The following is a 115,343-nucleotide window of genomic DNA, read 5'->3' as shown; positions in this document are numbered from 1 at the left end:
CAAGCCGTTTTCCACCGCACCAACGATGAAGGCTTCGTGGTTGGCGTCGATCAACGATTGTTTCTTCTTGCTGATCGCCTTGATGCACGTGTATGCGTTGGCTAGCGGAATCTTGCCCAATCGGTTCAGGATCCGCATCACCTGTTCCTGGTACACCATGATCGAGTTAGTTTCCTCGAGCACTTCCTTCAACACCGGGTGTTTGTATTCAGGTTGCTGGCGACCGTGCTTGATGTTCACGTAGTCGTCGACCATCCCGCCTTCCAGTGGCCCCGGGCGATACAACGCTGCGGTCGCAATGATGTCGTTGAAACGGTCAGGCTTCATTCGTGTCAGCAAGTCGCGAATCCCACCGGATTCCAACTGAAACACGCCCTTCGTTTCGCCTCGTTGCAACAACGCGTAGGAGGCCTTGTCATCGAGTGGCAAACGCTGGATGTCCAAATCCTTGCCGGTCGTTTGCTTGATCAATTGGACCGTTCGCGAAAGCATCGTCAGGTTGCGCAAACCCAAGAAGTCCATCTTCAACAGACCCGACGCTTCCACATCGGCCATCGCCCACTGCGTGATGACTTCCTGCTTGCCCGGCACGCGAGTCAGCGGCACGTATTCATCGAGCGGTTTATCGGCGATCACGACCGCGGCGGCGTGCGTTCCAACGTTCCGCGCGAGACCTTCGATCTTCATCGCCAAGTCAAGCAACTCGCGAATTTCGGGATCGCCCTCGTAGCATTGCTTCAGGTCGGCGCTCTTCTCGATTGCACTCTTGATCGTGATCTTTAGCTCATCAGGCACCATCTCGGTGATCTGGTTGACTCGGCCCAGCGGCACACCGAGTGCACGGCCGACGTCCTTGATCGCAGCCCGAGCGGCCAACGTTCCAAAGGTTCCGATCTGGCAAACCATTTCGTTGCCATACTTGCGTTTGACATATTCGATAACCTCGACGCGACGCTCTTTTTCGAAGTCGATGTCGATATCAGGCGGCTCGGTACGTGATTCATCGAGAAATCGCTCAAACAGCAAGTCGTAACGCAGCGGACAAACGTGTGACATGTAAAGCGCGTAACACACGATCGCTCCCACACCACTTCCCCGAGCCGTCGCACTGATGCCGACACTGCGCGCGTATTCAACAAAGTCCCACACAATCAAGAAGTAAGTCGGATAGCCAAGTTTTTCGATCACATCGAGTTCACGATCCAAGCGGGCCATGACTTCTTCGCTCAGTTCGCCTTCAGCCGATATCCGTTCCTCGTCGCCCTGATAGCGTTCCTTCAGGCCTTTAACGCAGAGTTCACGCAGGTAATCCAGCGGCGTTTTTTGCTCGGGACATTCAAAACCGGGGAAGAAGTACTTGTTGAATTCGATGTCGATGTGAACCGAATCCGCGATCTCTTGACTGCGAGCGACCGCGTCCTCGAGCCCCGGGAATTTCTCGTACATCTGATCGGGACTGCGCAAGAAGAACTGGTCGTTCTCCATTTTCATCCGAGACTTATCCGTTCGAAATCGTCCCGTGTTGATGCACAACATGATGTCTTGTGCTTCGGCATCTTCTTGATTGACATAGTGGCAATCGCTTGTGGCAACCAACGGCAACCCCATTCGTTTTGCCATTTCAACGGCGGATTCCAATTGCATCCGTTGAATTTCGACATCGTTGTTCATGATCTCGATGAAGTAACGATCCTCGAAAACCTTATGAAACCAACCTGCAATGTCGCGAGCCTGCTTCTCGACTCCTTCGGTATCAAGTCCCTTCATCACACAGCGAGAGAATTCGCTGCTCACGCAGCCCGACAAACAAACAATGCCTTCGCTGTATTTTTCTAGGATCTCTTTATCGATTCGCGGCTTGAAGTAGAAACCTTCCAACGAAGCAGCCGAGGCCAACTTGATCAGGTTCTTGTAGCCGGTGTGATTCTGGGCGAGCAACGTGAGGTGATAGGATGCATCCTTGCTGGACGACGCACCGCCTTTATCAAATCGCGAACCCGGCGCGATGTAGGCTTCGTAACCGATGATCGGGTTGATGTCTTTTGCTTTGGCCTTGCGATAGAACTCGAGCGCGCCGTGCAGGTTCCCGTGATCGGTCAGCGCCAGCGCCGTCATGCCATGTTCGGAAGCTCGATTGACGAGCTTGCCAATATCACCAGCGCCATCGAGCAAAGAGTAATGGCTGTGACAATGCAGGTGCGCAAAAGGACGAACGGTCTTAGTTTGTCCGTCGTCAGAGGGGCTGTCGGTGATGATCGCGTTCATGATTCGGGCTCCGTGCGTGAGGCTTGTCCACTCGAAGGATAGCCTAACGGATTGCCAAACCAAGGTCAGCGAGGGGCGGAAAACGAGTCGTCCGGATTGACTTACCGATCGAGAACTGTCGCGGTTGCCGCGTCGCGTTTCAAACTCACCAAACGCGTCCCCCGAGCGGTTTGACGGGAACGCAAGCGCAAAGCAGGGGGTTGGTTGCTCTAGTCATCTGCCGCAGGATTCTCGGGCTTTTTAAGCCGCGTTCTGCGAACCCATTTCGGGTCGTGTTACCGCCATGGTCTTGGCAATCCAGCGAGCGGTCGCGTAGAGGCTAATCGCAGTCAGGATTCCCAACGTATCGGCACAGAAATCACGGAAATCGGGCACCCGACCGGGAACGAGCCCCTGGGTAATTTCGTCGATCGCGGCGTAACTCATGCAAACCACCGCAATAATGGAAAATCGTTTCCACAGCTTGGGGGACGTTGTGACATAGCAAAGCAGAGTCGCTAGGCCAAAGAATGCACTAAAGTGCTTGACCTTATCGTTGACGTCAGGCGAGAAGTCGGCGAACTTGGGAAGATGGGTGCCGGTGAAGATGCCAATCCAATACACCGCCAACACCAAGATCGCGAGCCGGATTCCCACTATGCTAATTTTTGTGACGGGTCGCATGGATCGACGCAGTGCTCACCAGATATGAGAATAAAAAGTCAGAAGCTTTGAACTCAGCCAACTCCGAGCTGAATAATTTGAATTATCGAAACACCTGGGCTCCCTCCATGAATCCTTCTCGACGCTTCGGCCTCCTTCGAATCACATTCTACCCGTTCATTGCCGTGATCCTGGCAACTTCGGTAAGTTTTGCTGATCCGCCAAACCAGGCAAGCTCTCCTGCCGCTACAGCCACGTTAGCGGAGGAGAATGCCGCCGAATCAAGCGTCCAACCCAAAGGCGGCAAGTGGACACCTTTGGTGAACCACTGGGAATCGATTCAGTTCGGCGGCGAGGGCTCGGTCGATATCACGAAGAACAATGACCAAGCATTGATCCGTTTGGAATTGGGAGACCCCATTACCGGAGTCCGCTTCAGTGGCGAAGTCCCCCAGAACAATTACGAACTCAAGTTTCAAGCTAAGCGAATTGAGGGCATCGACTTTTTCTGTGGCGTAACATTCCCGATCGACGAGTCGGCCCTGACGTTAGTTCTCGGGGGCTGGGGTGGTGGCATCACGGGGATCAGCAGCATCGATGGCCTTGATGCAAGTGAGAACTCGACCACACTGTTCCGGCACTACGAAAACGAAATTTGGTACGACGTACGAATCCGAGTGAGCGACTTTGGCGTCGAGGCGTGGATTGGCGAACCCGATCCCAAAAACCCAAAGCAACGCGAAGAATCCAACGTCGTCGAACTGATGCGTGAGGGACAGAAATTTGGGTTGCGTTTCGAAATGGACCTCTGCACGCCGCTTGGCTTGGCCAACTACCAATGCGTTTCGGAGTTTCGCAATCTCGGCTGGCGGAAACTTTCCCAATCAGAAATCGACGCTGCTAAAGCCAAGCATCAAGAATGGACAGAAGACCAATGAACTTGCGAGTATTTGACGACGGAAATCACGACGGCAACGATTTCGAAGACGATGGCGTGGAAGATGCGAACTTCGATGCCGGTGTTCTTGGTAATGGTGCCTTCGGTGATGGCGAATTTGGCAACGGTGATTTCGAAGACGATGGCGAAGGGCTGGTGCTCTACCCCGATGCCCATTGGATGACGCGTGCGTTGGAGCAAGCACTCGAAGCCGAGCGGGCTGAAGAAGTTCCCGTGGGTGCCATTATCGTGCGAGACAATCAAATCATCGCCGCAGCACGCAACGAACGCGAAAGTTTGAAGGATCCCACGGCGCATGCCGAGATGATCGCGATCACGCAAGCCGCCGCGGCAATGGAAGATTGGCGATTGGAAGAATGCACGATGTTCGTGACCCTAGAACCGTGCTTGATGTGCGCTGGCGCGATCCTTCAGTCGCGAATTCCGCGTGTCGTATTTGGTGCTCGCGACCCCAAAGGCGGAGCCGTCGAAAGCCTTTACACGGTGCTTCAAGATCCACGCTTGAATCACCGCTGCGAAGTCATATCAGGAATCATGGCGGAACCCTGCGGTCAAATCCTGACCGAGTTTTTCAGCAACCGCCGCGGCAAGAAATAGCAGGCCTGAAACGACAAGTCCATTCTTGGATCTACTCAAGTTGAGTGGGAACAATATTGAGTCTTAGTCCACGCCAGTCGTGCCACAGCCTATTCGCCCAAAACGACTAACTTGTCGCCAGCCGAACGCATGAGTTGGCTAGAATGTCTGGCGAGCAAACTACCCATCTCTGCGGGTAGAGGTGCCAGATTGGAAGTACTCGTTTGTTTTCGGCTTTGACTATGCGCATAAGTGCAATGGATACGATTCGATCAATTTCATCACGATCGCGTCTGAAACGTGCGGCCCATCCCGCTAAACGCCGACATCATTTGGCAAGCCGCGGAATGATACTGGAGCGACTCGAGGACCGTCGATTGCTCGCAGCAGGAAATGGCCTGCAAGCACAATACTTCAACAACGAGAACCTAAACGGCACCGCGTTTATTCGACTCGACCCAACCGTGGACTTCGATTGGGGGTCGGGTTCACCAGATTCCAGTATTGCTAGCGACACGTTTTCGGCTCGTTGGAGCGGTCAGGTCGAGGCCGAGTTCACGGAGAACTATGAGTTCTTTGCCAGCGCCGATGGTGGGGTTCGGCTTTGGGTCAACGGGCAACTCATGTTTGATTCTTTTGACGACAACGGATTCGTCGAAGCAGTGAACAACATCGACCTGATCGCGGGACGACGCTACGACGTTCAGCTTGAGTACCGAGAAGTTTCTGGAGTCGCGGCGGTTTCCTTGGAATGGAGTAGCTCAAGCCTTCCGCGTGAAGTCGTCCCGACGGGACAACTCTTTGCAAGCCAACGAGGATCGGTCACGACTGAAACTTGGAATGACGTGTCGGGATCGGACATTGTCAGCTTAACGTCTCTCCCGAATTTCCCGAGTTCGCCAACGACGGTTGAAAATTGGAACTCGATCGCCTCGGTCAACGACAACACTACCGACAACTACGGCCGGCGCATTCGGGGATACATTCACGCACCGCAATCCGGTAATTATCAGTTTTACGTTGCCGCCAACGAAACTTCGCAATTGTGGCTCAGTGCATCCGAATCGCCTGACCATTTAAGTCTGATCGCGTCCACCAATGTAGCGACAAGTCCACAAGATTGGACCGCTTCTGCCAGTCAGCAATCCGACACAATTGTGCTAGCTGCGGGTCAGAAGTACTACTTTGAATTACTGCACAAGGAAGGGGTTGGAGATGACCACTTGGCTGTTGGGTGGACCACGCCAACCAGCAGTACCGTTACCCTGATCGGTCGATCAGATCTATCACCCGTCGTCCCCGAAGTCCGCATTTATTCAGAGTCACCTTATGGAGCGGAACTCGCTGGCGTACCGGCAAAATTTACGATTGTGCGGGAATCCGGACCGACAAACTTACCTTTGGAAGTTTTTTACTCGACCAGCGGTACAGCCAACAATGGTGTGGATTACCAAAGTTTGTCAGGCTCAATCATTATCCCATCTGGCTCTTTATCAGTTGATTTGAATATCACCCCGCTAACTGATACTTTGGACGAAGGACCAGAGTCGGTTGTGATTGAACTTCAAAATGGACCAGGCTATGAGGTCGGCTTCACCAGCGAACGAACGGTCTATGGGACAATCTACGACGACGCTGCTGCACCCAGCGGTGGCACCTCGCTTTGGACCGGAACGCAGTTAGCAGACTTCACTCGTTTCGGTGGCACCTACACCACGGAATCAGACCCAACGTTCGGATCGGTGATTCAAGCCGCGATCTTGAGCCAGCCGGCAACTCAGTACAGTGCCCAAATACGTCAAGCCATTGATGCCCCGGTGACCCAAGGCGACATCTTGTTCGCTGAGTTCGCAGTCCGTTCGACAACGGGACCAGGGGAATTGACGGCAATCTTCGAATTGGGGGCCTCTCCCTACACAAAGTCTCTTTCTCAACAAATCCAAGTGGGATCAGATTGGACGAAAATCCAAATGCCTTTCATTGCTGCGGGATCTTACGCAGTTGGCCAAGCGACGTTTGGCTTTCATCTTGGTTTCCAAATTCAAACACTTCAGTTCACTGATTTCCAACTACTTAACTATGGTCCCCCGAAGTCATTGGCTTCTGAAACGGACTTTTTCTTAAGTGGCGCAGGCACTTGGGGAACGTCGCAACTTGTCCCCGTCGCGGGCGAGCCGTTTGGTTTTGCCTATGAAGTAACAACAAGTGCTGTTCCGCCAAACCCTTGGAACCTGCAAGCGCAAGAAAAAAACGACTACCCAGTACAGTCCGGAGACACGTTGCGGTTTGAGTTTTCTGTTCGAGCTACTAGTGGCAACAACCCAATCACTGGCTTTGTGCTGCAAACTACTGATACCTATGCCAATCTGGTTTCGCAAAGCATCAACCTGAGTTCAAACTGGCAACACTTTACTATCGACTATGAAGTCGGCGAAGACTTTGCGACCGAGAGTCTACAAGCGGTATTTAACATTGGACAGAAATTGCAGACCGTTGAAATTGGAGGATTCCATTGGACAAACCTAAGCAACTCGGTCAATTTCGAAGATCTTCCAGAGCAATTTCCTGCTTCATCCTACGAAGGTCGACTAGGAACTGACGCATGGCGTGAATCTGCCGACAGTCGAATTGAAACCGACCGGATGAGTTTGGCTACGGTCCAGGTTGTCGATGGATCCGGAAATCCGCTCGATGGAGCAGTCATTCACCTTCGCCAGAAAGAACACGAATTTCTGTTTGGATCCGCAATCAACGCGTTCAACGGCAAGCTTGATCCGAACGGCAATACTCAGGCGCTGAAGTACCAGAGTGAGATCAATCGCTTGTTCAACACGGTTGTGATGGAGAACTCTCTCAAGTGGCCTCAGTATCTCAATGATCCCCAACGCGCCATCGACGCCGTTAACTTTGCCAATTCCAACGACCTTTATGTACGTGGTCACAACATGATTTGGCCTAGTCGCGGGAACATGCCGAGTAGCATTTGGAATGAATACGACACTCGGGTCATTACCGATGGCTCAGTTTCAGCAGCCGCCTGGCTTGAGACCACGATAGAAAATCACCTCGCTGATCTGTTGACAACGTTCAATGGCCAAGTCCCCGAATGGGATGTCGTCAATGAACCGTACACCAACCATGACGTGATGGACATTCTCGGCGACTCCATCGTTGTCGATTGGTTCCAACAGGTTCGTGATTACGATCCGACAATTAAGCTTGTGCTTAACGACTACCACATCTTCACTAGCAACGGTTCCGACACGGCACACCGAGTTAACTTTGACAACTGGCTCACCACCCTTTCCAACGCCGGATTGCTGGATGTTATCGGAGTGCAAAATCATTACGGCGCGGGCAATTTGACCGACATCGTCGTCTTAGAACAATTGGTGAATTCGTACTATACGCAGTTCAACACGCCAATCGTGATTACTGAGTTCGACGTGAATACGGAAGACGAACAGTTGCAAGCAGACTATTTGCGTGATTACTTCACCATGGCCTTTAGCCAAAACGAAGTCAGCGAAATTCTGCAATGGGGTTTTTGGGAAGACTCCCACTGGCTGCCGAACTCAGCACTCTACCGATCCGATTTTAGCATCAAGCCAAATGGGCAAGCCTATGAAGACCTCGTGTTCGGTCGATGGTGGTCGGACGTACGCGGAACCTCAAGCAGTGGTGCCTTCAGCACGGACGTCTTCCGAGGCGACTACGAAGTCGTTGTGGAATACGGCGGCAACACGTTCACGACTTCGTTGGTCGTCGACTCAAGCGATACCGCATCCGCGACCGTTACCGTTCCCACACAATTGGTCGACGCGATTGACGATTCCGTGGTGACGAATCAGGACACCCCCGTCGACATCAGCGTCTTGCTGAATGACTTGCCAGCGGGCGAGACGAAAGTCGTGTCTGCGGTGGATGGAACCCATGGAACGACCTCGATCGGACCGGGCGGTGTGATCACGTACACTCCGAACGTAGGCTTTTCGGGTTCCGACAGTTTTCAATACACCATCGCGTTGCAAGATGTTGAGCTCGTCAATAGTGCAGTCAGTGGTGGTGACCGTTTTGGAAACTCCGTCGCTGTCTCGGGCGACTTTGCCGTGGTGGGATCCTTCCTTGATGATCCAGCAGGACTCAATAGCGCCGGATCAGCGTTTGTCTACCAACGCACCGGCAATACGAGTTGGACGCAAGTCGCTCAACTGACTGGTGACGGCGCGCCCAACGGTACTGACGGCCAGTTCGGTTACAGCGTCGCCATCGACGGTGACACAGTCGCCGTAAGCGCCCAGAAAGATCGTGAAAACGGATTCCAAGCCGGGGCGGTTTACATCTTTGATCGCAACGAAGGTGGCCCCGACAACTGGGGACGTGTGACCAAGCTGATCGGCAGTGACACCGTCAAACGTGATTTGTTCGGTCGTTCGGTGGACATTTCTGGCGACACGATCGTCGTGGGTGCCAGTGTTGCTGACCCCGTGGGTGTATCCTCGGGCGCGGCCTACGTTTTCGAGCGGGATCAGGGTGGCGTCGACACTTGGGGACAAGTCAAGAAGCTTACCGGCAGCACCCAGGGTGCGGGCGATCGTTTCGGCCAGTCGGTATCGATTGATGAAAACTATGTTGCGGTGGGTGCGTTCCGGTACGACGGCGTTGGCAACGATAGCGGTGCGGCCTACGTCTTCGCAAGGAACTCAGGCGGCGTCGACAACTGGGGTGAGGTGGCAGTTGTGGAAGCCTCGGATGGATCAGCGGCTGATCAATTCGGCTTTAGCGTCTCGATCGAAGGAAACAACTTGGCCGTCGCAGCGCCTTTGGATGACGAGGCGGGCATGAATCAGCTCGGTTCGGTCTATCTGTTCAATGCATCCGAGGGCGGCTCTGATAACTGGGGCCAAGTGACAAAGCTATTGGCAAATGACGGTGTCGCAGGTGACCGTCTGGGCCTTTCGGTCTCCATTGATGGCGATCGAATCATCGCCGGTTCACCGCTTGCCGATGGTGGCGGCAATGCGTCGGGCCGTGCTTACGTGTTCGAGAACGTTGCCGGTTCATGGTCTCAGTCCCGAGTCCTGATCAATGACAAAGTCACTACCGCCGACGAATACGGAATCGCGGTAGCGACGGACGGCGAAGTTGCGATCATTGGATCGTGGTTGGACAATCGCCCGAACAACAACACTGGCGGCGCCTACGCGTTTGACCTGCAAACGGATATTGCGACTGTGTCGGTCACGGTTGGCTCCGCGTCGCTGGAGTTATTACTGACTCAAAGCATAACGGAGCCAATGAGCATCTCATCTGAGTCGGCAGAGCCTGTGGTGCAACTAGATAGCCGTCGAGTGTTGGTCGAGCCACTATCCTCGCCAACGTTAACGCGTGATCACGTGCTTGCTGTCGGGTTTGCTGATCCAAGCGACGATGAACTCGAAGGTATCCTCAACAACATCGCCAACGATCGCTTGAGCCATCCACTCGCTGCGAGCTTTGATGGCATCGCTAATGGATGAACAGATTCGTAAGCCAGGAATTCACTTGGTGAATCGCCTGCAGAGGGATCAGTGGTAGTGCCCTAGACGAATGCGGTTATCTTCACTCGCCACCTTCAACATCGTATTACATTGTCATGTCGTCGCCGGTGGTTGATCAAAATACGATTTACTTGCATACCAAGAACGAGCGATTGACGGCGATTGACATTGCAACCGGCGAAATCCTTTGGACGGGGCAGCCGATGGGCAAGTATCAAAGTCTGGTGCGAAACGACGACGTCCTGCTTGTCTTGGACGCTGGCGGTGAATGATTGTCGGTCGGTCAGAAACGCGAGAGTCTGGAAATTCTCGAACGCCTGCAAGTCGCCGACGACGCATGGGCCTATTGGGGCGTATTCGACGGCGGCCTGATCGTCCGCGATTTGAAGGCGTTGAAGATCTATCGTTATTGATTCAAGTGAAGTACAGCCAACAAGGTACTCAAACAGATGATTCGTAATGGAGACCTTCGTGCTGCACTGTTGTGTCTCTGCTCGATTTCGTCGACAGTCAGCGGCCAAGAAATGATTGAGTGGTCGGGTCATGAATGGCGAATCAGTTCGAGTGGCGATCGCACTCGGGGGCCAGGGCCGAATATTTTTTCGACGATAAGGAAAACGTTTTCGTTGACGACGACGTCAACTTGCACTTGAAGATCACGCAGCGGGACGACGGACGATGGAGTGCCAGTGAAGTCTCGCTCACCCAGTCGCTTGGTTATGGCACGTACCAGTGGGAAGTCGCGTCGCGGTACGACGGTCTGCCATCCAACGTGGTTGTCGGGTTATTCACTTACATCTCGCCGCAAAGCGTCGCCGAGCAAGCCGAGCTCCAACAAGACCACGCATCGCTTCACGTGGTCGCACGATAAGATTGTCTGGGAGAGTTTCGACGGTTACCTATCCAACACGATCGTCAGGCCACTGACCGACAGCGGTCCTGGTCAGAGCAAACGCAAGAACATCCGCCACGTCTACTCCGGCCCCGTCATCCCGCAACCGTTAACTGAGCGTCCGATGATCAACTTTTGGTTGTTCGGAAACAAAGACGAACAACCTTCCCAAACCGGCCCCACCGACGGCAAGCCACAAGAGTTGGTCATCCACAGCTTCAAGCACTCGCCTCTGCCAGCGAAGTAGGGCACATCGGCTCCTTTAATCGTCGCCTTTCGCGGACCGAAAGGCGACGACCGATTCGGTTAGTCGACTAGCGAACGCCAATTTCGGGTCGCTGGCCAGCACCGCCGTTTGATTCGATTCGCTCACGTGCCGATCCAACAACTGGTCCAACCCGGCCGTGCAAGCCGTGCCGTCGACTGGCATTGGCGCGACCCATTTCTTTGCCGGAACCTTCATCAACGCGGCTGCCTTCTCGACCGATTCCCACGGTCGGTCGTTGGCCCAGCGTGTCGGCAAACAGATTTCGTTGACCATGTTCCGTTTCCATTGCTCCGTTTCCATTGCTCCGGCACCAGCGCGACCAAGGCCACCGGGTCGACGCCAATCGAAGCGGCTCCCATGCTAAAAGAATTGACCCATCACAGGCCAATTCCTTGACCAAGTCGGGTGTGGCATCTACAACTGGAGGGGTACCCCCCTTCTTGTGGACTTCCCGCCTCCTACGTTTTGCCATGTTTCGATTGACCCATCACGTAATTCTGGTCAGCTTTTGCACCCTGTTCAGTATCGGGGTCTCTGAAGCAGGAGACTTTTACGTTGACACGAGCGCGGAATCACTGCAACTGCGACGGCAAATTCGCGCGTCGCAGTTTTTGCACCACGCGACCTTTGGCCCAACGATTGACGAGATCGACGAGCTTGCCGACCAGATGGCGTCGGTTGGGGTCCGACAAGCGTGCAGTGATTGGATTGACGCACAATGGGCATTGCCCGCAACCGAGCAGGTTCCGTTGGTCGAGGCAATGCTGGCTGATGACGGGTACACGGGCGTCGAACGAACGGCGGCGCTGAACCGCTATCGCCACTACGCTTGGTGGCATTCGGCGGTCGCGGGCGAAGACCAACTTCGTCAACGAGTCGCCTGGGCGCTCATCCAAATCTTGACGACCAGCGAATACGGGTTTGGTAGCATCCGGCCCGGGAACATCAGCGGTCGACCAAGGTGGTTTTCGCCAGCGTCCTATTACGACGTTCTCATTCGGTTGGCCGACGGCAACTACCGCGATCTATTGCAAGAAGTCACCTATCACCCGGTGATGGGGGAATACCTGTCGTACCTGCGAAACAAGAAAACGAGCGCAACCAATTTCCCTGATGAAAACTATGCTCGCGAGTTGATGCAATTGTTCACGATAGGGCTGTATCAATTGCGACCCGATGGACGCCAAATAGTGGACGCAAACGGCAACGCGATTCCGACTTACGACAACCACACGATCAAAGAATTAGCGAAGGTCTTCACCGGCTTGACGTATCAGGCGCCCGAGGGTGGCAACGCGTGGTCGTCGGGAAACGATCCGAACGTTCCGATGGTGATGCACAACCCGCGTCACGAGTTTGGGCTGAAGCAACCCTTTGACGATCTTGCGATTGACGGTTCCGATGGCGACGCCGAGATCTCGGAGGTGCTTGATTATCTGTTCAACCACCCCAACGTCGGTCCGTTTATCTGCTACAAGTTGATTCAACGATTAACGCGCAGCAATCCTTCGCGAGCCTACTTGGTGCGAGTGGTGCGAAAGTTCAACGATAACGGGCAAGGCGTTCGCGGCGATATGAAAGCGGTTGTGAAGGCGATTTTGCTCGATGCGCAAGCCTTCCAAGGACTCTCACCCCGCCGTCGTACCAACCCTCTTCGCATTGCGGTTTTGCCGCGAGAAGTTGCCTACAGTCGGCTGCGTGAACCGGTAGTTCGTTACGCCGGTTTCTTACGTTCGATGCAGCCGACCAGTGACTACGCGACCGGGCGGATAATGATTCCATCGCAGGGTGCGAACCTGAATCAGACGGCGTATCAGATCCCCAGCGTGTTTGGTTTCTACGATCCCGATTTCCAGCCCGCCGGTGGTCCGTTGCTTAGCGATATTCGGGTGCGGATTGCGACTCCGTTCGTGGCGGCACCCGAGTTCAGCATCAACACTCACGATGCCTACGCGAGCTGGACCAACGTTATTCTGGAACAGGTCAAAGCGGGACAGGCATACTTTGAAGACTTGCCCACTATCATCACGTTTTCGTTCCAAATGCAATGCACGCTGGAGTTCGATTGGGATGACGAACGCTTGCTGGTTCAGGAAGAAAACGGTCTTGAAAAGTTGATTGACCAATTTGACTTGGTGTATTGCAGCGGCAGCACGCCGACGGCTGTGAAACGTCATTGGAAACAGACCATTGAATCTAACATTCCCAAGATCGATGCCAATGGCTTCCCCACCAACGAATGGCCAAAGAAGCGAGTGCAGGGTGCCCTGATTTGCGTCCTAACCAGCGTCGATGCCGCGGTCGAGTTCTAAGAAAGACTTACACCATGAATATCCCCAACACCAACTTTGAAAACCTACCCGGCGCTTCAAGACGACAATTTCTGAAGCGATTGGGTGGTTGCGGATTGATGACCAACGCGTCGCTGATGTCGACGATGCTTAGCCTCGGTGAGTGCGGCGTTGCGGCGGCGCAGCAGAATCCCAGCGATTACAAAGCACTAGTGTGTTTGTTTCTATACGGCGGAAACGATTCGTTCAACATGCTGACTCCGTTAACGCCCGGTGAGTACGAGAACTACGTCACCGTACGTGGCGGACTGTATGATTCACCCAGTCTCGGCGTGGCGTTGCCTGAGTCGTTGTTGCACCCGATTGTCGACGCGTCGAGCAGTCGCAGTTTCGGCGTGCATCCAGAAATGCCTGAGATTCAATCCATCTACAACGACGGCAACGCGGCTTTCATCAGCAACGTCGGTAGTCTCGTTCGACCGACCACGATCGCCGATTTTAATGCGGATGTAAGTCTTCCGCTTGGATTGTTCAGCCATTTGGACTTGCAGCGACATTGGATGTCCTCGATACCTCAATCGCGTTTGCAAGTGAGCGGTTGGATGGGTCGCATGGCGGATTGGACGTCGTCGATGGCCGCACCGTCAAACTTCTCGATGAACATTTCTCTCGATCGCACCAACCTGATGCAGACGGGTCGCGATCTTGTGCCGTACGTCATCAGCCCCGATGGATCGACCGAAGTGCTGGCGTACGGCGACTTGTCGGACCCACTGAACGCGATCATGACTGGGGCGACCGACGACATGCTCACGCGCAGCCACGCCAATCGGTTTAAGCAACTGTTCTCTAACAATGCAAGCGAAGCCCTGACGTTGGCAAGTCAGTTCAATTCGGCGATCGCCGCGACTCCAGATTTAGAAGCCTATTTTCCGACTGAGCGAGCGTCATCGTTGCAGCAGAAACTTAAGATCGTCGCCCGTACCATCGCCGCGCAGCAAACCCTGGGCCACGGTCGTCAAACGTTCTTCATTGGCGTCGGCGGCTTTGATAACCACCAAGAGTTGATTGCAGCACAGGGGCTGAACCTTGGCATGGTGTCGAAGGCCATTGCTGACTTCTTTGCCGCGGTCCAGTCGCTAGGAAAAGGCAGCGAGGTGGTGACATTCACGGCCAGCGATTTCGGACGCACACTTTCGAGCAACGGACGCGGCACCGATCACGGCTGGGGCGGCAACCAGCTTGTCGTTAGCGAAGCTGTCGTGGGCAATCGGATTCTGGGTGATTACCCCGTCAACTTGCTCAACAGTCCCGACCTGGATGTCGGACGCGGGCGGTTGTTACCAACGACGTCGGTCGACGAAATGGCGTCCGAGTTAGCGATGTGGTTCGGAGTGCCCAATGACTCGCAACTGGAATTGATCCTGCCCAACGCCCGTGAATTCGTGAGCACCGGAAACGATCGCCCGGTTGGTTTTTTGAGCTAACGCAGTGCAGATTGATTTCCCCAATCCACGCTTCGATTCAGCAGCGACAACTGTGGCAGATCTTACGTGATCGCTTATCGAAACTTTGATTGGATCGTGCGTTTCCTTCCCTTCGGATGCTGGACGGAAAAACTTTTTCCAATAGATTGCTTTCCCAGCTGTCGGCGATAGAGCGGATGATGTATTCAATCTCGATGCTGTAGCAGCTCGAAGGGAATACCTCCTGCCTTGAACATTACGCTTCGAAGTTGATGCCAGGCTACTGGCACGTAAGGTCAGTGTTAGGTTGCGTTTTTTGCGTTTCCTATCTCTGAAAGGCCTTTGACATGTAGATCGTTTCAACGCACGGTTACCGTTTCTGCAAACGCGGACTACACCGGAAGCTACGCCTTTCGCGTTCTGGAAATGTCGACTCTGGCAACACCCATTTCTCTGGATACGACCGTCAATGGAATCGTCAATCCTACGGACACAACGAACCTCTATCATTTCGCTGGCACGGCTGGAACGAGCGTCTACGTTGATTCCTTAAGCGACACGACCACCGAATCAAGTGGCTATACCGCGTCGTGGGCTGTCATTGATCAATACGGTGCGACACTCGCTTCGAATGCTTACATGGTCAACGACCTCGGTCGAATCGATTTGCCCCACACCGGCAACTACACGATTGTTGTCCAAGGCAACTTGGCTGCAGCGGATGGAATTGAGAACTATTCACTGAGGGTTCATTCCGTTGCCGATTCCACGACGCCACTGACCTTAAACACGGCGGTCAACACGAACACGACGATCCCTGGTCAAGCGAGGAACTACACGTTCACGTTGGGAGCACCGACCAGTTTGTATTTCGATAGCCGTACGAATGATGGCGGTGTGCAGTGGAAGCTCAAGGGGCCCCAGGGTAACGTGGTGGGCGAAACGTCTCTCTCGAGCGACGACAACGTGATTGGTTTAATGCCGGCAGGCAGCTACACATTAACCATCAATCGCAACGATGGTGGAATCGGAGGCTTTGGCTTCAATCTGTTGGACATGGCCAGTGCGACTGCGATCGACGCCGGTGATCCGACGATCGTGTTTGATCCGATGGAATTCGACCAACGTGGCGATACGTTTGCTCGTGTGCTGTATGGCCAAATCGACATCGGTGCCATCGAGGGCGCGCAAGGATCGCCGCTGCTTGCGATCAACGATAGTGCGACCACCAACGAAGATACGTCGGTGGTTGTTTCCGTGCTGACCAATGACACACCGACGGGTGAGGTGCAGATTCTGGGGGTTCAGGACGGTTCCGACGGTTCGGTCACCAACAATGGTGATGGCACAGTAACGTACACGCCTGACACAGGGTTCACCGGAACCGACTCATTTGATTACACGATCGCACTCAATGATGTCGAACTCGTCAGCAGCGCTGCGTCGGGTGGCGACCGGTTTGGCAATGCTGTTGCCATCGATGGTGACTTTGCTGTTGTCGGTTCGTACCTGGATGATCCGTCGAGCGTCACCAGCTCGGGTTCGGCTTTCGTGTACCGCCGAACCGGTGAGACGACTTGGACACAAGTTGCGCAACTGACCGGTGACCTCGATGCTAACGGTATTGGTGTACAATTCGGTTACTCGGTAGCGATTGACGGTGACACCGTCGCCGTCAGTGCGCAAAAAGACCGGCAAAACGGATTCCAGGCTGGGGCGATTTACGTCTTCGATCGCAACCAGGGCGGCGTCGACAACTGGGGATTGGTCAAGAAAATCATCGGTGGCGACACAACCACACGCGACCTGTTTGGACGCTCCATCGCTCTCTCAGGTAACACGATTGTCGTGGGTGCCAGTGTCGCCGATCCAGTCGGCCAATCGTCCGGTGCTGCTTATGTATTTGAGCGCAACCTTGGTGGCGCTGGCAACTGGGGCCAATCCATGAAACTGGTCGCCAGCAACGGAGCAGCTGAGGATCGGTTCGGTCAATCCGTTTCCATCGACGGCGACTTGATTGCCGTGGGAGCGTTCCGTCATGACGGTTTGTCCAACGACACGGGAGCAGTATACGTGTTCGGACGCGACACGGGTGGAGCTGGCAATTGGGGCGAAGACAAAGCCATCGAAGCGGGCGACGCAGTTCTGGCAGACCAGTTTGGCTACTCGGTATCGATCGACGGCGGATTCCTTGCCGTCGGTGCTCGCCAAGACGACGAAGGCGGACTGAACCAACGAGGTTCGGTATATCTATTTGGCCAGGACGAGGGCGGAGTCGGCAATTGGGGGCAAGTGACCAAAATACTGGCAAGCGATGCGTTAGCCGGTGATCGCTTGGGATGGTCGGTCGACCTATCCGGTGATCGCTTGGTAGACGGAGCGATTGGTTCGGACATTGGTGGTTCAACTTCAGGCAACGCCTACCTGTTTGAAAACATCGCAGGCGTCTGGACCCAAACACGATCGCTTAGCAACGACAAAGTCACAGCGGCCGATGAATACGGATTCGCGGTGGCCGTCGATGCGGACGTCGCGGTGGTGGGTTCGTGGCTAGACAATCGCCCGTCTAATAACAGTGGAGGCGCCTACGTGTTTGATCTGCACACGTCAACGGCGACCGTCAATGTCTCGGTAACGGAAGCTAATTCCGAAATGCCGCTCGTGAACAGGGCTCCCGCGAACAAACAAGGAGAGGCTCAAACATTGCGAGCATCGGATGTCGATGCCGTGCTAGAACTTGGGGAGTTTGACCTTGAAAGCCTGCCGAGTATGAAGCGAGGAGGGGTGAAAAAGCATATGGCTGCTGATGGGGTCTTTGTTGAGTCTGAGAACAAGACTGGCGAATTGGACAGTTTCGAGATGGGAGCGGGTCTACAGGAAGATGCCATGGCTGCAACATTGTCGTTACTAAGTCGCCAATCACATTTGCAGGACGCGTCGGTGGATGGCATTTAATCTGTTCGCGACAGAATACCGACTCGGTAAACGCAAGGTATTCCATTCCACTGTGTGCGTGAAACACCTCGCGTGCGAGTTTTCCGGTTGTGACGGTTCTTACTGTTTTGCAGTTTCTCTGACTTTTGCGGCTTCTCAGGACAAACAAACTAAGCCTTCTCGCTAATCCTGGCCGATACTACCGGCACAACCCGAACTCGGATCATGGAGTGCGCGAAAAAATGCACTTCGCAGATCAGTGTTTGGCGAGTATCGCGAACCTTGGGTTCGCGACAGGTTTTGGGCGTTGGTCGCCCGAAAAACGAAACAACTGCAAGACGGTGGAATCGCGATGTCGGTACGGAAGCTGACGGCAAGTCTGTTAACAGCCTTAGCCATGCTAGGCGGAATCGCTGGGGCGAACGCTCAAGAGCATTTCAATAATCTGCCTCCGGCAGATCCATTCGCGTTCGATCCCGACTTTCGTTGGTTCGAACCCGTGTATGACATGGATTTGATGGATATGAAACCCAAGCATCGCGCTGCGACGGGGTGGTTCGCCACTTACGACCGGCTCAACTTGTACGGTTCCAATCCTGAAACCAATGACCCTAACGGTCCCGAAACCAAACTCGACAGTGGCTGGGGCCATCGTTACGAGGTTGGTTACATGACCCCCGAGGACAACGGGTGGTACTTCAACTGGACCGAAAACAGTGTTGCCGAGGCGTTCTATGTTCGCCACGAAGCAGCCAACCGTTACAACGGCGACCAAGTGGTTGGCGGAAGTGGTGGCGGCGGTGCGGCTACCGATCCAAATTTCGGACGCATCACACCGCCCGGCGAAGAAAACAACTTTGGTTCGGACTATCGATTCTTTGATGTTGGCGATGACACCAACGTGTTCAGTTACAATAGCTTCGAATTGAACAAGACTTGGCGAATGGAACCGTACCATTACGGTGGCATCTTGGAGCCATTGGTTGGTCTGCGATGGATGAAGCTTGACGATACTGCAAAGTCGACTCGCCTGAGCACCTTCCCCGATATCACCGCGATCCCTGGGTTCATCAGTTCGTCACCTTTCCCAGCCGACCAACTGCTGACCGATCAGTCCATCACCGAGAACGATTTGCTCGGCGGCCAATTTGGATTCCGATACTTTAAGTTCCGCGATCGTTTCCAATACTCCGCTGACTTCAAAGTGTTCTTTGGTCAAAACTTCCAGTGTGCGAGGACCAACAACGAAGAACTGTGGGTACTCTACGGAGATCCAACCGACACAACGATCACAGTCGGCGATCAAATCCTGGACATTCAACGTGACGCAACGAGTCCCACCCGAACACGCAACGAAGAGTTCTTTGTCGGATTCGACCTGCGAGGGGAAATTGGTTATCAACTAACCAAGATGATCACAGTCCGAACGGGCTTCCAAATCATCGACATCGGCACCGGAGTGTGGCGAGGTGGTGAGGCGATCGGCAATGTTCCCGGTGGCGACCGCGACCAAGACTTGGTCATGGTTGGTGGAACCTTCGGTCTGACACTTAATCGTTAAAGTCCCTGACAAGGCGACCGTCACTCAATAAAAAAACGCATCTTGGCAAGCTCGCCAAGATGCGTTTTTTTTGTTTCGATGTCGCGATGAATTAGGCTTTTGCAGCCAGGGTTCGCAACTCGTCCAATTCCACGGACAATCGGTGACGCAGTGGGCTTTCTGGACGCAGTTCATCCTCAAGCAGGTCTTCTGCTTTGTCAAAGACCTCTTCGGTGCGCTCGGGGGTGTTCATCAATTCGCGGAACATTTTTTCGACGGTGGACTCGGTAAGCAAGATCATCTCCTTCATAGACACGGGCAGCATCGAAAGCGGTCCCGAGAGAATCACCCCAAGCCCATAAGGCATGGCTGCGTGAATTGTTCTGTTGGAGGGTTTGCAACCGGGCAACGCTCTATCGCCATCCGGGATCGCTTTCACTATGACTCATCTTAGAATAGCTGATCGCCGCCGCAAGTGCTAACGAAAGTTTTGCACCCCGCGTTTTGCCCTTAAGGTCAGCTACGCAATTCACAATCGCGTAGCCGTCTGCGTTGCCCAGCATTGCCCAGCATTGCCCAGCGTAGCTAAAGGATTCTCTTCGGTTGCCCCATGCATCTTGCGTCACAACTTGCGTCACAACTTGCATCCCAGGTGACCGAATGCGTTTTGTGATGCCATGGATGCTAAGACATTGCAGCCGGTTTGGAGTCGAAGCCGAGTTCGGCGATATGCGCTGCGGTACGGGCAACAGTAAAGCGAATCTGTTCTTCAGAGTGCTCACTGGTGATGAAGAACCGCAAGCGTGCGGCGCTTTCGTCCACCGCTGGGTAGAGAATCGGCTGAACGTTGATGCCGTCGCCTTTCAATCGGTTGGATAGGCGAAGTGCCACCATCGAATTGCCAGTAATGACGGGCACCACAGGCGTGCCCTCACTATCGCCGGTATCCAGCCCCGCTTCATGACATAGCGATAAGAATAGTTCACTGCGATCTCGCAAACGTTGAACTCGCTCGGGTTCCTTTTCGAGTGTTTCAATTGCGGCGAGAGCTGCGGCGACTTGCGCCGGAGGCATTCCCACACTGAACACAAAGCCAGGCGCGGTGTAACGAAGCAATTCGATCAGTGCATTGGACCCGGCAATGTAGCCGCCACAAGAAGCAGCCGACTTGCTAAGGGTGCCCATCCAAATATCAACATCACGAGCGTTGATATCGAAGTACTCAGCCATCCCGCGACCATGCTGCCCCATGGTTCCAAACGAGTGCGCTTCGTCGACCATTAGCATCGCACGGTGTTTCTTCTTGACCTCGATGAAACTTGGCACATCCGAAAAATCGCCGTCCATGCTGTACACGCCTTCGATCGCGATCAATACACGGCGATAGCGGGATCGGTTTTCGGTAAGCAATCGATCGAGCGCGGCAAAGTCGTTGTGAGGAAAAGGACGACGACGAGCACCAGAAAGCAGCGCGCCTTGCACGATTGAATTGTGAGCCAACGAATCGTGGACGATCAAATCCCCTTCACCGACAAGATGTCCGATCGTCGTTTCGTTGGTTGCGTGGCCACCAACCATTAGGATCGAATTATCGACGCCGATCCACTTTGCGATCTTTCGTTCCAATTGACCATGAATTGGTTTTTCGCCCGATACCAATCGACTCGCCGAGACGCTTGTCCCGTACTTGGCGACCGCATCGGCTGCGGCGGCGCTGACGGCGGGATGACCACTCAAACCAAGGTAGTTGTAACTGGCAAAGCTGATCAACGTTTGACCATCAACGATGGTGGTGTCCGAGACCACGGAATCATGAACGGTAAAATACGGGTTAGGGACCCCCGTCATCATCATTTGTTCCATCGTGTTCTTTAGTCGCCGATATTCGGCAAACTGTTCGACGCTGTCTTCCGGCTCAACTGTCTTCACCACTGTGCCGACGAAACCGTTTTCGCTTGCTGATTCGGTGAGTTCGTCGTTGTCGACATCGCCGGCCAAGAACGCATCAGCGCGAGCTTCGGCACCAGGCGTTAAGTAACGTTGAATGGCGAGTGCGGTTTGACCAATGGTTTCGATTTCGTCGAGCACTTGCTCTGGAAAGCGGCCCCCGAAACTACGCTCAAGCTTGCGAGCGATCTCAAGACGCTCAAGCGAATCCAGCCCAAGGTCAAGCACGATATTAGTATCAAGCGCAAGATGCCCGGCTCGTTCGCCCGCCACCTTACGAACGTGATTGATAATGACACCAGCCACCGACGGACTAACGTCGTCGTAATTGATGGCGGCGCCATTGCGAGCGGCTGCTTGCATCATCGGCGCCCCAACATCATCAAACGATGACGCACTACCGATCGAAGCAGATTGATTTTCTTCCCAGCGCACCCATTTAGCGACCAGTTTCAAATCTCCGTCGCGCACCGCGTGCAAACATGCGTGACGCTGAATTTTACCACTGCTCGTTTTCGGAATACTGCTGTTGCGAACCAAGTAGACGGCGTCCGGTGGCAGGTCGTGCTCAGCGGTCACCGCTCGGCGAATCGCTTGAATCTGGGAATCCCAATCGAGGTCGCGGATGCGGGCTGCTTCCGCGACGATCACGAGTTGCTCACGACCGTCGTGGTCCATCGCGACCGCTCCGACGCTACCCGCCTGCACGACTTCACTGGCCTGTTCGACGGTTTCTTCGATGTCCTGAGGGTATCGGTTGACGCCGCGAACAATGATCATGTCCTTCAAGCGACCGGACACGTAAAGTTGTCCTTCGTGCAGGAAGCCCAAGTCACCGGTGCGAAGAAATGGTCCTCGACCATCGGCAGTGGTCGCCTTGAACGTTCGTTCGGTTGCGTCCTTGCGTTGATAATAGCCCTGGCCCACGGATGGTGAGTCGACCCAAATTTCGCCGATGCAATCACCCGCCAATACTTCATTGGTATCAGGATCAACGATCAAAACGGTTTCACCGGGAAGAACCTCGCCACAGGCAACCAGCTTGCGAGCGTTCGACTCGTCTTCGCCAATCGGAACGACTTTCTTTTCGGCCAATTGGTCGGCGTCGAACGTCGACATGATCGGACGCGGGCTGACCGGTCCGCCAGTAACGATCAGCGTCGTTTCCGCCATGCCATAACAGGGCAACATCGCTTCCTTGCGGAACCCTTGCGAGGCAAATCGACGAGAGAACTTATCGAGAGTTGAGGCGCGAATCGGTTCCGCACCATTGAATGCGATCTCCCAAGTCGAAAGATCTAATTCAGCAGCTTCCGCTTCCGAAATTTTGTCGGCGCAAAGTTGATAGGCAAAGTTGGGACCACCACTGACCGTGACACCGTACTTCGAAATCCCTCGCAACCAACGCACCGGACGCTGCAAGAACGTCATCGGGCTCATCAGCACGCAAACCTTGCCCATGTACATCGGCATCAATACGCCGCCGACCAACCCCATGTCGTGATACGTCGGCAACCAACTCATGCCCACCGTTTCGGGCGAAGGATGGAAGCCATGCAGGATCAGTTCGCTATTGGCAATCAAGTTGCGATGATTCAGCATCACACCTTTGGGCGACCCGGTCGAACCGGACGTGTACTGAAGCACCGCCAATGATTCAGAAGATCGCTTCGGCGCACGGTAATGCTCCATCGCTTGGCATTCGGGGTCATCCGTTGCCACCAATTGCACACCGATCAAGTCATCGTGCTGGTGGCTGCCGGTGAGCTGTTCGACAATTCCGGTGGTCGACAACGCCCACGTGGCACTGGCGTCAACCACGATCGAACGGATTCGCGAAGCCTTGCGGTTTCGGCGTGGTGGATACGCTGGGACAGCAATCGCGCCTACCGCATGGCAGGCATAAAAGCCAACGACGAAATCCAAACATGGTGGATAGAGAAGCAGGACCCGATCATTGGCCCGGATGCGGCAGCGATGTTGAAGGTAACCAGCGAGCGCCTGAACCTTGTCCCACAATTGGGCATAGGTGAGGCTTACTTCGACGGATTCGGTATCGGTGAAGACGTACGCCGGCATGTCCCCCCGGTGCTCCGCCCAAAACTCCAATACAGACGTGAAGTGATCTCGGGGCGGAATTTTACTATTGAAGAAATGCTGCAGTTCCACGGAGGGGTTCACCACCTGGTTCGTGACAATCGTCTCGGATGGGCGTCGCTAAACGGACGTCCCGTTGATCGGTAACTGATCAGTAACAGATCGGCAATCTCGCGGTTCGGATGCTCACTGGAGTCTCTGCGGCGGCACGCGACGGAAATCAGCGGCACACAATTGTTCAAAAGAAGTCCGCCGCGGACGCTCAATCACCATGACATAGATTAACCGCCCCAGCGCCAATGTTCGACCCCGACGCAGCAAGATGGACCGTTTGAATCCCCAACCGACAACTGACATTCGGGATCAACCGTTCGTAGCGTTTGCGCAGGCTGTCAGATTTACCTGGGTCCAGCCCCGCTTCGCCCAAGACCAGCCACGTTTTGGCTCGGGCCAACCAAGCCGATCGTCGGTTGCGTCATGGCTGTCCGAGCCCTCACTGAGCCCCCACTAAGCCTCACCTAACATCGGATAACGGGATCTCGCTCGATGCAAGCCTCCTTCGCCCCCTCTGTGGTCCTGGTCAGTCGGCTTCCTGATTTTGACCGGACTACAGATCTGCATCGGACCTGGTCATGGCGATAGGGCCATGAAGGGTACGCAAACCATTGTCTTCAATCATCTTTGGCATTGAAGATGCATCGCCTGACCAGCCCACCGCAGCTATTCAGGACCCCACCGCAGCTATTTAGGACACCGTACAAACCGTTACGGTTTGCTTGGGTGAACACCAACCCCCTTGACGCGTCCTAACCATAATATTGATCCAGGACCACCAAGGACTTAACGAACCAGGACTCAATCGTGTTAGTTGCAATCGACGCCCTCATTCGAGTTCGCCCATAGAAGTCTGCACTCCAACCTCTGGCCTCTACCGTGTCTTTACACTCACCTTCTCGCCCGCTGCTGACGCTCTTTTTGATTGGTAGGTCGCTTGAGGACCAACAGGCCTACGCATCGCTTGCCGATCGAGCGGAAGCCAAGATGCGTTCGTTCGAATACCCCGAACAGTGGTTCGCTCAGGAAACAGTGCGGCGTCCATGCTGTGTCATCCTTAAGAATGATTTGTCGCCGAATGCCGTGAGAGAATTTTTGCGAACGACTCGAAAACGCAATCTCAACGCTCCCGTGATCTTGACCAGTTCGACATCCGAACCACAAACCGTCCTCGACCTGATTTCAACTGGGGCGTTCGCCGTCAGTGCTCCACTGAACTTAGACGATATGAACCTGAGCTCGGAATTCGTTGCCCTCTTAAAGTCAGCGTTCGCCTATGACCAATGTCAATTTGGGTTTGATCAACTTTTACAGTCGGTCAGCGAGGCGATGTCCAGTTTGACGCCACGCCAATGTGAAGTACTTCATCAAGTGACATCGGGAATGCAGACCAAGGACATAGCCGAACTTCACGGTGTGTCCAAACGTCTGATAGAGGCGGAACGTTCCGAATTGTTGAAGCGGTTCAGCGTGACCAGCACTCCTGAACTGACGCAATTGATGGGGCAATACCATGTGCTCAACCTGCAACGATTGCGAGCGCAATCACTCTACACGCCGTGTGATCGCGTGGCTCACCCAGCGATAGCGCAACGATCTTGCTTCTAAGATCGCTTCCTGGCAACTTGAACGTTCGATCTCACTTAATTGCGTTAAGCTTTTCCGACGACGAACGTTCGTGACAAGGATGCATACACGGCCAACCTTGGATTCTCGTGGGGAACTGAATGTTCGCGGGGATGCCGGGCCTTGGGCGGGGCGGCCGTAGTTTCAAAGTTTGCGAACAAAGTTCAGTTCGTTAGAACTTTCAGCTAACGGGCAGCAGAGAGAGTAGATTGTGGATTCTCGACATTGAATCCTTCAATCCACGAATCCTTCAATCCACGTTGCCTGATCTCGCTCATGACTGCTCATCCTCTTTGCGTTGAACTCTTTGAAAAGCTTTCCGACGCGGGTTCGCGTATTGTGTTCGCGGAAAGCTGCACCGGCGGTTTGGTTGCAGCGGAAATGGCCAAAATCGCTGGCGTTTCCGAGGTATTCTGTGGATCCGCAGTGACTTATCGCAACGACACTAAGGTCCGTTGGCTTGGTGTTGATGCCGAAACCATCGCAAATCTCTCAGCGGTTTCGCCGCCTGTGGCGCACCAGATGGCCAAAGGAGTCTTACAACAAACTCCTGAAGCCGACCTCGCCGTTGCAATCACGGGTCACCTCGGACCCGACGCGCCCGACGGATTGGACGGGCTAGTACTGATTGGATTGGCTCGCACCATTAAAGGCAAGGTGGTGGTCAAGGTGACCGAGCATCACCTGGAATCTTCATCGCGAACCGAACGTCAACTCGAAGCAATGTTGGTGGTAGTGCAGAGTGCCCTGGACGTACTGTGATAAGCTTGAAATACGCTTCATGTCCGCTGCATTGAAAACGACTGCGCATTCTAGGCCTACAAGACGCGTAAACTAACGATGCCGCGGACAAGGAAAGTTCGCTTCGCCCCCTCTTATCTAATGTATGTGATCCGCCATGACGATCCAGCGAATGCTTCTCACCGTCCTGACCCTCGCTATTTTGACGGCGGTAACGCCAAGAGTCGCATTCGCACAGCGTGGCACTTTGATCGAAGATTTGTTTCGCACCATTACCGAAGCGCAGCTGGAGCGTGAACGAATCAAGGCTGCTGAAACGGCGCGTCGACAACCGCCGCCTCAACGCAAACCGATGCCACCGACTCAAGGGCCAGCACCGATAGGATCCATCAATGTCGGTAGCCCAGAAATGGCTCGCTTTGCGAAATCGTTGTCGGGATTCACTCGCGAGCTCGGGTTCTTAGTAACGGACCTGCAAGGTCTCGGTCGCCAAAATGCGTCGGTCCGTCGAGTGCTGCCTGCGTCCTATCAAGTTGCCGCCAACGCTGATGCGTTGCTTCGCAGTTGTGACGGGCTAAGTGATTTCGGCCCGATCGCGAATCGCTATGCCTCGCTTGACGCAGATTGGCGACAACTATCGTTTGAACTGCGATCGCTATCGATCCTCACATCAGAAATGTCGACGCATGTGAGAGATTGCGATCGCTATCTCAGCACGATGAGTCGTCAGATGGGTGTCAGTCCGCAGCTAGATCGCCACGGCCTGCACGACAAGATGTTGGTGGCAGCAACTTACATGCAAGCGTTGCTGGATGATTTAAAGCTATGTGTTCTGTCGCACGACCAACTTCGACGATTCACTCACGACGGCCGTTTGCTACGTCAATCGTTGCTGGCGGAAGCGGACCGAGTTGACGATGTAACGTACGAAGAACTCAGTTCAAGCTTCACTGATTTTGTTGCTCGTTGGCGATCGTATAGCCAGGAGCTCTACGCGATCGGCAATCCACACATTTCTGCTCGGCTCGATCGAATTGGCCAATGCGGCGAAGAAACGTACGCGATGCTGTGGATGCGTCCGCCCGTCGATTCACGTGACTTGGTTGCGTCGTCAGCACGCTTGCGTAGTGCTTGCACGGACTTGATGGATCAATTGACACTCCGGGCGATTTCTAGCTTGAATCCTGATGCGAGAGCACGCGTCAGTGATGGCAGTCGCAGGATGGATCGACTGGTTCGCGAATTTGACGAGTCGATCCGACATGGGGCCATCCAGATCGACGCGAGCGGAAAGTTTCAAGAGATTGATTCGTTGTGGAATGGGCTCCGTAGCACGTACGTCACGCTGCGTCCGGTCAATCCCGCAACCATCGCAACGATAGACCGCGAGTGCGATAGTTTGCGTCGTGCGTTGCGAGTCACTCCGTCGGGTCCCAACACAGTGGTCTATGAAGAATTGATGGGCGTCGCCGCTTCGCTTGAAGGAACAGCAGAGTACTTCAAAGCGGACATTGCACGTTACGAGCGTTATTTTCAGCCTGCATCGTTTGGCCAGTCAATCAGCCATTCGGCGCACGACTTTTACGCTGCATCAAAACGCCTCCACGCTAGGTTGAGTGACCGCGAAGACATACGCGAGCTACAACGAGGCACCGAGCAATTGGTCGATGCTTGGCAACGGTTGTCCGGCGATGTTTCTCGGTTAAGACAAAATGGCGTTACGGGACGCCGCGCCGAAAACCTGGAAAGGGCAGCCAATGACCTGGCTCCTCTGGTCGCCACCATCGCAGCAGCACTGCTGAAGTAACAATGAAGCGCGGTAGAAGCCGCAGTCCCGTGTGCAGTGCAGTATGCAGTTCAGTATGCAGTTCAATACAGTGTGCAGTTCAGTATGCAGCGCAGTTCAGCGAAATGTGCGACGCAGTGAAGCCGAGCAAAGCATTATCAGGCCGCCACGAATCGAGGTGGCCTAGGTTCGGATGTGCCCATCCCCTTTGACGATGTACTTGTACGTCGTCAACTCACGCATGCCGCAAGGTCCACGTGCATGAAACTTATCCGTGGAAATTCCAATCTCGGCACCGAGCCCAAACACACCCCCATCATTGAATCGGGTTGAAGCGTTGACCATCACCGCACTGCTGTCGACCGCACTCGTGAAGATCTCCGCTGTGCGTATTTGATTGGTGACGATGGCATCGGTGTGATGCGAACCGTAACGATTGATGTGCTTTACCGCTTCCATCACATCGCTCACTATGGCAACGCTTATCTTTGGCCCTAGATACTCGGCTGACCAATCGTCTTCGGTAGCCAACGAGGCACCGGGAAGATGCGAAAGCGATTCAGCATCAGCGACGATTTCGATGCCATGTCGGGATAACGTTTCGGCGATCACGGGCAATGCTTTAGCGGCGATATCCCGGTGTACCAACAAAGACTCGCACGCGTTGCAAACGCCCATGCGTTGGCACTTGGCGTTCTCGATGATGGTGGCGGCCATCGAGATGTCGGCGTCTTTATCAACATAGACGTGGCAATTACCGTCGTAGTGCTTGATCACTGGCATCGTCGCTTCGGCGGCCACACGACGAATCAAGCCTTCGCCGCCTCGGGGAATGGTAACGTCGATCAGATTCGACATTCCAAGGAATTCACCAACGGCGGCACGATCGGTGGTTTGGACCAATTGAACTGCGGCAGCGGGAATACCAACTTGTTCGGCACAACGCGAAAGAACGTTTACGATGGCGCGACTGCTATGGATCGCTTCTTTGCCACCGCGAAGGATGACCGCATTGCCACTCTTGACGCAAATTGCGGCCGCATCAGCGGTCACGTTAGGACGACTTTCATAGATAAAGAACACAACTCCCAAAGGCACTCGCTTCTTAACGATCTGCAATCCGCCCGGACGAGTAAATCCGTCAAGGACTTCGCCTATTGGATCGGGTAACGCAGCGATCTCGAGCAGAGCACCAGCAATGGCATCGATTCGCGACGAATCCAATCTCAGTCGATCGATCGCTGCGTCAGTAAGGCCATAGCCAGGCGCCGCAGCAAGATCGAGCTGATTCGCTTCGACAATCTCGGCCGCCGCAGCCTTCAGCGCGATCGCCGATTCGCTGAGCCAACGGTTCTTGATCTCGGTGTCGATCGTCGCCAATTGATAAGACGCTTCGCGAGCCGCCTGGGCCGTGGCCAAGCAATAGGCGGGAAGATCGTTCATTTCCATAAGGTCGCTGTTTCGGGTTCAAAGTAAATGCGTTTGCCGTATCTTGGTTAGGTAAGCGGATGTCGTCAACGCGGAACGCGATTCCCCCAGGATTATCGGACCCTTTGGTGCCGAACTAATGGCTCTCATAACCAAGTGGCCCGCGTTAACCAGTTTCAAATCTGAACGATGGCAGACCTGGGAACTGGCACGCTTGAGTTCCCGGTATTCGAGAACTGGTGCACTCGAGAAATGTTGCACCCGAGAAATGATGCACCCGAGAACTGGTGTACCCGAGAACTGGTGTACCCGAGAACTGGCGAGCGCGACTGCTGGCGCAACAGACCGCCTGGGCTTGTGACGGCCGGCGGTTCTGAACTTCACACTGGGATCCTAGGCGGCCAAAGACGCGTGTCGTTGGATTGATACATAAATAAGCGACGCCGGCGTACTTTGGGTCCTGGTGAGTCGGGGGCCTCGAATTCGGGCATAGTGGCCTAGTTGACGATCGCTTTGAATGCGGCAAAACTATGCACAGCCAACTCAAAGCGTCGGACATCGCGGCCGTGGCGGAATTGGCAGACGCGCAAGACTAAGGATCTTGTGCCCGATTAAGGGCGTGGAGGTTCGATTCCTCTCGGCCGCATCCCGTGCGAAGGGCCTTTGCTGAACCATCAGCAAAGGCCCTTTTTTTGTTGCCTGCGATAGTTTGTAACGATTGGCGAAGATTGTCGCGTTGGGGGAAGTTCGCTCAATAATCGGTTTTTAGCCAGCCTCGAGAAGTACTTCGCATTCTCTGACTTGAATCCGATCCCGCATTCTTGGTTTGTGTGCCGATCCAAAGCGCTGGAGACGGAGTCTCTCATCATCGGGAACGGAGCCCGCCTTCCAGACTGCAAAGGATTCAAATCAAATGAACAAGAAGTTCCTTCGACGTGCCGCCTTAGCACTTAGCCTCAGCGCTGGTGCTTTCGGACTTAGCCAAACAGCCGAAGCTGGACAGCCTTACTCGTCACCTTCACAATGGAATAACTTTCGCCCGGCGCTCGATGAGGCGCTTGCGGCTGAAGACGCTGCTAGCACGACCGCGAAAGCCAAGTCGAGCATCGAAGAATTGCCGGCTCCCAAGCCCACACCGGCGCCGATGGCAGCTCCATCCAACAAAGCTCATCTGAATCAAGGCTACCCGACCGATGCCTATTCGGGTGCTCATGAGTCAACCGCCTACCCTTCGGCGACGCACTCCAGTGGCAACTACTCACCGGTGCCACACAACAGCTATGCGCCACAAGGCACCTACAGCACCATGCCATCGCCAAACGTCGGCAGCGGATGTGCGCCTTGCGAAAGCAGTATGTCGTCACCTAGCCCTTACGCTCACGCAATGTCTTCGTCTTGGGAAGGCAGCAGCTCTTGCGGAAGCGGCGATGTGGGCTCATGCGGCGTTGACACCAATGTTCGCAACGAACTGTTCCCGTACTTCGGCAGTGCCAACATTCTGTTCATGTCGCTTAGCGAAGGCCGTGGCCGCAACATCGCAACGGGACTGGGCAACGACTTCAACACTTCGATCGTGGATCCAGGATCCTCGGTTGGATTTGACGTCAGCGCCGGTCGATACCTTGGCAACGGTTGCTATGGCTTGGGCATCACGTACTTCAACTGGGATCCAGGTAGCGAATCGGTAACTCGATTAGGGACTCCGGGATCCATTCGAGCGACCATGCCTCAGTACCGTGATGCATCGATCGACGTGGGTGGTGCAGGCATTGACACGGTGTACAACTACATCGACGGCACGATTGGTGCGGGTGCAGGCGGAGTGCGGGCAACCCGTGACCTGAGCTTCCAAGGAATTGAAGCGAACCTGTTCAGCTTTGGTTTGATGGGTGCTCGCCGTGCTTCCTACGCTACACCTTGCGGTTCGAATGGATACGGCATGGGACGAGGCCTCGGCTGGGGTGCTGGTCACGGTTCGTGCGGTTACGGCGGAGCGGCTGGTCCATTGGTGCGTGCATCTTCGGGCCGAGTACGTGTGACAACAAGCCACGGTTTCCGTTGGTTCCAAATCAAAGACTCGTCCGAGCTTGCCTACAACATTGACGGCACAGCGGGTTATCAAGCGGAAGACATCTACGACAACGTTGATACCGAAAACAACCTGTTCGGTTATCAGTTTGGTGGACGCTTGACTTACTGCTTGGGCAACCGCTTGGACTTCAACATTGGCGGTAAGTTTGGTGTTTACGGAAACCGCGCTGAACTGCGTCACCGTCTCGGAACTCAAACCACGCTTGCTTACCCAACCGGTGCTGGCACCGACTTGGTCGACACGGTCGATACCGACACCGTGTTGTCGACGCTCGGCGAGCTTGATCTTGGACTGGGCTACCGTATCAGCAACGCCTGGACCGTCCGTGGCGGTTACCGCGTGATGGGAATCACCGGTGTTGCTAACGCGATGGATTCGTATTCGAACTACTACACGTCAGCCGCTGCAGCGGGAACCGTGTTCGCCGACGACAGCTACGTGTTGCACGGAGCCTACGTGGGTGCCGAGTTCAACTGGTAATCATTGACGAAAAAGATTTGCAGTCTTTCATCGGAAAACCTCGGCGAACTTGTTCGTCGAGGTTTTTTTATTGTCGGTCAGTTTGCCTTCTCGCGATCTTTGCGTTCGCGCTAAGAAAAACTTCGCTTTACAGTTTCTCTTCGGCCGCGCTCAATTTGACGTAGCGAGGTACCAACTCCATTGCCTCAACAAACAGTTCTTGGCTGGCTTTTTGATGAGCGATAATGCCCACTCCCACGGCATCGCATTCTCGAGGCAGGATTCGAGCAGCATCGACATCATCGAATAGTTTGGCGTCACCAGCGAAATGCCAACCCTGAGCTGATGCCACTCGCGAGGCCAATTCAGAATGAGAAAGCACCTCGATCCGTTCGGCCATTTCTGACGGTGTGGTCGAAAGAAGTTGTCGGCTGACTTCGGCGACGTACGCCTGTTCGCGATAAGCATCCAGAGCGACCAGAATGCGGTCTACGTTCGGGGTCATTCGAAATGCTTCAGCCGCGATCGCTGACAACGAATCCACCGAGACCAAAGGGATTTGCCACGCATAGCTAAGCGTTTTCGCAGTCGTCACGCCTATTCGCAGGCCGGTGAATGAACCTGGGCCATCGGCGACCGACAAAAGCCCAATCTTGATACCCGATTGGTTCGCCCAAGCGACCGTTCGCTCGAGTTCGCCGGTCAAGACTCGCGCGGTACGTTCTCGTTGGGGTAATACGACTTGGTGCACAACTCGGCCGGCAACTAAGATCGCGATACTGCCGCCTTTTCCCGTCGTCTCCATCGCCAATTGCCCAGCGGTTTCCGACGCGGTTTGCCCGTCCGCTTGGATCGTCGAGTTCCCGATTGTTTCAGTCATCCGCTTGTTTCAGTCTTCCGTCGAGTGCGTGGATTGTTCAAGTGCAAGGGTGTGGGTTAGGATAGAGGCTTCCGACGAGCTACTCAGTCATGGGATTGCTGCGAAATTTTAATTCCACTTACAATTGGAGGTCGTCGAATGACTCATGACGAGCCCCCATTGAGACGACCTACCGTCGACGCACCAGCAGGAATCCACCGGTGAAGCGAGCCTTGATCAGCGATATCCACGGCAATCTCGAAGCATTCGAGGCCGTGTTAGCGGATATCGATTCTAACGATGTAGCAGAGATCTACTGCCTGGGCGATATTATCGGCTATGGACCGAATCCCTGCGAGTGCCTTGATTTAGTCATGAAGCGTTGCCAGAAAACAATTCTGGGCAATCACGATCAAGCTGCTTTATTCGATCCTGATGGCTTCAATCAGATGGCGTTGCAGGCGATTTATTGGACTCGCGACCAACTCGACAATGGACCTGGAAGCAACGCTCAAGTCAATTCGCGTTGGGACTTCTTGGGTGAACTGCCGCGACAGGTCGAAGAATCCGAGTACCGTTTCGTGCATGGCTCCCCACGTGACCCCACGAACGAGTACGTGTTCCCCGAATACATCTTCGACACTCGCAAGATGGAAATTCTGTTCGGCAAAATCGAACACGTTTGCTTCATGGGACACACCCACCTGCCGGGAATCTTCACAACGGAATGCGAGTTTATTTCGCCAGACGAATGCGACCATTCCTACAAGATTGGCGGAGCAAAGCTGATGGTCAACGTTGGAAGCGTCGGCCAACCTCGCGATGACAATAACAAGTCGTGCTATGTGATTTTGGACACGGATGCGAAAACGATTACGTACCGCCGCGTTGACTATGATCGCAATAAGACGGCCGAAAAGATCTACAACGTGCCCGATCTTTCGGATGCTCTTGGCGATCGACTTAAACACGGGCGTTAGAAAGACGTTTGTCTAACTCAAGCACGACACGCTTTCTCGACTATGTCGAAACATTCGGCTTCATTCCCAAGTATTTGATCGAAGTGCGATGCCTGCAACGACCTTGATATTCCTTACCTTCTAGTTGATAAACCGACGTGACCCGCACCGCGATCCTGAGTGACATTCACGGTAATTTGTCCGCACTTGAAGCGGTGCTGGCCGACGTTGAATCGCAGAACGTCGATCGAATCGTCTGCCTAGGCGATGTCATTGGCTATGGGCCGCAGCCTTGCGAGTGCCTCGATCAAGTGATGAACTTTGAGTTCTGCATTCTTGGCAATCACGACAGCAGCGCGCTGTTCGATCCAGAAGGTTTCAACGTTGCTGCCGAACAGGCCATTTTCTGGACGCGAGCTCAGGTCGAGTGCGGCCCGGAAGGCCCCGAAGTTAGCCTGAAGCGTATGAATTACCTGTGCCGGATGCCACGGATCGTGGAAGAAGCAGTGCCGGGGTCCGGGGACGGTGAATTGCCAAGCCTAATGTTTGTTCACGGTTCGCCGCGCGGACCGACGAATGAATACGTTTTTCCCGAAGACACCCAGAACGTCAAGAAAATGGAAAAGCTATTCTCGCTATTCCGGCATCTGTGTTTTCAAGGCCACACCCACGTTCCTGGCGTTTTCACCAGTGACCTGCGCTTTGTACGCCCCACGGATACGGGCGCCGGCTATGACATCTCGGATCGCAATCAACGATTGATGATCAACGTCGGAAGCGTCGGTCAGCCTCGCGATGGTGACCCCCGAAGTTGCTATGTGATTCACGATCCCGAGAAAATCGTCTATCGCCGAGTGGAGTACGATATCGAGCAGACGGTCAAGCTGATCGAAGCGGAACCTGAACTCGACAACCTGCTCGGCTACCGATTACGCGAAGGTCGGTAAGGTGTGCGAAGGTTGGTAAGGTGTGTGCCGGGACGTGATGGCTATTGATCGTCCTCGACGTCAACGCCCAGAGCTTGCAACCGTTGGATTTGCTCATTCAGTGTCGCATCGTCGATCGGATTGCCGCTGATGTAGATGTCTAGATACGGCGCGAATTTGCGATCCCCGTTGAAGTCTGCTTCGCACATTTCAATTAATGGCGTTAGATCGCGAATCTTGTTTCGGCGAATCATCATCAGGTCCAGTTCGCCCAGCCCCTTTAACGGCGTGAGCGATTCGACTTGATTGCCGTCTGCGTTAAGGGTACTGAGCCACTTCAAATTCGCTATCGGCGCTAAGTCCGAAACTTGGTTGGTAGAAAAATCGACCGACCACAGCTTGGTCAATTTGGCCAGTGACGAAAGATCATCAATCTTGTTGCCGCTGACGTAAAGCGTTCTCAGGTTCGACATTCCTTCGATAGCGGAAAGGTCCGCAACTTGGTTCTCGGACAAGTCCAGCAACTGCATCGACTTCAGTCCTTTGATCGGCGACAAGTCCGAAATTTTGTTCTTCGAAATCGTAACAGACTGTAACAACTTCAGTTCGCTCAGCGGGTTGAGATCGGCGATCTCATTGCCAGCAAGATCCAAAAGCATGATTCGCTTGCAATGTTCCAAGCCCGCCAGACTCTTGATTCCTTTACGTTTCGCAACGACTCGAGAAATCGTGGCAACATCTTCCGCCAAAATGGGTTCACTGTTGTACCGTTTGGCATAAACTTCGGCCCGTACCGCTTCTTCGAGATTCTTATCCGCGAAGATCGACACCGTCTCGGCTGGCTTTGGCTCGACTTCTGACGCCGTAACTTCTGACGTCTCGGAAGGCTCGTCAGCATGCGATTGTGAGTTAGTGAGGCAAGTTGCTACCAGCAAACAAAACACGAACTGACGGAACATGTACTGACGGGGATTTAGAGGTGGAATCATTGGCCGTGTTTCCGAAGAGGGACTTGCTGACCTGGTTAACGAAGCCATGACAGGCGATGGGACGGACCTAGTTTATCTCAAGCAAACTACCGCCAAGTCGATGATCTTGCGACCCAGATAAGCGGTCGTTTGCCGGCTGCGTACCAGCACACCCGTTCACCTGCTGGTGACTACGGTTCAAACTTGGTGTTGGCCGCCGACCGCAAAAGGAAAGCCCTGGACGCCTTGCATTGCACTTATTCCCTATTGCATGACTCCATAGAATACTACCTGGACGTACACTCAGCGCTCGCTGTCTCTTCTCATCCTCTTCAATAACGTTATGCCAACAGTGCCCCGACTCAATGCGCCCTCAAGGCAGCGTCGTCGCAGTCCCAAGTTAAGTCGTCCTTTGAGGTTTGAATCGCTGGAAATACGTCGGCTAATGATCGCCGAAGCGGCCGCTTTCGAACTTAGCCAAAACCTCAGCACCGAGGGCCTGACTGGCAACATCTCCGGCGAAGTGTTTTGGGGAGACGGTCAAAAAACGAATGTGACCGGGCTAGGTACCAACGAAACTGGCAAGCTCAAAATCAAGTTCGACTACTCGCTCGATACACGCGGTTTCTTCAAACAAGCCGGATCGAAGGCGGCCTTAGAGTACGCCGCGAACTCCTTCGTTAGTTTGTTCGCCGACGAACTTGAAGCGACCGGAACCCATCCTGACGTGAACGTCACGCCGGTCATCGACCACCCAACGACGGGCGTACAGAATTTTGAAGTGAGCAGCAAACGGAACGTAAGGATTGCGGCCAACGAAGTTTTGATTTTCGCGGGCTCAAGAAATTTTGATAACGAACGAGGTTTGGGACCGTCTGTTGCAGCAGTCGGCGGGATTGGTTCGCTTAACGTGTCGATCAAGAATCCAGCTACGTTCTTCAGTTGCGGCACGCTTACGCAAACGCAGTGCAACAACCAAGCTCAGGCAAAGCTTGATTCGATCGTGGATGACCTTCGGTCGCGAGGTCAGACCGGATCGCTCAAGAAATCGCCCGATGACTTCGCAGCGGTTGTAGGTTCGATTGCGTTTGATCAACCCCGCGACTTTTACTTTGGGACGGATCCCGAAAAAATTGGCAAGAACCAGACCGACTTCATTTCGATTGCGATTCACGAACTCGCACACGCGTTTGGGTTTGGGCTTGCACCGTCTTGGAACCGCCTCGTCAATGGAAGTCGTTTTGATGGGACGAACGCAAACCAAGCCTACGAAGGCGATGGCAAAGTTCCGTTGACCACGGCTCACTGGGCACAAAGCGTCGCCAACATCCAAAGCACCAACATGACACCCCAGATCGATGTCCGTGCGCGAGGCCTTTCGACACTTGACTTGGCTGGCATGTACGACATTGGTTGGGAAAAGCTCGAATCAACAACTGCGAAAATCAATCAGACTCATGTCTACGCCGATGATGGCCAGTACCTCGTCACGGTCGTGCTTCGTGGATCGACGTCGGGAACACTTACCCATGAAATTCGTACGGTCAACGTCACGAATGTTGCGCCCTCGTTGACCTCGGTTGGAAATCAGACTGTCGAGGTCGGTAAGGCGATCACGCTCGATCCGATCGGAACGATCACCGATCCAGGATTTTCGACTCCCAATGGTGATCCCGCTAGCGAGGAAACATTCTCGTATTCGATTGATTGGGGTGATGGAACCATCGACGATGGCAACGCCACGGTTACCACCAATGGCAAGGCCGATGGCACGTTGACGTCGGCCAAGTTCAAGGGTACTCACGTTTACGAGACCACCGGCGTTAAGACGGTGAAGTTGCGTGTGTTCGATGACAACCAAGGCTCCGACGAAAAGACCTTTACGATTACCGTTACTCCCAAACCAGAACTTAGCTTGAAAGTTAGCAAGAGTGCGGTCGACGAGAACGCGGGGAATGCGGCAGCAACGCTAACGATCACGCGTAGTGGTCCTGCGAAAACGTTCAACCAAACGATCACGGTGGCCTCGTCCGACACCACGGAATTGACGGTTGACGCTACAGCGGTGATTCCTGCTGGCGAATCGTCGGTCACGATTCCACTCAACGCGGTCAACGACAATCTTCTTGATGGAACCGTTGCGGTTGAACTAACGGCGTCCGGCGGTGGCGTTGAGTCTGGCAGAGTCACGATTGACGTTCGCGACGAAGAATCACTCACGGCGGCTCTGTCGAGCGACAGCGTTGTCGAAGGTGGTTCGGCTGTGAATTTGACAATCCGACGAAGCAATACCGACACGGACGAGGAACTTGTCGTTTCCGCTTTAGGCTTTCTTGCTTCACAGATAGACCTTCCACGCGAATTTACGATTCCGGCGGGTCAGGCTTCCGTCCGCATTCCCGTTATAGCTGTCGACAATGATGTTGCTGCAGCCCCCAAGAGCCTTAACCTTGTCTTTCGAAACGACCTTTACACTCAGGGGTCTGCGACACTGGAAGTTCTCGACGACGAACCTCCGGTCTTTCAAAATCCTGAGAACCGGTATGACGTCAACGGGCTTAACGGCACTTCAGCCAACGATGCTTTGATCATCATCAACGAACTTGGGCGTCGCCAGGACAACGTCGACTTGGATCCGACGAGCGAGAAACCCGATCCCTATTTCCTAGACGTTAATGGTGACTACAAAGTCACGGCCCGCGACGCGTTGATCATCATCAATCAAATCGCAAGGGAATCTAACGCGACGTCCGAGGATGAAGCCGCAGGGGCACCGACACCAGTTGTAGATCGCACCAAAGACGAGACACTTTGGAGCCAACTTGCGGACGAAGCTATTGGCCAAATGTTCTAGGTCACTTGATCGGATTGTGCATTCGCACCGAAACCTTGCACTTGGCGCGGCGTTTTACAGAACGTCCTATGACAACTTCCCCGAAAAGGTAACCTAATAATGAAACGCAATCCAATCCGCACTGCTGTGTTGGCGAGTTTGCTAGCTGGACTATCAACTTCAACGGTACTGGCCGACCCACCAGAAACGGGATCCGAAAAAGGACCACGAGACAGAGGCGCTCGTCGTGAAGGCGGCCCCGGACGCGGGGGACCTGGCGGCGGGGGTGGTCCCGAAGGCTTCGGACGAATGATCCAGATGCTGCCGATCTACAAGGCGCTCGATGTTGACCAAGACGGCACCATCAGTAGCGACGAAATTAACAATGCGGTCGCTGCCTTGAAAACGTTGGACAAAGACAATGACGGTTCGCTAAGTGCCAATGAACTGCGGCCTACCATGATGGGCAATCGCGGTGGTGGCCCGGGCGGACCAGGTGGGCCAGGTGGACGCGAAGGGATGTCACGCCAAGGTAGAGGCGGCCCTGAAATGGTTGCCAAGATGTTCGAAAACCGAGACGCCGATGGCGACGGAAAACTCAGCGGCGATGAGATTCCTGAAGCAATGTCAGGTCGTCTAGCACGCATCGACGCCGATGGTGATGGATCGCTTTCCAAGGAAGAACTCACCAAAGCGATGTCACGCATGGGCGGCGGTGGACAAGGTCGTCGTGGCGATCGAAATGGCGATGGCGGTGGCGAACCGGGTGGCGATCGTCCCAAGCGACCGGCCACCGAATAACCGGCCTGCATTGCTGAGCGACGAATGAGTTGCTTCGTCGTTCAAGCAGTATATTTTTCTTTTCGCGACCTATCCGCCAATCGAATACATCGGGCGGATAGGTGGCGAGAACGAGGCATCATCGATGCCGTGAGCCGCTTTCTTGGCTGCCACACATGACGCGATTTGGTCAGCTAAGACCTGATCGTGGGCTCCCGACCGCATCAATTCGCGAAGCGGGGTCTCTTCACTCGCAAAGAGACAGTTTCGCATTGATCCATCCGCGGTGATTCTCAATCGATCGCAAGAACCGCAAAACGGTTCGCTAACCGAACGAATAATTCCGACGCGTCCACGCCCAACCAAGAAGTCTTCCGACGGTTGAGATTGATCGGCTCGTTGTATAGGTGTCACTTCGCCGAAACGTTCGCGCAAGATTGCGAGCAGCCGATCACCCGTTAGCACTTTCGCGGACGTCCAATCGCGATCGCTGTCGAGTGGCATGAACTCGATAAAACGAATGGAGACACCTCGGTCGATCGCAAACTCGGCCAAGCGAGTGATTTCCGGTTCGCTCACCCCAGCAATCGCCAGTGCGTTTAGCTTCACGCTTTGGAAGCCGGCGGCAATCGCGGCATCGATTCCTTCGATCACTTTAGCCAAACCAGAACGCCGCGATATTCGTTGGAACGTCGATTCGTCGAGCGTATCGAGACTGATGTTGAGCCGCTGCAAGCCGGCGTCACGCAGCGCATCGGCGTGTTCAGCAAGCAGCACTCCGTTGGTCGTCAACGACAAGTCTTCCAGTCCCGGAATCCCCGCCAACATTTGGATCAGCGTGGGTAGCTCTCGTCGCACCAGGGGTTCACCGCCAGTGATCCGCACTCGGTTGACACCCATCTGAGTGACCAACAAAGAAGTCAGTCGATGGAGTTCTTCGAAGGTCAGCAATTGTTCGCGCGGCGCGAACACGGCATCGTGCTCGGGCATGCAATAGAAGCATCGGATGTTGCAACGATCCGTAACGCTCAATCGAACGCTACGGTGGACACGTCCAAACCGATCGACGAGCGGGTACGGCGAACTATCGTTTTTCGATACTGACAAACTCACGCTCGGTCGCCCCGGTGTAGATTTGGCGAGGGCGGTTGATGCGACTTCCAGGGTTCGCGTGCATTTCACGCCAGTGAGCAATCCATCCCGGCAGACGTCCAATTGCGAACAGCACGGTAAACATCTGAACGGGAATTCCAAGAGCGCGATAGATCACGCCGGAATAAAAGTCGACGTTGGGATAGAGCTTGCGTTCGATGAAGTACTCGTCTCGCAGTGCGACTTCCTGCAACTCTTGCGCGACATGGAACAGCGGATCATCCAAGTTCAGCTTCTTCAACAATTTCTCGCAGCTTGCCTTGATGATCGTCGCACGCGGATCAAAGTTCTTGTAGACCCGGTGACCGAATCCCATTAAGCGGAAACCGTTTTCTTTGTCCTTGGCCATATCGACGTACTTCTTGACGTCACCACCGTCCTTGGCGATTTGATCAAGCATGTTCACGCACGCTTCGTTGGCTCCACCGTGCAAGGGCCCCCAAAGGGCGCCGATACCGGCCGAGATTGATGCAAACAAGTTCGCGTTACTACTACCAACCATGCGGACCGTCGACGTGCTGCAATTTTGTTCGTGGTCGGCGTGAACGATCAACAACAAATTCAACGCTTCGGCGAAGTCCGGGTCGACCATGTACTCGTGCGCCGGAGTCGCAAACATCATGTGCAAGAAGTTCTCGCAGTAGCTCAATTCATTGTTCGGGTAAATGAATGGCTGACCCATCGACTTCTTGTAGCTGTAAGCCGCAATCGTTGGCAGCTTGGCGAGCAACCGGTAGATCGAGATTTCAACCTGATCGGCGTCGTTAGGATCCATCGAATCTTGGTAGAACGTCGACAACGCTCCCACCACACTCGACAAGATCGCCATCGGGTGAGCATCACGAGGGAACCCGTTGTAAAACGAACGCATGTCTTCGTGAATCATCGTGTGATCACGAATCCCCGAACGAAACGCTTCCGCCTGGACCGGGGTGGGTAGGTCGCCGTAGATCAAGAGATACGCGACTTCGACAAAGTCACTCTTTGCCGCCAACTCTTCGATGGGGTATCCGCGATATCGCAGGATTCCTTTTTCACCATCGAGAAAAGTGATGGCAGAGCGAGTCGAACCGGTGTTGACGAAGCCATCGTCGAGCGTGATCAAGCCAGTCGAAGCACGCAACTTACTGATATCGATGCCCTTCTCGCCCTCACTACCTTCGACCAGTGGCATCTCGATTTCTCGATCACCAATGATCATCTTTACGGTGCCGGCGTCCATTACATCCAAGTTGTCTGATTTACTCATCCGCGTTTCCAGGTGATCGATGGGGTGCCGGTCAGGAGGGTCAAAACTGATTCAGAGCACATTCCGCCAGCTCTTCGCTTCAGTTTAGCGGGGTATCAATACTGCCACAATCAGACGGCATCACGGATTTTACCGCGAAACACTTTGTCACGCGGACGTGCTGACTGGACCTATCGCAGCGTGCGCGGTCGAGAAATTAATTTCCGTTTGCTGCCTGCGATGGCGACGAAAGCTACGCAGACGAAAACTAAGTAATCGAGTCCGACTTCAGCAACGCAACCATCGATTGGTGAAGTGGCAACGAACCCGAAACGCAGAACCGTGGATTCCAGTCGTCGAATTCACCACCGTCGTAGGCGGTAATGACTGCCCCTGCCTCGCGGGCAATGACTGTTCCTGCCGCCGAGTCCCATGGTGACACGGCGGTCGCCCAATAGGAATCCAATCGACCTGCGGCAACATAGCACATGTTGAGTGCACACGACCCAAGCCGTCGAAGCGACCGGCACTGCTCAAGAACGTTGACGAACTTCCCGACCTCGGGGTCTGTTTTTTTGATTCCGGCGGGAAAGCTACAAGCGACCAACGAGTCCGATAAATCACTTTGACCGCTCACCTTGATGGGCTTGCCATTACAAAACGCTCCCCCGCCTTCGAAAGCCGTGAACATCTCGCCAGAAACCGGATCGTAAATTACCCCCAGCCGCATCTTGCCTTTGGCGTACAGACCAATCGAAACAGCGAACGATTGAAGTCGATGAACGTAGTTGACCGTCCCATCGAGAGGATCGACTACCCAACATGGCGGAGCGTCGTCGTCGCCCTTTCGCACTGCGTCGGGTGGCTGGGTCTCGCCTTCCTCTTCCCCCACAAATGCGTAGCCTTCGCATGCGTCGAGCAAAATCTTACGCACGGCTTCTTGGGATGCTAAATCCGCGTCGGTCACCAAATCCTTGGGCGCCTTTTCGCGAACGACTCGATCATCGCGACGCGCCATCAACTCCCTCGCACCTGCTCGAGCCGCACGGATGGCAATGTCAAGATGATGCTGGTCCACGTCAATGATTCCTTAGAGTTCCGGGCCGCGAGGCCACCATGAAGGGATGACCATTTTTATCCCGCAATCTTCCATGCGTACACCCGTGGGCGCGGATCCGTTTGCTATGCGTGGTCGCCCCCAAGCCCGTCATCGCGTTGGCTCGATGATTCTACGAGCCAGAAATATCGTTATCGAAAACCGATCATGGTGGGAGCCAAACGACGCATGGAAAAAACCACGCTGGTCGAAATTGGTGGTTTGCGAGTAAGGTAAATGAAGAATGAATGAATTGATGCCAAACGCCGCCACCGTCGCCGATCTAGCACCTCCACCCACGGGAAGAGTTCTGATCGGTGTTTGCACGCTCAATGAGGCCGCGAATATCGAGAGCTTGCTGACGCATTTGCGAATGGCGTTGCCCGACGCCGATATCTTGATCGTCGACGACAATTCGCCCGATGGCACCGCGGCGATCGCGAACCGAAGCGCCGAACATGACGCTCGGATCCGAGTCGACGTTCGCACGGCGCGTGGACTTGGTGGAGCGATCCGACACGCCATGCAAGCGGCTATCGATGGCGACTATGAATGGTTCGTCAACCTGGATGGCGACTTCAGTCACAACCCCGCCGACATACCGAGACTGCTGGATGCAGCAACTCATCAGACAACGCATTCAACGAAATCGGGTGGCCGCGACGTGAGCAGTAACGCAGCAGCGACTAATGACGCGGTGACGATCAACTCGGCGACAAATAGATCGGTGACTAATAACTCAGCAAACAGCGCAGCTTCAAACCAACCAGCCGATGAACAACCTACCGCCAACGGTAAACCTCAACGTGAAATCGACGTGGTGATTGGCTCGCGATACGTCGACGGTGGCTCCATTGTGGGATGGCCGCTGAGACGAAAGATCATGAGCCATCTGGTCAATCGATTTGCCACGCTGTGCTTGCGATTGCCAGTTCGAGATTGCAGCGGTTCGATGCGTTGCTATCGAGTTCAGAAACTCAAGGAAGCTGGTGCCGACAACTTGGTGAGCAACGGCTATTCGGTACTGGAAGAGATCTTGATTCGGCTGAAACAAGTCAAAGCTCACATGATCGAAGTGCCAATCACGTTCACCGATCGAACGCTCGGCGAAAGCAAACTGACATCACGCGAGGCCATTCGATCGATGGGGCAAATGGTGAAACTAGCGTTGAAGCAATAAGCGTCGATTCGTCACTCGGACCAACGCTTTAACTTCCGATCGAGCGTACTGCGTTCGATACCAAGCGACTTGGCCGCCTGAGTCTTGTTGCCTTCCGTATGCCGAAGCACTCGTTCAATGTGAGCGCGTTCCAGTTCGGCGAGCGTAAGATTGACGTCGCTCGTAAGTGATGTGGCGGATGGACCACTCGGCATCGGCGTCTGCGATAACGCTAGATCGGAAACATCGATCTCGTTTTTCGTATTGAGCACAACCGCACGCTCAACAACATTCTTCAGCTCACGAATGTTGCCCGGCCACGAATAATCTAACAACGCTCGCTTGGCTGCCGCAGTGAAGCCTTCGATCTTGCGGCCAGTTTCGAGGTTGAATTTGTTGAGGAAGTAGTCAGCGATCAGCAGCGCATCGTCCGCTCGTTCACGCAGCGGCGGCACCACGATCTCGACAACGTTCAGCCGATAGTACAAATCTTGCCGGAAAGTTCCTTGGCGAACCATGTCCTGAAGATCGCGGTTGGTCGCGGCGACCACTCGCACGTCAACCTTGATCGATTCGTGTCCGCCCACTCGTTCGAAGGCATGACCTTCAAGGACTCGAAGGAACTTTGCCTGCACCTCGGCGCTCATCTCGCCAATTTCGTCAAGCATCAGAGTTCCGGTATCGGCGGTTTCGAACTTGCCCGCCTTTTGATCAGTAGCTCCTGTGAACGCACCTTTTTCATGACCAAACAATTCACTTTCGAGTAGTGTTGGCGATAGCGCGGCACAGTTCAAACACACCAATGGTCCATCACGTCGCGTGCTCGCATGATGCAGCGCCGCAGCCACCAATTCTTTCCCAACTCCCGATTCACCTCGAACCAAGATTGTGGTGTTCGTCGGTGCGGCGAGGCCAATTTTGTCGATCACGCTGCGGATTAGCTTCGAACGTCCAACCAAGCGGACCTTGTCGCTGACCTGACGCTGCAACAGCTCCACCTGCTTGCGACTGCGATCAAGCGAACGTGACAGTTGAACTTGCTGTCCGAGTGAACGGATCGACTCAGCCAGGATTTGCGCTGCGGCGACCACAAATTCAAGGTCCTCACTCGACAAGGGATCTTGCCCGCCAGTGGTAGTGACGTGGATAAATCCTCGAAGGATCGCGTCGGTGTCACGCACCGGTGCAATGATCAGACTCTCGACATCAATCACACCACGACTATTCTCGGTCGCCAGCGTTGAATCGCCGAGGATGTTCCGTGCCAACGTCGCCTCGCTGTTTTCGCCCTCGATGGTTTGCAACAGCGAATCTGGCGGACGACGATAAGAACGCGTTCCGTTTTGCCGCGTACCAACAAGCGGCATGTCGATCACGCTGGAAGCAGCTTGCGAAGCGTAGACCCCGGCCGAATCAAGTATCAGATGTTGATCCAATGCATTGAGCGTTTCTTCGACCAACGACTCAAATGAATCGGTGCGAGCGAGCGCGAAGGCGAGCTGCAACAGTCGACGACTCGACAACCCAGCCGCACTGGCCGCCGAAGCACTGCCGGGCGATGCCGTCGGATCATTTTCCAAATACCGGCTCTTGCTGCGACGATCTGTGATCGCTGATGGATCGAACTCCATGGTTAGCTGATCGTCGGTGGCTTGAGCCTCGGACTTCTCGCTCGCGGGCGCTGCGTTGATGTGATGAGTGAATCGAATGGTAAATCCAGCGACGTTGATTTCCACCGGATCGGTCAACAATGTCGGCGCGGTGATCTGGGTTCCATCGACGAAGGTCCCATTGCGGCTGCCGAGATCTTCGATCATCCAGCCGGCCCCATCCCCATCGCGATCGCCGGGATGCCAATAAATCCGAGCATGCTGGCGACTGGCTCGCTCACTTCGGAGCACGATTTGGCTTTGCGAAGACCGGCCCAGAATCGCCTGGGCGGGTGGCGAAAGCCGGAACACGTCACTCCAGCGGCCGGCGGATCGAAGCACAAGGTAGGCGGATGAAGACAAAAGGAATTGGTGTGTTAAGAGGAGAAGCGTGAAATATGCTGCGGCAAGACAGGGGAAAGAATCGTCAAAATGCGATCATTCCACCGATCAAAAGCCGACCATCCATCGGAATAAATTCCGTTCTACGTTGCCGCCAAGCAGGCCTGCAACTATCCTAACGAACATGGGAATGCTGTTTTTTGCGGACAGCTCTCATCTTATCATGGTCACCCTTCGCTCTCGAACAACCTGCCCCCGGAGATCCACACGATGGATTTTTCTGCACTGCTAAAGTGGCACGCTCAGCCAAATCGACTCATCACCCTGACAAAGCGTGTGAGCTTGGGTTCCCTTGGCGTGATAGCGCTGGCAGCGTCCTTGCACGCCGGCTTGATCGGTGGTCTGGGCAACCAGAACAGTGTTGGGGGCGTGATGGTTGACGCGGCGGGCATTGTGCGAGATGCCACGATTGACGAAAAACGTGAACTCGCCGAAATGCTTCGCCAACACACCAAACAGGTCCAAGGCGACTTGGCCAACGAAGCATCGCTGCGAATGGTTTCGCTAAAAGGATTGCAACAAGCGATCGTCGAAGCCAAACAATCGGGCAACCCCATCCCTGCCGAAGTCGAATACTTGGCCGGATTGCAACAAATTGACTATGTGTTCGTTGACGCTGAAAACTCAGACATCGTGATCGCCGGTCCGGCTGAACCATGGAAGCTTCGTGACGACGGACACGTTGTGGGCTCAATCACCGGTGGCTCAGTGATGCGTTTGGCCGATCTTGCGGTCGCAATCGGTGGAGTCGAACGGGCTGCGAATGAGCCGATCAGTTGCTCGATCGAACCAACCGCCGAGGGACGCCGACGATTGCAAACCATGCTTCGCAAAGTGAAGCTTCGTCCCGGCGAAAACCCCGTGGGCTTGGAAGCGTCGATGAAGGAGGCTTATGGCCCGCAAATGATCCACCTTACCGGCGTGCCATTGGATTCACGCTACGCTCGCACCATGGTTGCGGCCGACTTCGAAATGAAGCGTGTCGCAATGGGTTTGGTTGATTCCCCGATTGCTCAACTTCCCAGCTACCTTGAAATGAGCCGCAATAGCGCTCATGGCCCCGGTCAAAACCCACGTTGGTGGATGGCTTGCGACTATACCGAACTGGCCAAAACCGAAGACGCTATGGCTTGGAAAATCGCTGGCAACCGCGTCAAAACTCTCACCGAGCAAGACTTGGTAAACGCAGATGGCAGCGTGAAAGGTGCGGGCAAGACCGACAAGGTAGCTCAGGCCTGGGCCGACAAGATGAACGCCAGCCTTCCTGAATTGATTTCCGCGATGCCGATCTTCTCTGACCTGCAGAACGTGATGGACGTGACCGTGTTGGCCACCCTGATTCGTCAAGAAGGACTCGCTCGCAAAGCCGGCTTGGACCTGTCGGTCTTGGAAGGATCGATTGAACTAGCTGCTTACGACGTTCCTCGCAGCGTTTCACCGCAATGCAGCTTCATTCGCGGCCGCAAGGGCTGGGTCGTCACCGCTTCGGGTGGTGTCGATATCAATGCATTCGAAGTCGTCGAAAAGCAAGTCGTTGCTCCCGAAGTCGCGACCGAAGCTTCCGCAGCATTGGCCGCTCGCAACGATGGTTGGTGGTGGAACGGCAAATAAGCTGACCACAGCAAAGCCTGGGCGAATCGCTCGGTATCTAGCCAAACTTTTTCATAGGCGAGACGCCTAGGCCGCATTTTTGAGACGACGATGAGCACTTGGGGCCCACGCACCTTTGAAGACGATTTCGCCTGCGATTGGTTGGAGGACCTTGAAGATTCCGATCCTATCTCATTCTTCACGCACTGCCTGGACTTGTCTGACCAGGATGCATTGAACTTCGTGGCCTGCGTCGGAGTCCTGGGCACGTCGGAACTAATTCACGGTGTTCTCGCCGAGCCGCGTGAAAAGATGCCTGAGCAAGCATTATCGTGGATCGAGAATCACGAGAACCTAGCTGATGAACTCAAAGCACTGGTTCCAGCCGCCATCGCGGGAATCGATCGCGTGCTGAAGACTTCGTCGGCGATGCGAATGCGATGGCAAGATGCTGGCGAGATACACCACAGCACTTGGATTGGTGAAGTTCTGGAATTGCAAAACGGGCTGAAAGCGATTTAGTCGCCTCCACGCCCGTTGCTGGAAAATTTGTTGCTGGACAACTGGTCGCTAGAAAGACTCAGTCGCTAAAGAGACCGCTGAAGAGCCTCGGCCGCTTACCGCAGCGGCCGCTCGTTGATCGGCTCTGCCTAATTCTGACCGGCCCATATCCTGACCGGCCCATATCCTGACCGGCCCAGATTCTGACCGGCCCAGATGTTGACCGGCATAAGTGCTGACCGCTTTGATCAGGAACCTGGATTGGATTCCTTAACGGCCTTGTCCATCACTTGAATCGCGGCACCGACGTAGCGGCCCCACTCGTTTTCGAAGTGAATCATCGCGTCTTCATCGGCAAAGAAGAACATTCGCTTGTTGACTGGATCTTGCATCGCGAATTCTCGCTTACCCTTCACGATCTTCCGTTCCTCGAAGAAACGCACGACGTCGATTTCGTTCAAGACCGGAGTGTAAGGGATGGGATCAATCAAGAAGGTCGCCATCGCCTGCTTGCTGTCGAAGAGGTACAGCTTGCCCAGGTGAATGACACCGAAGTCTGGCTTGCCTTCCACCCATCGCGATTCGTTCACGACCGTCACAGGACAGTAACCATCCATGGCCAATTCAGGTGACTTGCTGCTGCGGCTGACCTTTTGGCTTGGTGCCTTGGTGGCGGCGGCGACTGGAGGTGCGATGGAAGCCGATGCCGGAGCCTGGGAAGGCATCGAAAGCGACATTCCGTTGCTGCGACTGCTGACCGTCGATGCGGCAACACCTGCGCCGGCGGTTGGATTGGGAAGTGCCCAAGTATCGCCACCAGTAGGACCAGCGGGTGCCGTTTGAGGTGATGTTTGCTGGGGTGCTGTGTATTGGGGAGCTGGAGCCTTGGCAATCTGAGTTTGTGGCGCTGATTGCTGAACCGGTGCCTGAGTCGGCAATGTTTTAGCGAGCATCGCGACGTATTGGTTCGGATCTTGAGGGCTAATCGTGTGAACGAGAGCCTTTCCGTCCGTTGTCACGACGACATCCATGGGAAAGCGGTCCACTTTGAACATCTCGCCGAGTTTCTTATTGCCAGCACTGTCGCTGACATTGACCTTCATTGGAACGAAGTTGGCGGCGACGGCTTGAGAGACGGTATCCGTCTTGAAAGCTCCCTCCTCTAACTTGTCGCAATAAACGCAATTGTCGCGAGTGAAGTGCAGCAGAAGAAGCTTTCCTTCGCTGGACGCTTTATCGTGAGCCTTTCGTAGGCTGCTTTCCCAAGCAATTTCGGCTTGTGCGTATCCGGCCCCCGTCAAAAAGACGGTCGCGGTAGTCAGCAGGGAGAGGAAGGTCTTTCGCATGGGACCAGATTCCTGTCGTCAGTTGTTCGGGGGAGGCAAATGATGTATTGGGCACGAGAAATTTTCCCGCTGTCTCCACCATCGGCGGTTCCGAAGATGTGGCTTGAGCCGAAAGTACAGATTGCGCCGACTTTGACGAAAGGGCGAAAGTAGGGGCCAAGAACGAAGAGCCAAGACGTTTCAAGTCAGGTGCATGAAATCAGGTGCTCGGAATCAGGAGCTTGGAACCAGGAGCTTGGAACCAGGAGCTCGTAGATCGAAGATTGGGATCAGGGGCTCGCGGTCGACTATCAGACCGAAACGACGATTGGCTCACTGAAACCGATGAGCTGTTCCCTGAAAACTGAAACTTGAAACCTCAAACCAGAAACTTGACGCCTGTTACCTGTCCCCTATTGCCTAGTCCCGGCCCCTGATAGCTAATTCCTGTTGCCTGATCCCGACTCTGCCCTTGTGACCTTTTTTCCACATCCATATCATGCCGCACTGGCCAGCGGCTACTTTTAGCCCCTCTTGCTGGCATTTTTCAGTACTCTCGTCGCTTTTCGCGTCAGGCATCCGACCCGCGTGACCCCTTTAGTTACCGAATCCATTGCTAGTTTTTCTGGCCGATCAGACGCTTGGACCTCCGTCCAACTGGTCGCCCAAGGCTCTGCTGCGCTATTTGCCCAGGCCCCTGCCGCCGAGCCAGGCCCTAGCTTTCTGTCGCCGCTGACGCTTGTCGCGGGTTTCTTTTTCCTTTTCTACTTCATTGTGATCGCTCCGGAACGTCGCAAAAAAGCGGAAGAAGCCAAGATGATGGCGTCACTGAAGAAGAACGACCGTGTTGTCACCATCGGTGGCATCCATGGTGTGGTCGCGGCAATCTCCGAAAGCGATGGCATTGTCACCCTCAAAGTTGACGAAAGTGGCAACGCTCGCATCCGAGTCAATCGCTCGGCGATCGGCCAGATTGTGACGCCTAAGGACGCGAAGGACGAAAAAGAAGCCACCACCTAGGTGCATTGAACAAGACCGGCCAACGAAACACGAAACACTTTCCAAGCTACCAGCACAACTTTTCAAAGTTATTTCCGCCATCGCCGGATGCGACCTGCGGAACTTACGAAACACCTTCCCCTCGATAGCACGAAAATTCCGATGGACTGTTCCCTTTTCACCACGCCTTCCCTGGACGTCGTCACTTCGGCGGTCCCATTTGCCGCCTCCTCACTGCTGGCCCAAACCCAAGCAGGTGCCGTAGCGGAAGGAATCTCGGGTAAACAGTACCTGTTTGTGGCAATCGCCTTGGCGGTTCTGATCGTGCCTTTCGTCATCGGCGGCTTTCTTGCCAAGTCTTTGAAGATGCCCAACTCGGGCAACCGTTTTGGATGGGTCTTGTTGGCGATGATTGCCAGCTCGGTCGTGCTAATCAACAAGCTTCCCGGTCTCGGCGTCGACCTTAGCGGCGGAACCATCTTGGTCTACGAAATGGACCCGGAAAAACTGGAAACCCTGAACGAGAACTCTGACGAAACGGTCAAGTCCGAAGACCTCGTGGAACCCTTGGGTCGTCGAATCAATCCATCGGGAACCCAAGAAATCGTGATTCGCCCTTACGGCGAAACTCAAATCGAAATTATCGTTCCCGCCGTCGAACAATCCGAAGTGGATCGCATCAAGGGCGCGATCGAAACTGCGGGTATCCTGCGTTTCGCGATCGTCGCCAATCAAGCCGACCATCAAGGCATCATCACCACAGCCGCCGAGCATTCTCAATCGCCCGAGCGTAGCGTTCGCTTGGCTCCCACCGTCCGCGAAGACGGCGACAACGGTCCCTACGGTTTGTGGGTGGAAGTCGATCGCGAAGTCGACAATGGCGTGAAAGGTCGTTTGCGAGTCAATGTTGCGGGATCGGTTCTGAGAAATCCAGACACCGGCGAACTGATCTCCCTTCCGGAAAACGTTCGCATGAACTCGGATCCGGAATTGGCAATTGGCCGATGGATCGACGACCAGAAATTCAGCGCTCTCGAGGTCCTGATGATCGTCGATCCGCTGCTTAATATCACCGGGGAAGACTTGGCGTTCGCTGCGAGTACTTTCGACCAACAAGGTGCTCCCGCCGTCGCATTCAATTTGACGGACTCGGGATCCAACCGCTTCTTTGCGTTGACGAGCGAGAACGCTCCCCAAGGCAGTCGCCAACGCCAACTCGGCATCGTGCTTGACGACAAACTGCTTTCGGCGCCGAACATTCTGCAAGCGATTCGTAAAGAAGGACGCATCACCGGTCGCTTCACTCGTGAAGAAGTCGAAGACTTGGTCAAGATCCTGAAGGCAGGTCAATTGCCAGCCGCGTTGACGCCTCAGCCGATCGCCGAGAACCAAATTGACCCGACCCTGGGGGCTGACACCATCAACAAGGGCGTCTGGGCGATTTCCGTGTCGCTGATGCTGGTGCTCGTCTTTATCTTGTTCTATTACCGTTTCGCGGGCGTGGTCGCTTGCATCGCCCTGATCATGAACTTGGCGATGATTTTGGCCACGATGGTGCTGATCAACCAACCGCTCACGTTGCCCGGACTTGCCGGTTTGGTGTTGACCGTGGGTATGTCGGTTGATGCGAACGTTCTGATCTTTGAACGGATCCGCGAGGAACTGAAAAAAGGTGCCGCTTCGCGAATGGCAATCCGCAATGGTTTCGCCAAAGCTACGGTGACGATCATCGATGCCAACTTGACGACGCTGATCACGGCGATCGTTTTGTACGCCATCGGTACTGACCAAATTCGCGGCTTTGCCGTCACGTTGATCTTGGGCATCCTGTTCTCGATGTTTACCGCCATCTACGTTTCGCGAACCTTCTTCGACTTGGCTGAACGCCACGGCTTCCTTTCGCTTTCGATGTCCGACAGTGTCAACTCGCTTCGCCACAGCATTGCCGGTGACGCTGGCTTGGACTTCGTGGGCAAGGGCAAGTTGATGCTGTTTGTGTCGGCTATCTTGGTGGCGATCGGTGTTGCATCGTTGTTCGCTCGCGGACGAAGCATTCTGGACATCGACTTCGCCGGTGGATCGTCAGTTCAATTCCGACTCAACGGATCAACCGAAACCGATACGGTCCGCGAGATCGTCAAAACCACCATGTTGGCCGAAGACGGACAAGCAGTTCCTTACACGGTCAACGGCGTGTCGATGGAAGAAGCCGAGGCCGGAACGGTCTACAAGGTTGATTCGTCGTTCACACGAGTCGACGATCTTAAGAACGCTGTGGAAAAGGCGTTTGCCGATGGCTCCGGCGTCAAACTAATCACTTACGACGTCAAGATCTCGCCCGCCGGTGACGCACAGTCATCCAACCGCAGCTTGTCAAACCGAAACGGCGTCATGCTGACCGCATTGATGCAAGACGAGGCTGCGATTGCGGACGATGTCCCTGCGGTTTCGCCATCGGCTTTCTCCGGTGCAACGGTGACCTCCACCGCCGTGATTGAACTGGGCATCGATGGCGACCCAACCGGCGGACAAATGAAGGCCGAAACGCTAGTCGAAGCCTTACTCGCATCCGCCAAAGCGGCGGGTGTCGAACTGTCCGAGCGATCCATCGAGCTCACTCCGTTGGGCGACAATGCGTCGGAATGGAGCGAAGGTTCGTCGCTGACGTTTGGTCGCTGGCGAGTGGCAATGCCGATCAAGGCTGCCGAAGCCGATAAGGTGTTCAGCACGTTCCAAAATGATCTTGATACCGAACCGGTTTGGATCAGCAGCAGTAGTGTTGGATCGCAAGTTGCCGGCGACATGATCCAAAGAGCATTTGGTGCTCTGTTCGCCAGCCTGCTTTGCATCATCGGTTACATCTGGTTCCGCTTCCAACGAGTGATCTATGGCCTTGCTGCTGTTGCAGCCCTGCTTCACGACGTGTTGATCACGCTCGGTGCGATTGCGGTTAGCTACTGGCTTGCCGATGCACTTGGAATCTTGTTGATCGATCCATTCAAAATCTCGCTGACTGTGGTCGCGGCCTTGTTGACGATCATCGGATACTCACTGAACGATACTATCGTGGTCTTCGACCGTATTCGCGAGACCAAGGGGAAGGCACCGCGGCTAACCGGCGACATGGTGAACCAAAGTATCAACCAAACGCTTAGCCGAACGTTGCTGACGTCGTTGACGACATTGATCGTGGTCCTGCTGCTATACTGGTTCGGTGGTGACGGCATCCACGCATTTGCGTTTGCATTGGTCGTTGGCGTCATGGTCGGAACGTACAGTTCGATCTTTGTTGCCAGCCCAATCCTGTTGTGGTTGGTGGGTCGAGGCGAAAAAACCGCAACCACCTAAGGCATTGTTCGGAAACCGCCTTGGTACGTTGCTGTTTTGCCGAAGAGTCGTGCCAAGGCTACACGAATACATTCGCTTAGAATGATCCCTAGCGACACCGTGCTCCGCGCGTGTCGCTATCAAGGAAGTTGGGGTTCAGGATAACGGCGCCGTTTCCGAAACCTTCGTTTCATTCCAAGGCAGATCCATGGTCCGCGTTTGCACCACCACGTGTGTGATGATTCTGGCCTTCGCCTTCGGTGATTTCTTGCCGCAGTTCTTCGTTAACGATGATTTGCGGCAAAGCGAGCTGGAGCTGACGTTTTCACTGCTTGGCCTGCTGGCCGGTTTCGCTGCTTCCGAACTGTACTTTGCGCATTTGGAACGTCTCCATCGAAGTCGCAGTGCCGCTCGACGGCGTGGCATGCGAGCTACGCAAACCCACCGCACGGGACCGCCCGAGCATTTCAGTCGGCGTTTGGCGAGCTTCGTTGGTTCCGAGTTGCTCAACCGCAACGACCGTTTCGAATCCAAAATGCCGCTGCGAATTTTGGCGCCCATCGGGAAACCTTCGCCGGCAAAGTCGGGTGAATTCATTCGCAGGATCCTGCATCGAATCCAAGTGATTCTGCGTCGCGGTTAAGGATGGCCCTTCCTCACCGGCTACTATATGACTAACCATCCCCTTTTCATTCTCGTTTGACCGCCATGACCTCCACTTCCGCGACCTCGCCGGCTGCGCCTGCTCCCGAAACGACGCTTGATAAAAGCAACTCGCGGGTTCAAGAGATGTTTCGTCAAATCGCTCCCCGCTACGATTTGATGAATCACCTGCTGTCGCTGAATATCGATAAGTACTGGCGATCTCAGGCCATCAAACGGTTGCGATTGATTCCAGGCAAACCATTGCTCGACGTTTGCACGGGCACCGGCGACCTAGCTCTCGCGATGGCTCGCAAGGCGGGCCCGGGGATCGAGGTTGTTGGCAGCGACTTTTGCGACGCGATGCTTGAAATCGCTCGCACAAAACGGAAGCCCGACGACCCGACCAATGAAGTCGAGTTCATCGAGGCTGATTCCCAGGCGTTGCCGTTTCCCAGCGATAAGTTCGGCTGTGTCACCGTCGCGTTTGGACTTCGGAACGTTGCCGATACCGACCAAGGGTTACGCGAAATGACTCGCGTGTGCGCACCGGGCGGGCAAGTGATGGTGCTGGAGTTTTCTCGCCCTACGCTGATCGGGCTCAGACAATTGTACGGGTTCTATTTCACCAGCATCCTTCCGCGAGTGGGACAGATGATGGCTCGCAATGATAAGTCCGCCTACGAGTACCTGCCCAAGTCCGTCGGTTTGTTCCAGGACGGAAAAGAGCTGGCCGATCGGATGACGATGGCAGGGTTAACCAACGTGAAGTTTACTCCGCTGACCTTCGGCGTGGCGACGATCTACGAAGGCACCAAACCGGGCCGTGCATCGGATGAATGATCACGAACCGATTGTTGTTGCCATCACCGGTGCCAGCGGCGCCGTTTACGCCGTACGTCTTTTGCAACTTCTTTGCCAAACGCAGCATGAGATTCACATCACGATCAGCCCCAGCGGCGCGGCGGTTATCAAACAAGAACTGGGGCTAACGCTTAACATCCGCCAACCCGACCTCAATGCGTTGATCGGATATGTTTCGCCATGGACAACATCGGATGCGATCAAACAATGCGCAGCGGATTCCGTGGCCCACATTTCCGAGCGCGTCCGCTTTCACGCTCACGACGACTACATGACGCCGATCGCTAGCGGCTCGTTTCGCACACGGGCAATGGTGGTGTGTCCCTGCAGCGGCAGCACGCTTAGCGGGATCGCTCGGTCAGCTGCGTCGAACTTAGTTCAACGGGCTGCCGAAGTGCACCTGAAGGAACACCGCAAGCTGATCTTGGTGCCTCGCGAAACTCCGATGAGCGTTCTGCAGATCGAGAACATGCACCGGCTCGCCCAGACCGGCGCAGTACTGCTTCCAGCGATGCCAGGGTGGTACCACGGCGTCGAATCGCTCGATGACTTAGTTGATTTCGTGGTTTCGAGAATCCTGGACCAACTCGACGTCGACAATTCGATCATGCAACGCTGGGACGGATAGCTCGGACAGATAGCCAGCGGCAGGACGCAAAGGCTGACGTCCTCGATCGACGGCGAACAATCGCACAGAAAGCCCGATTTCTACTATTTTTCGTCTCGAGACTATTTTTTTGCACGGACTGACGGTCGGCAGGTCACTAATCAGGTAACCCCCTCATTATTTGCTGGTGACCTGATGCGACTTACTCTACGAACCTTGCTGGCCTATCTGGACAATACGCTTGAGCCCCGCGATGCGGAACTCCTGCGGCTCAAACTTACTGAAAGTGGCTTTGCGACGCAGCTTGTGCAAAAGATCCGCATGACGCTGGTCAACCCAGCCATCACTGCGGTTCCCCCAGACGCGGTGGGGCCGATTCAGGACGCGAACGTGATCGGTGAGTACCTCGACAGCACATTGCCGCGAGAACAGGTTGCTGAGATTGAGCGTGCTTGCTTGGAATCGGAAGTTAATTTGGCCGAGGCAGCGGCATGCCACCAAATCTTGACCATGGTGCTTGGTGAGCCAGCGCAGGTGCCAGCGAGCTTGAGGGCGAGAATCTACGAACTGCCAGATTCGGAAATTGAGAGAATTGCGGCTTCGAGTGAGCAGTATTCTTCGCTGACGATCGATGACCCTCCTTCCGGGCATCCTGAGCTTGAAAGCGGTGTCTTTCATGGCCGTCCGCCAGCTTCGCAGGCGACGGATGACCTCGCCCTTAGCGAAATGCCAACGATGGATTCCCCACTCACGCACGCTCGCGGTCCAGTGGTGCCCGTCGGCCCGACGGATTCAGGTGTCTCCGACGCACCGACTCGGTTGCGAGAAGCGGGCGTCATGGATGCTGAATCAGTCACCAAGTTTCCTGGCTCTTCATCGAAGGAGGGATCGAGCGCTAAGTCCAGGAAGGACAGCATTTACGGTGGATCCATCCGTCCGTCACGAATCACGCCTTGGCTCGTTTCATTGGGGTTGGTCGCGGCCTTGCTATTTGCGATCGTGCAAAGCTTCTCGCCCTTGCTGTCCAAACGAGGTGATTCGGAAATGGCTGCGGTCAACTCGATGGACGACATCGTGGTCATAGAGACTCCGCCCGGCGAAACCGACCGCGGCACCGGAGGAAATGTGGACGCGTCCGACGATGCGATCTCCCCAGGTGACATTCCCGTCGGCGACCTGATGGCGGGTGGTACGAACGACGCAACTATTGATGACGGTGAGTTTCTTCCACCGCCTCAACCTGCTGCCGATCCGGCGAACAACTCAGTTGCCATGAACGCCGATGGCTCGCCCGCCCGACCGTTGGCAAGCGAAGACCTTGCGATGCCAATGCCGGTTCCCGAACCCGTTCCCGCTCCTGCACCCGGAATCTCAGCATCCGAGGTCCCGGCAGCTGAAATGCCTGCGCCGGATGGGTCTGCGTCTGACATACCAGAACCTGCATCTGAGTCGCCGTCCCCGACCACGGAGATGACCGAGCCTATGCCGAGTCCTACGGTGGACGCTGGATCTCCCGCTGGCAACTTAGCGGAACCCATGGCTGATCCAGATGCACCGGCGGACACCGGTGTCGCCGATCTTCCGCCCACGTCGGATGAGTTGACCAAACCGCCCGTTGCAGCAGTTGGTCCTGCGGTTGCGACCATGCATGGCGCTGACACGATCGTTTCGCTGCTAACCCGGAACGGAAATTGGCTAAGGCTAGGTAAGAACGCAGACGTCATTTCTGAAGCACCAGTGGTATGCGCACCCAATTTCCGGGCCACGATGAGCAAGTCGGCGACCGCGGACGTTGGCGACGAGGATGAACCACCCATCGAATCCGAAGTCACACTGGTTGGACCGACCGGGACTCGATGGCTACCACTGACACCGCCGAGCGAAGCCGTTGCCGCCGACGAAAAAACCGACTACGGACTGGAAGTCAGCTTTGGGCGAGTGGTCATAACGTCGAAGCAAAAGAAGTTGCTTGTACCCGTGATGCTAGGTGCGACGGCGATGGAGGTTCTATTCGATGATAAAGAATCCATCGCGGCGATGAGCGTGCATCGGGTTCGCACCGCTGGCTTGGATCCGTTCGTCCCCGAGAACTTCAGCGAACTGGTGAACATCGTTTGCGTCCAAGGCGAACTGACGTTGAAGGTGAACGGCATGGAATCAAGGTTGATCGCAGGGGAGCAGTGGATCAAAGACGGGCAAGCTGAAGGCGAAGTAACGGTGATCGAATCTACGCCGACTTGGGTCGAGGCACCCGAAGAATCGCCTCTCGACGTCAAAGCAAAAGAATCGCTGTTGGAGCTTATCGCCAAGAACGAACCGATTGAGCGTTCTCTTCGTGAGGCTCGCTTTTTCCGTCGAGCAGAAGTCGGCGCCCTAGCATCACAAACGTTGTTGTCGTTGGGATACGCGGACGTGTTCTTTGGCGGCGATGGCGTCCTGAGCGATACGAAGCAACGACAATTTTGGCCTGACCATTACCGGGCATTGGTCGCGGCAGTCGATCGGGGTCCCGATTCGGCGATGTTGGTTCGTGACGCAATCGCGAAGATGGACGCTGCCAATGTAGATTCGTTGTTCCGAATGCTGGTCGGATTTTCGAACGATCAACTGGAAGCCGGCAGCGACGAAGAACTCGTCACGATGCTCGATTCGGATTCCACAGCCGTTCGCGTACTTTCACTCGAAAACCTACACGAAATTACCGGCACGACGCTCTATTTTCGTCCCGAAGAACCCACCGCAGCAAGGCGCGTGCAAGGACTTAAAAAATGGAGCGTTCGACTCCAAAAAGGTGATATCCGACGAACTCCCTAGCCAACGCTTTTGGCTGGTTCGTGACGCAGTGATGCGTCCGGTTCCGTTGAGACACGTTTGCGGGTCGGTCATCGCTTATTTTTGGATTCGATACGAAGCGACGGCGCTGGGCGAATGGTCTTTCGTGGGCTAATGCACCGCGTCGGTTTCCATCAGCGGCGAAGCGGGGGGACGTGGCTCGATCAAGGTCTGGCTGTTCGCTTTAACCCGAAACCTGTACCCTGTGGGCTGTTTCTGAAACCCACGGTCTGTTCCCTGCAACGTACAGCGTCCCATGTCTGACACGATTGTCATCTTTGGTGCTTCTGGTGACCTCACCAGTCGCAAGCTCATCCCCGCTCTTTTCAATCTTTATGCCAAAGGGCGGCTGCCGAAAGATTCGCGAATTGTAGGGGTCTCGCGCAGCAAGTTTAAACACGAAGAGTGGCGTGATTCACTTAAAGAATCGACGGCCAAGTTCGCGGGCGACACCTTCACGACTGAGCTTTGGAACGAGTTCAGCGACAATGTTTACTACCACCCCGGTGACATTGGTGCCATCGAAGACTTCCACTCGCTTAAAACGTTCCTCGAATCCATCGAGCCGGAACACACATGCGGGCGAGTGTATTACCTCTCAACAATGCCCCAGTTGTACGAAGCCGCCATCAAACAACTCGGTACCGCGGGATTGTCGGATGATACCGAGGGCTATCGCCGTGTGATCATCGAGAAGCCTTTCGGCACCGATCTCTCGACCGCTCAAGCGCTGAACAAATCAATTCACGGTGTGTTTCGCGAAGATCAGATTTATCGCATCGATCACTACTTGGGCAAAGAAACCGTGCAAAACATCTTTGCACTTCGTTTTGCCAACAGCATCTTTGAACCGATTTGGAACCGCAACTATGTCGACCATGTGCAAATCACAGTCGCCGAAGAAGTGGTGATTGGTCGCCGAGCAGGATACTACGATACGTCGGGTATCTTACGAGACATGTTCCAGAATCACATCTTGCAATTGATGATGATCACGGCGATGGAACCGCCAGCCCGATATGATTCGGCGTTGGTCCGCGATGAAAAGGTGAAGGTTCTACATAGCGTTCGCGCGATGAGTGGCGGCGACTTTGCTGCGAACACGTTCCGCGGACAATACGACGGCTACCTTAAAGAAGAAGGCGTGCCGCGAGGATCACAGACGGCGACGTTCGCGGCCCTGAAACTGTACTGCGACAATTGGCGCTGGAAGGATGTGCCGTTCTACCTCAGAAGCGGCAAAGGCATGTCCTGTCGCACGACTCAGATCGTGATTCAATTCAAGAACGTGCCGCACATTTTGTTTGGTGAAAAAACGCGAACTCCGCTCGGCAACCGACTGGTCATTCAAGTCCAGCCTGCCGAGGGGATCCAATTGCACTTTGAGACAAAGGTTCCTGATTCTGAAATGAAGACGCGAACCAGCACGCTTGATTTCAACTTCCAAAAGTCGATCGGCGGCTCCATGCCGGACGCCTACCAAAGGTTGCTGCTAGACGCGATTCAGGGGGATGCGAGTTTGTTTGCGCGTTCGGACGAAGTTGAATTAGCATGGGGCATCGTTGACCCGATCCTGGCAGCCTGGAATAGCCCGGCTGCTCCGCCGCTTTACAGCTACGAAACGGGAATGTGGGGGCCAATGGAATCCACCAAATGGATGGCTGACCAGAAACGCGAATGGTTCGACGTGTGCCCGGTCATTCACTAGACCCGAATGATGCCCCCCGGCGGTCGTTTTCGGATCGCTCAATTCATCCTGCAAGCCGTCGCAAAACGGCTCGCACGCGTTGTCACTGTCCTATCGCTTATACACCCACTGACCATTCACCCGTCGCCTTGCCGCCGCCGCTATCCTTGAACGTTCTCGACGAATTGAACTTCGATTAACCGCTATGCCCGATTCCATCAACAAACCTTCTGCACCGGTCGACCTTGAAGTCAAAGACGCGCAACTGATCTTCAATTCCGTCTGGAAGAAGATTGAAGACGAGCGTGGCCGCGAGAACATGCGGTTTCCCAAGGAGTTGATTCTTCTAGGTGGTGCTCCGGGTGCCGGCAAAGGAACCAACACCGACTTCATTCGCGAAGTACGTGACATTAGCGCGCCGCCGATCGTGGTCAGTTCGCTTTTGGATACTCCCGAAGCTCGAATGATCAAAGCCAAGGGCGGAATGGTCGGTGACCGCGAAGTGGTTGGCTTGCTGTTTGAAAAATTACTCGAACCAGAATACCAAGATGGCGCAATCTTGGACGGCTTCCCTCGCACCAAGGTGCAAGTGGAGTGCTTGAAACTACTTTACGATGCCATGATCGGTCTGCGTCGCGAATTTGCCGACTCGGGTGACCTGGTTCATTTTCGTCAGCCCGTTTTCCACATCATGGTGCTGTTCGTCGACGAAGCCGAATCGGTTGCTCGTCAATTGCGACGCGGACGCCAAACCATCGCTCACAACGAAACGGTTGAAAACGATGCAACCGCAACGGCGTGGGAAGAACGCCCGACGGATTTCAACGAAGAACTTGCCCGCAACCGTTATCGCGTCTTCAAAGAACGAACGTACGATGCGTTGGTATCTTTGAAACAGATCTTTCACTACCACTTCATCAACGCTCAAGCTTCACTTGAAGTTGTTCGTGAAAACATCCTTAGCGAACTCGAATACCAAAGTTCACTCGAACTTGACCCCAAGACCTTTCATACGTTGCGAAAGATTCCGTTGGCGAGTGAGATCATTTCGCACGCGCGTCGCGACTTGGTCAAGCGACTCGACGAATATGAGATTGAACAACCGCGCGTCTTTCACGAAGTGGTACGCATCATCGAAGAAAAGATGATGCCGATCATCGTCCGACACGCGATTTCCGGGCGAGCGATCATCAACTCGGAAGACCCGATTTGGGAAGAAACGCATGCTTTGGCGATGCTGATTGACGTCTTTTCCGAGCGGGGATTTCACGCCAGCATTGATATCACCCGCCACAGTGTCCCGCTTCGGTTTGATCTAGAAACCGGCGAGATCAACTACCAGCAGAAAAAAGTCTACCGAATCGGCATCCGCTTCAAAGGAAGTGAAATCCGCCGCGGTTAGGCTTGTGAGGGTTATGAGGGAAGAATGTCCCCTTTGACGGCCCCGCATTTGTGAATAAACTGTTGTCAGTAGTGGAGGCCTCTTCATTGGTTGATTTGGCCTCCCATTCCTACGCGACCCATCGGTTCCGGAGGCGTTTAGCTGCGGTCTTTATGGCGATTGAGTTTTGCTCTCGCTGGCCCCATCGCTGAACGGCCTTCCCGCTTTCGCCGGCGATTGCGTTAGGGTTTTTCGTTTGACCCTTTCCTAATGCGAGAGTGACCCATGTTGTTTGAAAGTATCCCGACTGTGCTTGGTTTTGGTAATTTGCTGGGCTTCGGTGCTCCCGGACCTCTAGAACTTGCGATCATCGCAGGCATCATTTTATTGTTGTTCGGTTCGTCGAAGCTCCCCACCTTGATGCGAAACTTGGGACGTAGCACCAACGAATTCAAGCGCGGAATGACGGAATCAACGCTCGATGATGATTCATCGAAGTCCGATTCCTCTGACAAAAGCGCGTAACCATGTTTGGGCTGGGACCATTTGAAATGGTGGTCATCGGCGTGGTCGCAGTACTTCTTTTCGGCGGCAACCTTCCCGAGGTTGCTCGTAAGCTGGGTGGTAGTTATCGCGAATTTCGCCGAGGACTCAACGACGTGCAGCAGCAGTTCCGCATGGCGGAATACGAAGCCAAGAAAACTTTCTCGGCCGATAGCTCACCGTCAAAATCGAACACCATCGACGCCGACGACGACGAAGATGTCGACGTGCCTTCGGCTCCGAAGTTCACCCCACCATCGTGAGATCCGGTGCGTTGCGCACATCGCGAACGGACGATGATTCGCTAGGCTGTTTTCACCGCGGTTAGGTAACCGCGATCTCCGGTGGTCGGCTTGCATGCCCCAGGCGTCAGGCCTGCGGTGCGGCACATGTCGCCGTATTCCCGTTCGCTGTAACACTTGCCTTGCGTGATGTTCATCAACAAGGCTGAATATTCGGCAACTGGTAACGGCCCTGTTTTGTCAGCATTTACGATCGCGCCGTGGATGACCAGCAATCCACCCACCGGCAGCGTCTCGGCTGCTTTGTCGACAATTTGCTGAGCCTTCTCTAACCCCCAATCGTGCAGCAGGTTGGACAACAAGATCATGTCGACCCCGCTGGGCCATGGGCCAGCAAACATATCACCCGATACAACATCGACACGGTCCGCGAGTCCGTGCGCGGCGATCTGCTGTGTGGCAATCTGATCCACGGGCGGTTGCTCAAGCACCGTCGCTCGCAGATGGGAATGCCGTGAAACCATCGTCGTGCAGTAAATTCCAGAACCACCTCCTACATCGAGCAGATGCGTTCGATCAGCCACTTCGGCCGCGAGCGATTGAGCAAGATGCTGGCCGAATGCGATACCTCGACAATTCATCAGTGCGGTGAAGTCCTGGGCGAACGTCGGGTCCTTCATCGATTCGTGCCAATCCTTCCCATCGGACTTGGCTTGCCAATTCGCAGGCTTTCCCGTTTGCAAGATCTCAACGAAACCTTTCATGATCGCGGAATCGGCAATTGGCTTGTAGTAAGGCCCTAGATAGTACGGACTGCCAACGCAAAGCTGCTCGCGTCCCGCGTCCGTTAACGAATAAACCCCAGCCTCATCAGTTCGGACGAAATCTGAAGCTCGGCATAACGTCATCAACACATCAGCAGGTCGTTGCTGCCATTCGAAGTGTTTACAAATTGCATCGAACGTCAAACCGGGGTGATCCCGTAAGTAAGTGAACAGGTCAAAATGCAATAGCGCCGCGGCGATCAGATCCGCAGCATATTGCCGGTCGCGATAGCGCAGTGCGATGCTCGGATCCGATGTGGGAACGCTGGCAAGAGGATGTGGGCTCATAGGGGCAAACTTAGAGTTTCCGGCGGTGATGTCGGTGATAGACAACGCCGATTCCGTCGACATTGGACCAAGATCATACACTCATAGATCACCAAAGGAACGAGCCAACTGATCCATGAATTGAGCTGATAGGTAAACCGAGATTCGACATTCAACACGATGAAAGCACCGCCAAGCACTCGCAAAAGTAAAGACGAGCAAAGCAGCAAGAAACATCGCATCGCCCAGCGGCGGTGATCCGCGTAGCGGCCGGATATCGCTGCCCTCGCCGCCATGATGATCGTCAACGCGGTCAGGCTCGATAGCGTTAGAAACCCAACCACCGCAGGCAATCCCGCTCGAGATCCTGGTGACATCGCTAGGCCCGAAGGAACAACCAAACCCAAGACAACGAATGTTTGGATTCGACCGCCCCAACGATGCAGCTTCCTCAAACGCCCTAGAACGACGTTTGGCTGGAAGAACTGGCGTCCCGAAACAACGAGCCCACCCGCCAATACCAATGCTACGGGACTGCTAATGATATGAGCGTAAAAGGCGAGCTCGTACAGCCCGTAGAACGTCGATTCGCGGCCGGTAAGGAATGCCGATTGAAAATCCGCCGGAAAGTACCATCGATACTCCCAAAGCGTTGACGCAAGCACTCTGACGAACAACAGACCGACAGCAATTTGCAAAGCCCGACGGAGTTGAAGATTCATTCTGCCCTCCTAAATCCGAATACCCGAAGGATAGTCAGATTCGCGTCAACCGAGCGGCGGTTTCACTTTCTAAATGTAGGTGAACAAAGTTTCCTGGCAAGAAATCAGTGCACGCATCAACATGTCGGAATTGAGCAACAATTTGATGGGACGTTTCACTCCTGCTCGCTTTTGCGGTACCATGGTGTGTGGTCAAGTTGAGTCGATTGGCACCTTACCAATCGAGAACTCAACGGCCACAATGGTCGATTCAATCTCTGGACCGGCCCAACGTTCTTAACTTATCTTATTCCTGACGGTTTGAATTTTTTACGACGAGATCGTCGTGCAGGCACATCCAACATGACTTCAATCACTGAGCTGTTAAGCAAGAGCACGCGAGGGAATGAAGGTGAAACAGATAAGCTGTTCACGCTGATGTACGATGACCTGTGCCGCATGGCCGGTCGTTTCCTGCAGAACGAGCCGATGCGAAATCGTCTTAGCTCGTCGTCACTCGTCCATCAAGCTTACGTGCGGATGGTCGATCAATCGCGAATCAACTGGCAAGGCAAGACGCACTTCTTTGCCATCGGCGCCACGGTGATGCGTCGCATTCTGGTTGACCACGCCCGCAAAGTCCGATCGCTCAAACGAGGCGGCGGCTGGGAACGTCGTCAACTCAATGACGAGATCACGTTCTTGTTGTCCGATGACGGTGACGTGATGGCGTTGGACGAGTTGCTCGAAACACTTGCCGAGTTAAATCCTCGACAGGCCAAAATCGTTGAACTGCGATTCTTTGGCGGTATGACGATGCGAGAGATTTCAACAGAAATGAATCTAGGCCTGCGCACGATCGAAAAAGAGTGGGCGATGGCCCGCGCGTGGATGCGACGAGAACTTCGCCGAGAAGAGCTTGCCGAATCCAACGGCACCAACCAGACAACGTTCGGTTCGAATGACGAAGATATCGAAGAAGATCCGCACGCTACCTGGACCGAAGGCGAGTAACGGGTGGATTCGACTAGGTACAATCGCGTACGCGACTTGTTTTTGGCAGCCGACGAACTTCCCCCCGGTGAACAAGAAGAGTTTCTTCGGCGCGAAACAGCGGACGATGTCAGCTTGCTCGAAGAAGTCATTTCGCTGCTTGCCGAACACGACCCCGCCGCGGCGAAACTTGAAGGCGATTGTGCTCAACCGGTCGCGATGCCGCCATCGGATCCCTCGTCCGGCTCGATCGCTTTGTCAGATACCTTCACGGGCCCATTGCCGTCGGAGACCTTCGGGCATGGCCGAGGATTGAGCGATTCATCAGCCAGCGATTCATCAGTCAGCGATTCGGCGACGAAAATTCATCCGCGGCGATCTAGCTCATCAGATCCAGGCCAGATCACGAAGCAAGGCGTTCTTAGAACTCACGCATCACCGCGTTACGGCAAGGATTCGGAACGATCCAAGCCGCGGTCGAAACAGATGCCGATGTGGGCCGAGCGAACTCGTAAGTCACGTCGGCGTGCGTCAGGCTGGCTTTGGTTGGCGGCGTTGCTACCGACGGCGCTGGTGGGCTGGTGGACGTATCGCGCCGTGGATGCCACGATGCAGCGATCCGTTGAAGTGAAACTGAGCGGCGCAGCGGAGAACTTGGCGTTGGCTGCGGACCGCTTTCTCGTGAACCAGTCTGATTTGGTTCGATCGTGGTCCCGGCAAAACTCCATTCGCAACTCGATCAACGAGCTGATCCAAATCGCTCGCACGGATCCTGATGTCGAAACAATGCGAGACGCGACGCAGATTGACCGCATTGCCGATCAGCTCAGAGAACTTTCAGGTCACGACGATGTGAAGTTCGTGGTTTGGAATAACTCCTTTCGGATCGTAGCAAGCTGGTTGCCCGATCGCGCCGATGTCGGCAACGTCGTGCATCCCAGCGGTGCTGCAAACCTTGCCAGAGTAATGGCGGGTGAAACCGTGCTGTTTGGTCCCGAACGATTGACGCAAGATACCATCGGGTTTGAACCGGAAACCACCGCACCCGTCATGGCTGTGATCGTTCCGGTCGAAGACGATGAAGGCAAGGTCAGTGCGGCAATGCTTATCCGGGGCTTTTCAGCCTACGAAAAGTTCAATCGGATGTTCGCGGAATTTTCGGTTTCCGCGGGTGTGGACGCGTACGCGATTAACAACGACAGCATCATGGTGACCGAAGGGCCCGGCGCTACGTCGCTGGCAACTCAAGGCAAGTTCGACATCCCCTCCACCGAGATCGCGGCGAATCTGCGTGTCTGCGATCCGGGCATGGAATTAACCAACGAAAACCGCGAACTCGTTAAACGACAATTTAGTCCCGTCACGGTTGCAGCCGCCGGGGCAATCGCCAACCGCCCCGACGTTCGCACCGAGCCCTATGCCAACTACGCGGGAATCGAAGTTGTCGGCGCATGGAAATGGCTCGATCGCTGGGACCTTGGCATCATCGTTGAAGAATCAGCAGCCGACTCGTTTGCGCCAACTCGTTTGGTACGTTTTAGTTTCCTGCTATTAGGAAGCCTGCTTTCCGTGACAGCGTTTCTTGCAGCGTCCAAGCTGGCCAGAACATCGACCGCTGAACAAGCGGCTGTCCATCCTCTGAGCCGCTACGATGTGACCGGTGAACTTGGAAGCGGCGGCATGGGAGTCGTCTATCTAGCCCGACATCGACAACTCGACCGAGATGTTGCCTTAAAGGTATTGCGCAGTGATCGTCACAAACACGATGACCGGTTGCGTTTCGATCGTGAAGCCAAACTCGCCGCGTCGCTGACTAATCCTCATAGCGTGATGATCTACGACTACGGCCACAGCGAACAAAACGAAGCGTATTGCGTGATGCAGTACCTCAAAGGCCTGACGCTTCAAGAAGTTGTCGCGCGAAGTGGGCATCAGCCCATTGGCCGAGTCTTGTCCATCATGCGACAAGTATGCGATGCCCTCAGCGAAGCTCATGCTAAGAACTTGCTACACCGAGACATCAAGCCGCAAAACATCATGCTGTCGCTCGACAAGTCCGTGGGCGATTGGGTCGTTGTGTTCGACTACGGACTCGCCAAACCGCTCGAACCCGATGCTGACGTCTACCAAACGACCGAAGCCATTTGGGCAGGCACTCCGATGTACATGGCTCCCGAACGCTTTCGCGACCCGGGCAACATGGATCCTCGCAGCGACATCTATTCCGTAGGATGCGTCGGCTATTACTTGCTTGCCGGACGACCACCCTTCATCGAATCTGACCCCGAATCGCTGTTCTCGTTAATTCTTAGCGAGCAACCCATCGGTATTCACATTCATCGTGGTGAACCGATCGCGCTTGAGGTCGCCAACTTGATCTCTCGATGCATGGCGAAAAACGTGGATGACCGCTTCGCATCGATCGCGGAACTAGGTCGGATGATCGATCAACTGCGAATCGATCACGAGTGGAGCGCCGACCAAGCGAAGATATGGTGGAGCCATCACGGGGGTTCTTAGTGCGAACGCGCACTTAAACTCTACCAGCACTCTACTTTCTAGCGTTAATTAACTGCTTTGGCGGTACGCCATAGACGCGTTTGAACGCTCTTGAAAACTGAAACGGATCAGCGAACCCTAGACGTTCGGCGACGTCACGAACGAGCATTGCTTCGTTAAGTAACAATCCAGCGGCGTGATTCATCTTCAATCGCAACAGGTACTGGTAAGCACCGCACTCCGAAAAGCGATTGAACAACCGCGACAAGTAAACGGGGGTAACTTCACATTGCCGAGCGATCTCTTCGATCGTGTTAACGCTCAAGCAATTCGCTTCGATGTGCCCGCGAATTCGTTGATAAGTCTCGTAAGCCTTCGAACGGTCACCGCCGTCGCTGTGATGCAGTTGTTCAATCTTAAGGAACAACAACCGCAACAGCGTTTCAGAAATGGCTCGCGTGTTGCTCGAATCATTCACCGATTCGCGAATGATCATTTCCATCAGCCCTGACAACTCGTGAGTCGCCGCGATTCGAATCGGCACGCGATCATTCAAATCCGTAGGGGCGAGCAACTGCGTCACTTCGGAACCGACAAAGTCGATGAAGTACTTTCGCAACACGTTCTTCTTGTCAGTCTTGATCTGGTGCGGGATCCCTGGACCGTACAAGAAAACAGATCCCGCCGACACAGGATAGGTTTCCCCGTTGATCGTGACTTCGCCTTCCCCTTCGACAACGAGTTCGATTCCGAAGTACGGAAAGTCCTCACGCGAAATGAAGTAATCGGGACTGACCGCTTCGACTCCTCCACACACCACACTCAGTGGCGCGTGCGGATCCGGATTAAGGTTCATGAAGAAACGCCGAGCACGCTGAACCTGCATCGAAACAAACCCGGGCAACACGCCGCCGGGCTGAGTCGACGTGTCATCGTCGATAACAGGATCGCTCAAATCGACGTCGCCAATTGCATCGTCATCAAGTGAAGCGCCATCAAGAAGCGAGGCGTCGACCGACTCGTCCTTGTCGGAAAGTTCGCGGGCCGGGGAGTCGTCGGGAGTAGGGTTGCTTGTAGACATACACACAAGTTAATAATCGACATGCTTTTGTCAACACCGGCTATCCCGGATACGTTTGATGACGCTATTCTAATGGTTACGAACCAGCCCTAGCAATTCACATTACGCCCTCGATCGCTCTCCAGACCACATTTTCGGGTGGTAACCTGGGAAAACCCCTACAACGTTGCTCATGGAAACAACCGCCCGGACCAGACTCTCACTTCCCCCGCTCGTTTTTGGGTCAGGATGCCTGGGAAATATGCTGGTCGCAAGCAGCGATGAGACTAAACGCGACATCGTGCAGTCATGGGTGGCATCCATGAAAGCGCCAATTGTGATTGATAGCGCTGGGAAGTACGGCGCTGGCTTAGCATTGGAAGTGATCGGCCGAGAACTGCAAAACGCTGGAGTTGATCCTGCGGATGTCATAATCAGCAACAAATTGGGTTGGCGACGCACGCCCCTGACGGGATCCGAACCCACGTTTGAGCCCGGTGTTTGGAAAGACCTTAAGCACGATGCGGCTCAGGACATCAGCGGACAAGGCATTCGTCGATGTTGGGAAGAAGGCAATGAATTGCTAGGTCGATACCAAACGAGCCTTCTTTCGGTCCACGACCCCGACGAGTACCTCGCCGCGGCACGCAACAAGGAAGAACGAGCGAAGCGGTTCGCCGATGTGCTGGAAGCGTACGAAGTTCTCGCGGAAATTCGCGACGAGCATGATCTTGATGGCGTCGGAATCGGATGCAAGGACTGGCGAGTCGTACAAGAGTTGAACGAACACGTCGCATTCGATTGGGTGATGATCGCCAACTCGTTGACGATCATGTCGCATCCGTCGGAGTTGCTTCGCTTTCTCGCATTGCTAAAGGACAACGGTGTTGCGGTCGTTAACTCGGCAGTCCTGCATGGCGGCTTTTTGGTCGGCGGGGACTTCTGCGACTACAAACCGATCGATCCGTCCAACCCGGACCACGCCGCCAAGCTAGATTGGCGATCGCGATTCAGTTCGATTTGCAACGAACACCAAGTCAACCTCTTTCAGGCGGCCGTTGCATTCGCGACCGCGCATGATGCGATCACGTCGATTGCCCTGAGTTCATCCGAACCAAGACGTACGCCGTCGATGGTTGATGCAGTCCACGCGAAACTGCCACGTGAGTTTTGGTTGTCGCTTATCGCAGAAGAACTCATTCGCGACGAACCTTCGATCATCGGCAAGCTGCTCGCCTAATCGACCAGCGCTACCCTCTACGACATGTCGTATCTTTACGACACCACGTATTTTTACGCCCCCACTACGACGCACCCTTCGATTCTCCCTGGAACTTTCAAGATGAGCACTGAAGCGATCTCCGAAAATGACTCCATCGCTGCGGATTCCGCCGTTCGGCCTGCGGTTGTGCCGAGGCAGTACCTGCTTCCGTTCATCTTGACGACGTGCTGCTTTGCGTTGTGGGGATTTGCCAATGACTTTACCAATCCATTGGTCAAGGTTTACGAAAACGTATTCATTATCTCGACCTCACAAGCGTCATGGTTGCAGTTTGCCTTTTACACGGGCTACTTTTGCATGGCACTTCCCGCGGCTTTCTTCATTCGCAAATTTTCGTACAAAGCGGCGATCATGGTGGGCTTTGCGTTTTACGCGCTGGGTGCATTGTTCGCCGTGCCCGCAGCATCGTCGGCTTCGTTCGGCTTGTTCTTACTCGGTTCGTACATCCTGACTTATGGATTGGCGTTTCTTGAAACGGCGTGCAACCCGTACATCCTTGCGATGGGACCTCGCGAGACCGCGACACAGCGTTTGAATCTGGCCCAGGCATTTAATCCCATCGGGTCGCTTGTCGGAATGTCGGTAGCCACGCTTGTCTTGGCACCGCAATTGATGACCGGCGACTTCCGCACCAAACTTGGCTCTGGTGACGAAAGTTACACCAAGCACCTGGTCGTGATGGACGACGTCGAGCTTGCTGGCTTGCCCGCTGGTGCCAAACTTGCCAACGTGCAGCTTGCCGACGAGTCGGTAGTCAAGGTTTACAACGCTGTCCCCGACTTTGAAAACACCGTGGGAGCACTCGACGGCGCCATGCCTAATGCGTTAAAGGCGTTTCGAGCGAACGACCCCGCTGGTTTCCAAACGATGCAAGACGCTGACTTGGGGACGGTCAAGAAACCGTACATTATCGTGGCAGGGATTGTGATCGCGTTCCTGGCAATTTTCATGTTCACGAAAATGCCGACGTTCAAGCAAGAGGAAAAGGACGCTCCGTTTTGGGAAATCGCGTCACGTATTTTTGCACGTTCGCGTTTCCGCGAAGGTGTGATGGCGCAGCTCTTTTATGTCGGTGCCCAAATCATGTGTTGGACATTCATTGTTCATTACGGCATGGAGCAAGTTGACCTGACTTTGGGCCAGGCCCAGGGATACAACATTGTTGCGATGGTGATCTTTCTTTGCAGTCGTTGGATCTGCACATTCCTGCTGCGGTACATCAGTCCCGGCAAGATGCTTTGCTTCTTCTCGCTTGGTGCTCTTGGATTCACGGTGGGTGCCATCATGCTTCCCGGCTTCACCGGTCTTTACAGCTTGATTGGAATTTCGTCCTGCATGTCTTTGATGTTCCCCACGATCTACGGCATCGCTCTTCATGGCATGGAAGAAGAAGAATCCAAACTTGGATCGGCATTCTTGATCATGTCGATTGTCGGGGGTGCGTTGCTAACGAAGTTCCAAGGTGGGCTCATCGATGCGTATGGAATCCGAACATCGTTCTGGTTGCCCGCGTTCTGCTTCGTGATGATCGCTATCTATGGCCTTCGCACGTTCACGAGATTCGAGAAAGAATCTCGTACGCTCTCTGTCTAATTCGCTATCTACATCGCTGTTTAACTCGCAAGATCTTCACCCGTGAACATCGTTATGAAAATTCGGTTCCTGGTGGCTGCTATCGCGGTTGCCGTTTTGACACCTTCGCTTGAAGCGCAAGACAACGCCACCGCGACGGGGCCTTACCAAGCCAACTGGGAATCGCTTGAAAAGCACAACCCAGCACCTGAATGGTTCCGGGACGCCAAGTTCGGTATCTATTTCCACTGGGGTGTTTACTCGGTTCCTGCCTTTGGTAGCGAATGGTATCCGCGTTACATGCATGACCCCAAACACAAGGTGCACAAGCACCACGTCGAAAAGTACGGGCCGGTCGACCAGTACGGATACGATCGCTTCGTGCAAGATTTCAAGGCGGAGAACTTTGACGCCGAAGAATGGTGCGATCTTTTTCAAAAGTCGGGAGCCAAGTTCGTCGGTCCCGTTTCCGAGCACCACGACGGATTTGCGATGTGGGACAGTGAACTGACACCTTGGAATTCGATGGACCGAGGCCCCCAACGCGATATCACCGGCGAGATGGCAGTGGCAGCAAAGAAACGTGGCATGAAGTTTGTCACCACGTTCCACCACGCTCGCAACAACCTTTGGGAGAAGCAGCCGGGAAAATGGTCAGGTCATTTCGACGGGGCCAAGAATCACTTCCCAAAAGCACTTGAAAACGAAGAACGAGCGTTCATGTACGGTTACATGCCGCGTGAAAAGTTCTTGAAGATGTGGAATGGCAAACTGTCCGAGGTGATAAACCAATACAGCCCCGACCTGATTTGGTTCGACTCGTGGCTCGACGAAATCCCCGATGCCAATCGCATGCAATTCTTGGCCGACTATTTCAACCACGCCGAACAAACCGGCCAAGAAGTCGTGGTGACCTACAAGCAGCAGGACATGCCGCAAAACATCTGCGTGCTTGATATCGAGAAAGGCGGATTGGAAGGAATCACCGATTTTGCATGGCTAAGCGACGACACAATTAGCATGGGAAGTTGGTGCTACACCGACTCGCTAAGAATTAAACCCACCAACGTCGTGTTGCATTCGTTAATTGACATTGTCACTAAGAACGGTCAACTCATTTTGAACCTTTCGCCGATGGCCGATGGAACGATCCCTGACAACCAACGCAAGGTGCTACTGGAACTAGGTGCGTGGCTGGAAAAGTACGGCGAGTCTATCTACAACACGCGCCCCTTCGTGATCGATGGTCATGGACCGACGGTCGCCGGCAAGGGACACTTTGGTGGCAAAGCAACGGACATCGCTTATTCGGCTGAAGACATTCGCTACACTCGAAATGATAATGTCGTGTATGCATTCGCTTTGGGATGGCCGGGCGAAGGGACCCAGTCGGTTCTGAAGGGTTTCGCCGCTTCGCAAAAAGACGCTCCTCGCGACATTGAATCGGTATCACTTTTGGGCAGTGATGAAAAAATTGAGTATGAATTAACAGACGATGGTCTGATCGTTACGGCTCCGAAGACCAAGACGGATGACATGGCGATTGTTTACAAGGTGACCACGAAATGACTCGACTGATTTTGCTTAGCCTAACTCTGATGCTTGGGTGCGAACTGATCCAGGCATCTGAGGCGAACTTGACCGTCGATGATAAGACGTTGACGATTACCCAAGATCAATGGACTGATAAAGGCGAGATCGAGATCCCGCGAGTCTACGCTTCGCTTCGTGATTCGCATTGGTCGGGGAATGAATCCGCGAAGGTTACCGTGCACCCAGAGACTCAATCTTGGGTCGTGCGTTGGGACAAACATCCCGAAGGCTCGAAGTCGATCGTGTTGCATTTCGACCAAAAAGTTAAGTCACCATCGCCGATCGAGCAGGCGGGTGACGGCACCATCACCATGCGGGCCGACCAGGCTGAAGTTCATGGCGAACTGATTCGCTTCGAACCGCAACCGCACAAAAACACGGTGGGTTACTGGGCGAAAGCGGGCGATTACGCACACTGGGTTATCGATGTGGATCAACCGTACACGTTCAACGTTGGTGCGCTACAAGGTTGCGGCAAAGACCAAGGTGGCAGCGTGGCAACGATCGAAGTGGAGCGAGATGGCGAGGTAATTTCGTCGTTGGAATTCAACGTCGAAGAGACCGGGCACTTTCAAAACTTCGTTTGGCGGAATGTAGGTGAACTTACGATCGCCGATCCGGGACGCTACCGAGTGACCGTCCGGGCCAAACAGATCGCCAACAAGGCTGTCGGCGACTTCAGGATGCTTCATCTTTCGCCCAAGCGCTAAACGTTCCCGTCGCCCAAACGCTAAACGTTCTCGTCGAAGCGGTGGATTCGTCATCAGCAATGGCGACAAATTGTCGCCATTGTGATTCTTGACTCGGTTGTAGAGTGCCGCTCGATGGATCACATCGCACTGCACATCGGCTAGCGCCGCAGTTGGTGATTTACGGCGGAAACCTTTGCGCCGCTACGGCGATGGCTCGGCGCACCGACGCCGCGACCGCGTTCTCGTTGTGTCTTTGCCAAGCGTTGCGGGTTACCTCTAGGGATCGAGCGTTCGACTCTCCACTAACATAAAGTCAATCGATCCATTACCTTGGTTGAGCCGAGGAATCATCCTTACGGCGCAAACCTTCCTATAACCGCTTTTTCGATAGTGATGTTCGCTCATGAGTGCGGCTGAAACGGATTCTGGTACGACTTTCTTCGACAACATCTTCATCAAGCACGAGTTTGCGATCCGCCGCGTTCACTCGCTGCTGGGAATTGTTCCGCTGGGGCTCTACATGGTCATTCACTTGACCACCAACGCGTCGCTGCTTAACGGCAGCGAGACGTTTCAGCGAGCGGTGTTCTTAATCCACAGTCCCGGCAAACTACTTCCGGTGATCGAATGGGGCGGGATCTTTTTGCCTTTGATTTTCCATGCGGGCATCGGGATTTGGATCGCCAAGACGGGGCGATCGAATGTTAGTCGCTACGCCTTCACGAGCAACAAGCGTTACGTTTGGCAGCGTTACACCGGGTTTATCGCCTTGGTGTACTTGTTCTTTCATATCTTGCACCTGCACGGTTGGCTTCACGCCCACATTTGGCTGTCGATGATCCAGCCGGTCGGTTTCGGCCAGTTCAAGCCATACAACGCGGCCAGTTCGTTGGTCGGAGCCATGCAAGGTTATTTCTGGCCAGCTTTCTACCTGATCGGTGTTTGGGCCTGCGTTTACCACCTCGCCAACGGCTTGTGGACCGCAGGCATCACGTGGGGTTTGTGGATTTCGCCAAAAGCTCAAGAACGAGCGACCAAAGTTTGCGTGGCGCTGGGTCTGGGTCTTGCGGTTATTGGAACAAGCGCCTGGTGGGCCGCCGTCGCACCAGGTGAAACGGAAATGGCGAAGTACAAGGCAGTCGAAGACCGCATGTATAAGGCATCCGTCGAAGCGGGCTTGGTTTCACCGAACCCGGAAAAACGTACGGACGAAGCCGAAACCGCCGAGTGAGCGGCCGGTCCCTGGACCTATTGATTAACCAACTCAAAGCACAAACTTCTTCAGTACGGAATTGAACCATGGCACAACATCGCGTCGTCGTCATCGGAGGCGGATTGGCTGGCCTTGCATCAACCATGAAATTGGCTGAACTGGGCGTCCATGTCGACTTGATCAGCCTAACACCGGTGAAGCGGTCTCACAGTGTCTGCGCCCAAGGCGGCATCAACAGTTGCAACGATCAGACACGCCAACTTGGCGACAGTGAATGGAAGCACTTCGACGATACGGTTTATGGCGGTGACTTCCTCAATCACCAACCACCGGTCAAAGAGATGACCGACTGGGCTCCCAAGGTGATCGACCTGATGGACCGCCTGGGTGTTCCGTTCAACCGGACCGGTGAAGGCTTCATCGACCGGCGACGCTTCGGTGGCACTCTTTACAAACGAACCGCGTTCGCCGGAGCCACAACCGGTCAACAACTCTTGTACGGTCTGGACGAGCAAGTTCGTCGCTTCGAAAGCGAAGGGCTGGTCAAGAAGTATGAGTTCTGGGATTTCCTGGGACCGATGATGGACGATTCAGGTCGATGTCGCGGCGCGATTGTGCAAGACATGGTGTCGATGAAGATCCAAGCCTTTCCCGCCGACGCTGTGGTTGTTGCAACCGGCGGATGCGGGCTGGTCTACGGCCGCAGCACGATGAGCGTGTTCTGCACCGGAAGTGCTGTGAGTCGATGTGTTCAAGCGGGCGCGAAGTACGGAAACGGCGAATTCATCCAAGTTCACCCGACCGCTATTCCAGGTAGCGATAAGCTGCGTTTGATGAGCGAATCGGCTCGTGGTGAAGGCGGACGCGTCTGGGTTCCTCGTAAGCCTCATGATGTTCGCGCACCAGGCGACATTCCAGCCAACGAACGCTACTACTTCCTAGAAGAACGCTACCCGAAGTACGGCAACTTGGTGCCTCGTGACATTGCGACTCGCGAGATCTTCGACATTTGCGTCAACGAAGGCTTGAGCGTTGAGGCCGATCGCATGGCGGTCTACCTTGACCTAACTCATATCCCTAAGTCGGAACTAGATCGTAAGCTTGGCGGCATTCTGGAGATTTACGAAAAGTTCCAAGGTGTTGACCCGCGCATTGAACCAATGCGAATCTTCCCAGCGGTCCACTACAGCATGGGTGGATTGTGGGCGGACTACGTGAAGAGCTCCGCCGGCGGACTTGAAGCCGGTGCCCCGCAAAACCACATGACGAACATCCCTGGCTTGTACGCGATGGGTGAGTGCGATTACCACTACCACGGTGCCAACCGACTTGGTGCGAACTCCCTGCTATCGTGCATCTTCACGGGTCTGTTCACGGGATCCTCGGTGCTGAACTACGCGTCTAACCAAAGCAGCGGACATGCGGACGTACCGTCGAGCTTGATTGATGGCGCGACATCACTTCACCAATCGCGTCACGATGCGCTATTGAGCGCTTCGAAGGACAAAACCGAGAACCCGTATTTGATCCACCAAGAACTTGGCGACGTGATGACTCGCGTGGCCACGGTGGTTCGCAAGAACGATCAGCTCGCCAGTGCCATCGACAAGGTCGATGAACTTCACACCCGGGCGTTGAACGCCGGCTTGTCTGACACGGGAACATGGTCGAATCAGAATGTGATCTTCACCAAGTCGGTTCAGGACATGTTCCCGATCGCCAAGGCGATTTTGCGAGGTGCGTTGCAACGCGACGAGTGCCGTGGTGCTCACTACAAGCCAGAGTTCGAAAAACAGCCACTGACCGCCGAAGATCCAACCGAGCGTCGCCAACAGGCCGAACAATGGTGCGACGACTTTGAAGAGAACAACCGCAAGTACCTTAAGAGCAGCATTGCGACCTATGACAACGCTACTCGACAAGTCGAAGTGAATTACGAAGAGGTCGATACTTCGTTGCTTGCCCCACGGCCACGACTCTACGGGCTCGTTGGTGCTGAAGAAATTGAGCAAGTTTGGAAAGAGCGTTCTGCCAAGAAAGAAGCGCAACCACAGGCGACGTTCTAAAGAGTCTCGCTTTAGAATTCGTTGACTGTTGTGGATTCCCCATCACCTAACTTTTTTACTACTAGGATCGACGGATGATCGCCCTCGAACCCAATCTTAAGAATCGCCCAGAGTGGATCAATGTTCGCGTGCGTCGCCAAGACGGCCCCGGCCTGGAACCCTATTGGGAACTGCATAAGATCCAATACGAACCCGAGCTAAATGTGATCTCGGTGCTGCAACGGATCGCGGCTCAGGCGACCAATTCCGATGGCCGAAAAGTGGCGCCGGTTGTCTGGGATTGTGGATGCCTGGAAGAGGTTTGTGGGTCCTGCACGATGGTCATCAATGGCCAAGTTCGACAAAGCTGCAGTGCTTTGGTGGATAAGTTGCTTCAGGACAACCCAGACGAGCTGGTCCTGGAACCGATGAATAAGTTCCCCGTGGTGCGAGACCTGATGGTTGATCGCCAACGCTTATTCCGAGCTCTCACTCGCGTTAAAGCGTGGGTACCAGTGGATAGCTACTACGACATGGGGTCGGGCGAGCGAATCCTGCGGGACACTCAAGAGCAAAACTACCCGTTGAGTCAGTGCATGAGCTGCGGTTGCTGTCTCGACGCGTGCCCTCAGTACACCAAAGTGGAACTGACCAAGAAGAGCGACGAAACGGACGAGGAATTTGAAGCTCGCAAGCTAGCCGAGTTCGACAAAGACTTCGTTGGCCCGCACGCAATTTCGCAAGCGATGTTGTTCAACAATCACCCAACCGGCAAGTCGCTTGCCGGTGAACGCTTAGAAGCCCTGATGGGTCCCGGCGGAATTGCAGCCTGCGGCAACGCTCAGAATTGCGTTGCGGTTTGCCCGAAGGAAATCCCGTTGACGACTTCGATCGCAAGAGCAGGCCGAGCCACGACGGTCCAAGCGATCAAGAAATGGTTCGAGAAGTAGGTCGCATCGGTACAGGTTCGCGGTGACGCCCAGTCAGTGACGCCCAGTTGGCGAATCTTGACGTTGATAGGCAAGGCGATGTCCAGACGACGTCGCCTGAAATGGAACAGTCCGAAGATCAGTGCCAGGTATAACTGGCACGATCGCGATTGGCCTAAGCGCCAGCAAGAACGGGCGTCGTGTGCACCATCAATCGCTTGTGATCTCGTATCACTCGCATGAAGTCAGCTTCACGAACTGGCTTGTTCATGAAGTCCGATACGCACAGATCTTGGCACTGCACACGTAGGTTGGCATCGTTCGACGCGGTAAGCACGACCGTTGTGATGCGAGGCAAATCAAAGTCAGCCTCTTGAGCCTCGCTTAGAAACTGCAAGACGTCCAGACCGGTGCCGTCGGGTAACATCATGTCGAGCAGCAGCAGGTCGGGACGCGGTGCTCTCGCAAAGATGCCTTCCTGACGTAGGAAAGAGATCGCTTCTGAAACGCTACGCACGAGCGTCAGACGATGGTGCACTTGGCTGCGACGAACGGCATAGATCGTCACGCGTGCGTCCGTCCAGCCATCCTCGACCAATAGAATTTCCATTGGCTTGATGGCGTGCTCACCAATCAGAGAGTGATCATGTTTCATCGGGGATACCTGGTTGCAAGTTTTAAAGCCAAGGACGTTTGTTCGATCAGAACATTTTCACTTCGTTCATGAGCCGCCAATTGCGATTCGAACATTGCAGCGGATTGAATCAATTCACGCAGGCCGTTCTGTTCGACACCGCGGTACTGCAGTTCCTCGGCTTGTTCTGCCAATTCGGTCAACTGCAGGTAAAGCAGGCGATGTTCGCGTTGGGCCCTCTCGGCTAGTTCACCTAGTCGGACACCCTTGATTTGATGCTCGCTCGGTTCAGCCAGCGTAATGTAGCCGTAGGATTCTTCAAGCGAGAATTGCAAGGCCGCCGCATCGCGCAGGTCGTCGAGCGTACGTGATAGGCTTCGGCAAACCTGGAGCGGTTCTCCGTGGCAATCGCAGACCACCGGTAAGCGTCGAAACGCATTCCAGTACGCCGGGTTACTATCCTTGATCTCTTGTAAGAACGCCGGGTTCACCGAGAGCAGGGAAGGCGAAGACGAGACCGCGTTTACAGTCGTCGTTGGACTAGCAAGGGCAGACATAACGGAAGCTCCTCCATGTGGTTTCCATCCATGTTGAATCGCAAACCATGATTAGCTCGCAAGAGAAAAGAAGGGCTCCGCCTAACACTGCCAGCATAACGCTCTCTTGAGTGCAAAGTCAAGAATTTTGCAGCAAAGTAGAAACACTGCGGCTAGCGTCACCGATGAACAAATGAGAACCAATTGCGTGCTGGCGACGATTTTATCTTCGTAAATTACCGCTTCAGCAGTCCGTACTTTGCGATACAACGCAGCGCACTGACGCCATCGCGCCAGCCGATTTTTTTCCCCTCGTCGTACCAACGATGATGGTAGCGAATGGGTCGCTCGGTAAACTCCAAACCGGCCCGTACCCATCGTGCTGTCAATTCGATTTCGATACCAAACCGAGACTCCTTAAGGTCGTCCAAGATCGCCATAAAATGCGCGCGTCGCGTCATCTTGTAGCACGTCTCGACATCACTCAAACGGATCCCAATCGCCAAACTCGAAAGCAACGTGATGAAGTTGTTGACCGCTTGGTGCCACCAGGGCGACAACGATCGGTCGCAATGCCCGTAACGAGTCCCGTAAGCCACATCGGCTTCTCCGCTAAGGATAGGCTGCAAGAGGAATCGAAAGTCCGAAGGATCGTACTCGCGGTCTGCGTCCTGAATAACGATCACGTCGCCCGTCGCCACTCGGACTCCCGTTTGAATCGCTGCGCCCTTGCCTTGATTAACGGCGTGGTGGCGGACCACAACATCCGGCTCGTTATCAAACTGATCTACAGCATCACCGGTTCCATCACTACTGCCATCATCGACTAAGATGATTTGCATGGGCAGTCCCGTTTGTCGCAGGACCTCAACAACGCTGGCGATTGTTTTGCACTCGTTATAAACGGGCACGATCACGCTCAGGCAGAAGCCCTCAGGAAGCTTGTAGATTGCTAATTGACGACAAGCATCGGCACCCAGCAACGCGTTCATTTCATCGACGTACGAATCGCTCCATAAGCGTCTGGGATCGTGAGTGTTGATGATAGAAACCCTTTGCCAGAGAGTGGCGAACCGCGATGAGGACGAACTGCGAAAAGAACAGCACAGCGGCATTCTACCAAAGCAGCATCGCTGCGTCAGAGTCGGCCCGTAACGGCATTACTCACTGGCACGACTCATATCAGCCCCCTTGATGAAGACTAAGCTAGCGATCGACGCAGCAAGCGATGATCAACGCTGGAACCACGAACGCTGGTCGCACCGCTGCACATGTGATGAGTGAAGGGCATTGAGTGGAAGGCGTTGAGCAAATAGCGATGATTGAACGTTGATGGCTTAACGTCGATGAGCGGTCGACGATGAGCGATCGACAAGTGAAAGTCCGCGTACGCGAATTAAGTTGATAGCACCGTGCATTGTTGCGAGACGAAGCCTTGTATTTCTTAACGCAAAGAAAGCAAAATTCATTCGTTCTCGGGGTTGACGTTTTCACGTGAATGTGCCGCAGCAATGGCGTGAATGTCGATGCCCAAACAACGCAAACATTTTTTTCTGATCTATCACATCGCGATTCGTTAGCTTTCGATGAATTGCTGAAATTGAATTTACTTTCTTCACCAAGATTGTTGTTGACATTCGCAGGCGGCAACGCCAAATTCTTGCAGCCTCATTGAAGCAATGGTTGCTGTTCACCAACGGCAGCGAGTTGCATTTTTTTTCGACGGAGAAGTTTGCTATGAGTTATCCGAATTCAACTGCGTTTCATGTTCGAATCGGAAACCCTCAGATCAACCCCATCAACCATCCGTCAGACTCTCCGCCGCTATGACGTCAAGCTGATTCACTCAGCCTGCTCGCGGTGTCTTACCGAACGCTTCGGTGACTCACTTTGCCAACTCAAACGATGAACGGCTCGTCAACGACTCTTCATCACCATCGGTTGGCCACCTTGTTCTCTGATCAGTTGTCATGATCGCTGATGTTAAGTCATCGATCTATTGAACCAGATTTCAAGCTCTTAACGATTCACAATCAAATTGGAACGCGACTTCCAATTTGCGACGGACATTGCGATGTCCTCATCAAACCAAGGACCACTCGAATGATTCGATGGTTCGCGGAGACTCGCAAAGATTGCGATGACTTATTTTTACATCGGTGCGCTCGAGGATCGAGCAACAGGTCTTAGGACCTGAGCGAATGGACTCGCCGCCTGTTTTTTGCTTCATCGTGCCGATTGCTTAGCAGCCGGTACGTCGGGCGATTGACTCAATATCAGGAGAGAGATTGAGCCAGTCGCTTGGCAATAACGAATTGTCGGGAACGCAGGACGCTGACCCGACTTTTTTTATGCGCCCACAGTTTGATCGCTGGCTGACTCATTCGCCAATCGCCGCACCCTCTTCGCCTGATCGCGGTTTGCCCGCACTTCCCTTGATTGCAGTTCGCCGGCTCTTCCTTTGATTGCGGTTCGCCGGCTCTTCGCGGGGTTTCGGTTCGCCGGATTGGACATCGTTTTGAAAGCTTCCTTTTCAGAGCTTGTGACTTGCACGACGTCACACGGTTGCCCCAAAGCCGTGTACGATGCGTCGCGAGAGTTTCACTCATTAAGTGATTCCGATTCGCTCTCACTCAATACTTCGCGCGCACGTCCTCTATGATTCCGCTTCAAGACAGCATCCCGAGTCGCCGCACTCCGTTTGTCAATTATGCCGTGATCGCAATTTGCTCGGTCGCGTTCCTGTTTCAACTGTCGGATCCCACCGGATCGATTGCCGAACAATACGGGATGGTGCCGGTGCGGTTGTCTAACGAAGACGCGCCCACGGTCATTCAGCAAGAAGTCATCGTGCAGACCAACCGAGGCCTTGAACGGCAGATCGCCACTAAGACGATTGCACCTTCGGCCGTGGCACCTTGGTTAACCGTGTTGACCTGTATGTTCTTGCACGGCGGGTGGATGCACTTTCTAGGCAACATGTGGTTCTTATATATCTTTGGCGACAACGTCGAAGATCGGCTGGGACACATCGGTTACGCGGTCGTGTACTTAGCCACCGGCATCGCGGCCGGCTTGACGCATTTCTACACCAACATGAATAGCGTCGTCCCGACCATCGGTGCCAGCGGAGCAATCGCGGGGGTGATGGGTGCCTATGCTTGGCTTTACCCGCATGCCAAAGTCAAAGCCATCCTGCCGATTCCAATCTTGATTCAGGTATTTGTTTTGCCCGCACCGGTCTTTCTAGGCATTTGGTTCGTGCTGCAAACGTACAATGGCATCTCGGCTTCCGCCTCTGGACAGGCTGGCGGAGTAGCATGGTGGGCCCATATCGGCGGATTTGTCGCCGGTGCGGGTGCGGCCTTGCTGATTGGCCGAGCTCATTTGGGAAATGAGGATGTTGGTACGCGACGGTTTTGACGCGTCTTAAATTAGACTAGATTATTTGCCACGGAAAATTACTCGCTCTGGGTTTCAGGAAGAGACACGTACCTTGATGCAATCCACCACACGCTACGAACCGAATCCGACGATATCCTATGGCGGGTCGTCCAAGAATGCTTCGGCGGACCCTAAGCTTTTGGCGAGCTACGAAATGCTCACCAAAGACCATAAGGTGAGTTGGACTGGCCATCACCATATGCTTCGCTTGCTTGGCCGAGGTGGTCAGGGCGAGGTTTACTTGACGGAGTACCGCGGTACCGACGGCTTCACCGTTCCCGTGGCGATGAAAGTCTTCTCGCCGGAACGCTACGCGGGAGCGGCGGCCTACAACGAAGCGATGAAACGCGTCGCAAGCATTGCTGCGAAGGTCGCGTTGATTCAACACGACAACCTGCTTGACGTTCAAAACTTCATCGAGCGAAATCGAATTCGCATCATGATGATGGAATGGGTCGATGGCTATGACCTTCGCAAGTTGATGTCGCCTCATTGCCTATCGATGCTTGATGGCCGAGTCGATGCGGCTCGCTGGGAATACATCAACGAAGTGATTTTGACCGCGGGAACAACTCAGTCGCGTTTCAAAGCGGGCGTTGCGGTTGCCATTGTCCGAGAAGTCCTAGCGGCACTCGCTTCGTTGCACCGCGAGGGCATCGTTCATGGCGACATCAAGCCCGCCAACATCATGCTCAAACGCAGCGGCCACACCAAGCTGATTGACATGGGGTCTGCGATCGAAGTTGCGAACCCTCCCCGGGAACGCGAATGCACACCGATGTATGCGGCGCCTGAAGTGCTAGAAAACCGGTTGGCGACACCGCGAAGTGACATCGCTAGTGCTGGTTACGTGTTGGTCGAGATGCTGAGTGGGATGAATCCGTTTGTTTCCAATGCAAAGCTTCGTGATCTGTTGATCGCAAAACGCGAACTCCCCAGTCGACTCACGGAACTGCTGCCCGAAGAGGTCCTGGTCAACGAGCTGTTGATGAAGTTCATCCACCAAATGATTTCACCCGATCCCAATCGCCGATTCCCTGATGGTGAAGCGGCCGAGCATGTTGAAGGCGGCGCGGCTGAGTTCCACCGCCAACTGGTTCTCGGCGACATGGCGACCGAGTACGACAACGACATCCGATTGTGGCTCGAAGAACTGCGGTTGATGGAAACCGAACTCGACGATTTCGATGTCTGAGTTTGAAAAGCTCTTGGCCGCGACAGTTTCGTAGCCAACATCTAGTAGCCAGCATCTAAGCGCCCGCGGCCCTGGCGGTTGTGACCACTGGGCGGGCTGGCTTGCTTCGACGCCCCCTGGGTTGAGCTCGCTGGTTGCGAGGGCCGGGCACGGTGAACGTCATGGGCACGGTGAACGTCATGGGCACGGTGAACTTCATGGGCACGGTGAACTTCATAGGCACGGCGAACGTCATGGCTACCGCGAGTGTCATGGGTACCGCGAAATCTCGCACGAACGAGTTTGGCACGGATTGTTCGTTTCGGGCGATACGAGCTACTTTTGGTTCAGCGTGAACCGTTTTGGCTCCGCGCGAACCAACGGCCCCGGCGTGGCTTCTCAGATTAGCCGGCCTACGGCGATTGGCCGCTGCGCTCTACAATCACGCGTTCGTGATTGACCGTCCTCGCCTTCCTATTTGCCACGCTAGCGCCACGACCACCATGCCCGCATCGGCCAGCCCCCTTCGTGCCCCTTCCGGTAGCCCCAGTTTTCCTAAACTCGAAGAGGAAATCCTAAAATTCTGGGACGAGAATGAAATCTACCAAGCGTCGCTGCAACGGCGCGCCGATGGGCCCTCGTTCGTGTTTTACGAAGGCCCGCCGACGGCCAACGGCATGCCGCACCCCGGCCATTGCCTGACCCGCAGCATCAAGGACGTGTTTCCTCGTTACAAAACGATGAAGGGCTACCGATGCGAGCGCAAGGCCGGATGGGACACGCACGGATTACCCGTCGAAGTCGAAGTCGGTAAGGAGCTCGGGATTCACAGCAAAGAAGAAATCGAAGCTTACGGCATCGAACCCTTCATTCAAAAATGCCAGGCAAGTGTTTGGCGATACATGCAGCAGTGGCAAACGCTGACTCGCCGACTGGGCTTTTGGGTGGATTTGGACGATGCCTACGTCACCTACCACCAAAGCTACGTCGAATCCGTTTGGTGGTCCCTAAAGACACTGTTCGATCAAGGGTTGCTGTACCAGGGTCACAAGATCGTGTGGTGGTGGGCTCAAGGTGGGACGGCGTTATCCGCTGGTGAAGTCGGCCAAGGCTATCGAGAAGTCGCCGACCCAAGTGTGTATGTGCTGTTTCCTTTAGTTGACCACCCCGGTCGCTCACTTGTGGTTTGGACCACCACCCCTTGGACGTTGCCGAGCAACATGTACGCGGCCGTGCATCCGAGCAAGATCGACTATGCCGTCTGCAAAGATCCCGAAACCGACCAAGAGCTGGTGATGGCGTCGGCCCTGGTGGAAACCATTTCAGCGAAGCTCAAACGTGAACTGGAAGTTGTCGAAACGATCAGCGGCGAGTCCCTAATCGGACAACGCTACACGCCACCGTTTGATAACTACGTCAAAGCCACTGGCGACCCAAGCGGCAAGCTGGTCGAGGGTGGCGAAGCATCCAAGTACTGGCGGATCGTTGCGGCTGACTTTGTCACTACGGAATCGGGTAGCGGCATCGTTCACCAGGCTCCTGCGTTTGGTGAGGTCGACTACGACGTGCTGATCGAGGAGCAAAAGCGATTTGTTGATGGCGATGCTCCCGAACTACTTTGCGCAGTCGGTCCCGATGGAAAGTTCACCGATGAGTTCGCGTCCATGAAGGGCGTCTGGGTGAAAGACGCCGACAAGCCGATCTCGCGTGAGCTCAAAGAATCCGGTCGACTGTTGTTGCTCGAACAATACCTGCACGAATACCCGTTTTGTTGGCGAGCCGATCAAGACCCGCTCATCCAGTATCCTCGTCGCAGTTGGTTCATTCGGACAACTGAGTTCAAGGACGAAATGCTTGCCAACAACGCCAAGATTGGCTGGCAGCCCGATCACATCAAAGATGGCCGCTTCGGTAACTTCCTGGAATCAAACGTTGATTGGGCTTTGTCTCGCGAACGTTTCTGGGGCACGCCGCTTCCCATTTGGACCTGCAGCGAAACGGGCAAGCAGGAAGCCATTTCTTGTTATGACGAACTGCTCGCCAAACCCGGCATCCAAGGAACCGAAGTTTGGGCGAAGGCGAAAGCCGCTAATCCCGAACTGGTTGACGACCTGCGTGTTCACAAACCATACATCGACGAAGTCACCTATGATTCGCCGTTCGCTCCGGGCGCACGAATGAACCGCGTTACCGAAGTCATCGATTGCTGGTACGACAGCGGCGCGATGCCGTTCGCTCAGTGGGGTTACCCGCATCAAAATGCCGATCGGTTCGAGGACCAATTCCCAGCCGACTTCATCAGCGAAGCCTTGGATCAAACCCGCGGTTGGTTCTACAGCCAACTTGCGATCAGCACGATGTTGTTCGGCAAGAAGGGAACCAGCAAGAAAGAGCTTGGGGTTGTCGCCGACTACCCGCACCCATTTCGTAATTGCATCGTGCTCGGCCTGATGTTGTCTCAATGGTACGAAGCAGAAGACGGCACGATGGTGTTGTCCGAAGAGGAACAGGCGAAGCATCCCGGCAAGAAGTTCAAACGACTTGTTGGCAAGATGTCAAAGAGCCTTCGCAACTATCGCAGCCCAGACGAAATCTTTGATCGCTATGGTGCTGATGCTCTGCGTTGGTACTTCTTTGCCAACCAGCCGCCATGGAGCTCGATCATCTATGCCGAACAGTCCATTAAAGATTCGATCCCCGAGTTCTTGTTGCGACTTTGGAACGTTTACAGCTTCTTGACGATCTACGCCGAGATCGATGGCTTTGACCCGACCACGGCAACCGGGGCGGATGAAAATTTATCGCCTGAATCACTCGCATCGTCGCCTCAATATCGCGACGCGTCCGAGCGTAGCGAGATTGATCGTTGGATCCTTTCCGAACTAAGCTCCACCGTTGCCGTTGTTACCGAACGTATGGATGCGTTGGATAACTACAACGCTTGTAAAGCGATCACGAGTTTGGTCGACGGACTTAGCAATTGGTACGTACGGCGATCGCGCGATCGCTTCTGGGCTAAGGAAACGGATTCCCAAGACAAGCTCGACGCTTACTGGACACTCTACGAAACGTTGATCGAAGTTTCCAAATTGATCGCGCCGTTTGTTCCGTTCTTGTCCGAAACCCTATGGAAAAGCCTGTCGGAACCGTTCGGCGACAAGGTGCTTAAGAGCGTTCACCTTTGCGATTATCCGGTATCGGATCCTACGCGAATCGACCCGACACTTTCGGCGTCGATGAATGTGCTTCGCGAAATTGCTTCGCTTGGCCGGGCGGCGCGGGCGGAAGCAAAATTGAAGGTTCGCTTGCCGTTGTCTCGCGTGGAAGTGGTGCTTACCGATGACACTCATGTGGATTGGCTCAGGCAACACGATGCGTTGGTACGCGAAGAACTGAATGTCAAAGCTGTCGAGTACACCACCGAGGGCGATGAATACGTGAAGTACTTGGTGGTGCCGAACTTCAAACGACTTGGCCCCAAGGTTGGCAAGAACATTCCAGCGGTGAAGAAGGCATTGGCCGACGCCGATGGGAACGCTCTCTTGCAATCGATGCAAAAAGACGGCAGCGTCACGATCGAGTTGCCAGATGGGCCGATTGTTCTGGACGATCAGGACATCGAAGTACGTTTGCAAGCTCGCGAAGGTTGGGCAGCCGCGCAAGGTTTGAAGTGCGTCGTCGTGCTCAATACCGAAGTCACCGATGAACTTCGCCGCGAAGGCATCGCCAAAGACATCATTCGCACCGTTCAAAATCAACGCAAGGCAATCGAATGCGAATACCTTGACCGTATTGAGATTGGTGTCTCGACCAGCGACGACGAAGTGTCCGCAGCGGTCAACGAACACAATGAAATGATCGCTAACGAAACGCTGGCGAACTCCGTTTCACTTGCAGTCATCGAATCGGTAGACGCCATTGAAGCGGAATACGGTCATGTGTACGTCAAGCGAGTGGTGAACTGATGTCGAAAGCACATCTGCCCATCGCAGTGTTCTTAAGCGGCAGCGGTCGAACACTGGCGAACCTGATTCACCATCGCGATAAGCACGATTTGCCCATCGACATCAAACTGGTCATCAGCAGTAGCGGTACCGTCAAAGGCCTGAACGTTGCCCGAGAAGCAAAGATCCCAACGCTGGTTGTTCGCAAGTCCGAGCATCGCGATCCGTATGAGTACTCACACGCGATGTTCGATCCTTGCGCCGGATCAGGCGCCGAATTGGTCGTGATGGCAGGCTTCCTAAAACACGTTCTGATCCCGAAGGCATTTGAGCGGAAAGTCATCAACATCCACCCTTCGCTATTACCGGCGTTCGGTGGCGAAGGAATGTACGGCCATCGTGTCCACCAAGCCGTAATCGACCGCGGGGTCCAGGTCAGTGGTTGTACCGTTCATTATGTCGACAACGAATACGACAACGGCCCGATCGTGTTGCAAAAGAGCTGTCGTGTCGAGCAAACGGATACCGCGGACACGCTCGCCGCACGCGTTTTTGAACTGGAGTGCGAAGCTCTTCCCGAAGCGATACGCAAACTTGCGTAAAACGGCTGACTTGACAAATCGGCCAATTCAAACGATTGTTTTAAACAACTGTTTAAACCGTTTTCAAAGGGCAATGCATGACCAGCCCGGCTTCCCAGCCTACCCCTCCCGTGAGCGACACAGCGGTCACGGAGTCCGATTTTGATACCCGTACTCGCTTGCTAGAAGCCGCGGGGCCCGTCTTTGCGTCATCTGGTTACGACCGAGCGACCGTACGAGAAATCTGCGCGGCGGCCGACGGCGTCAACATTGCCTCGGTGGGATACTACTTTGGTGACAAGATGGGGCTCTATCGCGAAGTGATCCGGGGAATCCGAGATTCCCGCGAACGTCGATTTCCGACACCTCAATCAGAATTGTCTGATCCCACCGAAGTTCTTCGAGCCATCGTGCGCACCCTGTTGTCACGCATTCTCGCTGATGACCCAACGGGTTGGGAGTCGCAGTTGATGATGCGAGAGATGCAAAATCCAACCCCGGTCTTTGACGAATTGATCCGTGAATTTTTTCAGCCACTTTTTCAAAGGCTCAAACGTTCGTTGCATGACCTCACCACCGAGGCCGTCGACGAACATGTGATCGACCAATTAGCGCTGAGCGTGGTGGGCCAGTGCGTCTATCACAAGTTCGGCGCCAAAGTGATTGAGATTTTGATCCCAGCGACTGAACGGAAGAAGCACTTCAGCATCGAAACCTTGGTCGAGCATATATCAGCGGTGACACTTTCGGCGCTGGCTCACACTAAAAGTCACGGCGTAGTCGCCCCACCTCAACTATAAACTTTTCTTTTGAAATCTATGTCTAATCCTCCTCCCGCTTCGAGCGTCCGCGAAGTCGATGAATCGGACAAGCTGCCCACGATCGATATCAAAACCGATAGCAATCGATTCAAACGCGGCTCAAGAGGCTCGACTCTATTCGTCAACGTCGTCGTTCCTTTGCTATTGCTGGGCGTGGCCGCGGCGGCGGTGTGGGCGTTGGGAACCGTTGAACCGGAAAAACGTCCGCCACTTGATGTCACGCGGACGGGCCGAATGAAAGCGCTTGCGCCGGTGCGAGTCGAGCGTTTGATGTCGCTAGAAGAAACCGGCGCTAAGCTCAACTTGGACGTCGATGGAACGGTCATACCTTACCGCGAAGCTCGCGTGGCGGCCGAAGTCGCGGGTCGAGTCGTGTTTAAATCGGAGAAGTGTGAAACGGGTCAGTACGTCCAAGAGGGCGAATTGCTGATGAAAATTGACGCCACCGATTACGAACTGCAAGTCGAAGAACTCACGCGTCAAAAAGAACAAGCCTATCAGTCGTTGAAAGAACTCGACCAGGAAATGGCCAACGCGCAGCGTCTTATTGAAGTTGCCAAAGACGACATCCGCCTACAGCAACGAGAGTTCAAACGTCAACAATCGTTGCCACCTGGATTTGGCACGGCCGCTGACTTGGAACAAGCCGAAAAGTCAGTGCTGACGGCAACCCAAACGTTGATCAGCCAAGAAAATCAACTCGACTTGCTCAAACAGCGACGTACGCGACTGGAAGCATCGGAGCGACTGGCTCAGATTCAACTACGCGGCGCAGAGGTGAATCTTGAGCGAACGCAAATCCGAGCTCCGATTGAAGGTGTGATCGCGGCCGAAGAAGCCGACTTGAATACATTTGTTGCCCGCGGAACGACCTTGGTGGTGATCGACGACACATCCAAAGTGGAAGTAGCGTCGAGTTTGCGAATGGACCAGCTCTATTGGATCCTTGACCAAAAGGGCACATCGGTTGACGAGGCGGCTCGCGGTTACGAGTTGCCTGAAACGCCAGCGGTCATCGAATACGAATTGTCCGGACGTGATGGCGTGATCTACCGTTGGAACGGCAAACTGCTGTCCTACAACGGCATTGGGCTGGACTCTGAAACTCGCACCGTTCCCGTGCGAGTGGTGGTTGATAAGCCGCGACAAACGATTGGCAAAGATGGGAAAGAGCGTTTCGATCCGTCAGCACCCGCGTTGGTTCGCGGCATGTACGTTCAAGTCAAATTGTTCATCGATCCCAAAACGCCGTTGGTAGTGATTCCCGCTCAGGCAATGCAACCTGGTAATCGTGTCTACCACTTCACTCCGGACGAATCGGTCCTGCAACCGCCAACCAAGTCGGTCAGCGATACGGGTGCGAAAGACGCGAGCGTTCAAGACACCACGGCCGAAGCTACTACGACCGAAGACACCACTGCCGAAGCTGATAACGATGAGGGCGCGACCGATGCTTCGGACCTGACCGAGGAAACGATCGCCGAGTCGGAGGATGGTTTTGTCGCCAGCGAATGGGTGGCAGGCCGGGTCCAGGTGGAATCAGGAGTGACTCCGGTGGATTCCTTGTCGATAGCCAACTTAAAACTGATCGCCGAAAACAAGCCAACGTTCTTTGCTCCTGAAGTTGGTGGCGAGGATCGGCTTTGGGTTTGCGAGGTCACCGGAGACAATTTGAAGCCCGGTGCGATGGTTGTCGTTTCGCCAATCGGAACCGTGGACGGCGAATTCCTGCCCGCGCGAGCTCAATTGAAACAAGACGAAGCGGCAACGACGAATCAAGACAACGCAGTTCAGGTGCAAGGAAATTCGCGAACGCGGGACGATCAAGAATCCGATTCGATCAACGAAAATTCAACGACCATTCAATCTAAAATTGCCACTGTCGCTACCAAGCTGGTTCAAGCTCAAGCCCTTGTGAGCCCGCCTGTCGATTCTGCTGATGACGGGGAGAACCACTGATGAAACAAGCCGTATCATGGGCGATCACCAACGCTCCCGGAATGAATGTGTTGATGCTGGCGCTAATGTTGATGGGCGGATTTTCGCTCTACAACATGCGTCGCGAGGTCTTTCCTGCTTTCGAGCTCGAAATCGTAATGGTGACGGTGCCGTACCCCGGCGCGACTCCTAAAGACAGTGAAGAAGCTATCTGCCAAAAGATCGAAGAAGCGATTCGCAGCATCGATGGCATTAAGAAAGTTACGTCGATCGCTCGCGAAGGTTCCGGTTATGTGTTGGCGGAACTGCGCAGCGATGTCAAAGACGTCCAGAAAGTGATGAGCGAGATCGACCGCGAGGTCAATCGTATTCCTAGCTTTCCCGCCCTTGCCGAAGATCCGCAGATTCAGCAAATCACCTTTCGTGAGGCAGCCATACGCGTTGGCGTCGTTGGGCCGAACGAGCGCACTGAATCATCGGAATTACGCCTTCGAGAAGTTGCCGAGAGCGTTCGGGACGACCTGCTGACGTTGCCGTCGGTTTCGTCGGCTTCGATCATGGGATCGCGGCCGTATCAAATCGACGTTGAAATTCCCGAGGCGACACTGCGCAGTTATGGCTTGTCCCTTGATCAAGTCGCCAACTTAATTCGAGCTCAAAACATCGAATTGCCCGGCGGACAACTCAAAGCGGAAGGCCAAGAGATCCTATTGAGGGCCAAAAACAAAGGCCGCGTTGGCGAAGAAATCCAAAAGTTGCCCTTGGTCACTCAATCCGGTGGCGTGGTTTTGACAGTCGGCGATCTGGGCGAAGTCAAAGACGAATTCCAAGACATCACGGCGGTGGGTGAGATCAACGGCGAACCCGCCATGGTGGTGAATGTCGACCGCACCAAATCCGAAGACTTGCTCGCCATGGTCAAGCAAGTGCGTGAGTACGTCGCTGAAACAACGCTACCGCCGGGATACCGTTTCGAAGTTTGGGGCGACACAAGCACGGAAGTGCGCGGACGTTTGAATCTGTTGCTTCGAAACGGCACGCAAGGTTTGATTCTGGTGTTCTTGGTGCTGACGTTGTTCTTGGAAATGCGTCTCGCGTTTTGGGTCGCTCTGGGAATTCCGATCTCGATTCTGGGAGCCGGTGTCTTCCTGGCGTGGGGAAATCAGACGCTGAACATGCTCAGCTTGTTTTCGTTCTTGGTGGCCCTCGGCATTGTCGTCGACGATGCAATCGTGATTGGCGAGAACATTTATTCGCACATACAAATGGGCAAGTCCCTGCGGCAAGCTGCGATCGACGGAACGGTCGAAGTGATGGGCAGTGTCGCGGCTTCGGTGACAACCACCGTGATCGCCTTTTCCCCCATGTTCTTTGTGTCGGGGGTGATGGGCAAATTCATGGCGGTGATTCCGTTCGCGGTTATCGCGATGCTGGTGATCTCGCTCTGGGAAAGCATTTTTGTGCTGCCCACGCACTTAGCTCATAAGCACACCGGGTTCTTTCGTATGATCTCGGTGCTGACCTATCCGGTGCGTCCGTTTGCAATCGCACTTCATTGGGCTTCTGATCGCGCCAGTTTGGGGTTGGACTGGATCGTTAATCGTGTTTATACGCCGGCCTTGAAGTTCTCACTGAAACATCCACCAATTCCGATCGCAATGGCGATTGCGATGTTCATCTTCACGTTCGGGTTGATACGTGGTGGAGTTGTTCCGTCGATCTTGTTTCCGAAGACGGACAACAACAACCTGCAAGCCACCATTTCGTTTCCAGACGGAACTCCGGCTATCGAAACCGATCGTGCTACGCGCCGAATCGAAGAAGCGATTCGCAAGATCAGCAAGCAGGTTGCCAAAAAACGTTCAGAAGAGACGGGTATTTCACCCGAGGAAACGTATCAGTTCGAAGGACTGCAAGGCGATGGCCCCGTCCGTTTAACCTATCGCGACCTTGGGACGATCACGAACACGCAGAACGCTGCTGGCGGTGGCGGAAGCGGTTCTCACGTGGGTCAAGTGTTTGTCGAACTGTTTGACACCGAAGTCCGCAATGTCCATAGCGACGACTTGATCTCTGCATGGCGAAAAGAAGTGGGTGAAATCCCCGGCGCCGAGCGAATCACCTTTGGAACCATCGGCGTTGGTCCCGGCGGGAAAGCGATCGAGTTCAAACTGCTGGCCCCGAGTGAGAACGTCGATCAACTGTTAGCTGCAACCGAGGCGGTCAAAACCCGTTTGGCTGATTTTGCTGGTGTGTATGACATTGCCGACGACAATACGCCCGGCAAATGGGAATTCCAATTCCGCGTGAAGGATCGCGCTTTGGCAACGGGAGTGACACCGTCGGATTTGGGTGAAACAGTTCGCAACGTTTACTTTGGTGCCGAAGTGATGCGTTTGCAACGCGGACGTCACGAAGTGAAATTGATGGTTCGCTATCCCGAAGAAGAACGCCAAAGCTTGGTCAACTTCCGCGAAATTCGTGTTCAAGCCGCCGACGGTTCGCAGCGGCCGATCACCGAACTTGCCGAAGTCGAACTCAGCCGCGGTTTCTCGGAGATCAATCGTGTTGACCAAATGCGTTCGATCACCATTTCAGCAGACTTAGACGAAACCAAAGCGAATTCAGATTTGATCATTGGCGAACTGCAACGCGATTTTGTCCCCAATCTGCAGAAACAATACCCTGACATCTCAGTGCGATGGGAAGGACAACGGGAACAAAGTAACGAGTCGGTCGGCAGTTTGCTGATCGGTTTTGCGGTCGCCATCGTCGCGATGTTTGTATTGCTGGTCCTTCAATTCCGCAGCTATATCCAACCCTTGTTGATCCTGATGATTGTGCCCTTTGGCATGATCGGCGCGGTCTGGGGACACGCTTTGCTGGGAATCCCATTGACGCTCTTTAGCATGTTTGGGCTCGTGGCTTTGGCGGGTGTCGTGGTCAATGATTCGATCGTGTTGATCGACTTCATCAACGCACGCGTTCGCGAAGGGGTCCCGATTCGCGAAGCACTGGTTGAGTCTGGCCAACGCCGGTTTCGCCCGATTCTGCTCACGAGTATGACAACCATCGCCGGTTTGGCGCCGTTGTTGACGGAACGTTCATTTCAGGCTCAGTTGCTGATTCCCATGGCGGCGAGCTTGGCTTTCGGGCTCATGCTGGCCACCATCCTCGTGCTATTCTTGGTGCCGGTGTTCTACTTGGTCTACCTGAACTTGATCGAGTCGCTGGGATTCTCGTTGGTCGAAACCGACGAGTAGGATTCGCGGGCAAAGTTTCAAAAGCTACCTTCCGCGAGTCTTGCCGGGTGGAAACTCGCGGCTAGTGATCGGCTTGTCGTTCGTCACAAGCGACGAGTCATCGACCAGCTTGTCACGGCGTGGTGTGTGAGGAATCGTTGTGGCGAGTCAGGGACGGTTGTTGTGAGTCAGCGACAAACGACAAAGCGAAATTAGAATCGCTCTTTCGCTTCTTTGCTTTTACGGTCGAACTGATAGATCTGTTTTTGTTTCGGATCAGCAACGAACAACGAATCGTCACTGATGGCGATGCCAACGGGACCGACCAGGGGCTCGCCTTCATGCCACTTCTCGGTTTTGCCATCGAGAGAGAACTTCCAGATTGCTTTTCCGTAACCGTCGGTCACGTAACCTTCATCGCCTGACCACACGATTCCATTGGGATACTGGTAGGGTCGTTCGGTAATCAGCGGCGTAGCTTCGCCGGTTTCCACATTGATCTTCACAACGGCGTTGGCATCCGGAGTGACCGCAAGCAAGGTATTGTCATCCGCCCAGGCAAAACCTCGAGCGTTCACACGTGCAACCAATTCGGGACTACCACCATCGATAGGCAACTTAAAGGTCGCCCGCTTTTCGGCATCGCCGACGTACAGCGTTTTCTTATCAGCGGAAATTGCCATCGCCATCGGAATCCCAATATGCCCTTCGGTCAAACCGACCGTGTCGTTGGCGATTGGTTCGTCGGACGACTCGGCGATGTGATAGATATCGCGAGTCGCCGAGTCCGCGACCAGGATTCCGCCCGCGGGGTGCATGATCACGCAGCGAGGGCGGTTGAGCGGCTTTCGCAGATACTTTGATCCCCGAATGAAGAGCTGACGTTCTGCACCGGCTTTCCATACTCCGGGCAAGTCGAGATCAACGACGTAGATCGAATCACCATCTAAACACAAAGCGAGCGGATAGACCGGTTCATTGGCCGCCTTCTTGCTTTGCCCTTCGTCTGATGTCGCAGCGTTTTCTTGAGCGATCGACGCGACGCAAAACAAACGTGAAACTGCCAACAGCAAAAATGTAACGATTAGGAAAGGTTTACTCATTTTGCGGGTCGTAGGAGTCGATGGAAAGAATGAGAGAACTGGCGATCAGTGCAGGATTTTTTCGTTTCGCACCTGGATCGCTTTCAACGAACGCTTTCACGATCGCAACGCCATGATAACGTCTAACGCGACCTTCCGAGGGTGGGCAACCACCGCCATCTTCTTTTGCATGCTCGGAATCGCTGTTCCACCGGTAAACAGTGGGGCTGCCGACGGCTCAGTTGAAAATAGCCTACGCAGGACAAACCAAGCCACCAAAACGACCGTGAAACAACGTTCGCGTTCGATGGTCGCTCAAGCAGCACACGGTCGAATCCCGACTGAAATGCCCGAGGCCCCCCTCGACGGGTCCTTGCTAAAAAACCAAATCAAACAAGTCGGATTCTTCGATGGCTGCCCCAATGGTTGCGGCGACTGTTGCGATTGCGATGTTACCTGCGGTGCGGAAGGCGTCTACATGGACCCCGCCTGCGGAGCTGAACCAGGATGCGGTGTCGAGCAAATTTTCATGGATCCAAGTTGCGGCTTGGAAGCGAGCTGCGGTTTCGAACCCGGTTGCGGTGTCGAACCCGGCTGCGGCATCGAAGCGAGTTGCGGGTTGGAACCCGGATGCGGAATCGAAGCAAGCTGCGGTTTGGAACACATGGGTGATTGCTCGTGCGATGCCTGCAGTAGCTGCGACGTTTCAAGCATTCCGCTGTTCCTACCAATGCTTCGCGTCCAATGGTGCCGTTTTGATTTCTTTGCCGGCGTGCAGGGATTCAAAGGACCGCTGAACTACGCAAACACCAGCTCGACTAATCCAAATGTTCGCAGCGGCAGTGGTAGTTTTGGATTCTATGAAGGATTCAACGAAGGTCGTTCATTGAAAAAATTGTTCGGTTGGGACATGGCTGCCCAACTTGGTTTACGAGCCACTCAAAGCAGCCTTTACGGATCAGAGTTCACTGACGAAAGTCGCCAACAAGTATTTGTTACGGCCGGACTGTTCCGTCGCGTGGATTACGGTTTGCAATACGGTGCGGTGCTCGATTACCTGAACGAAGATTGGTGGTACCAAGCTGACCTGTTGCAGATCCGTGGCGAAGTAAGCTGGAAGACCAACGGATGCCATGTATTCGGCGTTCAATACATGGCCGGCCTTAGCGATTCAACATCGACAACGGCGGTTCAAGATTCCACCAACACGATTTTCGCGGGCAGCATCTCGATCGAACCAACCGACCAATACCGAGTGTTCTATCGTCGATTGCTGAACCGCAGCGGTGACTGGACTGCGTTCATCGGTGGGACCGACCGAGAAGACACGTTGTTGGGTGCGGGGATGAACCTGCCGCTCACTCAAAAGCTGTTGCTCAATTCGTCGGCAACCTTCTTGATCCCCGCTGAAGCTGACCTTAATCGGGACTTCCAAGACGAAACCTGGAACATCTCGTTGGGACTGACCTATCGACCCGGTGGACCGAAGGGCTGCGGACGATATTGCCGACCACTCTTCGATGTGGCCGACAATGGGACAATGATGGTGGACTACAAGTAGTCGCCCAACTCGAGGCACCAACTCGAGGCACCAACTCGACGCACCAACGCGATTGAACTCAACCTAGCTTTCGGGTTCGTCGTCTAGGTTTGCTGGCCCGCGAACTTCATCAGTCGCACGATTTGCTCTTTGGCTTGGTTGCGATCGATGGACGTGGCCACTTCCATGTTCAGTGGCCATTCACGACGCAGACGCTGATCAAATAGCGTCGCACCTCGGGTCAATTCGCCTTTTGTTTCGACCTTGCCAGCGATCTGCTCCCACTCAAACAAGTCCGGTTCCAAGACTGACAACAGCGCGATGGGATCGTACAGCGGTATCAATTCGCGGCCAAGCTTTTGATGGTAGGCGCGAAAGGCGTACGGCAACATCTTGTGCAACAGACTGCCGGCGCGACTGAACTTGTCAGGCAATTGTTCAAGCAGATCGACGCCGAACCCAACAGCCTCGGTCACATCGAGCGGCACCAGGGATTTGGTTGTCGCGGATGCAAATACCTCGGCGGCCGACTTGGGGTCGAAGTACATGTTCCGCTCTGCCACGGCGCTGGCGTTCCCGGGGGCTCGCACGACTCCGCCACTGATAATGACCTTATCGAGCAGCCCTACGGCCATCGGGTCCCTGCGACAAAGCCGAGCCAAGTTGGTCAGCGGGCCAAGACAAACCAGCGTGATTTGGTTTGGGTTTTGATGAGCGAGTTCGCCAATTACCTTATCGCTGGGCGTTTGGTGCTGCCGATCAGCTCCCTCGAACTCGAATTCCCCCAACCCAGTGCTGCCGTGCAATTCGCTATTTCCCATCACGGGTGCGTCCTCACACGGCGACGCCATACCAATCCGCGGGTAGCGAGGCGGATCCAAGTGAGCCACGATCGCGTGGACGTTCTTGGTAGCCACTTCGGCCTCGACCGTCCCCGCCGTTGCTGTAATGGCCTGCACATCGACACGGGGATCGAACAATGCGATACAAAGGGCCACAGCATCGTCGATGCCTGGATCACAGTCTAAGATTATCTTTCGGCTCATCGCAAAATTGTAAATCGTCTCACGCCCGCATGCTAGGACCATCGCTTGTCCACTATGAACTCACCCAACCTGTTCGCGATTGCGACACAGCAAGCCCGAAAGGGAAACGACCTGTCCGTGGCTCAAACCAGCGAACTGATAGATACAATGCTGCGTGGCGAGGCCAGTGACGACGATATCGCTGCGCTGCTGTTGGCACTCAAGGACAAAGGCGAATCGGTTAGCGAACTCGTCGGCGCTTCCCAAGCGATGCGTCGCCATATCGCCCCGTCGCATGGTGGATGGCACGCAAGGCATCGGGGCACTCGTGTGCGTCCATTTCGTTCACGAAATTGATTAAGGACGCGATAAAGGAGGCGGAGGTAATTAACGTGCGCACCTAAGTTTCCCTGCTGAGCTTGAGGGTCGCTCCGCCGTGCAGCACCAGGCCGAGATCATCACTTGGCTGCGCGACAAGGTTGACCGAGAGATACGCGGGCGAGGCAGCGACCTCCGCTTCGACGAGCTTCTTCGAAATTGGGGCACCAAGACGTTCTCGGCTTGGTAAAACGCCTTGACGGTCTGTGGACTGGCGCGATCGCGATTCAATCGCTCGGCCCAAACCTGACGAGGGGACGGCAGCATGTTGACCTCCTGGGTTCAAGAAAACTCGCCAAGCTATCGCCACCCAATTCATCCCCCCACCGAACACTTACCTTTTGCCAACACTCGGCACATCCAAACCCAAACAACTGAGACAGTTGTTCTACTATCCCAGAGTAAAACGATTGTCCCAATCGTTTGGTCAGATCCCCAACACATCCGACACCAAACAACTGGGACAGTTGCTCTACTATCCCAGGGTAAGACGATTGTCCCAATCGTTTGATCGGATCCCCCCAACACAGTCCACGGCACCTATTTACAATCCTGCTATGGATCCGAAACCAAAGCTCCGGACAGCCGTTACGTTCAATCCGCTAGATCGGTCGGCAGAACTGTTCGTCAGTGAGCGTAATCTGCCTCACTGGTTTCAGCCGGGAGCAGCCATCTTTGTCACCTTTCGCACCATCGACTCGATGCCCAAGGAAGTCATCCTGCAATGGCAGCGCGAACTCGAAGCTTGGTTGACTCAATCAGGGTTGCCTATCGCACTCGCGGCCAGCGTCGTGCATGGTAGGTTTCCCGACCATGACCAGATGATGAGGCAACTCGATCCCACTCAGTCGATCGAGTTCAAACGGCTGAGCGATCGAGTCTTTAATCGTTCGCTCGATGAGTGTCACGGACGTTGCCCGTTTCGTGATCCAAAACTGGCCGCCGAAGTCGCCCAAACGATCCTGCATTTCGATGGCCAGCGATATGATTTGGACCGATTCGTCATCATGCCCAATCACGCTCACGCGATCGTTCAATTTCGGACTGGTTTTGACTTGTCGGTCGTCGGCCAAAGCTGGATGCGATTTTCAGCGAGGAACATCAATCGTTTGCGTGAAGAATCGGGGGCCATCTGGCAACCGGAACCGTTTGATCACATCATCCGCAGTGATCGGCAGTTCGCGTACTTGCAAGGCTACATCTCGGAGAATCCGAAGAAAGCCAAGCTTCGCGAAAACGAATTCCTGTATTGGCAACGAGATTGAACGTCGGGCCACTGATCGTTTGGGAACCACCAAATACATCCCATCCCAAACAACTGGGACAGTTGTCTTACCATCCCAGAGTAGAACGATTGTCCCAATCGTTTGGCCAGATCCCCAACACTACCCATCCCAAACAACTGGGACAGTTGTTCTACCGTCCCAATGTAGAACGATTGTCCCAATCGTTTGGTGACCGCCCGGCAGAGCCCGAACCCAAATGGAACATTTGGTGCCATGCACTTTCCGTTCAATCGAACGTCGCAGAGAATGGATGGCATGACAGCGACTCTGCATGTTGGGTGGCACCATTCAGGGAGCCTCATGCTGACACAGGCCCGTAGAACGAAATTCATTCCGTTTGCTGCACTCACTCGTCACTACACTTCCATCCCCGTATAACGTAATGGATTCCGTTCTACGTTTCCTCTTTTGCATTGACTCATGACCTCTCCGAACCTTTTCGCCGTCGCTGCCCATCAGGCTCAGTCGGGGGCCGATTTGTCTGTCGAACAAACCAGCGAACTGATAGATACGATGCTACGTGGCGAGGCCAGTGACGACGATATCGCTGCGCTGCTGTTGGCACTCAAGGACAAAGGCGAATCGGTTAGCGAACTCGTCGGCGCTTCCCAGGCGATGCGCCGCCACATGACTCGTATCCCTCACCATCACGAAGTGCTGTTGGATACTTGCGGCACCGGCGGCAGCGGCAGTGGAACGTTCAACATCAGCACCGCGGTGGCGATCGTCGCGGCGGCTTGCGGAGTCGCGGTGGCGAAACATGGCAACCGCAAGGCGACCAGCTTGACGGGGTCAGCCGATGTCTTGGAAGTGCTTGGGGTAAAGATTGAATCCGACGCCGAAGGAGTCGCCGAGCGGTTGGATTCGATCGGAATCTGCTTTTGCTTTGCAGCCAAGTTGCACCCCGCAATGCGACACGTCGTTGGCGTCCGACGCAAACTTGGCGTGAAGACGCTGTTCAATCTGCTAGGCCCGCTATGCAATCCGGCCGGTGCGACGCATCAATTGTTGGGCACATCGAGTGTCGACGCGCAAAACAAAGTCGCCAGCGCGATCAGCCAATTGGGAACGATCCGATCATTCGTCGTTCATTCCTCCGATGGCCAGGACGAGGTATCGCTGGCGGGTACCGCCAACATCATTGAAGTCGGCGGTGACCAGTCCAAGACTCACGCCTTTACCGCTGACGATTTCGGACTGCCCTCGGTCGATGCTCAATCCCTCGCTGCGGCCGACCCTACCGAAAGTGCCGCTATCATCGAAAGCATCTTTGCGGGCCAACCGAGTCCATGCCGTGACACAGTGCTAGCGGGAACCGCCACGGCGCTTTTATTGGTGGGCAAAGTTTCGGATGTCGCGCAAGGAGTGACGATGGCGGCCGAGGCAATCGATGGCGGGCAAGCATTGGCGAAGCTTGAAGCGCTTCGGTCATAAGGCTAAGTCCTCACCCTGCGGCAAAGCTGTTCGACTCAATTGAGCACTTTGCTGGCCCACTTTCGAAGTCGCACAATTGAAGGCCCACAATCGAAGGCCCACAATCGCTGAACTGGGTTGGCCATCGGCTACTGCGATCGGACCACATAAATCGCATTTCGAGGTGCGATTACGATCAAGTAAGTATTGCGTCCGTTTACCATCGTGACGTTTTCGATTCGCGGCATGCCGCTGACGATGCCGTGAAAGTTAACCGCTTGCAGTTCCACAGGATGATTCCCCTCGGGCAACTCGCAACGCAGAACTTGAATCTCGCGAGGCAATAGCCCCCAACAACGCGTGTCCGCCTTTTCGACACCCGACCATGCGCTGGCGGCGGCAAAGTGAAACAGTGATCCCAAACTGCCATCAAGACCAATTGAATCGGTTACTTTGGCGACGGTTGTTTCTTTCACAACTCGGCGAGTGACGGCGCGAGCGATCGTCCAAGGCATTTCCGCTTCGTTTTGCGAGATCGCTAGCTGCCCGACGTCGGTCAGCGTTTGAGTGACGCCAAACTCTGCGCCGCTAGCTTTCACGTTGATGGCAGCAAGATTGCTTGGCGGAACCACCACCCGCGGAACCTTGACTTGCGCAATGTTGGGCAACACTGGACCATTTTCTTGGTCGCCGTTTCCCGATCCTTGGTTGGTTTGAGCGTTCAACACCACCGAGGCAATTGATAGCGCGGCGGAAGTCGTCGGCGCCGTGGTTTCTTCGAGCCGCGGGCCTTCTCCGACGCATGCGATGACGTAAAGCACGCCATGCCCCGGTGCAGAGTGCGCGCCCGTGGTGGCCCGCTCGATATCTTCACCCGCGGGTGCAAACTGAGGCTGCACGGCACTGACGAGTTGGTAGGCCTTGGCAGCATCGTCGTAGTCGTGGTGAGTCGCTTCGCGTAACACGCCGCGCAGATACGGCGCAAGCGCGATCGGTTGGAAGTGGTTTGCGGCTAACGGGATGCCCCGCGCTTCGGCCTCGACTCGAAGCTGATCCTGTTTGGTGGTCGCTTGCAGTGCGTACGCCTCGGCATCGGTTCCATCACGAGCGAGCGAGCAGATGGACAACATCGCACGAATCATGACTTCTTCGTGTGACGCCGGACGAAAGACGCGGGTATTGTCGTCAGTCATCGTGGATGCCGCGTCGTGAGCCAACGACAATTTAGGTGCCTGGTCAAATCGATCGCGCAGTTCACGCAGCGTTTGTTCGGCTGAGTGAACTTCCCCGGCGGCGAGCTTCACCATGGCCAAGTCCAGCGAAGCTGCATCGCGGTTGCGGCCTCGCTTTTTTGCAATGGGTTCCAAGGTCGCTTGGGCCGTCGGTAAGTCACCGCTGGCGAACGCCATTCTTGCATCGGCAATGGTGGCCACCGAACGTGCGCAACCACCTAGCAGCGACACAAAGGCAATCGCTAATAACAAACGAGTACGACCGGAACCGATCACGGGCTCAACCGTCGGCTTGATCAAAGATACCGAAGTTCCACCACTTGCCCGCGCGAGTCTTGCTGTAACCCTTGCGGATCTTGGCGGACTCTTTCAGGAACTCGCCTGTGTGCAGGTTCACCATTTCCAGGGTCAGCGTGTAGTCTCGCTGGGTGCTCTTGTTACGGTCGGTCGTGCCGGTCGTCACCGTCGCAAACATCAAGTAGTCGACCGGTGAACCTTGGCGACCAAGGGAAGCGGCAAACACGGCCCGGTTTTGCGGCAGCATCAGGGCTTCAGGACGCATTCGAGTCTCGATCAAGGCCGCATCGACCATCCGGCGGCTTATTCCTCGGAACGTTTCCGCTGAATTGATCTGAGAATCGATCTGCTCGTAAAGTTGGTCCTTAAAGTCACCTAATTCCTCGGCACTTTTGTTCTCGACCCCGATGAAACACACCGACGCGGGTCCCGTTGCTAGGGCGGACCCAATCACTCCGTTGTCCATCGGAACGTTGTTAACGCCTTCAAAGGCGACCGTTTGAACCGGTGGTGGGCACCGCGAAAGGATTTTCGCGACCGATTCGTCCACCAGTGGGTTCCAGGTCGCCGCTCCCGCAGCGTGAGAACCGACCATATCTTTGTCGTTGCTGGCGAGTAAATGCCCGTATTGGCGAGACGCACAGCCGCTCGAGAGCGCGATAGCGACCACCAACAATGCGAGGCCAAAATAGCCGCAGGTGACGCTCTGACGAACATCATTTAGCGCTCCAGCGTCCAAATGAGCGAGTTCAGTTGGTCGGTTCATCATATTTTCGCTGTGGGAGCGTCCAAAAGGTGTTGGTTTCATCGAGAATCGGTGCTCGAGTGCAGATTAGAAACTTTGCTGATGTTTTCAGCCTGAAAGTGGCCTCTGTCGCCTTGTCGACCGCCTCTGAGCTATCAAAATGTGGGTCCGTCAGGCAGACTGTGATTCTCGCACTGATTCAGCTACCAAAAAGCCGTCTCGTCCGACCAGATCACATCACCCAACTCACCGTTTTCAGAATCGACGCTTCCCAACGCCCGCCGTTGACAATTGCGTCGGCAACGAGAAACTCAGCGGCACTTCGCCCGGCTTCCTCGCCTTCCTATCTTTCCAAAGTCCTTTGAACTTTCGCTTTATGACCGTTGCTGCCCCCATCTCCGAATCTGACTTGGCATCTGACATCCTGCCATCACCCGCTATGCCAGCACCGGTCATGGTGGCACCAGTCATGCCGGTTCCGGTCGTGCCAACACCGTTGCTGATCTCGGACGACGATGACGACGACAGCGATGACGACGTGGATGACAGCGACGATAGCTCGGACGACGACAGCGACGACGGTGGATTCGGTACCGATCCCGATCGCGGTGACGGATTCAATGACGGGCTCGACGACGACGAAGAAGTCGATGAGTTCGATGACATTGACGAAGATGACTTCGACGACGATTTCGATGACGACTTTGAAGAAGAACTCGAGGACGACTACGAAATCGAAATCGACGATGAAATCAGCGCCGAATTCGGCCTGAACACCGCTGGCGGTGATGAAGACGAAGAAGACGAGAGCATCGACGATGACCTCGACGATTTCGAAGACTTCGAAAACATCGACTGAGTTTGGTATAAGTGCTCGGTCTTCGCAGGCCGGGCTTAGCTTAGCAGCCCGCTGAATGCCCCGACTGGATCAGTCGTGGGCACTCACTTCTTTTAATAACCTGTCACCGCAACCCTGTCCTTTACTAAACCCTGTCCTTTACTAAACCCTGTCCTTTACTAAACCCAGTCCCTTGCTAAACCCCGTCCCTTACTAAGGGATGAGATCGGACTAAGGGATGAGCCAGAACATTCCGGTCATCACGGCGGCTTGCGAGTAGGCACCTCGCAGGCTCAGTGGTACCGGTGGCTTGATCCACGGGGCACAATTGCCAGGGCGATAGTAGCCCAACGAGTACTGACATTCGGTTGGACCATGCACGCCCATCTTGTAAGGCAGCACCGCGATGTTGCCAAAGAAGTGAGCGGTCTGAACGATGGGTTCAAGCACGGGCCCGTGAGTGTGACCGTAGCGTTCTAGGTTGACATCTTCGAAGTACAACGGATTGTGACACAAGTTCGATGCCTTCCACGTCATCGTCGCCGGCGTCCACGAACGAGGCACATAGGCGACTTGTTCGAGTAAGCATTCTTGCGGCAAGCCCCAGTTTTCGTTGATGTAAGCCAAATCGGCTTCGCTCAAGCCATTGATCGGCAAGGTTTCCAACGATCCATACTCGGTCTCGATGACCGCCTTTTCGTAGGCCAAGTCACGCAGTCGTCCGCTCGCAAGCGGCATGCCTTCGATGTTTCGCCATTGGCGAATCGCTTGAGCTTCATCAAACTTGGCTTTCAACTTCTCATAGCGTTCTTCGTCGATTTCATCAGGCCGGTAGGGTGCGCTGATATCAAGCGAGACTTGGTCGATGGTGCGTTTACGAATCTGATCACGGAAATCAGTGCAGGACAAACCTTTGGACTTGGTGAGTTCTTCACGGTCCTTATCCAAATCGCCGTCTTCGTCAAAGTCGTCGGAGTTCAACCGAGCGCGGTCCGCGGCATCGAGCGCGTCAGAAATGTCGTCTTTGTTGGCATCCGAACGACGCTTGAAAGGATTGTCGAAGGTATCGTCGGCACTATCACCGCTTCGATCGCTTTGGCTACGAGGTTCACGCTTCTTCGCTTCACCGTTGGGTTCAGGCAACGCGTCCAACGAATCATCGCTCTCGGCATCAAGGTCATCGCTTTCTTGCGGAGTGTTGTCGCGAAGCAGGTCACGCAACTGAGGCCCATCGTCAGGCGTTTTCAGCTTCATGCGTGGCGGTTCTTCAACGGGTTGAAGCTCGGGCGGATCAAACAATCCGTCACCCATGTCCAAATCGGCAGGTGGCTCGAATTGATTGCCGGGCAATTCCAAGGCCGACTGAGCCTTTTCTCGCAGGTCGTTTGGCATTGACAACTCACCGCCCTGAGGCATCATCGCAGGGGTCTGCTCGAGGGGTTGAGTTTGAGCCGGTGTTCCAGTGCGAGGCGCGCTCAAGCTCTGGGTGGATTGATTCGATTGAATATCGTCGCCGAACGGATCGGTGAAGTAATCCGAGGGTCGGGCTTGGCCTTGGGGAGCCGCAGCAATACTACTGGCACCCGGCATTGAGTTGTCCAACAAGCTGCCTGGTCGCTCAGGTCGACCAAGGTACGCGGCTGGCGTGATGGTTTGATCGGGTGATTGTGCGAGCGATGGATCATGCATTTGAGCATGCGACATGGGCTGACGGACGCTTCGTAGTTCAGGCTGCGACTGCGCCACCTGCAACGACTGGGCGACCTGCAACGATGGCTCTTCGAAAACTTGGTTGGGCGGAGTGACCGTAGTGACCGGGGCGACCGAAGTAACCGGGGCGATGTTGGGACTACGACGCCACTTCAAGTTCGCTTGAACGGGTCGCTGCGAGGGTGTGATCGCAGCAGATCGTTGAACTTCCGCGGTGCGAGGCACCGGCCGCATGATTGGTTGCTGAGCCAGCGAAACGGAACTGCCCAGCAACAGTGCGGCAACAAGTGACGCCCGACGATCTCCGCCATGGACGATCCTGCGCAGCACGGTGGAGACCACCGAGCAACTGGGTTGGTTAGACAGAATCGCCTGACTTGGCGTCAGGACTGTAGTTCGGCGCTTCTTGCGTGATCGCGATGTCATGCGGGTGGTTCTCCCTCACCGTCGCAGCCGAGACGCGTGTGAATAACGCGTCGCGTCTGAGTTCTTGGATCGTCCGTGTTCCGATGTAACCCATCCCAGCTCTTAGTCCGCCAACAAGTTGGTAAACGTAATCACTGAGTGGCCCTTTGAACGGCACACGACCTTCGACACCTTCGGGGACAAGCTTGCCCGCTTCGGTGTTCTTTTGTCGGTACCGATCGCTACTTCCTTTTACCATCGCGCCCATTGATCCCATTCCGCGGTAAGACTTGAACGTCCGTCCTTGGTAAAGAATCATCTTGCCTGGGCTTTCGGCCAGACCGGCAAATAGGCTGCCGATCATCACGGTCGAAGCACCCGCGGCAATCGCTTTGGTGATGTCACCGCTGAAGCGAATTCCGCCGTCAGCGATCACTGGTTTGTCTCGTTCATTCGCCACCTCGACAGCGTCCAAAATTGCGGACACCTGAGGAACGCCGACGCCACTGATCACTCGCGTGGTGCAGATTGATCCAGGTCCAATGCCGACCTTGATCGCGTCTGCCCCGGCGTCGAGTAATGCCCGGGCTCCGTCGGCCGTGGCCACGTTTCCCGCAATGACATCAATGTCCCAACCTCGTTGGCTCTTAATTTCCTTCACGGTCTCCATCACGTTCTTGCTGTGTCCGTGAGCCGAATCCACCACCAGCACGTCAACGCCTTGCTTGATTAGGGCTTCCGCCCGTTCAAAGTCGCCGACACCAATCGCAGCTCCGACCCTCAAACGCCCCCCCGAATCTTTGCAGGCTCGAGGGAACCGCTTCATCATATCGATGTCGCGGATAGTAATGAGTCCCGTTAGTTTTCTATCTTCGTCAACCAGCAGAAGTTTCTCGACCCTTTTTCCCGTTAAAATCCTCTCAGCTTCCTCAAGCGTTACAGTCCCTACAGCCGTCACTAAGTTCTCACGGGTCATGACTTCGCTAATTGGGAGGTCTGGGTCCTCTAGGAAGCGAAGATCTCGGCGAGTCAAAATGCCAGCCAATGTCTGGTCCGCATGCACAATCGGAATGCCAGAGACGTTTGCGACGTCCATCATCTCTGCGGCGCGACCTACTTTGACCTCCGGCGACAGCGTGACCGGGTCGACAATGATGCCATTGGCCGAACGCTTCACTTTGGTCACTTCTTCGGTCTGAGCTTCCAAAGAAAGATTTTTGTGGATGATGCCCATCCCCCCTTCTTTGGCCAATGCAATCGCCATGTCGGACTCGGTTACCGTGTCCATTGGCGATGATATCAAAGGAATTTGAAGCTTGATCCGCGCCGTCAACTGAGAACTGACGTCAACCTCGCTGGGGACAACTTCGCTGTACCGAGGCAACAGCAGGACGTCGTCAAAGGTGACTCCGAGCGGACCGATTTTGGCGTGGGACGGGTTCTGGGTCATGCGAGGGGCTACCGGATCGAGTTTTCGTCAAGTCGAGCGTGAAACCCAGCATTATGAAGGATCCCGGTAAATGGGAAACCCGCCGTCGAACGGAATTTATTCGGCTCTTGGTGGACCTGGTTTGTAATCCCCATTCCGACGTGACCTTGGTGATCCGCCCGCTGGTCCCGACACAAATTCCCATCACGCGATTCGAAAACGCGTTGCTGGTCGGGTTCGTAGCGCGTGTTTCTCACGCTGGTTCCTGCTGCTGGGTTCTCAAAGCTGGGCTCTCAACGGGGACACCGTAACGAATCCAGGAGCGGTCGCTCCCACCCCCCGTAGACTTTGCCGGTTAGTTCGATCGCAATCACCTCGCACCGTCCCACTAGTCGATCAAACCCGAAGAATCGTATTTCTCGTTACTTTGGGTCTCACTTGTCATTTCGCTTTCCGTGGCCGAGAAGCGGTCGGTTCAACGAACAAGCGTTTGTTGACGCAGTTCGTCGTCAAACCGAATCGCTCGCAAAGCACTCCAGCAAGATGCTAGCGAGTGAGACTTGCCGGCTGCGCGATTCGCAAGCCAACGTGAAACACGACTCAATCATCGATGCAGTTGCCCTGATCACCGAAGCGGTTCGGCGAGTGACGGGCAAGACCTACTACGACGTGCAACTGATCGCCGGCTGGCGACTCGCCCAGGGTCGTGTCGCCGAGATTCAGACGGGCGAAGGAAAAACGTTGATCACCGCCATTCCGGCTTTCGTGTTTGCGTTGGCTGGTCGCGGAGTGCACGTGGCTACCACCAATGACTATCTGTCTCGGCGTGACTATGAAACGACTCGTCCGGCGTTCCGACTGCTGGGCCTTACCATCGCTCACCTCGATACCGGACAAGAAGCAGGCGACAAACGAATCGCTTACGGCTGCGACATCACCTACGGTCCCGGTTACGAATTCGGGTTCGATTACTTACGCGATCAAATTGAACGAAGAAAAGGTGAGGCGATGCGATTGGGAGATCGCTTTGTCGAACGAATTCGAGGCCAACATTTTCAAACCACGGCAAGCGTTCAACGACCATGCGCGTTCGCGATCATCGATGAAGCCGACAGTGTCCTGATCGACGAAGCGAATACACCGCTGGTGCTTGGCGGACAAGACCCGGGCCCGCAAACCGATCCCGCCTTGTATCGGATCGCTGACCAGTTCGCGTTGTCGCTGAGCGAAGGCCAAGACTACCGAATCCAAAACGGTGGCATCATCGAACTCACCGAATCGGGCCGACGACTCGCTGGAACGGCGTTTGAGAATCTGCCTCGCAAAAAGATGGCTCGATCGTGGACCGTCTTGGTTCACAACGCTCTTAAGGCGCGTATCGGTCTAAAACCGGATGTTGACTACGTCGTTCAATTGGGCGAAGTGCAAATTGTTGATGCCAACACGGGGCGCATTCATGACGAACGCCGCTGGCAAGGAGGTTTGCATCAGGCCGTCGAAGTGGCCGCCGGACTGGAACCGTCGATTGAAACGCTGACTCAAGCACGCATCACTCGCCAACGTTATTGCCAGTACTACGACAAGCTAAGCGGGCTGACCGGTACGGCTGGCGAGAACGTTTCCGACTTCCGTGAATTCTATGGACTTGATACCGACATCATTCCCACTCATCGACCAAGTCAACGCCAAATCGTTCCGGCTCGGTACTTCGCAAACCATGCCGACAAGATGCGTTTCATCGTTGACGACGCGATGAAGCGATCTCGGAATGGCCAACCGGTTTTGATCGGCACACGCTCGATCAAGGAAAGCAATGCCGTTGCCAGTGCGTTCAATCGGGCCGTCACGCTGCTCAATGGTGTGCAGGATGAAATCGAAGCCGACGTTGTTTCGCGAGCCGGCCAAGCTGGTGCCATCACCATCGCCACCAATATGGCCGGACGAGGTACCGACATCGCAGTCGATGGGCAAGCCAAAGCCGCAGGCGGTTTGCATGTGATCGCGACCGAGCACCAAGATTCCCCGCGGGTTGACCGCCAACTCGCCGGTCGCGCGGCTCGTCAGGGCGACCCGGGCAGCGTGCAATTCCTCGCTTGCCCCCAAGACACTCTGATTGAAAACCATGAGCCGAAACTCGCGGCGACGCTCGCGGGGATCCAACTTTCCACCGGCATCACTGCCGCACACCTTGATTCCGCCATCGCAGGGTTGCAACGCGACATCGATCGTAAACGTTTTGAAATGCGTCGGCAGATGGTGGCTCGCGATGCATGGCTCGAGAACATTCAAAACACGTTGGCAAAGACAGGCTAAACGCAATGAAATTCACCTTCACCCTCTTGATATTGATCGCGGCGACATCGACGTCGACATCGCTTGCCGAGTCGTTCGAAGCGTTCACCGAACCGGTGCAAACGATCGAGCTTTCGGCGTCCGAATCAGGCCGCGTTGCAGACGTGTTCGTCAAACGAGGTGATCGCGTTCAGGCCGATTCGGTAATTCTGCGGTTGGACTCGATCGTCCTTGAGGCTTCCCGTTTGATTGCCGTGCAAGAGGCTGAAAGCACCACCCAGATCGAGAGCTTAGCCATTGAGCGTGACATAAAGCAGAACCGTCGCGAACAGGTTCTCGAGCTGCTCGGAAAAGGAGCCGTCAGTCCCGAAGAGGCCAAGCGAGCAACCGCCGACGCCGACATCGCAGCGCTCAATCACGACGCTGCCCTCGAAAAGCAAAAACTCGCGATGCTGAAGGTGAAGCAGATTGATGGTCAACTCGAACAACGCCTCGTTCGCGGACAAGTCAATGGGCTGGTGATTGATGTCCTGTGTGAAGCGGGCGAGTATGTTTCCTCCAGTCATCCTCACGTTGCCACGGTCGTGGTACTCGACCAACTTCGCTGCACCTTCTTTGTTTCTACCGAAGTGGCTGATTTGTACGAAGCGGGCGAAACGGTTGACGTGATGATGGAACGGACCAACGGCGCTGGCGAACGCCGTCTGCGAGGGAAGGTCGAATACGTCGCTGCGGTAACCCAGGCCGACAGCGGCCGTGTGCGGATGGATGTCTTGATCGAAAATCCGCAACACAAGATTCGCAGCGGACTGCGTTGCCGATTCGATTCCCCGCGTACTCAGCTTTCGCATGTTCCAAGTTATCAAGGTGGGAGCACACGACGATGAAGTCCAACCCCAACACCACCAAGATCACAGCCAAGGCGGTTCCGCATCGCCAAGTCCATCCGCCGCATCCCAATCCATCGTCATCCGATGACGCGACGATGCAATTGAGGATGCGTTTGGCCGAAGCATCAGGCCAAGTCCAAAACACGGGTTGGCTGGTTGAATTGATGCAGTCGCTCGCATCGACCGATCGTTTCTCGACCGCATGCCACGAACTCACATCCCAATTGCAAACTCACCTGGGCGTCGTTCGCGTCGTGTTGGGTTGGAGTGGATCGCGGGCAACTCAGAACGTGGCTTCGATTTCCGGAACCGTTCACCAGGACAAACATTCGGAAGAAGTTCGGCTCTACCAATCGTGTCTCGACGAAGCGATCACTCGCGAAACGATCGGCGTTTGTCCATCGCCGAGCCAAGACAACGATTCGATGCTAAGCCATCAACAAGTCGCCGGACGCGATCGCGAGGTCGTATCCACGCCGCTGATCACCAAGTCGCAAACCACGGTGGGCAGCTTGATGGTGATTGCTTCACGCGGGCAACTCGCGAGCAATCCTCGCGTGATTGACTTCCTTTCGGCGTCCTCATCGCCGCTGGCCGACGTGCTCTCTGCTTGCGAGCGAGCCGAAGGCACACGTTTCACTAAAGCCATTCGCTGGTTTCGCTCGGCCTCGGTCGCGAAGCGAACCGTTAACGGGGCTTGCATCGCTGGCGTGATCGCCGCAGCCTGGATTCCGGTCACCTATCAAGTCGCGGCACCATCGATTATCGAACCGGTTCAACGCAGGTTCTGTGTGGCGCCGCATGACGGTCTACTGGAACAAACTAAGGTCGAACCGGGTGACGTGGTCGAGGTCAATCAACCTGTCGCATCGATGGACGGCCGCGAAGTTCGTTGGGAGTTAGCTGGATTAATCGCCCAACAACGGCGAGCAGCAAAGCAACATGATGCTCACCTAGCGGCTCACAAAACAACCGAAGCGATGCAAGCCGAATTGGAAATGCAACGACTACAATCGCAAATTGATCTGCTGCGTCACCGTGAAAGCAACCTGACCTTGACCGCACCGATCGCGGGCATCGTTTTGTCGGGAAGCATGGACCGTCGCGAAAACTTCCCGGTCGATCAGGGACAGGTGCTCTATGAAATTGCACCCTTAGAGGAATTGCGAATTGAACTGAGCGTATCGAGCGACGACGTTTCGCATATCGCAGAAGGTACCAACGTCGAAATGATGTTCGCGGGATTTGGCAACGAAACCTTTACCGCAACCATCTCGAAGATCCGTCCGCAAAGTGAAGTACGGGACGACCAGAATGTTTTCGTCGCTGAGTGTTTACTCGCGAACCGCGACGGCCGCCTGCGGCCCGGCATGAAAGGTCACGCAAAGATCCAGGGCGACAAGCATGCGATCGGTTGGATCGCGCTGCACCGCGCCTGGGAACAGGTTTGCATGAGAGTGCCCTGGTAAAACCGAAGTCGTTGTGAATCACGTAAACCAACCTACCGCTCCACTTGCATCCGACCCGATCACGGTCGAGGTGATGTCGTTGTGTCCGCAAGTTCGAAACGATTTGCGGATTACTCGCCATATGCATCACGACGTTCCGAGTTTCTTGATCGAAGATCCGACCTCGGGCCGATTCTCGCGCGTCGGCGTAGCGGAATACACGTTCGTTTCTCTGCTTGACGGACGAACGACGGTCGCCGAGGCATTGGCAACTACCGCAGCCAAACACGGGCTCGATGCTTTGGACGAACAGGACGCCGTTTCGCTTTGCGGATGGATCGTCGAGGCAGGATTGGCTCACACACGTGCTTCTCGATCAGGGATGCGAGTGAGTGACGGCGCAAGAAGCCTGCGCGATCAGCAACTGGCTGGTGCCATCAACCCGATGTTCCAAAAACTACCGTTGGGAAATCCTGGATTCATCGTTTCGCCCGTCGTAAGGTTCGCGAAACGGTACCTCGCCAATCGTTATGTCGTTGCCGTATTCATGCTGTGGATGTCGGCGACTTTGGTTGCAGTGGTCGGGAACTACAAGACCTTTTGGGCCAGCACCGGCAATGTGTTCGCCAGCAACAACTGGATCTGGCTTGTTGTGACGTGGTTGATCGTCAAAGGAGTTCACGAGTTCGGTCATGCCGTCGCGTGCCGATGGTTGGGCGGAAGTGTTGGCCAAGCCGGCGTGATGTTCGTGTTGATGATGCCGCTCCCCTACGTGGAGGTCAGCAGCTCGTGGGGCTTTCGCAACAAGTGGCATCGCATCGGCGTCGCCGCCGCCGGCATGATGGTCGAAGCGTTCCTAGCAAGCATTGCGATCTGGGTTTGGATCTACTCCGGCGATCCGGTCGTTCAGATGCACGCGCGAAACCTGATCGTTACCGCCACGATCACAACGCTGGTATTCAACTTGAATCCACTGATGCGTTTCGATGGCTACTACATGCTCTCGGACTACCTTGAACTGCCCAATTTGTCAACCAACGCGAATCGCTGGTTGTCATTCATGCGCCAGAAATACTGGCTCGGCGCGACCGTCGCTCGACCGACTTGGCCCGAAGGCCGTGTGATGATCGTGGCCTTCTACGGACTCGCCGCATTCGCATGGCGGATACTCATTTGCGTTTCGCTTGCCATCGCTGCGTCTCAAATGTTTTGGGGCGCCGGCGTGCTACTGGCGGCGCTGGCGATCGCATTTTGGATTGGCAAGCCTCTCCTACGACTCATTACTCACTGGAACGATCCAATGCGCATCAATCGACGACACTTTGGTTGGGTCACCGGTGCATTGGCAATCATAGTATTTTCGGTACTGATGATTCCGTATCAACGACGCGTCATTGCTCCGATGGTCGTCGCGCACGAAGCCCCCACCGAGATCCGCTCGAGTGTTCGCGGCTTTGTTCGTGAGATACTCGTTGAACCTGGTCAGTCGGTTCGTGCGGGCCAAGTGCTCGCGAGACTAGAGAACCAAGAACTTGAGTTCGACCTGCAGCGTTTGACTACCGAAATCTCGCAATCGCGGCAGCGTCAGCGAGTGCTTCGCCGCGATCAGATGCTGGTAGAGTTAGAAATTGAGCGAGCGAATGAAAACGCTCTGACTTCACGCAAGAACGACTTGACGGTTCGATTGGCCGGCTTGGTCGTTCAATCTGATGTTGATGGCGCGGTGATTCACTCGGATCTAGTCGAACAGATTGGAACTCTTGTTACCGAAGGAAAGCGTTTGTTCGTGATCGCGGATCCAACTCGAATGAAGCTGGTTGCCATGATCGGACAGGATGATGCAGTGACCCTTCGACATCACGATCGGTTCTCGGCCGACGTTTGGGTCGAAGGTCAGGGGCGTATCATTGACGAGATCACGTTCGAACGACTCAGCCCACGTGCAACGCGAGATTTAACGCACCTGGCACTCGCAAGTTCGCTGGGCGGACCGCTTGCCGTGTACTCCAATCCGCAGGCTCAAGACGTTCACCAACGTTATAAACTGGTCGACCCACGCGTTAGTGCCGAAGCCATGCTCAATTTGAGCATGACCACCTCGGGCGCGCTGAAAAGTGGGCAACGGGGGAATGTGCGGTTTGCATTAGATCGAAGGCGCTTGGGTGCAACGCTGCTGGACCAAATGTATCAGTGGCATCGAGTATCCGGCCGTAACGCCACTAAAACGTTTCGCTGATGCGAACGTATATTCTGCGTCGTCCGAAATGTGATGGTTGCAACAGGGGCTTTAGGTTCAGTGGGTAGGTAACGTGCTCAGACACGAAGATGACACTATATGTGTTTTGGTGTATCCAAACATTCAGTGTCCTCTCACCAATGGATTGGTGCCTTGCTCCCCCCAAGCACTCACCTTCATAGCCCTATCGTTCATCGCAAATCCTCAAAGTCACGACGCTTAGCTCAAAGACTGTTACTCGGCTGCCTCACAAGTCTTGCTGCGATGACTTCCCCATCGTACGCGTCGGATCAGACTCATGATTTGGCAGCGATGCAGCGGGCACATGCAGAACTGAAACAAAGCCCGCTCAACGACGTCAATGTCGAATTCGATTCGGGATGGTGGACGTCTTACGTTTCGCAACCACTCAATGCCGAACTAGAACCACTGCCGCTGACGTTGGAAGACGCTCTTCTAGCGACGCTCGAATATAGCACGCAGGTGCAAGTCTTCAGTGACCTTCCTTTGATTCGCGAGACGGCGGTCATCGAAGCAGCCGCTTCGTTCGACTGGCACCAATATCTCGATACACGCTGGGATGACGTCAGCGAACCGATTGGAAATGCGCTCACCGCGGGTGCTGGTGTCGACCGCTTCAATGACCATCGCTGGACGGGCCGCGCTGGACTTCGCAAGCGAACCCATACCGGTGGTACGCTCGATGCATCGCAACAATTTGGTTTCCAGGACAACAACTCGCAATTCTTCGTTCCCGATCCGCAAGGCACCGCGAGACTAGTCCTAGGCTTTACCCAACCGCTGATGCGTGGGCGCGGACGACGGTACAACGACAGCTTGATCTGTTTGGCCAAGATTGACCACGAAGTGGCGGGCGACGAGTTTCGACGACAACTCGAATCGCACTTGCTCGAAGTCGCTCGTTCGTACTGGGCGCTGTATCTCGAACGAGCCGCGTTG

The 115,343-nt window shown here is 54.7% G+C and carries 86 protein-coding genes and 1 tRNA gene (2 of these 87 running past the window's edge); 60 read left to right on the top strand and 27 right to left on the bottom strand.

The features are described from left to right. Nucleotides 1-2,265, bottom strand: the 5' portion of a protein-coding gene (dnaE, locus tag Pla22_RS14575) for a DNA polymerase III subunit alpha (protein WP_146515580.1). Its footprint begins 1,320 nt before the window's first position; 2,265 of the gene's 3,585 nt are visible here — the first part of the coding sequence; it begins with the start codon at nt 2,263-2,265; its stop codon lies beyond the left edge, outside the window. A gap of 240 nt (nt 2,266-2,505) precedes the next feature. Continuing rightward, the gene (locus Pla22_RS14570) at nt 2,506-2,928 is read right to left on the bottom strand and encodes a VanZ family protein (RefSeq protein ID WP_146515579.1); all 423 of its coding nucleotides are present in this window, start codon (nt 2,926-2,928) and stop codon (nt 2,506-2,508) included. A gap of 107 nt (nt 2,929-3,035) precedes the next feature. On the opposite strand from Pla22_RS14570, the gene Pla22_RS14565 reads away from it, so the two are divergent. From Pla22_RS14565 to Pla22_RS25855, 7 genes are all read left to right on the top strand, one after another. Continuing rightward, entirely contained in the window at nt 3,036-3,845 is an 810-nt protein-coding gene (locus tag Pla22_RS14565; protein WP_146515578.1) for a hypothetical protein, read from the top strand. Continuing rightward, nucleotides 3,842-4,462 (top strand): tRNA adenosine(34) deaminase TadA, encoded by a 621-nt coding sequence (tadA, locus tag Pla22_RS14560; protein ID WP_207310387.1) that lies wholly within the window; start codon nt 3,842-3,844, stop codon nt 4,460-4,462. Before Pla22_RS14565 ends, tadA begins: the two co-directional genes overlap by 4 nt. A gap of 326 nt (nt 4,463-4,788) precedes the next feature. After that, nucleotides 4,789-9,960 carry an endo-1,4-beta-xylanase gene (locus Pla22_RS14555; RefSeq protein ID WP_165440680.1) on the top strand — a complete coding sequence of 1,724 codons (5,172 nt, stop codon included), beginning with the start codon at nt 4,789-4,791 and terminating at the stop codon, nt 9,958-9,960. Nucleotides 9,961-10,076: 116 nt separating this feature from the next. Continuing rightward, complete coding sequence (locus Pla22_RS14550) at nt 10,077-10,253, top strand: outer membrane protein assembly factor BamB family protein (protein ID WP_146515576.1); 177 nt, start codon at nt 10,077-10,079, stop codon at nt 10,251-10,253. After that, nucleotides 10,254-10,394, top strand: a complete 141-nt coding sequence (locus Pla22_RS25255) for a hypothetical protein (protein WP_165440679.1) — start codon at nt 10,254-10,256, stop codon at nt 10,392-10,394. A 134-nt stretch (nt 10,395-10,528) separates the two neighbouring features. Further along, nucleotides 10,529-10,852, top strand: a complete 324-nt coding sequence (locus tag Pla22_RS14545; RefSeq protein ID WP_146515575.1) for a LamG domain-containing protein — start codon at nt 10,529-10,531, stop codon at nt 10,850-10,852. A gap of 145 nt (nt 10,853-10,997) precedes the next feature. Next, entirely contained in the window at nt 10,998-11,120 is a 123-nt protein-coding gene (locus Pla22_RS25855) for a hypothetical protein (RefSeq protein WP_261343145.1), read from the top strand. A 15-nt stretch (nt 11,121-11,135) separates the two neighbouring features. On the opposite strand, the gene Pla22_RS14540 is transcribed toward Pla22_RS25855, so the two are convergent. Next, a complete protein-coding gene (locus tag Pla22_RS14540) occupies nt 11,136-11,414 on the bottom strand; it encodes a hypothetical protein (protein WP_146515574.1) in 279 nt (92 codons plus the stop codon). Between the two features lie 197 nt (nt 11,415-11,611). Between Pla22_RS14540 and Pla22_RS14535 the strand changes: the two genes are divergently transcribed. The 4 genes from Pla22_RS14535 (at nt 11,612) to Pla22_RS14520 (ending at nt 19,393) form a co-directional block, all read left to right on the top strand. Then, nucleotides 11,612-13,453, top strand: a complete 1,842-nt coding sequence (locus Pla22_RS14535) for a DUF1800 domain-containing protein (RefSeq protein WP_146515573.1) — start codon at nt 11,612-11,614, stop codon at nt 13,451-13,453. 14 nt (nt 13,454-13,467) lie between these two features. Continuing rightward, nucleotides 13,468-14,919 carry a DUF1501 domain-containing protein gene (locus Pla22_RS14530; RefSeq protein WP_165440678.1) on the top strand — a complete coding sequence of 484 codons (1,452 nt, stop codon included), beginning with the start codon at nt 13,468-13,470 and terminating at the stop codon, nt 14,917-14,919. Between the two features lie 321 nt (nt 14,920-15,240). Further along, nucleotides 15,241-17,853, top strand: coding sequence for an Ig-like domain-containing protein (locus tag Pla22_RS14525; protein WP_146515571.1), 2,613 nt, complete (start codon nt 15,241-15,243; stop codon nt 17,851-17,853). A gap of 331 nt (nt 17,854-18,184) precedes the next feature. Beyond that, nucleotides 18,185-19,393 (top strand): BBP7 family outer membrane beta-barrel protein, encoded by a 1,209-nt coding sequence (locus tag Pla22_RS14520; protein ID WP_146515570.1) that lies wholly within the window; start codon nt 18,185-18,187, stop codon nt 19,391-19,393. A 91-nt stretch (nt 19,394-19,484) separates the two neighbouring features. Here Pla22_RS14520 and Pla22_RS14515 read toward each other — a convergent pair whose 3' ends face one another. Genes Pla22_RS14515 through Pla22_RS14505 form a run of 3 tightly spaced genes read right to left on the bottom strand, consistent with a single transcriptional unit; the run spans nt 19,485 to nt 23,500 of the window. Then, nucleotides 19,485-19,739, bottom strand: a complete 255-nt coding sequence (locus tag Pla22_RS14515; protein WP_242632070.1) for a hypothetical protein — start codon at nt 19,737-19,739, stop codon at nt 19,485-19,487. Between the two features lie 46 nt (nt 19,740-19,785). Beyond that, a complete protein-coding gene (locus Pla22_RS14510; protein ID WP_146515569.1) occupies nt 19,786-20,019 on the bottom strand; it encodes a hypothetical protein in 234 nt (77 codons plus the stop codon). 37 nt (nt 20,020-20,056) lie between these two features. Next, nucleotides 20,057-23,500 (bottom strand): aminotransferase class I/II-fold pyridoxal phosphate-dependent enzyme, encoded by a 3,444-nt coding sequence (locus Pla22_RS14505; protein WP_242632069.1) that lies wholly within the window; start codon nt 23,498-23,500, stop codon nt 20,057-20,059. An 849-nt stretch (nt 23,501-24,349) separates the two neighbouring features. On the opposite strand from Pla22_RS14505, the gene Pla22_RS14500 reads away from it, so the two are divergent. From Pla22_RS14500 to Pla22_RS14490, 3 genes are all read left to right on the top strand, one after another. Further along, nucleotides 24,350-25,078 carry a LuxR C-terminal-related transcriptional regulator gene (locus tag Pla22_RS14500; protein WP_146515568.1) on the top strand — a complete coding sequence of 243 codons (729 nt, stop codon included), beginning with the start codon at nt 24,350-24,352 and terminating at the stop codon, nt 25,076-25,078. Nucleotides 25,079-25,372: 294 nt separating this feature from the next. Further along, the gene (locus Pla22_RS14495; protein ID WP_146515567.1) at nt 25,373-25,858 is read left to right on the top strand and encodes a CinA family protein; all 486 of its coding nucleotides are present in this window, start codon (nt 25,373-25,375) and stop codon (nt 25,856-25,858) included. A gap of 136 nt (nt 25,859-25,994) precedes the next feature. Next, complete coding sequence (locus tag Pla22_RS14490) at nt 25,995-27,644, top strand: hypothetical protein (protein WP_146515566.1); 1,650 nt, start codon at nt 25,995-25,997, stop codon at nt 27,642-27,644. 162 nt (nt 27,645-27,806) lie between these two features. Here Pla22_RS14490 and Pla22_RS14485 read toward each other — a convergent pair whose 3' ends face one another. Continuing rightward, nucleotides 27,807-29,066, bottom strand: coding sequence for a glutamate-5-semialdehyde dehydrogenase (locus tag Pla22_RS14485; RefSeq protein WP_242632068.1), 1,260 nt, complete (start codon nt 29,064-29,066; stop codon nt 27,807-27,809). 545 nt (nt 29,067-29,611) lie between these two features. On the opposite strand from Pla22_RS14485, the gene Pla22_RS14480 reads away from it, so the two are divergent. Beyond that, nucleotides 29,612-29,697 (top strand) — tRNA-Leu (locus tag Pla22_RS14480). Between the two features lie 267 nt (nt 29,698-29,964). After that, nucleotides 29,965-31,623 carry a BBP7 family outer membrane beta-barrel protein gene (locus tag Pla22_RS14475; RefSeq protein ID WP_146515564.1) on the top strand — a complete coding sequence of 553 codons (1,659 nt, stop codon included), beginning with the start codon at nt 29,965-29,967 and terminating at the stop codon, nt 31,621-31,623. A gap of 127 nt (nt 31,624-31,750) precedes the next feature. Here Pla22_RS14475 and tsaB read toward each other — a convergent pair whose 3' ends face one another. Then, nucleotides 31,751-32,482, bottom strand: a complete 732-nt coding sequence (gene tsaB / locus Pla22_RS14470) for a tRNA (adenosine(37)-N6)-threonylcarbamoyltransferase complex dimerization subunit type 1 TsaB (RefSeq protein ID WP_146515563.1) — start codon at nt 32,480-32,482, stop codon at nt 31,751-31,753. 200 nt (nt 32,483-32,682) lie between these two features. Here tsaB and Pla22_RS14465 point away from each other — a divergent pair, with 200 nt between their 5' ends. Both Pla22_RS14465 and Pla22_RS14460 read left to right on the top strand, forming a co-directional pair. Then, on the top strand, nt 32,683-33,441 hold the full coding sequence (locus tag Pla22_RS14465) for a metallophosphoesterase family protein (RefSeq protein WP_146515562.1): 759 nt from the start codon (nt 32,683-32,685) through the stop codon (nt 33,439-33,441). Between the two features lie 137 nt (nt 33,442-33,578). Further along, nucleotides 33,579-34,367 (top strand): metallophosphoesterase family protein, encoded by a 789-nt coding sequence (locus tag Pla22_RS14460; protein WP_146515561.1) that lies wholly within the window; start codon nt 33,579-33,581, stop codon nt 34,365-34,367. A gap of 41 nt (nt 34,368-34,408) precedes the next feature. On the opposite strand, the gene Pla22_RS14455 is transcribed toward Pla22_RS14460, so the two are convergent. After that, nucleotides 34,409-35,335 carry a leucine-rich repeat domain-containing protein gene (locus Pla22_RS14455; RefSeq protein WP_165440677.1) on the bottom strand — a complete coding sequence of 309 codons (927 nt, stop codon included), beginning with the start codon at nt 35,333-35,335 and terminating at the stop codon, nt 34,409-34,411. A 322-nt stretch (nt 35,336-35,657) separates the two neighbouring features. Here Pla22_RS14455 and Pla22_RS14450 point away from each other — a divergent pair, with 322 nt between their 5' ends. Beyond that, entirely contained in the window at nt 35,658-38,168 is a 2,511-nt protein-coding gene (locus Pla22_RS14450) for a dockerin type I domain-containing protein (RefSeq protein WP_146515559.1), read from the top strand. A gap of 99 nt (nt 38,169-38,267) precedes the next feature. After that, a complete protein-coding gene (locus Pla22_RS14445) occupies nt 38,268-38,948 on the top strand; it encodes an EF-hand domain-containing protein (RefSeq protein WP_146515558.1) in 681 nt (226 codons plus the stop codon). Nucleotides 38,949-39,017: 69 nt separating this feature from the next. Here Pla22_RS14445 and moaA read toward each other — a convergent pair whose 3' ends face one another. From moaA to Pla22_RS14430, 3 genes are all read right to left on the bottom strand, one after another. Next, the gene (gene moaA, locus Pla22_RS14440) at nt 39,018-40,040 is read right to left on the bottom strand and encodes a GTP 3',8-cyclase MoaA (protein WP_146515557.1); all 1,023 of its coding nucleotides are present in this window, start codon (nt 40,038-40,040) and stop codon (nt 39,018-39,020) included. Continuing rightward, the gene (locus tag Pla22_RS14435) at nt 40,012-41,328 is read right to left on the bottom strand and encodes a citrate synthase (protein WP_146515556.1); all 1,317 of its coding nucleotides are present in this window, start codon (nt 41,326-41,328) and stop codon (nt 40,012-40,014) included. Before Pla22_RS14435 ends, moaA begins: the two co-directional genes overlap by 29 nt. A 247-nt stretch (nt 41,329-41,575) precedes the next feature. Further along, on the bottom strand, nt 41,576-42,385 hold the full coding sequence (locus Pla22_RS14430; protein WP_146515555.1) for an inositol monophosphatase family protein: 810 nt from the start codon (nt 42,383-42,385) through the stop codon (nt 41,576-41,578). A gap of 274 nt (nt 42,386-42,659) precedes the next feature. On the opposite strand from Pla22_RS14430, the gene Pla22_RS25695 reads away from it, so the two are divergent. Beyond that, nucleotides 42,660-43,583 (top strand): polyprenol monophosphomannose synthase, encoded by a 924-nt coding sequence (locus tag Pla22_RS25695; RefSeq protein WP_242632067.1) that lies wholly within the window; start codon nt 42,660-42,662, stop codon nt 43,581-43,583. An 11-nt stretch (nt 43,584-43,594) separates the two neighbouring features. Here the strand turns inward: Pla22_RS25695 and Pla22_RS14420 are convergent, their stop codons facing one another. Then, on the bottom strand, nt 43,595-45,574 hold the full coding sequence (locus tag Pla22_RS14420; protein ID WP_146515554.1) for a sigma 54-interacting transcriptional regulator: 1,980 nt from the start codon (nt 45,572-45,574) through the stop codon (nt 43,595-43,597). Nucleotides 45,575-45,823: 249 nt separating this feature from the next. On the opposite strand from Pla22_RS14420, the gene Pla22_RS14415 reads away from it, so the two are divergent. After that, nucleotides 45,824-47,224 (top strand): DUF1598 domain-containing protein, encoded by a 1,401-nt coding sequence (locus Pla22_RS14415; protein WP_146515553.1) that lies wholly within the window; start codon nt 45,824-45,826, stop codon nt 47,222-47,224. A gap of 90 nt (nt 47,225-47,314) precedes the next feature. Further along, entirely contained in the window at nt 47,315-47,725 is a 411-nt protein-coding gene (locus Pla22_RS14410; RefSeq protein WP_146515552.1) for a DUF4259 domain-containing protein, read from the top strand. Nucleotides 47,726-47,952: 227 nt separating this feature from the next. On the opposite strand, the gene Pla22_RS14405 is transcribed toward Pla22_RS14410, so the two are convergent. Next, entirely contained in the window at nt 47,953-49,050 is a 1,098-nt protein-coding gene (locus tag Pla22_RS14405) for a thioredoxin family protein (RefSeq protein WP_146515551.1), read from the bottom strand. A gap of 567 nt (nt 49,051-49,617) precedes the next feature. Between Pla22_RS14405 and yajC the strand changes: the two genes are divergently transcribed. The 10 genes from yajC to Pla22_RS14355 all read left to right on the top strand — a co-directional run bounded on the left by yajC (nt 49,618) and on the right by Pla22_RS14355 (nt 62,174). Further along, entirely contained in the window at nt 49,618-50,049 is a 432-nt protein-coding gene (yajC, locus tag Pla22_RS14400) for a preprotein translocase subunit YajC (protein ID WP_242632066.1), read from the top strand. Between the two features lie 141 nt (nt 50,050-50,190). Continuing rightward, on the top strand, nt 50,191-53,376 hold the full coding sequence (gene secD, locus Pla22_RS14395) for a protein translocase subunit SecD (protein WP_146515550.1): 3,186 nt from the start codon (nt 50,191-50,193) through the stop codon (nt 53,374-53,376). Between the two features lie 187 nt (nt 53,377-53,563). Next, on the top strand, nt 53,564-53,998 hold the full coding sequence (locus Pla22_RS14390) for a hypothetical protein (RefSeq protein WP_146515549.1): 435 nt from the start codon (nt 53,564-53,566) through the stop codon (nt 53,996-53,998). Between the two features lie 65 nt (nt 53,999-54,063). Then, a complete protein-coding gene (ubiE, locus tag Pla22_RS14385; protein WP_146515548.1) occupies nt 54,064-54,840 on the top strand; it encodes a bifunctional demethylmenaquinone methyltransferase/2-methoxy-6-polyprenyl-1,4-benzoquinol methylase UbiE in 777 nt (258 codons plus the stop codon). Continuing rightward, nucleotides 54,833-55,489 carry a UbiX family flavin prenyltransferase gene (locus tag Pla22_RS14380; protein ID WP_146515547.1) on the top strand — a complete coding sequence of 219 codons (657 nt, stop codon included), beginning with the start codon at nt 54,833-54,835 and terminating at the stop codon, nt 55,487-55,489. Before ubiE ends, Pla22_RS14380 begins: the two co-directional genes overlap by 8 nt. Before the next feature lie 174 nt (nt 55,490-55,663). Then, nucleotides 55,664-58,282 (top strand): hypothetical protein, encoded by a 2,619-nt coding sequence (locus tag Pla22_RS14375; RefSeq protein WP_146515546.1) that lies wholly within the window; start codon nt 55,664-55,666, stop codon nt 58,280-58,282. Between the two features lie 274 nt (nt 58,283-58,556). Further along, nucleotides 58,557-60,008 carry a glucose-6-phosphate dehydrogenase gene (gene zwf, locus Pla22_RS14370; protein ID WP_146515545.1) on the top strand — a complete coding sequence of 484 codons (1,452 nt, stop codon included), beginning with the start codon at nt 58,557-58,559 and terminating at the stop codon, nt 60,006-60,008. A 184-nt stretch (nt 60,009-60,192) separates the two neighbouring features. After that, nucleotides 60,193-61,389: a nucleoside monophosphate kinase gene (locus Pla22_RS14365; RefSeq protein WP_146515544.1), complete on the top strand. Its 1,197-nt coding sequence runs from the start codon at nt 60,193-60,195 to the stop codon at nt 61,387-61,389. 264 nt (nt 61,390-61,653) lie between these two features. After that, nucleotides 61,654-61,893 (top strand): Sec-independent protein translocase subunit TatA/TatB, encoded by a 240-nt coding sequence (locus Pla22_RS14360; protein ID WP_146515543.1) that lies wholly within the window; start codon nt 61,654-61,656, stop codon nt 61,891-61,893. Between the two features lie 2 nt (nt 61,894-61,895). Next, on the top strand, nt 61,896-62,174 hold the full coding sequence (locus Pla22_RS14355; protein WP_146515542.1) for a Sec-independent protein translocase subunit TatA/TatB: 279 nt from the start codon (nt 61,896-61,898) through the stop codon (nt 62,172-62,174). Between the two features lie 41 nt (nt 62,175-62,215). Here Pla22_RS14355 and Pla22_RS14350 read toward each other — a convergent pair whose 3' ends face one another. Further along, the gene (locus Pla22_RS14350) at nt 62,216-63,265 is read right to left on the bottom strand and encodes a methyltransferase (protein WP_165440676.1); all 1,050 of its coding nucleotides are present in this window, start codon (nt 63,263-63,265) and stop codon (nt 62,216-62,218) included. Continuing rightward, nucleotides 63,262-63,966, bottom strand: a complete 705-nt coding sequence (locus Pla22_RS14345) for a DUF2306 domain-containing protein (RefSeq protein WP_146515540.1) — start codon at nt 63,964-63,966, stop codon at nt 63,262-63,264. Before Pla22_RS14345 ends, Pla22_RS14350 begins: the two co-directional genes overlap by 4 nt. 79 nt (nt 63,967-64,045) lie before the next feature. Between Pla22_RS14345 and Pla22_RS25250 the strand changes: the two genes are divergently transcribed. The 3 genes from Pla22_RS25250 to Pla22_RS14335 all read left to right on the top strand — a co-directional run bounded on the left by Pla22_RS25250 (nt 64,046) and on the right by Pla22_RS14335 (nt 67,458). Further along, nucleotides 64,046-64,246 (top strand): hypothetical protein, encoded by a 201-nt coding sequence (locus Pla22_RS25250; protein WP_165440675.1) that lies wholly within the window; start codon nt 64,046-64,048, stop codon nt 64,244-64,246. A 62-nt stretch (nt 64,247-64,308) separates the two neighbouring features. Then, nucleotides 64,309-64,959 carry a sigma-70 family RNA polymerase sigma factor gene (locus Pla22_RS14340; RefSeq protein ID WP_146515539.1) on the top strand — a complete coding sequence of 217 codons (651 nt, stop codon included), beginning with the start codon at nt 64,309-64,311 and terminating at the stop codon, nt 64,957-64,959. Between the two features lie 3 nt (nt 64,960-64,962). After that, nucleotides 64,963-67,458 carry a serine/threonine protein kinase gene (locus Pla22_RS14335; protein ID WP_146515538.1) on the top strand — a complete coding sequence of 832 codons (2,496 nt, stop codon included), beginning with the start codon at nt 64,963-64,965 and terminating at the stop codon, nt 67,456-67,458. Nucleotides 67,459-67,489: 31 nt separating this feature from the next. Here Pla22_RS14335 and Pla22_RS14330 read toward each other — a convergent pair whose 3' ends face one another. After that, on the bottom strand, nt 67,490-68,518 hold the full coding sequence (locus Pla22_RS14330; protein ID WP_146515537.1) for a helix-turn-helix transcriptional regulator: 1,029 nt from the start codon (nt 68,516-68,518) through the stop codon (nt 67,490-67,492). Nucleotides 68,519-68,690: 172 nt separating this feature from the next. Here Pla22_RS14330 and Pla22_RS14325 point away from each other — a divergent pair, with 172 nt between their 5' ends. From Pla22_RS14325 to sdhB, 7 genes are all read left to right on the top strand, one after another. Further along, nucleotides 68,691-69,737 carry an aldo/keto reductase gene (locus Pla22_RS14325; RefSeq protein ID WP_146515536.1) on the top strand — a complete coding sequence of 349 codons (1,047 nt, stop codon included), beginning with the start codon at nt 68,691-68,693 and terminating at the stop codon, nt 69,735-69,737. A 102-nt stretch (nt 69,738-69,839) separates the two neighbouring features. Further along, nucleotides 69,840-71,372 (top strand): MFS transporter, encoded by a 1,533-nt coding sequence (locus Pla22_RS14320; protein ID WP_146515535.1) that lies wholly within the window; start codon nt 69,840-69,842, stop codon nt 71,370-71,372. A 54-nt stretch (nt 71,373-71,426) separates the two neighbouring features. After that, on the top strand, nt 71,427-72,920 hold the full coding sequence (locus Pla22_RS14315; RefSeq protein ID WP_146515534.1) for an alpha-L-fucosidase: 1,494 nt from the start codon (nt 71,427-71,429) through the stop codon (nt 72,918-72,920). Continuing rightward, the gene (locus Pla22_RS14310; RefSeq protein WP_146515533.1) at nt 72,917-73,654 is read left to right on the top strand and encodes a hypothetical protein; all 738 of its coding nucleotides are present in this window, start codon (nt 72,917-72,919) and stop codon (nt 73,652-73,654) included. Before Pla22_RS14315 ends, Pla22_RS14310 begins: the two co-directional genes overlap by 4 nt. Before the next feature lie 385 nt (nt 73,655-74,039). Then, on the top strand, nt 74,040-74,867 hold the full coding sequence (locus Pla22_RS14305; protein WP_146515532.1) for a succinate dehydrogenase cytochrome b558 subunit: 828 nt from the start codon (nt 74,040-74,042) through the stop codon (nt 74,865-74,867). A gap of 68 nt (nt 74,868-74,935) precedes the next feature. After that, nucleotides 74,936-76,915, top strand: coding sequence for a succinate dehydrogenase flavoprotein subunit (sdhA, locus tag Pla22_RS14300; RefSeq protein ID WP_146515531.1), 1,980 nt, complete (start codon nt 74,936-74,938; stop codon nt 76,913-76,915). 74 nt (nt 76,916-76,989) lie between these two features. Further along, nucleotides 76,990-77,844, top strand: a complete 855-nt coding sequence (sdhB, locus tag Pla22_RS14295; protein WP_146515530.1) for a succinate dehydrogenase iron-sulfur subunit — start codon at nt 76,990-76,992, stop codon at nt 77,842-77,844. Between the two features lie 154 nt (nt 77,845-77,998). Here the strand turns inward: sdhB and Pla22_RS14290 are convergent, their stop codons facing one another. The 3 genes from Pla22_RS14290 to Pla22_RS14280 form a co-directional block, all read right to left on the bottom strand. Further along, complete coding sequence (locus Pla22_RS14290) at nt 77,999-78,478, bottom strand: response regulator (RefSeq protein ID WP_242632065.1); 480 nt, start codon at nt 78,476-78,478, stop codon at nt 77,999-78,001. Beyond that, nucleotides 78,475-79,014, bottom strand: coding sequence for a hypothetical protein (locus Pla22_RS14285; RefSeq protein WP_146515529.1), 540 nt, complete (start codon nt 79,012-79,014; stop codon nt 78,475-78,477). Before Pla22_RS14285 ends, Pla22_RS14290 begins: the two co-directional genes overlap by 4 nt. Nucleotides 79,015-79,229: 215 nt before the next feature. Further along, on the bottom strand, nt 79,230-79,985 hold the full coding sequence (locus Pla22_RS14280; protein ID WP_242632064.1) for a glycosyltransferase family 2 protein: 756 nt from the start codon (nt 79,983-79,985) through the stop codon (nt 79,230-79,232). A gap of 1,666 nt (nt 79,986-81,651) precedes the next feature. Here Pla22_RS14280 and Pla22_RS14275 point away from each other — a divergent pair. Continuing rightward, on the top strand, nt 81,652-82,416 hold the full coding sequence (locus Pla22_RS14275) for a rhomboid family intramembrane serine protease (protein ID WP_146515527.1): 765 nt from the start codon (nt 81,652-81,654) through the stop codon (nt 82,414-82,416). 76 nt (nt 82,417-82,492) lie between these two features. After that, nucleotides 82,493-83,632, top strand: coding sequence for a serine/threonine protein kinase (locus Pla22_RS14270; RefSeq protein ID WP_146515526.1), 1,140 nt, complete (start codon nt 82,493-82,495; stop codon nt 83,630-83,632). Between the two features lie 55 nt (nt 83,633-83,687). Here the strand turns inward: Pla22_RS14270 and Pla22_RS14265 are convergent, their stop codons facing one another. Then, nucleotides 83,688-83,921 carry a hypothetical protein gene (locus Pla22_RS14265; RefSeq protein WP_146515525.1) on the bottom strand — a complete coding sequence of 78 codons (234 nt, stop codon included), beginning with the start codon at nt 83,919-83,921 and terminating at the stop codon, nt 83,688-83,690. 193 nt (nt 83,922-84,114) lie between these two features. Between Pla22_RS14265 and ileS the strand changes: the two genes are divergently transcribed. From ileS to Pla22_RS14240, 5 genes are all read left to right on the top strand, one after another. Beyond that, the gene (gene ileS, locus Pla22_RS14260) at nt 84,115-87,576 is read left to right on the top strand and encodes an isoleucine--tRNA ligase (RefSeq protein ID WP_146516522.1); all 3,462 of its coding nucleotides are present in this window, start codon (nt 84,115-84,117) and stop codon (nt 87,574-87,576) included. Then, nucleotides 87,576-88,157, top strand: a complete 582-nt coding sequence (gene purN, locus Pla22_RS14255) for a phosphoribosylglycinamide formyltransferase (RefSeq protein WP_146515524.1) — start codon at nt 87,576-87,578, stop codon at nt 88,155-88,157. The genes ileS and purN overlap by 1 nt, the downstream gene beginning before the upstream one ends. A gap of 110 nt (nt 88,158-88,267) precedes the next feature. Next, nucleotides 88,268-88,936, top strand: coding sequence for a CerR family C-terminal domain-containing protein (locus tag Pla22_RS14250; RefSeq protein ID WP_165440674.1), 669 nt, complete (start codon nt 88,268-88,270; stop codon nt 88,934-88,936). An 18-nt stretch (nt 88,937-88,954) separates the two neighbouring features. Then, on the top strand, nt 88,955-90,916 hold the full coding sequence (locus Pla22_RS14245) for an HlyD family efflux transporter periplasmic adaptor subunit (RefSeq protein ID WP_146515522.1): 1,962 nt from the start codon (nt 88,955-88,957) through the stop codon (nt 90,914-90,916). Continuing rightward, nucleotides 90,916-94,158, top strand: coding sequence for an efflux RND transporter permease subunit (locus Pla22_RS14240; protein WP_146515521.1), 3,243 nt, complete (start codon nt 90,916-90,918; stop codon nt 94,156-94,158). Before Pla22_RS14245 ends, Pla22_RS14240 begins: the two co-directional genes overlap by 1 nt. 191 nt (nt 94,159-94,349) lie before the next feature. Here Pla22_RS14240 and Pla22_RS14235 read toward each other — a convergent pair whose 3' ends face one another. Further along, nucleotides 94,350-95,240 (bottom strand): SMP-30/gluconolactonase/LRE family protein, encoded by an 891-nt coding sequence (locus Pla22_RS14235; RefSeq protein ID WP_146515520.1) that lies wholly within the window; start codon nt 95,238-95,240, stop codon nt 94,350-94,352. A gap of 112 nt (nt 95,241-95,352) precedes the next feature. On the opposite strand from Pla22_RS14235, the gene Pla22_RS14230 reads away from it, so the two are divergent. Further along, the gene (locus tag Pla22_RS14230) at nt 95,353-96,780 is read left to right on the top strand and encodes a DUF6666 family protein (protein WP_146515519.1); all 1,428 of its coding nucleotides are present in this window, start codon (nt 95,353-95,355) and stop codon (nt 96,778-96,780) included. An 83-nt stretch (nt 96,781-96,863) separates the two neighbouring features. Here Pla22_RS14230 and Pla22_RS14225 read toward each other — a convergent pair whose 3' ends face one another. Then, nucleotides 96,864-97,805: a nucleoside hydrolase gene (locus tag Pla22_RS14225; protein WP_146515518.1), complete on the bottom strand. Its 942-nt coding sequence runs from the start codon at nt 97,803-97,805 to the stop codon at nt 96,864-96,866. A 54-nt stretch (nt 97,806-97,859) separates the two neighbouring features. Here Pla22_RS14225 and Pla22_RS14220 point away from each other — a divergent pair, with 54 nt between their 5' ends. The 3 genes from Pla22_RS14220 (at nt 97,860) to trpD (ending at nt 100,882) form a co-directional block, all read left to right on the top strand. Continuing rightward, the gene (locus tag Pla22_RS14220) at nt 97,860-98,141 is read left to right on the top strand and encodes a hypothetical protein (RefSeq protein ID WP_146515517.1); all 282 of its coding nucleotides are present in this window, start codon (nt 97,860-97,862) and stop codon (nt 98,139-98,141) included. 578 nt (nt 98,142-98,719) lie between these two features. Next, nucleotides 98,720-99,427, top strand: coding sequence for a transposase (locus tag Pla22_RS14215; protein WP_146515516.1), 708 nt, complete (start codon nt 98,720-98,722; stop codon nt 99,425-99,427). Nucleotides 99,428-99,868: 441 nt separating this feature from the next. Beyond that, nucleotides 99,869-100,882, top strand: coding sequence for an anthranilate phosphoribosyltransferase (gene trpD, locus Pla22_RS14210; protein WP_146515515.1), 1,014 nt, complete (start codon nt 99,869-99,871; stop codon nt 100,880-100,882). Nucleotides 100,883-101,010: 128 nt separating this feature from the next. Here trpD and Pla22_RS14205 read toward each other — a convergent pair whose 3' ends face one another. Together Pla22_RS14205 and Pla22_RS14200 are read right to left on the bottom strand one after the other, a co-directional pair. Continuing rightward, nucleotides 101,011-102,393: a hypothetical protein gene (locus Pla22_RS14205; RefSeq protein ID WP_242632063.1), complete on the bottom strand. Its 1,383-nt coding sequence runs from the start codon at nt 102,391-102,393 to the stop codon at nt 101,011-101,013. Next, on the bottom strand, nt 102,374-103,156 hold the full coding sequence (locus Pla22_RS14200) for a penicillin-binding protein activator LpoB (RefSeq protein WP_242632062.1): 783 nt from the start codon (nt 103,154-103,156) through the stop codon (nt 102,374-102,376). The genes Pla22_RS14205 and Pla22_RS14200 overlap by 20 nt, the downstream gene beginning before the upstream one ends. A 340-nt stretch (nt 103,157-103,496) precedes the next feature. Here Pla22_RS14200 and Pla22_RS14195 point away from each other — a divergent pair, with 340 nt between their 5' ends. After that, nucleotides 103,497-103,994, top strand: coding sequence for a hypothetical protein (locus tag Pla22_RS14195; RefSeq protein WP_165440673.1), 498 nt, complete (start codon nt 103,497-103,499; stop codon nt 103,992-103,994). Nucleotides 103,995-104,204: 210 nt separating this feature from the next. Here the strand turns inward: Pla22_RS14195 and Pla22_RS14190 are convergent, their stop codons facing one another. Then, nucleotides 104,205-106,013, bottom strand: a complete 1,809-nt coding sequence (locus Pla22_RS14190; RefSeq protein ID WP_146515513.1) for a hypothetical protein — start codon at nt 106,011-106,013, stop codon at nt 104,205-104,207. A gap of 28 nt (nt 106,014-106,041) precedes the next feature. Continuing rightward, nucleotides 106,042-107,538: an IMP dehydrogenase gene (gene guaB, locus Pla22_RS14185; RefSeq protein ID WP_146515512.1), complete on the bottom strand. Its 1,497-nt coding sequence runs from the start codon at nt 107,536-107,538 to the stop codon at nt 106,042-106,044. A gap of 327 nt (nt 107,539-107,865) precedes the next feature. Between guaB and Pla22_RS14180 the strand changes: the two genes are divergently transcribed. The 5 genes from Pla22_RS14180 to Pla22_RS14160 form a co-directional block, all read left to right on the top strand. Continuing rightward, entirely contained in the window at nt 107,866-109,830 is a 1,965-nt protein-coding gene (locus Pla22_RS14180) for a preprotein translocase subunit SecA (RefSeq protein ID WP_146515511.1), read from the top strand. 5 nt (nt 109,831-109,835) lie between these two features. Further along, nucleotides 109,836-110,696, top strand: a complete 861-nt coding sequence (locus tag Pla22_RS14175; protein ID WP_165440671.1) for an efflux RND transporter periplasmic adaptor subunit — start codon at nt 109,836-109,838, stop codon at nt 110,694-110,696. Next, a complete protein-coding gene (locus tag Pla22_RS14170) occupies nt 110,693-112,168 on the top strand; it encodes an efflux RND transporter periplasmic adaptor subunit (protein ID WP_146515509.1) in 1,476 nt (491 codons plus the stop codon). Before Pla22_RS14175 ends, Pla22_RS14170 begins: the two co-directional genes overlap by 4 nt. A gap of 13 nt (nt 112,169-112,181) precedes the next feature. Beyond that, on the top strand, nt 112,182-114,383 hold the full coding sequence (locus Pla22_RS14165) for an HlyD family efflux transporter periplasmic adaptor subunit (protein WP_146515508.1): 2,202 nt from the start codon (nt 112,182-112,184) through the stop codon (nt 114,381-114,383). Nucleotides 114,384-114,647: 264 nt separating this feature from the next. Further along, nucleotides 114,648-115,343, top strand: the start of a protein-coding gene (locus Pla22_RS14160) for a TolC family protein (RefSeq protein ID WP_165440670.1). Its footprint extends 1,101 nt past the window's final position; only the first 696 of its 1,797 coding nucleotides appear in the window; the start codon lies at nt 114,648-114,650; the stop codon falls past the right edge of the window.

Origin of the sequence: Rubripirellula amarantea (genome assembly GCF_007859865.1) — a bacterium.
In the GTDB taxonomy this organism is placed as follows: domain Bacteria; phylum Planctomycetota; class Planctomycetia; order Pirellulales; family Pirellulaceae; genus Rubripirellula; species Rubripirellula amarantea.
The sequence above is the reverse complement of the archived record's forward strand: the minus strand, read 5'-3'. Positions and strand labels throughout refer to the sequence as shown.

Coding starts and splice junctions, on each gene's coding strand:
- Pla22_RS14240 (WP_146515521.1), top strand. CDS start 90,916: ATGAAACAAGCCGTATCATGGGCGATCACCAACGCTCCCGGAATGAAT.
- Pla22_RS14230 (WP_146515519.1), top strand. CDS start 95,353: ATGATAACGTCTAACGCGACCTTCCGAGGGTGGGCAACCACCGCCATC.
- Pla22_RS14540 (WP_146515574.1), bottom strand. CDS start 11,414: ATGGTCAACGAAATCTGTTTGCCGACACGCTGGGCCAACGACCGACCG.
- Pla22_RS14175 (WP_165440671.1), top strand. CDS start 109,836: ATGAAATTCACCTTCACCCTCTTGATATTGATCGCGGCGACATCGACG.
- Pla22_RS14475 (WP_146515564.1), top strand. CDS start 29,965: ATGAACAAGAAGTTCCTTCGACGTGCCGCCTTAGCACTTAGCCTCAGC.
- purN (WP_146515524.1), top strand. CDS start 87,576: ATGTCGAAAGCACATCTGCCCATCGCAGTGTTCTTAAGCGGCAGCGGT.
- Pla22_RS14435 (WP_146515556.1), bottom strand. CDS start 41,328: ATGAGTAAATCAGACAACTTGGATGTAATGGACGCCGGCACCGTAAAG.
- Pla22_RS14235 (WP_146515520.1), bottom strand. CDS start 95,240: ATGAGTAAACCTTTCCTAATCGTTACATTTTTGCTGTTGGCAGTTTCA.
- Pla22_RS14535 (WP_146515573.1), top strand. CDS start 11,612: ATGTTTCGATTGACCCATCACGTAATTCTGGTCAGCTTTTGCACCCTG.
- Pla22_RS14200 (WP_242632062.1), bottom strand. CDS start 103,156: ATGAACCGACCAACTGAACTCGCTCATTTGGACGCTGGAGCGCTAAAT.
- trpD (WP_146515515.1), top strand. CDS start 99,869: ATGACCTCTCCGAACCTTTTCGCCGTCGCTGCCCATCAGGCTCAGTCG.
- Pla22_RS14545 (WP_146515575.1), top strand. CDS start 10,529: ATGGCGAATCAGTTCGAGTGGCGATCGCACTCGGGGGCCAGGGCCGAA.
- sdhB (WP_146515530.1), top strand. CDS start 76,990: ATGATCGCCCTCGAACCCAATCTTAAGAATCGCCCAGAGTGGATCAAT.
- Pla22_RS25695 (WP_242632067.1), top strand. CDS start 42,660: ATGCCAAACGCCGCCACCGTCGCCGATCTAGCACCTCCACCCACGGGA.
- Pla22_RS14360 (WP_146515543.1), top strand. CDS start 61,654: ATGTTGTTTGAAAGTATCCCGACTGTGCTTGGTTTTGGTAATTTGCTG.
- Pla22_RS14375 (WP_146515546.1), top strand. CDS start 55,664: ATGCGACTTACTCTACGAACCTTGCTGGCCTATCTGGACAATACGCTT.
- guaB (WP_146515512.1), bottom strand. CDS start 107,538: ATGACCCAGAACCCGTCCCACGCCAAAATCGGTCCGCTCGGAGTCACC.
- Pla22_RS14315 (WP_146515534.1), top strand. CDS start 71,427: ATGAAAATTCGGTTCCTGGTGGCTGCTATCGCGGTTGCCGTTTTGACA.
- Pla22_RS14550 (WP_146515576.1), top strand. CDS start 10,077: ATGTCGTCGCCGGTGGTTGATCAAAATACGATTTACTTGCATACCAAG.
- Pla22_RS14410 (WP_146515552.1), top strand. CDS start 47,315: ATGAGCACTTGGGGCCCACGCACCTTTGAAGACGATTTCGCCTGCGAT.
- Pla22_RS14245 (WP_146515522.1), top strand. CDS start 88,955: ATGTCTAATCCTCCTCCCGCTTCGAGCGTCCGCGAAGTCGATGAATCG.
- Pla22_RS14330 (WP_146515537.1), bottom strand. CDS start 68,518: ATGTCTACAAGCAACCCTACTCCCGACGACTCCCCGGCCCGCGAACTT.
- Pla22_RS14555 (WP_165440680.1), top strand. CDS start 4,789: ATGATACTGGAGCGACTCGAGGACCGTCGATTGCTCGCAGCAGGAAAT.
- Pla22_RS14275 (WP_146515527.1), top strand. CDS start 81,652: ATGATTCCGCTTCAAGACAGCATCCCGAGTCGCCGCACTCCGTTTGTC.
- Pla22_RS14565 (WP_146515578.1), top strand. CDS start 3,036: ATGAATCCTTCTCGACGCTTCGGCCTCCTTCGAATCACATTCTACCCG.
- Pla22_RS14325 (WP_146515536.1), top strand. CDS start 68,691: ATGGAAACAACCGCCCGGACCAGACTCTCACTTCCCCCGCTCGTTTTT.
- Pla22_RS14415 (WP_146515553.1), top strand. CDS start 45,824: ATGGATTTTTCTGCACTGCTAAAGTGGCACGCTCAGCCAAATCGACTC.
- Pla22_RS14320 (WP_146515535.1), top strand. CDS start 69,840: ATGAGCACTGAAGCGATCTCCGAAAATGACTCCATCGCTGCGGATTCC.
- Pla22_RS14285 (WP_146515529.1), bottom strand. CDS start 79,014: ATGTCTGCCCTTGCTAGTCCAACGACGACTGTAAACGCGGTCTCGTCT.
- Pla22_RS14345 (WP_146515540.1), bottom strand. CDS start 63,966: ATGAATCTTCAACTCCGTCGGGCTTTGCAAATTGCTGTCGGTCTGTTG.
- Pla22_RS14355 (WP_146515542.1), top strand. CDS start 61,896: ATGTTTGGGCTGGGACCATTTGAAATGGTGGTCATCGGCGTGGTCGCA.
- Pla22_RS14490 (WP_146515566.1), top strand. CDS start 25,995: ATGACGATCCAGCGAATGCTTCTCACCGTCCTGACCCTCGCTATTTTG.
- Pla22_RS14455 (WP_165440677.1), bottom strand. CDS start 35,335: ATGATTCCACCTCTAAATCCCCGTCAGTACATGTTCCGTCAGTTCGTG.
- secD (WP_146515550.1), top strand. CDS start 50,191: ATGGACTGTTCCCTTTTCACCACGCCTTCCCTGGACGTCGTCACTTCG.
- zwf (WP_146515545.1), top strand. CDS start 58,557: ATGTCTGACACGATTGTCATCTTTGGTGCTTCTGGTGACCTCACCAGT.
- Pla22_RS14365 (WP_146515544.1), top strand. CDS start 60,193: ATGCCCGATTCCATCAACAAACCTTCTGCACCGGTCGACCTTGAAGTC.
- tadA (WP_207310387.1), top strand. CDS start 3,842: ATGAACTTGCGAGTATTTGACGACGGAAATCACGACGGCAACGATTTC.
- Pla22_RS14215 (WP_146515516.1), top strand. CDS start 98,720: ATGGATCCGAAACCAAAGCTCCGGACAGCCGTTACGTTCAATCCGCTA.
- ubiE (WP_146515548.1), top strand. CDS start 54,064: ATGACCTCCACTTCCGCGACCTCGCCGGCTGCGCCTGCTCCCGAAACG.
- Pla22_RS14520 (WP_146515570.1), top strand. CDS start 18,185: ATGTCGGTACGGAAGCTGACGGCAAGTCTGTTAACAGCCTTAGCCATG.
- Pla22_RS14340 (WP_146515539.1), top strand. CDS start 64,309: ATGACTTCAATCACTGAGCTGTTAAGCAAGAGCACGCGAGGGAATGAA.
- Pla22_RS14530 (WP_165440678.1), top strand. CDS start 13,468: ATGAATATCCCCAACACCAACTTTGAAAACCTACCCGGCGCTTCAAGA.
- Pla22_RS14485 (WP_242632068.1), bottom strand. CDS start 29,066: ATGAACGATCTTCCCGCCTATTGCTTGGCCACGGCCCAGGCGGCTCGC.
- Pla22_RS14350 (WP_165440676.1), bottom strand. CDS start 63,265: ATGAGCCCACATCCTCTTGCCAGCGTTCCCACATCGGATCCGAGCATC.
- Pla22_RS14390 (WP_146515549.1), top strand. CDS start 53,564: ATGGTCCGCGTTTGCACCACCACGTGTGTGATGATTCTGGCCTTCGCC.
- Pla22_RS14515 (WP_242632070.1), bottom strand. CDS start 19,739: ATGCCTTATGGGCTTGGGGTGATTCTCTCGGGACCGCTTTCGATGCTG.
- Pla22_RS14450 (WP_146515559.1), top strand. CDS start 35,658: ATGCCAACAGTGCCCCGACTCAATGCGCCCTCAAGGCAGCGTCGTCGC.
- Pla22_RS14170 (WP_146515509.1), top strand. CDS start 110,693: ATGAAGTCCAACCCCAACACCACCAAGATCACAGCCAAGGCGGTTCCG.
- Pla22_RS14380 (WP_146515547.1), top strand. CDS start 54,833: ATGAATGATCACGAACCGATTGTTGTTGCCATCACCGGTGCCAGCGGC.
- Pla22_RS14495 (WP_146515567.1), top strand. CDS start 25,373: ATGACTGCTCATCCTCTTTGCGTTGAACTCTTTGAAAAGCTTTCCGAC.
- Pla22_RS14445 (WP_146515558.1), top strand. CDS start 38,268: ATGAAACGCAATCCAATCCGCACTGCTGTGTTGGCGAGTTTGCTAGCT.
- Pla22_RS14280 (WP_242632064.1), bottom strand. CDS start 79,985: ATGAACGCGTTGCTGGGTGCCGATGCTTGTCGTCAATTAGCAATCTAC.
- sdhA (WP_146515531.1), top strand. CDS start 74,936: ATGGCACAACATCGCGTCGTCGTCATCGGAGGCGGATTGGCTGGCCTT.
- Pla22_RS14290 (WP_242632065.1), bottom strand. CDS start 78,478: ATGAAACATGATCACTCTCTGATTGGTGAGCACGCCATCAAGCCAATG.
- tsaB (WP_146515563.1), bottom strand. CDS start 32,482: ATGACTGAAACAATCGGGAACTCGACGATCCAAGCGGACGGGCAAACC.
- Pla22_RS14570 (WP_146515579.1), bottom strand. CDS start 2,928: ATGCGACCCGTCACAAAAATTAGCATAGTGGGAATCCGGCTCGCGATC.
- Pla22_RS14220 (WP_146515517.1), top strand. CDS start 97,860: ATGAACTCACCCAACCTGTTCGCGATTGCGACACAGCAAGCCCGAAAG.
- Pla22_RS14305 (WP_146515532.1), top strand. CDS start 74,040: ATGAGTGCGGCTGAAACGGATTCTGGTACGACTTTCTTCGACAACATC.
- Pla22_RS25855 (WP_261343145.1), top strand. CDS start 10,998: ATGATCAACTTTTGGTTGTTCGGAAACAAAGACGAACAACCTTCCCAA.
- Pla22_RS14225 (WP_146515518.1), bottom strand. CDS start 97,805: ATGAGCCGAAAGATAATCTTAGACTGTGATCCAGGCATCGACGATGCT.
- Pla22_RS14270 (WP_146515526.1), top strand. CDS start 82,493: ATGCAATCCACCACACGCTACGAACCGAATCCGACGATATCCTATGGC.
- Pla22_RS14310 (WP_146515533.1), top strand. CDS start 72,917: ATGACTCGACTGATTTTGCTTAGCCTAACTCTGATGCTTGGGTGCGAA.
- Pla22_RS14405 (WP_146515551.1), bottom strand. CDS start 49,050: ATGCGAAAGACCTTCCTCTCCCTGCTGACTACCGCGACCGTCTTTTTG.
- Pla22_RS14510 (WP_146515569.1), bottom strand. CDS start 20,019: ATGCAAGTTGTGACGCAAGTTGTGACGCAAGATGCATGGGGCAACCGA.
- ileS (WP_146516522.1), top strand. CDS start 84,115: ATGCCCGCATCGGCCAGCCCCCTTCGTGCCCCTTCCGGTAGCCCCAGT.